Genomic DNA, 115,343 nt, shown 5'->3' with positions numbered 1-115,343 from the left:
ATAATAAGACCAATGCCCAACAAGATAATATTCCCATTTATACTGGACAGAAGAAGGGACAAACCAACTGGAATCACTATACTGACGAGACCGATAAGCATCGAAACCATGACGGACGCACTTTGTTTAACTACTGCAACCTCGTTTGTCCACTCTAAATTAGGCAGCTTCAAGTTGACGAGCACACCCGCTATGGCTAAAAAACAAGCATAAATCATCGGGATAACAAGCAGTAGCAAGCTTTCCATCCATCCCGTATGCAAGGATATCATGAGCAGTACACAACTGACTGCCACGATAGGTAAAGTTACGGTAAGGTTTACGGCAATTTTACTAAGTAATATTGTTTGTTTGGGTACAGGTGAGCTCTTTAATATCCATACATTTTTACCTTCGAGAGAAATGGAGCATGACGTTGTGCAGCTCATAGCCACGAAGACGGAAACGAATAGTGGTGCCAATGTAGTCAGTAAAGTAGAAAGCTGAGGCATATCTATCAATTGTCCGAGCTGCTCAGAGCCTATGAACAGTAAGGAAATCGACATTGCGAGTAAAAGTACCATACCAATACCCGTATTCAGCACATACATAGTAGAACCAATATATCGACGCAGCTCTTTCCTATACAGCGCAAAAAATGGTGATGATGCCTTTAACGACTTCATTTGATATCGGTTGCTTGTATGAGAAGTCGTTAAGCCTGTATGGATAACTTTAAATTTGCTGCCGAGAATAATGGTAAATAACATAAATGTAATTACCGAAATCGCAATAAATAAGAGAAATGAACCTATCTGATACGAGCAAACAGCATCAACATACATGGATGTTAGAGGATATAGCTTGAATATCATATCACCCAGCCCCGTACCCATATCAGCAAGTACCTGCTCATTCCCATTCATACGAAACGAACCGACCATAAAGACAATAATGACTGCAAAGGTTAGTACGATACTGACCATCCGACTTGCCTTAAATCTTGAGGAGATCCAGCTGATTAATGAGCCAATAATAGTTGCAGCGATGATAGGTACTAACGGAATAAATAAGAGTGTCATTAGAAAAAACAAATAATATACCGATTCTGGATTCACTTTGATGACATAAACCGCACCTGCTGGCACCATCACTATCAAAGTAAAAAATAAGTTCAGCACATAGAGTTGAAGCACTCTACTCGCTACAACATGGCTCGTTTTGATAGGCAATGACATAACCAAATCATAATCTTTAAATCCGAATAACACACCACTTGCCTTATAGACCGTTGTGAAGAGCGCAATCAGTGAGGTAACAGCCATCATAATAGCAAGTAGCAGATCCATCCGACCTAATTGTTCAAAGGTCAAGGCCATCATATAACTGTAACCAAATGAAGCCACTGCAATCATGCTCACACCAATAAGAATAGCGATGCTTAGCAGAAGTAATTTACGTCTTTCCTTCATATCACGAGCATGCAATGCTTTATTCAAACCAAAGGAAGAAAGCAACTGTAGCTTCGTTAATCTCCATATATTAATCATTAGCTATCAACTCCAGAAATACCTCTTCAAGACTGTTATCACCCTTAACATCTTCAGTCTTGCCATGGGTTATCAATTGGCCCGCTTTGATAATCGCAATCTTATTGCAGAGCTTCTCTGCCACATCTAGCACATGGGTCGAGAAGAAAATCGCACTACCATTGCTGCACAGATCCGCCATAACCGTCTTTAATACGTGAGCTGCTTTGGGATCAAGTCCAACGAAGGGCTCGTCTAGCACCAACAGCTTAGGTTTATGGATGAGAGCAGAGATGATAGCGAGCTTCTGCTTCATCCCGTGTGAATATGCGGAGATCATATCACCCAGACTGGATGTAATCTCAAAGGCATCGCCATATTTCCGAATGAGTAACTCACGATCTGATTTGGATACTTTAAAGAGATCACCAATGAAATTCAAATATTGTATGCCGGTCAGATGATCATACAGATCTGGGTTGTCCGGTATATACGCAGTAACCGCTTTGCAGGCGATTGGATCTTTCTTTATGGAGATGCCGTCAATTTCAATATCCCCTTCTTCAAAGTCCAAGACACCAACTACGGATCGGATAGTCGTTGTTTTCCCTGCACCGTTATGCCCGATAAAGCCATAAATATCGCCACGCTCGACAACTAAATTCAAGTCATCTACTGCCTTTTTACCACCCTTATAACTTTTAGAAAAATGTTTTATTGTGAGCATCCTCTTCACCTCTTCTTCATGTTCTCCGGTTTAAACTGACTATAATACGTTTAACCTATGCAAAACGTTCAATTCGATTTTCATCAAACACAAAAAATCCCCATCATGCATCCAGAGAGATGATGATGGGGAGATCCTGTTAATCCCATTCTTTATTTAACATTCCATTATATATGCCTGGTACGGAGCCTTCGATAATCGTAGCACCTAAGGCCTTTGCATAAAATTCGGTAGGTCCTGCACCGCCTATAATCGCATATCCATAACCATCGGCTCGCATTAATTGCATGGCATATAGGCATAGCATTGTCCCAATTCCTCTACCCTGCTCCTTCTCGCCAATACCTGTCGGACCAAAAAAGCCTTTCATCGTGACGTCATAACAAGCGAATCCCAGCATTTTATTGTCTTCAATAGCAATTAGACAGTTCACAGGAGAACGGGAGAATGCGACTTCACATTCACTCACCCATGGACGACCGTAATGTTCACTAACCCACCCGGTGACAACATGTTTTTCTGGGACGAGTGCACGCCTTATCGTCACCCCAGTACGCCGTTTGAAATCTTCAATAGACTCAGATTCATTCAGCTCATATAGCTTGACGAGCATATCAGACATGGTTCTGACTCGTAGCCCAGTTCGCTGCATTTTGCATTAATACAATCATTTGCGGATTGCCAAGAGCTTCCGTTGTATGGCCTGGCGTCATACCGACTACTTTGCCCTTGCCCACCGTATGTGCCCAAGCACAGGCAGCGGTTACCACTTCAGACGTGCTTAACATCAACATATCGGTACTTGTAACATCTACCTGACAATAATAATGCTCGTCCATCGCTGTAAATCCAGTAATACCTTCCAATATCGGATGCGATACGTTACGAATCGGAACGTTCACAACAGGTACGTGATCATGTGAATGTCCTAGAAATCTACCAGAATTCAACTCTTGATAGAATGGGCTGTCTTCCTCGATTAAGACTAACCCTGCATGAACGAACATGACGCCCATCCCATCTTTAACTCTGGCTATGAAACGGTTTTGCTCTTCGTGCGTGATGTCGTTCTCGCCATCTGGACGACCTACTGTAAATAACATGGTTAGATCTATCGATTGCTCAGATTCTAGTACATCTCTTAAGCGGTTGGTCAAAACGACATTCCACTCATTAGGATTAAAAACCTTAGAAATTTCCGGGTCGATCACTTCTTTCGGATGATAGAAATCATCTCTTATGACATACACCGTTTTTGGCATATAACTTCCTCCTTATTCCTTGTACTCCTATTCAATGCTTAGTTTTGCTCTATTTTCTTCATATTTCTTTTGCTGATATGCTATGACTTTGTCATACCCTAATTTATCGCGTTCTTTAAGGAATTTCTCATAAATTTCATCAAACTCAGCATCACTCTTAGATAGCAGTAGCTTCGTCAATGTCTTGCCCCACAACAGCTTTATATTCGTCCCTGCAATACCCTCATCAGAAGTACCTACTGGATCGAGCTGTGAAAATTCTGAGAAGTTATACGTTTTGCCCTTCGACCATTCCTGAGCGGTTAAGTAAGGTTCGATCGTCGGTGGTGCCCAGTTTAACCACATGTTCGTATCCATAAGCATCCAAAATGCCTGTTGTGCCCCATATTTGGTGCTGCCGCTAGTATCTTTCAAATAAGACTCTATGAATTGATCTTTACCATTAACATGCTCGTAGGTGATACCTTCTACACCTAAGGCAATATCTTTTTGTCCCTCTTCACTAATCATATAGGTCATGAATTCGATAGCTCTTTTTTTATCTTTTACATTCTTGGAGATCAGAGTGAGTGTCCATCCATTAATACTCGGACCTAAAAGCGTAGGCTGATCTAAATTAGAGTTCGCTGGTCCATCAATTGGGATATAAATCTTATTCGGATCTTTCAAATAGATCTCAGCATTTTGCGGTCCAATGTCTGAAATTTGATATAACATGGAGAAATAACGACCTTGCGTAACCTTCTCGTCCACTTGCGGGCGCTTATCGATGAAGATATCCTTAGCGAACAATCCCATTTCATTCGCTTTGCGGAATGTTTTTAACCATTTTAGATATTCAGGATCGGTAGAGCGGTCATATAACTTACCATCTTTTTCTTGAGGAATGGCTAAGAAATTCTGCAAAAAGCTCTCAAGCGAGTAGTTACCATTTTCGCTGAATTCATGAAAGCTTATCGGAATAAGTGGTTGTCCATCTACGTCTGGAAACATTTCTTTCGCTGCTACTAGAGCATTAAGGAAGCCTTCTGGTGTTCTCATGTCCGGCTTACCAAGTGCCTCATACATATCTTTACGGACAACGAACGCTTGATTAGATGTATATTGCACACCATATTTCTTGAAATCATTTGGTGATGAAGAGGCATTCGGATAACCGTAGAAGTTACCGTCTTCTTGTGTGAACCATTTTACTTTATCTGGATCTGAAGCTTTGAAAAAATAAGGATCGTATTTGTCGGCTAACTCATTCCATGACTCTACCAAGCCGCCATCGATCAATTTCTGAATTGCACCATCCCCTACATCCAAGGTGAGGAAATCAGGTAAATTACCGGAGGCAATCATAGTTTGGAGCTTCTCGTTCTCATTCCCGGCTGGAACGATCAGATTCAAGTTGACGCCGGTTTTTTCAGTGATGAACTTCGAAGTGTAATCTTCCCCCCACTTATTAGTGAACCATGAGAAGTTTATGTACCAATCAAACGTGATCGGTGACAAATCAGATTTCCACCCTGGTACATTAGGGTCCACTACTGCAGTTGCAGTTGAATCAGAAGGACCTGCGTTCTCAGACGATTTCGTTGACGAACAAGCGACTGAAACAAATACCATACAGAGAAGCATTCCAACGATCAGACCTTTGCGCATTTTGTTCAACTTCAAAACCCCTTTTCATTTGTGTATTTATATACATCTTTGTAAGAAAACAAAGTCTGTAACCGGGTGGAATTTAACCTTTCATTGAACCGATCATGAATCCCTTCACGAAATACTTCTGCAAGAATGGATACACCATAACGATAGGTACCGTCGTGATGACCATTGTAGCCAGCTTGACGGATTGGGAGGTCACTGTTCGGACAACGTTACCAGGAACGACAGACGCAATCTGATTCGATCCAGATAATGCAACGATTCGATACAAGAAAGTTTGAATCGGTTGCAGAGCCGCGTTGTTCGTGTAGATAACAGCCGTGAAGTAGTCATTCCACTGAAAGACCCCATGAAACATCGCAATGGTCGCCAAGACTGGCATAGACACCGGAAGAACAATGCGGAAAAAAATCTTCAGGTCATTGGCTCCATCGATTTTTGCTGCTTCCTCCATACCCTCAGGAATATCCCGGAAGAACGTGGTAAAGATAATAAGATCAAAGAAACTAAACATTGCCGGAATAATATAGACCATAAAGTTATCCAATAAATGAAGATCCCGCATTAGCAAGTAGGTTGGGATCAGCCCTCCACCAAAAAACATCGTGATCGTTCCGATAAGCATGTAAAGGTTTCGACCTATTAAATCTTTTCGCGAAATCCCATAGGCAACCATCGCCGTAAACAATACATGCACAACGGTACCAATTAAGGTCTTCGCGACTGTAACGCCCATCGATGTCATCAGACCCTTATTCTTAAAAACAGCCTCGTAACTTTCCAGACTGAACACTCTGGGTAACCAGTAAATGCCCCCCCTCATAGCGTCGACGCCGTCGTTAAACGAATTGATTAACACATACCAAATCGGATAGAGCGTGATAAAGCAGATGAACAACATTAATATCACATTGCCCCAATCAAAGAGTGCATCTCCTAAATTTCGTTTGACTCGCATTCTAATCATCCTTTTAAAATAATGACGTATCGTTTAACTTCTTCGTGACAAAGTTGGCGCAGAGCAAAAGAATAAAGGCAATGATCGATTTAAATAGTCCAACTGCTGTTGAATAAGAATAACGGCCTTGGGTAATCCCCGTTTGATACACATATGTGTCGATAACATTACTTGCGGTTTCATTAAGCTGGTTTCGCAAAATGAATACTTGGTCGAAATTGGAGTTCAAAATACCGCTAACTGCCAAAATGAACAATATTGAAACAGTCCCCTTAATCATTGGTAGCGTAACCCGGAACATTTGTTGGAAACGACCTGCCCCATCAATGGTGGCCGCCTCATACAACTCAGGTGAAACGCTAGAAATGGCAGCCAAATAAATAATCGCGGACCATCCAAGTTCTTTCCAAATATCTGAGGTAACGACGATGCCCCAGAAATAGGATGGTTCTGCCAAGTAACTAATCGGTTCGTCGATCCAATGTAAGGCCATGAGTATATTGTTAATGATTCCGACATCGGCGAGCCATGTTGTCAGTATCCCACCTAAAATGACCCACGAAAGAAAGTGGGGTAAATAGGATATGGTTTGTACAAATCGTTTGAAACGTACATTTCGTAGCTCGTTCAGAAAGAGTGCGAACAATATTGGTAGCGGAAAACCTATAATGAGCTTAAAAAAGCTCATACCCAGTGTATTTTTAAGGACATAAAGCAGGTTTTCGTCGGTCAGGAATGCCTTGAAGTGCTTTAATCCCACCCAAGGTGCTTCAGAGATCGATTTAATGATGTTAAAATCCTTGAACGCAATGATGATTCCGTACAGTGGGATATAGTTGAATACGATCATCCAAGCTACTCCAAGTAGCACCATCATTTGCAAATACCGCTGACTGATTAGCTTTCTTGTGAATTTCTTCATCTTTAATTTCCTGTCGGGTCGATTAGCCTCTATTCCTGGGATTGCTGTTTCTCCATCCATTTGGCATCCTCCAAGTATTTTCTTAACTTCTAGTTTTGGTGTACAAAGAGCATAAGGTGTAAAAAAGTCATTCACTCATTCGGTCCCATAAGATCCTACGGTAACTGGAAGCTTACCTCTTGCCGGAATGTCTCCCATGAGAGCTTTGGCTAAGGATTGAATCGAGAGCGGTTTATTCTCATAGCAGGCCAAATAGGTTTTCACCTTTGGAAAAGCTGTTAAATCGTATGGGATGCGAAGAGAAGCAACAATTAGAGAGGTATCTTCTCTTTCAGCCAGTTCCTGTACCAGTCGCTGCTGCCCAGCTGAGAAACTAGCGTTATAGGTAGCAATAACTATCTGCTCGTAATCCAAGCTTTCGGATATCACATTCGCTATTTCTTCTTCACTTGGGTTCACACTAATAACCTGTTCTTTGAGCTGAGCCACCCGACTTGTCAGAATTTTGCCCAGTGTTACTTCTTGACCTTCAGGCTCGGCAGTTTCAGAAACCGGACGCATATTCGGCCATACGATATACGTTTTAGCATCAGGAGTTAATGGGAACTTGCCCTCGTTTTTCACCAGTGTAATGCTGGCTTCGCTTAGCGATCTAGCGAATGCTAACGACTCTTCCATCGCAATGATGGATGTATTGCTAGACATGTCGCGCTCAAACAATCCATTTTTCTCTTTCAATTTAAGTAAGCGTTCCACCGACTCATCGATTCGGGCTTCACTAATTCTTCCGCTGCGGACAGCAGTAAGGACTGCCTCGATACCTTCTGTTTGAAGGGAGATTTGGTGGCTGATCAGTACTAGATCGGCTCCTGCCTCGATAGCCATGACAGCCCCAAGACCAACACCTACACCCTTTGAGATGGCATTCATCTCTAAACAATCCGTCGTGATGACTCCTTCGAATCCTAACTCCGACCGTAGGAGACCGGTCAGAATCTTATGTGATAATGTCGCCGGAATATCTTGATCTTCATAAGCGGGAAAGATAACGTGTGCCGTCATCAACGCATCTACTCCAGACGCAATAGCGTGTTTAAATGGTACTAATTCTATTTCGTGCAAGCGTTTACGATCATGACCTACAAGGGGTAGCTCATGATGAGAATCAGCATTCGTATCCCCATGTCCCGGAAAGTGTTTCACTGTGGCAGTAACACCAGCTTCTTGATACCCTTTGATAGCAGCGCAGCCCATGGTAGCAACTAGATTCGGACTCTCTCCGTAGGAGCGAACGCCGATGACGGGATTATCCGGGTTATTGTTAACATCAAGGCAAGGGGCAAAGTCCATATTGATGCCCATGGCCCGCAGTTCTCTTCCTGCAATGAACGCTGCTGTATGAGCCGCTTCAACATCTCTTGTCGCGCCGATCGCCATATTACCTGGCATGAGCGTTACGCCTGTTTCAATTCCCGCTACCATACCACCTTCTTGGTCGATAGAAATAAGAAGCGGAATATCAGATACCTGCTGAAGCTCTGCGGATAAAGCAGCTACTTGTTCTGGTGATTTGGCATTACGACGGAAATAATTGACGCCGCCGATATGGTATTCGTTAATCAGGTGTAGAATTGAATCATTGGGCTTCGTATCATCAAACCCACACATGAACAATTGACCGACTTTTTGCTCTATACTCATGTTCTTCAATTGATCTCTAGTCATTAGGGAACAAATCCTCCTTGATTACCGGCACATTACCGATCTTGTATAAATTCAATCATCTCTCCGCACGGAGCCTCTAGAAAACAAAAGCGCATCCGTACGATTTCCCCAGAATGAGCCGGAATATCAGCATCCAGTGGTTGCCCCTTACGAATTCCTCCTGCCGCTTCTGCCTTAACTAATGAGGACTCAATATCGTCTGTCCGAACGGCCACGTGTTGCCATTTACCCGCAGAGAAAGATTCATTAGATTGGAAAATTTCTATAAAATCTCCGTCACCCAAATCAACCAATACTGCATGGTCGTTCCCTTCATCCGTCCCCCACTCGACCACGAACCTAGCTCCCAGACCTTCAATATAAAAAGCGACAGTTCGAGCCAAGTCGCAGGTTTTCAAGCAAACGTGATGAATGCCTATGCGCTTATTTGTCGTATACATCTCGCGATTGACCCTCCAGTACCGCCTGGATACCATACAAGGAGCGTTCCGCGCCTTTGAATCCCGGAAATGCTGCCTCAGACTCATGTTCTACAATGAGCCACTCCGTTCCAGCAATCTGACATTGCTGCAAAATTTCCGGCCAATGATTATCATCATCTTCCGCGCCGATATAGCTCTCCAATCCCGAGCGGTGAGAATATGGTTTACCATGCACAAGCAGTGGCCGCCCTGGAATGGCTGCAAGCACTCGCTCAGGATCGACACCCGCTTCCAAGCAGTTACCCGTATCAAGTTCAAGGATGACATCATGGTTCAGATGTTTGCACAACAGATCCCACGGCGTGGTTCCATCCGTATATTGAATCTCGAATTCGTGTGCATGCGTGTGATACCCGAGCCTCATTCCATGTTGTTGTAATTGATCACTGATTTCGTTCATCTTTTGTGCGTGTTGTATCCAAACCTCCGGACTGTCCTCTTCACGGGTATGGGCAATTTCCCAAGGACCACCGAGTGCCGGAATGATCACATTTCGGGTACCCGCAAGCTTGTGGTATTCAACCGTAGCTGTCAGTGTATCCGGTTGCAATAACGCCCACTCGGTATGCCATCCACAATTCACAAGGCCATTTCGCTCCAAAAGCGTTCGAATCACTTCTGGAGCATGTTCAAACTTACCGTAGAACTCAACACCTTCGTATCCAAGCTCCTTTACACGAGCAAGGGTTTGCTCAATATTGGCCTGCAGTTCCCGATAGACAGAATACAATCCTAGCGCGACGGATAAGGACCTCATGAGATATCTTCCAAGTCTGGCACCATGTGCTTGACGTAAGCTGCTGCTTCGGCATCCATAAGCACTTCACAATTCGGATGAAGTTGAATGATGGAAGCTGGGATGTCCGTCGTAACAGGTCCAAGTAATGCTTGTCCGATAATCTTCGCTTTGTGTGCACCTTTGGCAACCAAGACGATTTTACGAGTATGCATTATATTTTTAATTCCGCGTGTTAGTCCGCCTAACTCCAAGCTGTCTGGTACATTCGTTTCCCGACGAACGCGGGCTTCAAAGTCAGGATCCATCGGGGATACCCAAGTCTCGCTTTCGAACGGGGTGCCAGGCTGATTAATACCGATATGCCCATTCATTCCGATTCCGAGCATCTGTAAATCTGCTCCCCCACGACTAGCTAGTTTCTCTTCAAAAATCAGTGCTTCTCTATCAAAATCATCTGATAATGTTGGTGGCATGATAAAGTTGTCTTCGGAAATACCCAGATGCTTGACTAACTGATCGTAAATCATGGTATAGCAACTTCCTGAGTACTCTCTTTCCAAATTGGTTAATTCATCAACGTTAAAGAAGGTTACCTTTGATACATCAAATGGATATTCCTTATAAATGTCTGACACGATCCGATGCATCCCGCCCGTTGTCTGGCCTGTAGATAATCCAATGACGGAGTCAGGCTTTTGCATGATTTGTGCAATGATTCTCCATGCTGCTGTAATATCAAATTTCTGTTCGTCTGGCATAATTGTAATTTTCATAGTTGCCCCCCCAGAGTCTATACTCAGATTTTCCCACTATTCTTCCATTGCACTGTGACGTTCCAGTTCAAGGATCAAGAGCATGTAACAATCCCGAATAATGGACTTTCAATCAATCTGTTGTGTAACGTTACACATAAAATATCAGGTAATTATTACCCTGTCAACGTTTTCAATACAAATTTTCACACTTTGTTCATCAAAAATAGATTGATTTTTCATCGAAAAGTTCTATCTATAACGCCCAAACTCGGCTATACAGCTGGATTTTAATTGTTTTGGATGGGATAAATGTAGTCAAATCATGCTTTTAATCTATTTTGTTTAGTTGACAGCGATTTTCTTGTTTGATAACCTTGTTTCGAAAACGTTACACATTCATAAAATGGTAAAGTTACCAAGTAGTCAGGAGATGTTTTCTAATGGACAGCGAGAAGATTCCCACATCCATTCTTGCAATTGATCTAGGCGGAACCAAAATACTGCTAGGAGAGGTTACACCAGATGGAGAGGTATTAAACTCCAAGTCCTATCCGAGCGATACAACTACACAAGCGATTGCACTAGAGCATATTATTCGAGCAATTCACGATTATAAGGAGACCGTACCCTTCATAGCCAAAGAGCAAATAGCCATAGGTATAGGTCTTGTTGGGCGAGTTGATCATGAACGTGGAGTTTGGCTTGAAATCGAGCCTGGTAAATCACATGACACGGCTGTCAAGCAAATTATTGAGCAAGCATTTAGTTTACCTTGTGGAATTGATAATGACGTAGCCTGCGCAACAAAGTCTGAACTAACCTTCGGCTGGGGGGCCTCATCCCATAATTTTTTATATTTAAATGTTGGTACAGGAATTGCAGCCGGCTTCGTCGTTAACAAGGAATACATCACAGGCTCTCATTTCAATGCTGGCGAAATTGGACATATGGTCGTGGCTATGGATAGCGATGTGTTATGTGGATGCGGTAGAAAAGGATGCGTAGAACGACTAGCATCAGGTCTAGGCCTACATGAGCGAATCATTGCCTTGCAGCACGATTACTACCCTACTTCCTTAATCATTGAAGAAGGTAAGCGTGTATCTGCCGATTCCATATTTGAAGCAGCTGAGTCCGGTGATGAGCTCTGTGTGAGGGTTAGTGAGGAAGCTGCTCAAGCACTCGCTTCAACGATTATGAATCTTGTACGGGTCAGCGATCCAGATACGATTATCCTTGGTGGCGGAGTCACGAATAATATGTATTTTTTGAATAGAATTAAACACTATTTGAACCCGCGGACAATGCGATTTGTGACCAATGGTCTTGTATTTCCAAAGCATTCACCTACCGAAAGTGGACTTATTGGTGCTGCATTGGCCGGTTTAGAAGCAAGTAAATCAAAATCACAACGATAAGGAGCTGCTAGGTTATGAACAGCAAATTCATAGAGGCGATTAAACAATCGGGATATATTCATCGGCCGTTGGAGCTGAACGAAGAACACTCGCTTGAGAGTAAGCAGAACAACCATACCGTGTTGGAAGAGAAATGTCTGTTCGACTCCGAGCATTTCAATCATTCCGATTGGACTAGGCAAGGGGTCTGTGACTTACGCATGCTACCTAGCCAGGAGCTTCAGTTGAGCTCCCCTTCTCTTATGCCAAACTGGCCTGAAGGCGCCCCGGAAGACGGAGATTACGTAAACTTTGGAACAGCAAATTTGGTGAAGCGTTTTGCCCGTGAAAATTGGGAAAATTTCAACCGTATCACACTTGAGGTATTCCCTAACTTCACTGGTGTTCCTAACGCATACATCATGCTGAGGTTCAAAAATCAAGGAGTCATTCAGGTTCCAGACATCTACCACCGTGAAGGATATCATGGTATCAATCTGAAGAACCACGAGTGGAATACCGTACACTTAGAAATTCAAGGCTTGCCTAGGGATGCGATCACTGAGCTGTCCATCGGCTACTACTTGGTTGGTAAGGAACGAACCACAGGAGATGAGCTTGAGCTACGACTACGGAAGGTGAAGCTTGAGAAGGTAGAGGAGTATGAGATCTCGAAGGGATGGCTTCCTAAGCCAAATGATATTATCTATTCCCACAGCGGGTATAGCCTATCTGGCATCAAAACAGCCTTTGCGTCTCAATTGCCTGCCGAGCGCTTTCAAGTGAAGCATGCCGAAACAAATGAGATTGCTTACACCGGTGATATAGATCAAATGGAGACTGACCTCGGTAAATTTCATATCATGGATTTCTCCAAATTTGATCAAGAAGGTCGCTATTATTTGCAGGTAGGTGCGTTAACTTCGGATCCTTTTACAATTGGGAGTTCAGAGGATATTTGGCACGCATCCATATGGAAATCATTGAACTTCATTTTCTGTGAACGATGTGGTTATCCCGTGCCGGGTATTCACGGTAGCTGTCACGCTGACATTGTCGCACAACATGAGGGTACAATCTTGTCCTTCAATGGGGGTTGGCATGATGCTGGAGATGTATCGCAACAGCTAATTCAAACAGCCGAAGTAACCCTCTCGCTCTTTGAGATGGCGGAGAAGGTTAAGCTAATAGACAAGAACCTTTATCTCCGGCTATTGGAAGAAGGAGAATGGGGATTGGATTTCATGCTGAAGACACGTTTCGGCGATGGATTCCGAGCGACAAGCGCCGGTATTACTCGCTGGACTGATGGACGAATCGGCAATATGGACGACGCAGAAGCCCGCGTTCACAATCAAGCCTACGAGAATTTCTATTGTGCGGGAATCGAGGCCTACATTAGTAGCCAGTTGGCAGACAATCCTGCCCTATCCAACCGTCTGCATCAGATCGCAAAGGAAGATTTCCAATTTGCGATAACTGAATTTGAACAGCATGGCTTTGAGCAGAAGCCTATTTTCTGGGAACATACGTATCAAACCTCAGAAAGTCTATATATGGCCACGGCTTCTTGGGCAGCATCGATGCTGTACCGTATAACAAAGGATGAATGGTACGCCCTCAAAGCCGCAGAATTCATCGCATACGTGCAAGATTGCCAAGAGTTAGAAGGAGTTGTTCTTGATAATAACTCCACATTATCTGGATTCTTCTACCGTCACCCGAATAAACAGGTCGTACAACACTTCAATCATCAAGCCCGAGAGCATTTGTACATGCTTGCCCTTATCGCCGTTCACGAAACGCAAAATGATCATCCTAGAGCAGAGAGCTGGCTTCAATCCATCCAAGCTTATGGACAATATTTGAAGGATCTGGCGACCTACACATTGCCTTATCCCATGATATCGAGCGGTATATATCATATCGAGGAGAATTTAGATGAAAAGAGCTTTAATTATCAGCATATTCTGACGGATCACCGTGCACGAGAAGATTATCAGCACCAGTTGAAACACGGCGTTAAATTGAACGATTCCTATTATTTGCGTAAGTTCCCTGTATGGTTCTCTTTTAGAGGCAACAATGCCATTATCTTATCTACCGGGAAGGCTGCTTCATTAGCCGCTACATATTTACAGGACCGTACATTAAAGGAGATTGCAGAAGGGCAGCTGCAATGGATTGTGGGTAAAAATCCATTTGGTCAATCACTGATGTATGGCGAGGGCTATCGTTATGCACAGCAATATTCGGTGATGAGCGGTGAAATGACCGGAGAAATTCCGGTAGGCATCCAGACATTTGGTAATGAGGATGAGCCCTATTGGCCTCAATTTAATAACGCTACTTACAAAGAGGTCTGGACGGGGAATGCCGGCAAGTGGCTATCGATTATAGCTGATCTATATACGATGGATATTTAGCGATACAGGGGTGCTAAGCCACTTAGCCGTTCATAAGACATATTACATCCGTCTACTACACTTTCTCTTTACAACTATTGCGAATGATTAGATCTGTCTTGAGTACAACTCTTTCTTTGGGCGCATTCACGTCTTGCAGGCTGCTGATCACTTGCTTAATCCCTGTATATCCAGCAAGTTCAAGCGGCTGCCTGACCGTGCTGATAGGCTCAAAATTAAAATCAAAGTCAGCGGGACGCTCATCGTCGAAACCAAAAATGGATACATCACCCGGTACGGAGAGCCCTCTCTCCTCAATGGCCTGCATTGCTCCAAACGCAGAGATATCCGTCGCGAAGAAGATTGCTGTCGGTCGATCCGGGTGATCCATCAGCTTATTACCGCTCTCATAACCGCATCTTATATAGGTTTTAATACTCCAAACATCATGTGTGTCTCCACCTTCAGGGACGCTAAAATCAGGGTAAATAATTAAAGATGGATCAATGGGAATCTGGGCATCCTGTAATGCTCTCATGTAACCATTAAGTCGTTCTAGTGTAATCTTAAGATTAATATTCCCGGTTACATGGGCAATTCTGCGATGTCCTAGACCTATGAGATACTGTGTGGCCCTATAAGCTCCATCTACATTGTCGATAACGACTTTATTCGCATTTACCGAATCCAAATCGTTCTCGATCAGTGTGGTTGGAAAATTAGATTGGGATAATTTCATGATAATCTCATCATCCGTAACAAGGCTTCCATAGATTAGGACCCCGTCAGCTCTACCCTTGGTTAGGAATGCAACATGCCTCTGCTTCTTCTGGAAATCTCCGCTCGCGCTGCAATAAATAATATTGTATACGCCCTCTTTATCAAACTCATCTACCCCTTTCTCTAACCCCTTAATCAGCTTGCTGGCAGAAGGAGAGCTTAGGTAGTCTAGAACGATACCGATCGTATTTGTTCTTTGGAGCACAAGAGAACGCGCCAATTCGTTAGGAACGTAATTTAAATCGCGCATAGCTTGAAGGATCTTGGCTCTGGATTCCGGTTTAACTCCTTTTTGATTGTTCAGAGTGCGAGAAACCAGGGTAACAGATACCCCTACTCTCTCTGCGACATCTTTAATTGTTACCATTCATATACCTCCATTCTCATTTCTGTAAGTCTCTCCAATCGAATAGTACACATGTCTTCTGCAAAGTACCCTTGGATATACTCTCGTATACCCCTGCACATTCAGATGGTGGTACAATATCGTAAATTCCTTCGACCTTAATGAGACCATCCCGAATCCATTCCATTGCTGTCTTAATACTATTATAATTGCTATTTGGATCAAAATCCTTGGGACGATCCGGTAGGGACCATTCCCAACCAGAATATACATGAATGTACCCGTAGAAAATATTCAATAACAACTCTTGTGCGAAAGTATCCGTTGAGCGAAACCAAGGTACCCCAATTAAATAGAGTTCGCCGCCTTTTCTCAAATTTGCGATCAAGGAATACACCGCATTTTCCCGTCCCGAGCATTCCATTGCTAGACCAGCAACTCCTTTTACTTCAGGTACATCGTCAAGAGATCCATATACATGCCGCAATCCACAGGATTGTGCAACTTCTCTACGACTCAAGTTGGGATCAAACGCATAAACTTTATAACCGCAATGCTGCATAACTTCAGCACACATCAGACCAACAACACCCAATCCCGTTACAAGAACAACTTCAGTCGGACGGATCCTTGTATGGATCATAGAAGTCATCGATACAGCTGGAAAACGGCCAATCACTGCATGCTCCGGAAGCATACCTGTTGGGATATGTATAACTTCGTCATCTTTCACCCGGTTGTATGCACGATGCGGCACCATAGCAAAGACGATATCTCCTACCTTCACATTCGTTACGGCAACGCCGATTTCCTGCACCTCCATCACCGCCGCATACCCTGTTTCCAAAGGATAAGTGGTCCCACCAAAGTAATCCATATAAGCCCCACGCTCCGAACCCGAAGAGACAAGGGATACTAATGTACGTCCGATGATCTCATGCTCAGAGGGAGGACAGTCCTGCCAATCACACTTTACTAATGCCGCTTGTTGCTTCTCTATGAATTGAACCGAATAATTATCCCTTCTCACCATATCCAACACCTTCTCCCACTTAAGTGTGTAACGTTACACACTTAAGTTAGCAGAATACTACGAGCGTTGTCAAACATAAGCTCGTTTGGACACAAGCAGGCCATGGATCGGTTCAGCCAACCAGCGTTATCATTTCCTGACTGAACTCTACATGCATTTAGCTGATGAGCTGATGAACATCCCAAACCGTCTTGAAGTGCGTATTGCACCAGACGGAAGGGTGATGATTAACGGATTAGCAGAACTCAAGGACCTGCGGGCATTAATCGATAATTAGTAATGAGTGTTTTCACTCTATGAAACATAATAAAAAGGACGTGTCTTTCACGTCCTTTTTTGTTATCTATCGTAAGGATTTAAGTAGGTATCGTGATCAGGAACGTTGTACCTTTGCCCTTTTCACTATCAACTTCAATGGACCCATTCATTTTATTGATTGTACTGTAGACCATAAGCATGCCAAGCCCGGTCCCTTCTTCTTTAGTAGAGTAATACGGCTTCCCTAGACGTGATATTTCTTCCTTGGTCATTCCAATTCCGATGTCTTGGATTCGAATGACAATATCTTGTTTTCTTTCTGATATATCAATGAATAAAGTACCGCCGCCTTTGTCTTTCATTGCCTCAATACCGTTTTTATATAAATTAATTAAGCATTGCTGAAGTTGGCTCCGTTCATAGCTTTTATTTAAAGAGTTACTAAAACTAAATTTAACCTCAACATTATGCGCGGAAGCATAAGGAATAATAATATTTTTGGTATACTCGAACTCCACACTCATATTAGAATATATCACGTTTTCTGATTGTGGCTTGGCAAAGGAAAGATAATCGCTAACTATTTTTTCAGCTCGGTTTAGTTCTTGTAATGATAAATCCACATACTCTTTTTCCTTCGGTGTAATGGTTCTCGATTTATTTAACAGTTGGAGAAAGCCACTAGTAACCGTCAGTGGATTTCTGATTTCGTGTGATACACTAGCTGCCAATTGACTAACCACATTTAATCTTTCTGATTGCATAATTCGGTCACGATTTTTAATATTTGCAATGATTTTCTCTATTAAAATCATAATGGTACTCATCACCCCAGTATAAGTCGTTAAAGCATTAAGGGTAAGAATCCAAAATTGTCTATCTAATGTTCCTTGAGTAAGACTTAAAGTAACTAGGTAAATTCCTATTACCGTAAAAGAAATTGCGGTTGCCGATAGAATACGCCCTTTATGATTTAATTTCAGAAATTTTTTGCTAAATAAAGGCACTATCATCATGATCGCTGTTGAAAAAAGGAACGATCGAATCGTCCCATCTCCACCAACATAGAGCCGGGCGATATTTAAAATGAAATATAACGGGAGGGCATGTCTATACCCGCCAAAAAGTGCAACGATAATAAATGGAATGTATCTTAAATCAAAGATAAATCCAATTTCAAGTTTAATGGGCTTTGCAATACAGAGGCTCATTGCCACTGCCGACAGTAACACAATCATTCTATAGTTATAGGAATGTGTACTATTTTCAAAGAAGATTAAAAAAATGACCACTGGAAACAGCAAAAATAAGAAATTTAATAATAGAGTTTCAAACAATAGATGACTTCCCCTCAACCTGTGTTACTTGTACAAATATATATCTGATTCTGACTATATGATAGAAGATTACGCCAATCTGATGATATAAGTAAAGCTATTTTGCGAACAGGTGACCATTCATTAAGAATAAACCTGAATATCAACTTTACCCAATATAACAGAGGATACCCTCACAATCTTTACATAATCTTAAAGAACAATTAAGGTTCCTCTCAGATTTGCTGGTTACAATAACACTAGGCCGAAACTCTTACATCTCTTAATTTTCGTTATGATCAACACCAATAACTATATGAAAAGAGGAATTTAACTATGAACATAAAACGAGTGATCATTGTCGGAACGATGATTGTAGTTATGTCCTTCGGTAACAGCGCATTAGGCGACTCCGTCGCAAACGCAAGTCCCGTAGCGAAGTGGTCCTCCACTAGTGTTTCGGAGAAAGATGACCTATTGGTAGCACTCAATCAATCGTCCGACGAGGAACTGTATGAATCCTTGTACGAAGGTAAATCCCTAAATGACATTGCGGCCGATCACGGTGGAGACATCGCGGAAGTCATCCAGTTACAAATGACACAACTTACACAGCAACTAGATAACCGCCTTCACAGCGGAAGCATTACCACTGAGCAATATGCCGCGTACAAAGAAGAACTCAAGGAAGTCGTCGAACAAAGCGTTTTTACCTCTTTCGGTTAACCCCCGAAGACTCTATGTTTCCGTGTAATAAGACCGCAAGACTATACATAGGGTCTTCATTCTTCGCTCTGGCTATCCAAATTAAAAATGCCTCAAGGCGGAGAAAACCTCCGCTTTGAGACATTCGTGATATCGTTTATAAACCTTGTGTCTCCTCTTTCACTAATCCGCGAATAAAGGCTTCAAAATTAGGTGCTAACTTGGTTATCTTGTAATTATTCTCTTTGTCCACGTGGACGACCTCTGGCTCGCCATCATTTCCGGCTGGACGATAATCCAGCATCACGATTTCAGACTCTGAAGGACATTTGCAAATGACTACGCCAATTTCAGGATAATTCCCATTTTCAATCATAAACCGGCTTCCTGCCGCTCCGCATAATGATTGGCTCTTCTCTCGACCAATTCCTAGGATTCCAGAAATCATAACACCGTCTCTTCCCCCAGAGATTGCTTGTCCTGTTGGGAAATATCGGTTTTGAGGAACTCCTCCGTTATGTACCTTCATCATAGAAACATAGAAAGCTGGCAACTTGAAGACCAGCGCCTCTTCCACTGAAGCAATCAGCTCATCTGTAGGCGGATCAGAAACATATTCTTTCGACGCATACTCATGATCATCCCAAAAGTTCGCCAAATCGAGGTCTGTATCCATTTGAACGTTGGACACTACGGTTTCAACGGTTTCAGCTGAGTCAACTGGTTCGATCAATTCTTCTTCTAAGTTCTGGGCGATTGTACTCCGGATGGATTCCAGAAACTCCAAAGTATCCTCATCACCAGGCTCTAACTGATCTGAAATTTCAAATTCTCTTAAGGCATCTTCATATTGGTCTAGATAGTAATAAGCAAGTCCTATACGATAATGCCAGAGCGGATCATTTTTACCTTCTTCTGCAATGGTTAAGAACTGTTCAACCGCCGCTTCATAATCCTCGAGATTGTTCAGTGCTCTTCCCAAATGACTGACCAGGACATAATCTCTGTCCTCTACGGGAATCTCCAAAATTGCATCCACGATTTCTTGGAATTCATCTTCTTCATGCCACGAATCCAGTTGTGCCAAAAGATCATCTCTCATCATTTATGCCTCCCAGTACAATAACTCTAATACTTATAAGAAGTATACCATTTCCAACCTATGCTCAGCGAACAGCAGAAACCACGGACGTTTGTCCTACAATCATATTTCACTACTACGCTACAATTCTGTGTGATTTCTTTCATCGAAAGAAGGAATTTACATTTCAATCAGAGTAGCATTATGAAGTGACTTTATTAATTATACTTTTCTTTTTCGCTGCGATAGAATTTCCGGAATATGCAATTCTCGTAATACAGGTACAATTTCCTGGACACTTTTTTTATTAAATTTCTTCAAGATACTATTGATCTGCGACTTTAGGGTTGAATGCTCTACATGTCGCAGCTCACATATCTCCTGACGTGTATAATCCTTCATTAATAATTCTAAGACCTCAAGCTCCGTTGGAGTAAGCTGTGTAAAAATATAAAAATTATGAAGTAGGCTGTCCTCTGTTGTTTTTATCCTTTTAAATTCGCGCGTAATTTTACCTGCAATATTTGAATGCAAGGACGAACGGCCATAATAAGCATCCTTCACCGCTTCGAGTATGGCTCCGGCTGGCATATTTTTTAACAAGTAATTTGAAGCACCCAGCTCAAATGCACGAAAAACGGTGTCATCCGTTTCACAAACCGTCAGCATCACAATTTTAATATCGGGCATATAATTCAAAATCTCTGATGTAGCTCGAAGTCCTGCCTGTTTATCTTCCAGTTCAACATCCATTAAAATAATATCCGGTTTATTGAGTGCTGCCAGCATCGTTCCCTCATATCCACTAGAAGCAATACCTACACATTCAATTTGCTCATCCTTGGATAATATCATCTGATAACGCTTACTAATTAAAGGGTCATCCTCTACAATAAGCACTTTAATCAATGGCGTACTCATGCTGCTATCATCTCCTTTAATTCTCTGCTACAGAAAGTAGAGGCATAATGATATGAAACGAGCTACCCTCGCCTAATTTACTCTCTGCATTAATTTTACCACCATGCGTTGAAATAATGTTAAGGCAGATGGATAAGCCCATTCCCCAGTTTGTTGCCGTAGGCTTTGAGGAGTAAAAGGGTTGAAAAATATGACTTAAATGTTCCTCCTCCATCCCCGCCCCGTTATCTCTAATGACCAGCTCAACCCATTTATTCTTCACAATAATCTCGATCGTAATGAGTCTGGATTTCTCAGGTACAAATTCTAACGCGTCCATGGCATTGGAGATCATATTTTCAATGGCCTGAGAAAAATAATAGGGATCAGCCATAATCACAAGCTGCCGATTTGGCGGCGTATATTGGATTTGTGTGTGTTTCAATTCTAATTGCATCTCTCTTAACAGCTTATCCAATAGCTGATTTAATACAACAGGTTCCAGCTCTATTTTTGATTTTAATGTTTTTTGATGGACTGCATCCAAACGATCATATACCTTACGACACCTTTGCTCGATAACCCGAATTTCCCGGGCCATTTCTGGCGATTGATCACACATGCTTTCTAAAAACTCAGTTTGGGCCATAATAGCTAACAGTTCGTTTTTCATATAATGACTAAAAACACGCGAGGTCAACAGAGCGGAATCTATATTTTTGGAAATCACCGATTCTTGATTTTTAATGCTATTTTGGATCCGCGTGTATTTATAAATACTGTATAGGCTAACCAATAAACAAAACCCTAAAATATAGGGAAGCAAAGTATATATAGATGGGTTGCCTACTAAGCTTATAGGCTTGAATCTTGTGAAATTAGTAGCTTTGGAGACTTTGATCAGAACATCTGGCGCCCAGTAGTTAATGTAATAATACGTTATTTGTACAGAAATATAGGAAATCAAGATCATGATAATGTTACTTCTGATTAGACGAACCTTAGGTGCATCATACAGTGCATAAATCAGTAATACGCATCCTGCTGCAATGTAAAGGGTATTCAATACAAAGGTAATCTTATGTAGTGTTTCATACGCTGAGATAAAGGTCTGTGAGCTTACATAGTCAGGATAAAGCCAATAATACATTTGGGTATAAACGGCAGGATCATACACAATAACCTGAACGATGCAGGGAACTGTTAACGCCACCAGAAGAAAGAGTCTTCGCTTAAATTGCACCTGAAACGCAAAATAGATCGCCGAGCATAGTCCTGCATACACAAATACCACGGAAAATAAGTTCATTAACCGAATCAAGTTTATGCGAGAAACAGGCAAGAACATGAGTTGATTCTGCAGGCTTTGATTTATGCCAAAGAAATCTTTCAGACTATAGTAATAGTAAGCATCCTTGGACATGTAGATAATGATGCAGGACACCACAATTAAATAGGAAAAGCCCATAAGCAGCATAAAAAGCGTGGCTTTCGTATATTTTTTCTGGATTAAAAAGAAGGTGGAAATGGCGATGAACAGAATAAAAACCAAGAATATAAACATAGAAGCCACCCCTTCCCCATAAATAAGTTAAATTTAATTAGTTTGTACTCATCTGTAAAGGTTGAAGTTTCATACAACCTAATGTAGCAAAATAACCTCAAATGCTCAGTTTCATTGGTTCCTATATCTCTGATGGGGATAAAAGTTCAACCTTACTACCGTAAATAGAAACACTTAAACTAAAAGCATAACACAGATACAGGAGGGGTTCTTCATGAATAAAAAGAAAAGCTGCGTCAGTCTAATGTTGATTGCCTCGCTCGGTTTAGTCTTAGCCGGTTGTGGTTCAGGTAAAAATGATAGCGCTAGCAATAACTCGGGGAATGAAAAAACCGTCTTGGAATATTACACATGGACCGATGAGGAAGTCTATATGCAAAAAGTCGTTGAAGCGTTTAATGCCCAAAACAGCGACATTGAGGTACGGATGACCACCATTAGCAACGATGCCGACGAGTACAATACGAAAATTATGAACAATCTATCCGGCGGCTCGAAAATGGATGTTTACAGCATGAACGGAACAAGCAGCCTCGGCTTATATTCCTCCAAAAATCAGCTAATAGATTTAACGGATCGAATTAAAGAGGCAAATTTAGATGTAGGCGCATACGGACCAAGCTTTCAGGATATTACAGAGGTGCTGACGAAGGGAAAATATTATGCCCTTCCGTACCGCACCTCACAATATGCATTGTTCTACAACAAAGCCCTTTTTAATCAAGCAGGCATTGAGGTTCCTTCGCAAATGACTTGGGAGCAATATGCAGAGCTGGCCAAAAGCCTAACGAAAGGTGAAGGGGCAGACAAACAATGGGGAGGCTATTATGCCGATTGGCTTATCGCACCACTGGGCGCACTTCAAGAAGGTACAACGATTCTTGACGATAGTCTGGAGCCTGTTGGCAACTGGCTTGATTACCTTGATCGCCTGTACTACCAGGATGGATCGCATATGAGCTATAAGAAAATGAAGGCGGAAAGCATTGACTGGATCAAGCAATTTGAAAGCGGCAATGTAGCTATGCTGATTAACGGAGAATGGACGCTCAACATGCTGAAAGCGGATATTGCTGCCGGCAAAACCGATATCGATTTTGATATGGCCCCTCTTCCATTACCGGATGGTGTGAAAGATCCGATTACAGTTGGTGGCGTAAGTACCTTTATTGGAATTAATCCAAAAAGTGCGAATGCCGATGCAGCCTTTAAATTCGTTCAGTTTGTAACAGGTGAAAAGGGTGAAGCCATTATCGCTGATTCGAGCGTGTTGCCTGCCTACTCCAGTGACAAAACGAAGGAAGCATTCCTTAACGCGACAGGCATTCAAGGCAGTGGCTACTTCTTCGAGACCAATACCGTGGTAGAAAATCAACCCGTTCCGCAAATTGATGAGATGAATCGTGTGTATAATGAGCAGCGCGACCTCTTCTTATTCCAAGAGCAGGATTCCGCCACAGCCATTCAAAACTTTTTGAAAAATCGTCAATCTGTTCTTAACCGCTAATTTATAGTCACGTACTCGGCTTTCGCTTAGCTTGTTAACGGAAGCCGAGCCCGCATTTACAGGGCATAACATCTTAAAGGAGGTTGCTATGATGACAAATCAACGTCTGCGCAACTACAAGTCATACATTCCGGGGACGTTATTCATTCTTCCGGCCTTCGTCTTGTTTGCAATTTTTATTTTTATACCGTTGGTTTACGGGCTCGTCATGAGCTTTACGGATTATGGTGGATTTAACGTGACGCCGAACTTTGTTGGTCTCGACAACTATTCTAGACTATTGCAGGACGACTATTTCCTTATTTCATTAAAGAACAATTTTATATACACGTTGTTATTCGTTCCGTTAACCATGCTATTAGCCTTGTTTGCGGCTATTGCTTTGAACAATATATTGCACCTTCGCAAATATTTGCGTATTTCCTTTTATTTTCCCTATATTACGTCCATGGTGTCGATCGCCATTGCTTGGGGACTCTTGTTTAACCCCGTTTCCGGGCCGATCAATTATATTCTAAAAGCCATTGGGATCGCGAATCCCCCGGAATGGCTCATGTCTTCACAGTGGGCTCTATTAGCTATTATTCTTGTAGCCGTTTGGAAGAGCTTCGGTTACTACATGATCATTTTGCTAGCTGGTATTCAAGGCATTCCCCAGCATTTATATGAAGCTGCCGAGCTTGATGGCGCCAGTAAGTTTCAACAATTTTTATATGTTACGTTGCCTAGCTTATCACCGACTCTGTTTATGGTTATGGTCCTTACCATTATTAACTCTTTCCAAGTATTCGATCTAGTCTCTGTCATGACAGACGGCGGGCCAGGCCGCTCGACCAACGTGTTGGTCTTTAGAATTTATCAGGAGGCCTTTGTGAATTATCGAATGGGATACGCTGCAGCCATGTCAACCGTCCTATTCCTGATCATTATGGTTATATCCTTAATTCAATTCAGGCTCGAGAAAAAATGGGTCACTTACTAGGAAAGGAGAGAGCTACCTATGCTGACCGTCATCAATACAACGAAAAGAACTAAACTGCCCTATTATCTACTGCTCTTGGTTCTAGTTATCTTTTCGCTTGCTACTCTTTTTCCATTCTTATGGATGATTTCGGCTTCCTTACGAACGGATGTTGATTTGTTTAAGAATCCCATGAATTGGATTCCGCAAACCTTATACTTGGACAATTACAAGGAAGTTTGGCAAGCCATTCCTTTTGCTCAATATTTTCTAAACACAGTGAAGCTGTCAGTTATCATTACCGTACTACAAGTCGTGATTTGCTCCATGGCCGCCTACGCGTTTGCCAAGTTAAAAATTCCGTTTAAAAACTTGATCTTTATTTTATTCATGACCAACTTAATGATGCCATGGCATTCCATCATGGTTCCTCAATTTTCAGTAGTTAGCAGTCTGGGCTTATACAACACGCACAGCGGTTACATTTTGATCCAACTATTTAGTGGCTTTGGGATTTTCCTGATGCGCCAATTTTTCATGAGTTTGCCTAATGAGCTTAATGAAGCTGCACGGGTAGATGGTTATAACGAATGGAAAATCTTTTGGAGAATTATGATGCCGTTATCTGCAGCGAGCTTGTCTACCTTAACGATCTTTACGTTCACCTTCATGTGGAATGACTATTTGGCACCGCTCATTTATCTCAATGATGACAACTTAAAAACGTTGCAGTTAGGTCTCAAAGCATTCCAAACCGAACATACGATGGACTACGGCTTGCTGATGGCCGGAACCGTGCTTGCAACCATTCCGATGGTGGCCGTGTTCCTCGCAGGTGAACGATTCTTTATTCAAAGCGTAGCTACGACAGGCATGAAAAACTAATAAACACACAGAGGTGCTAAAAAATGACCACAACTACTCCTACAAATCACTTTGTTCAGGTTACAGGCGAGAATTTTACAGTTAACGGTGAAAAAATCTTGTTCCGCGGTTTCAACCTAGGTACATGGATGAATTTGGAGCATTTTTTAATCGGTCTTCCGGGTACGGATACCATGATTAAAAAGGCATTTGATGAAGTATACGGCAAGGAACGCAGTACAGATTTCTTCGATCGCTTCTTGATGGAATATATGGATGAAAAGGATTTTGAATTTTTGAAAAAGATCGGCGTCAACCATCTGCGGCTTCCTTTTAACTATAAGTACTTTATCGATGATCAAAATCCGGGCGTATATAAAAATGATGGTTTTAAATATCTGGATCATATTATTAACTTATGTGAAAAATACGAGATCTACGCGATTTTGGAGCTTCACTCCGTTCCTGGCGGACAAAACCCGGACTGGCACTGCGATACCTACTCCGGTCTGCCGCTATTCTGGGAGTACGGTGCTCTACGTGATACCGTCATCGGCCTTTGGGGCCACATCGCGCAATATTACAAGGAGCAACCTTGGATTGCCGCTTACGATATTGTAAACGAACCTTCTTTGGTTACCAACGCGGAAGTGTTCAATGATTTCTACCGTAAAGTGGTAGCAGAAATTCGTAAATATGATCAGAAGCATATTATTTTCATTGAGGGCAATGCCTTTACGACGGACTTTTCCATGCTCGATCCGATGGACGATCCGCAAATCGCCTACGAGTTCCACTTCTATCCGTTCGTAAAAGAACCGGCCGTACTTACGCATGAAATGAGCCGCGAACGCCGTAAGGAGATCTTCGCGGAGGAATTCCACCGTCTCCTTGAGATCCGCGAGAAATATAAGCGCCCGCTCTGGTGCGGCGAGCTTGGATTGGTGTATGAGAAGGAAGACATCGACTTCCAGATGACGATTATTGAGGATATGCTCGATTTGTGTGAACAGAATGATGTATCTTGGGCACTGTGGCTTTATAAGGACGCTAACGTGATGGGAATTGTATATCCGAAAGAAGAAACCCCATGGCGCCAATTGACCGAAGAAATCAAGCTGGTTTGGAATCAACATAAAGAGCAGGAGAAGGGCGAAGCCTTGGTAGATTACATGGCGGAAACCTATTTCAAGCCCATCTCCAAGGAGGAACGTTATCCGCTCCAATTCCGTATGAGAACAATCATGCAAGTGATTTGTGTGGAACAGAACCTGAAGCCCTACCTGCAAAAACGTTCATGGGAGGAAATGTCCAAGCTGCCGGAATCGTTCCGCTGGGAGAACTGCGAGCATTGGAACGAGCTTGAAGCACTGATTGAGAAATACACCAAGGCATAACAAATAGTCGAGTATATCATACAATCTTGACCATTTTAGATTTCTCTCATATAATCGCTGGGATAGGGCCTGCAAGTTTCTACCGAATCCTATAAAGGCTTCGAATATGATGCGCGTGTTAAAAAATTTAGGTCCCAGGGATATTGTCCACTCGAAGAAGTGAACAATATCTCCTGGGTTTTCTGTTTCATCATACACATCTAATGGGAGGCATACTGCTATGAAGCAACATGATGCACAATATTATGTATCAAAGCTTGGACTGGATCCACATCCAGAGGGTGGATATTACAAAAGAACATTTGAATCCGAAGAACAAACTTCAGCTCAAGAATTATCCGTAGATTTTGAAGGGAAGAGAAAACTTTACACGAGTATCTACTTTCTATTAGGCTCTAATGATGTCTCCCATTTTCATCGTTTGAAATCAGATGAATTATGGTATTATCACGCCGGAAGTCCTTTAACAGTTCATGTTATTGATGAACATGGGGAATATAAAGAATATAAACTAGGATTAAACTTAGATAACGGGGAATCCCCACAAGTGCTAGTTCCGAAAAATTCTATCTTTGGTTCATCCGTTACGGATGAAGATACATTCTCCTTAGTAGGATGTATGGTTTCGCCTGGGTTCGAATTTCAAGATTTCGAGTTGTTTACACAGGACGAGCTGTTGGCCGAGTATCCTCAGCATAAAGATGTCATTATGAAGTTGGCCTATGAAGCTATTCCTGTTTAGTATTACTGACCAAAAAAGTGCAATTTGTAACTGTAAGTTTAAGGCCATCCTGTGTAGGATGGCCTTTTCCTTGATTACTGAACTAACGTTCTCCAAAGCTTCGTCATATTGCCGCTTACCCGCTCGAACATTTCAATTGATTCTTGACCTAGCATCTATCCAGAAGCCTCAGGTACCGCAAAAGGTCTGATAAGGACCACAAGATTTCGGAGGCAGCGCTGCGAATTCAGCTTGTACGGAGGTGTGCTCGTAGGGATTTCTAAGAACAGCGAGCAGTCGCTCCATTACACTGTAGTCTTCTTGATTCACTGCGGCTTCAAGCGCCGCCTCTACCCGGTGATTACGCGGGATTACCGCAGGGTTACTGCTACGCATTAAAGCTTGCGATGAAACTTTCGGTTCTTGTTGTCTACTTAATCTTGCCTGCCATCTTACCTGCCACTCGTTAAATTCGGTGCTATCGTTCAGCTCCGAATTCTCCAGCTGTTCAAACGTTAATGCGAGGAACGTATTCGTGTAGTCAGCACCATGTTTATACATCAAGTCAAGTAGATCTATACTCAAGGATTCGTCTTGTTCCTCTTCATTAAATATCCCTAGCTTCGCTCTCATCCCCTCAAGCCAATGACGACGATATAAGTCCGAGAAATTTGATATGGCATCCTGGGCCAGATTGATCGCCTGTTCCCGGTCATCATGCAAGAGCGGCAATAGAGCTTCAGCAAACCGTGCGAGATTCCATGCAGCCATTTTCGGTTGGTTACCATAGGCATAGCGACCATCCCGATCGATGGAACTGAATACCGTTGCCGGATCGTATACATCCATGAAAGCGCATGGGCCATAATCAATCGTCTCGCCGCTAATCGCCATATTGTCGGTATTCATTACCCCGTGAATGAAGCCCACCAGTTGCCATTTCGCAATCAGCTTAGCTTGACGTTTGATCACTTCCTGAAGCAGACGAAGATATGGATTCTCAGAGGAATTCTCCACGCCAGGAAAATGCCTATGTATGGTGTAATTCGCTAGGTCCCGGAGCTCACCGTCTTTGCCCCAATTGGCAGCGTATTGAAACGTACCTACACGCAAATGACTAGCAGCCACACGAGTCAGAATAGCACCCGGCAGTTCGGTCTCGCGGATGATGGTCTCACCTGTCGTCACAACCGCAAGACTTCGCGTAGTCGGAATCCCAAGCCCGTGCATCGCTTCGCTAATGATGTACTCACGCAGCATGGGACCCAGTGCTGCTCGCCCATCGCCTGATCGAGAATACGGTGTTTCACCCGAACCCTTGAGCTGAATATCTACCCGTTCACCTCTAGGCGTAATCTGTTCCCCGATCAATATAGCTCGGCCGTCGCCCAGCATGGTGAAATATCCGAATTGATGCCCTGCATAAGCTTGAGCTAACGGTGCAGCGCCCTCCGGAATTTGATTCCCGGCAAATACAGCTACGCCATCTTCGCTCTGAAGCGCCTCAGCGTTTAGCCCCAGGGTGGCTGCAAGTCGATCATTACAAATAATCAAATGCGGTGCGCTTACTGGAGTTGGGTCCAAGTGGGTATAGAATGTTCCAGGCAGACGAGCATAACTGTTATCGAAATTCCAACCGGCTTCTATGAGTTCTTTGATCATGGTCATTCGTACCCCCTCGAAAATGTTATATCATATTTTGGTAACAAATCTCACAATTATACTTTGTGGGTTTATCTGCGATAAATGTACGGTAGAAACATTTAGTCAAAGTTGTGTGCATAACGATATGGGTATATATGACAAACAACTTGATTTTTATGGTAAAATAATGAAGGATTAAGAAAAAGGTGGGAATGACTTGAAGAAAATACAAAACCAACTGCCACTTCTCTGGCTCTTGTCTATTCCGTTACTAGGCACAATATATTCTTTGCAGAACCACGCGAGACCGGACGTGCATTTGCTTGTAACACAGTTTGACCGTGCCACGCCGTTTGTACCGTTCTTTTCGATATTTTATTTTATTTGGTATCCATTTATCTTTATCACACTCTTTTTGATCTTCCAAAAGCGAAGGTCTGCATACTATCATACCCTCATTGCCGTCTGTATCGGAATATTAATTGCCAACGTTATTTTTTGGGTCTATCCAACCATGGTCCCTCGGCCCACATTAGGGGAGGGGTGGAACTTTTTCGTACCCATCACTTACAGACTAGATGAACCGTATAACGGTTTTCCTAGTATTCATGTGCTTACTTGCTTTTTGATGCTGAGAGGTTCACATATTTTAAACAAGCCGGCTCGCTGGGCGGTAGCTTTCTTATCTTGGACGATCATCCTATCGACGTTGTTCATTAAGCAACATGTCATCGCGGATGCAATGGCAGGTATTGCTGTTGGTGAAATTGTGTTCCGGATAACTGGCTGGCTCGTCAAAGCAAAGCAACGACCGGTCCCACAGGATTCTACCCTTGCTTCATGAATTTCATAATTAGTTAATATTTATATGTCATAATGTTAATATTATCCTATTTAGTCCTTGTTAATATTCATAGGGTATTCTAAGCGGCCTATTATTGGAGGAAAATATGGAATGAGGATTTTAATAACGACGGATACCTTTTCCCCGATGATCAATGGTGTTGTCACTTCGGTCAAAAATCTATATAAAGAATTGAAGTCCAATGGACATGACGTTAAGATTCTGACCTTATCACCTACCCGCAAAGAGACGGTCGAAGGAGATGTGTATTACGTAAAATCTATTCCCATCGGCGTCTATCCGGATGCAAAAATTAAGTTTCCCTTTTACAACAAGTTGATTAATGAAATTATACAGTGGGGACCGGATGTCATTCATTCTCAAACTGAATTTTCTATGATGCTGGTTTCTAGGCATATCGCCAAAAAACTAAATATACCCCAGATACATACGTATCACACCATGTATGAGAACTATTTGGATTATTTATGGGGTGGAAAGATCATCAGCAAGAATATGTCGATAAAAATAACGAAGAGAATGTTGAACAATCTCGATGGTGTTATTGCTGCGACGAATAAAACAAAAAATACGCTATTAAGTTACGGGGTAAATAAGCCTACTTACGTCGTGCCAACCGGGATAGAGTTGAGTAAATTTCAACGGGAGCTATCGGCTGAAGATAAACAAACTATTATGAAGGAATTACAGCTTAATCAGAGCGATAGGGTACTCGTCTATGTCGGAAGGATCGCGGAAGAAAAGAACATTAGCGAAATCCTGACCCTTCTACCGGATGTAATCAAAATTTGCGACAAGGTAAAGTTGCTAATCGTAGGCGGAGGGCCCTATTTAACTCATTTGCAAGACCAAGTTAAGAAACAAGTTTTAGAAGACCACGTTATTTTTACGGGAATGATCCATTCAGATGAAGTTTATAAGTACTATAAAATGGGCGAAATTTTCGTGAACGCATCCACTAGCGAAACCCAGGGATTAACTTATTTAGAGGCACTGAGCAGCGGATGTCCCGTGGTATGCAAATACGATCCTTGCTTGGACGGGGTAATTGAGCAGGGGGATAACGGTTATTCGTACAAGGAGAAAGATGAATTTGTCCGTTATATCCATGAAATACTCAGCAATGTCAGTTTGAGAAATAGAATGTGCAAACAGGCGGTCCTGAAGGCCAAAGATTATTCCAGCGGTATATTCGCGAGTGGAGTATTAGATAAGTATCGGAGCACGATACAAGCCAATCAGGAAGCCAAAGTATCCTTGGTGACGTTCGGAAATCCCAAGGCCCATGAGAGGGAAGTTTGACCTTATAGCGAGTGTGAGAAATACTGAGAAAAGCCATTGTCGTTAATGGCTTTTTTTGACGTTCGGTGATACCAGCAGAAACACGCTGCCGGCTGCGATAGAGAAATAATAGGTGAGCAATCTCCAAACAAAGATGGCGGTCAGAATCGTACTCGAATGAAAAAATAAACTGTAAATCAAATAAAATCCGCCCTCTGCACCTCCCGCGGCACCAGGAAGCGGGATGATCGCCATGAAGTTGACCAAGAATATTTGGGCGCAAATGAGGGTCCACATATCCACGGAATCCAAGCCGAAGCTTCTATAAATGCAGTAAGGAATGCTAAAGAAAGCTAAATATTGAATGCATGTGAATAGCGTGGCGTAAAGACACATTCGTCTATGTTTCGTGATCAGGGCAGCATTCTGATGGAACTTTTCTAATTCAATCTTGATTTGCTGGAGCCTAGAATCCACGTCCTTTAAGAGTCTTACAGTATGTAAAAATTTAAATACAGCTGTTAGGATACGCAAAGTCAGTTTACTATTAACCGAGAACATTACAGAGAATATCATGATGACAACGTGAACGGCGAGACCCAAAATGCAAAGATACGGAAAATAGTCGACCCTAGCGTTAAAATAACCAAACTTGTACACGAACGCTAAGATCAAAATGGCGATGTTCACGGCTTGATGAATCAAAAATTTGATCATTAGAATAGAGCCAGCTATCCCCACAGGGATACCGCGTTCCGTCATCGCATAGAGTTGGGCAGGATGGCTTCCAGCCGAAAAGGGCGAAACGGCGCCGAAGAATTGGCCGATCATCTCGAACTTAATCGATCGGGCAAGCAATCTTTTAATCGGGTATAGCTTTCCCGTTATGATATATAACACCAACATTTCGAAAAACCAAAACACAAGTAAACATACAACAGATAGCAGAATCCATGAGCGATCTAGCAATTTAATTTCTTGGATTAACGAAGGTAAGCCTTTGGTGAACAGGAAAAACGACAAGAAGATACAGAAAGTCACGATGACAATGATGGTACTGAATATTTTATTCTTCATTCGCTAACTCCTAGATACTCAGTTTGTTTTATTGGTTATGAGGGGTTATGTCGTTATAGAAATGATCCCATAATTCCAACACATGGCGTTCGGAATAATATTCGTGACATTGCTGCGAGCGATTGCACCAAGTGTTGTAATCTTCTCCTTTGGGCTGGAGTTGCTTTATGATTTGGACGAACCCTGGTACATGATCACCCTTCAAATAATAATCAAATAAGATATTTTCATATAAATCTAGGTTCCTTAATAGCACAGGAATTTTCAAGGCTAATGCTTCGAGAATAGACATGGGGAACAGTTCGTTATAAGAAGGTAGAAACATGATATCCGCGATGTTATATACAGCATTCATTTCTTCCCTGCTAATAATACCTATGAAATTAACATTTTCGGGCGGGTTGTCGACATGCCATTTAAGTTCTTTGTATCCCTCCGTGATGGAGCCAAATGAGAAGCCACCGGCCCATATGAACTGTATGTCAGGAAGTTGTTTCGCGGTCTCAATGAAATCCAATATTCCTTTGCGAGTTTGAACCTGACCAACGCCTAAGACAACGAACTTGTCCGAGGGGACCGCATACTTTTGCTTCGTTGCAGCAATGGATGCTTCCGGCAATCGATAGAATTGGTCCTCGGAGACGAAGTTAGGGATATAAGTTACCTTTCTCTCATCTATTTTATATTTCTTCAGAACCTCGATGAAGTAAGGATTAACTACGACGATATGGTCAACGGCTCTATAGAACCAAATCATATAGGCGTAAAATATAGCTTTAGCGAAGGCGGGTAGTTTTAAACTCTCCTCGATAGTTTCCGGTACAAAATGAACATAGGCTACGGTTGTTCCTCTTATTTTTGCAAAGGGGATACTCAAAAAAAACTTAAAGTCTATGGTATGGTAATGATTAATATGGCCCGGAATCATCCGATTTTTTGTAACAGTATACTGTTCCTTTAGTCCCGTCTCCACCAAGTTTACTTGCTCGATATAAGCGGATAAAACCCCTTGTGCCTTTACCTTGTGTGCCGATGATAGCATATTAATAGTAAGCATAGCGCATCCCCATTTAATATATTTTTTGCAGGCGTACCTATGATATTTGATCTACATCCCTATAGGTATGATACACCAATATAGATATAAATTGTACGCAATGTATATACATTCCTATTATAAAAAAGGACGCCTTGGTAGGCGTCCTTTTTTAGCACTCACAGTTATTAGGCTGGAGCATTTATATGTGGTGAAGGCAAAATCTATGCACGCCTTCATCTATTCGTTTATTCTTTGACCTGTCATTAACCCCAGCGAACGGGCGGTTGAAGTATAAATGTCCTGAACTAGCTCGGGATTACCCTGTAGTGATTCGCCATACGAAGGAATCATCTCTTTTATTTTTGGCTCCCATGCCTGGATATGCTGCGGGAAACATTTTTCCATAACCTCAAGCATGACGGAAACGGCGGTAGAAGCACCAGGAGAAGCTCCGAGCAATGCAGCTATGGAGCCATCGGCGGCACTAATAACCTCTGTACCAAATTGAAGTGTACCTTTACCAGCGGCTGTTTCTTTAATAATTTGTACACGCTGGCCTGCTACAATCAGCTCCCAATCTTCACTTTTGGCGTTCGGAGCAAACTGTCGTAATTCTTCCATACGCTGTTCCTTGGTTAACATCAATTGCTTGACCAAGTACGTAACTAATGAAACGCTTTTTACACCTGACGCGAGCATATTGACGAGATTATGTGGTTTGACGGAAGTAATCAGATCGAACATGGATCCAAATTTCAAGAACTTAGGTGAAAAACCGGCGAACGGTCCGAAGAACAACGATTCTTGGTTATCAATCACCCGGGTATCAAGATGCGGCACAGACATTGGCGGAGCACCAACCGCCGCTTTACCATATACTTTAGCTCGATGTTGTGCTACAACTTCTGGCTTGCGACACACCATGAATATTCCACTTATAGGGAATCCCCCGATCCCTTTTCCTTCAGGGATCCCGGATTTTTGCAGCAAATGTAGACTTCCGCCACCGCCACCGATAAATACGAATTTTGCCGTATGGCTCTCGGTCGTACCGTTCTCCACATTCCGCACTTTCAATTCCCACAAGCCGTCGCTCGTACGTTTAATATTGTCCACATTATGATTGAATTTTAGATCGACGTTTTGACTCTGTAAGTGATTGAACATCATACGCGTTAAAGCACCAAAGTTAACATCCGTACCCGAGCCCATTTTTGTGGCCGCTATAGGATTATTCAATGTTCGGTCTTCCATCATAAGTGGAATCCATTCTTTCAGTTGTTCCGGGTCATCGGAAAATTCCATCTCCGGGAACAGGGGATGGGCAGAAAGCGCTTCAAATCGTTTTTTCAAAAATCGGACATCTGGCGCCCCTTGTACAAAACTCATGTGAGGCACTGGCACGATAAAGTCCCGCGGATTACGAATCCGATTGTGATTCACAAGATAAGACCAGAACTGCTTTGAAACTTGAAACTCTTCATTCACTTTTACAGCTTTGCTGATATCGATAGATCCGTCCGCCTGTTCGACGGTGTAGTTAAGCTCACATAATGAAGAATGCCCAGTTCCCGCATTATTCCATTCATTGGAGCTCTCCTCTCCTGCTTTTGCACGCCTTTCAAGCACTGTGATGTCCCAGTCTGGAGCTAATTCTTTTAGCAGTGACCCCAAGGTAGCACTCATGATTCCGGCACCAATTAAGATAACGTCTGTTTTCGTTTGTCTATTCATTCATACCGTCCTTATTCCTACGATTTGCAGAAAGGATGTTGGCGCTCCTATTTAGGAGTCACAGCAAGCCAGGGCTCGAAATAGTCACACATCTTTCTGGGTCAGATACAACTAATTATAGTCTATCATTATTATAAATTTGAAGCATTAATTTACTATTATTAGGATTAAAAATGAATATCAATCACTTTATCTCAACCACGGTAAGAATAATTAGTAAACATGCAGAAAGAGAGCACCTAACACGATGCTCCCGTCTAAATAACTTCATTCAATAATTATGATTTTACGAAGATCGGTGAAATCCATGCAAATTGATGGTTAGCCTGACGGATTTCAGCATGATACACATCTGTATCCTTATCCTTCTCCGTATCATTCCATTCCAAATGAACCTGGTAAGCAGCTTCTGGAACTGCGCGATGGATCAGGATCGCCTCTGAACTGTATGGCTGCACATGCATAGAGCGTGATCCCGTCAGTAATTCTGCTAAACTGAATTCCATTTTAATCCCGTTAGCCTCAACAACCACTCGACTTGCCTCGTCTCCCTCTACTTCAAGTATCACCGCTGCTGTGGCCGGATGTAATGTACTTGGGTTTTGGAAGGTCGTACAGGTCCAGCGAAGGGATTGCCCTGTCTGTTCTACAAGGCGATTATCTAACTTGTTGATGTCTAAATTTTCACTCATGCCAGGCTCTGGCGCCAGCACGCTTTGGCCGCGGAAACAGCTATCTGCAGCGAGCAGTTTACCATTTTCCACAGAAGCTTTGGCCTCCCAGCTGTAGCCATGCTTAGACTCGCCCCAACCCATTTCCACTCTGATCTTGTACCTGCTCATAGAGCCCTTCGAAGGGATTGTCTCCATCATGATGCTGTCCCCGGTAACCACCTTCCAAGGCTTCGTGTTTTTGTACACCGTAATCTTATCAATATAGTCTGCGCATATCGCATCCAATACCAGATGGCGATCGCTCGCCGCTTCAACTTCACTGCCCATGCAAGCTCCATTTAGTGTGAATTGGCATTCGATCTTGTCCCCGGTAACCGCATAGGTGCGACCAGCTTTAATCGCTTCCCAGATCGATTCACGCGTTTTCTCCTCTGCCCATACCGCGACACGTCCATCCCCATAAGATCCTGGATAACCCGCATGATGATCTGTCGACCCGGCAAAGCTAAATTTCTTACCCTGATTGAGGCCCTCGAATACTGTATTACGCGAGTCTCTTGGTCCCATCGTATGATAATAAGGATATGCACTCCCATCGGACATCCCGCATCCATGTTTAGAGAATACTTCAACAATCGGTGAAATATCGGAACGGAAGGCTCCCCAATTCGTTCCCCGATAACCTGGCGTATAACCGATATGATGCGGAACTGCAATCACTTGATAAGGCGCTAGCTCCTCGGCAAGCTGCTGTGGAGAAGCTGCATATACGAGAGGAAGCTCATCGCTTGGCGATACCACATGATGATCCCCAAACTCGCTGGAATGAATCTCGTAACCTTGAAAAGTAACAAATTCATGTGGAATATTGGCTTCCTGAACTTTGGAACGGATCGCTTCCCAGTCCGCTTGCAGTTTCGCAAACCCCTCATTGTGGAAGTCTACCAGAAATGCCGTATCCTCCGTCCGTTCCGGCATATCCGGCCACATGGCATGACCGATTATAGCGCAAAAATCCAACTGTCCCTTTGCCGCTTCCAACGCATTCGTCAGTGCCCCAAACCCATATGTGATTCCACAATGATTGTGTAAGTCTCCCCAAAATAGTTTCATCATAACATTACTCTCCTTGATCTCTATTTAACGATCATTTCCGTCTTCGTAGGATTGCAGTTGAAGTTGATAGACGCGAATCTCGGCATAAGAATTCCATTGGTTCACACTGTTGCCGTGTCCAGTGATACGGATATACTGGGCATCATGCTGCTTCAGATACGTTTTCTCGATATCCAAGCTTTCGCCACTACTCTGGCCTGAATATGCCTTATACCAGTTCTGACCATCGAGCGACGTTTCAATATCATATTTGAAGCTGCGCTCATTTCCCCGAATAAATGCTATGCCAACACTATTCATGGTCTTCACTTCACCGAGGTCAAGCATGATCCACTGGTCGCCTTCGGCACCCCAGTAGGTATCCAGATTACCATCAATAGCCTTATCCTCTGTATTGCCTTGATCAGCTTGCGAGGCACTTGCAGAAACAGCTGCAATTGGGAGTTCGATCAACTGCTCCTCTTCCCCGTTATTAGGCATTAGTTTGTAATTGAAATAATACATGCTCTTGATTCCTGGATTCTGCAATGAGGATACGATAACCTTCGTTACACCAGGAACCTCGTCTGCAGAGATGACCTGTACATCATTCAACGTTAGATCATACGTAAATTCCAGAGCAGGTACATCCGTACGATCAAGTGGCAACTGAATATCATAACTGAATTTCTGCTCAGCGAAATCTGCTAATGGTACACCATCTATGCTCGCACTTTGAATAACAGGAATCGTGAGCTCACCATCATCAATACTCCACATATCGAGCGGAATGCTACTGACTGTTGTATCCGTATCCTCAATTGACCCAACGATCGGGACCATTGATACCGTCAATCTCATTTCCTTGACTTGATCCAGCTTAATAAATAGCTTGCGAATACCTGCATTCTGGTGTTGTTTAGCAGGATTAGGCGATTCCGGCAGCGGCTTCGCGTCCATGACGCCAAACCTCACATCAATCGGTTGGTCTGCATCATCGCGAGCATCACTATCCAATCCAACCCAGAGCTTCTCTCCACCTTTACTAAAGATCGCCGACTTTCCATCAGCACTTACTTGAATATCAGCTTCTGTATGCATAAACCAATATGCTGTTGAAGGACTTAGAAAAGTTACCTCATCTTGAATCGTAGCTCTTGTACGGTTCGTGCCTAGCATTACGCCCCGCTTAGCTTGAGAGACATGCTTGTCGTATGCTTCTGTCAGATTTGTAATCGCAAATCCGCCAGCTGGTTTGCTTTCAACTCTCTCTATTTTGGAGAATGCCTTAATATTCTGTTGTGCGCTTCCGTCAGGATTGATGACTAATGTGTTGTGCCCCTCTGGATTCAAGCGATAATACGTTAAACGTTCCTTGTCATAATTCGAGTAACCCGGCAGATTATAATCATCTTTCCCTAAGTCGATTGCCCATTGCTGTCCCAAGGACTCAAATACGAAGCTGCCCAAGTCATAATGCCCGTGGCTGACTACGTTATTACCCGCCTTTAAGCCTAAGAAGCTTGAATTAGGATCTTCCCACTTGCTTCTGAACGTAGCTACTTCTGTCCCGCTAAAATATTGATCTAAATCTAGTGATTGTCCCGGGAGATAAAGAGCTGGATCATACCACAGCATCTCAAATTCAGAGCCGGCATTCTTGAATTTAATCTTATTGTCCAGATGGACAGAAGCTAATAATGGATCGCCGTATTTCTTCGCTATCCATAGTTCTTCAGCGGACATTACCTTGTTGCTTGAGGCATCACCATAGTTAAGTGAACCTACTGCTCCACTCAAATACGTTGGAAAATAAGCTGTCTTGTTAAGACCAGGTGTTTGGTCATAACCATAGCTTGTACCTAACGCTGTTTCCAGAGAAGAAATGAAGCGTACAATATACTCTAAAGTATATTTCCAATAGCTTGGCCCTTCCGCCCATGCACCATCAGGTGTAAATTCCAATAGAATAAAATCCTCTAGTGCGTTGAAGGCAGTATCCAATATCTTACCGCCAAATTGCTGCATCGTTACATTCTCTTTCGAAGGTAGCAAGACTTCTCTATCCAGGTCACCGATCGCCATCAAGGTGAGAACTGACGCTCCATTACATACCGCATTCCAGTTATTCGTTCTTGGGTACGTATGAATCCACCATATATTTTTGTTATAGGCCTCTAGTGTCTTAACAAGACCTTTCTGAATCATTGCATCCTCAAGGATAAGTCTTTGCTCTGGAGTCCATTCGTCGTACAACCAGTCATACGCAATAGCAAGACCTTCCATGAATTCTGCCGTATTCAGAAATTCATTCTCTTCATTCCAATTAGGAAATTGGGATACTGTATAAACTTCATCCCAAATCCGCTGTTTATATTGTTCCTTCTTTACTGCATTATCGCTAAGATGATAGAGCATCCCTAGGTTTATAACGAGCGGTCCTACTTGTCTTGAACCGATCATTCTTCTGCCATCTGGAAGATCATCCGTAGGCAGTGCCATAATTAAATGCTTCTCACCTTGCTTCTGAATATCCTGATACCACTTGCTGATTGTTGCTTCACCAGACTGGACCATCGTCTTGATACGAGCAAAATCAGATGAGGTCGCGAGAACTCTTGGGTGAGACGCATTGTTGTTCAACAATTGAGCAATGGCTTCTTCTCCGGATGGTCTATCATAAACGATCTCTTTTATTGCCTCCTCAATGAAGAATTTTTCATTATCCTGAGGCTTGATCGCTTCATCCACTTTATCAAGATCATCGTCAAACGGGTTTGCCTTATCGCCTATAACAATAAGCCCTCTGCCTTTATAGTCCGTGTACACTTGTTTATGAAGTAGGGTCCCCACCTGGTCTAAAGGAACCATCACATCATCGGAAGTAAACTGAATATGTGGATTAGAGTTAGCTATTTCCTCCGTAATCTCCGCATCAACACCAAAGAATTGACTTACAAAACGAAGGGGTACAACAACCTCTCCCTCAACCTTCCGTGGTATATTCTGCTCGCTAATAGCATTTACTGTTTTGACATTATCCTTCAGCACATTGGGACTATTCACGACCATAGCCAAGGCACCCTCCAAACGATTGTTAACGGAGATGCCAAGGTCATTGTCAAAGTCCAACAATGAATCGGGTACATTCATCTCTTGCAATTCTTCCATCGTCTTTAGCACATTGCCTTCATACACCCTCATATTATCCAGCAATGTTGTAAAATTCTTATTACCTGAGACATCTGTAGCTAGATCCGCTTGCGAATTCCGTTTTGCCCGAACTCGAATGTAATTGATACCTGTTGCATTGCTACTATTCTTCAGAATAATCGAATCTATCTTTTTGACTCCGTCTACATAGACAGATACCGTCTGGACATTGGAACTATAGTTGATCGCAAAAGAAAGCCGGTACCACTGGTTCATGCTCAATGGTATTTTATTTCCTTCGACTTTTAAAATTCCATCCGTCCCTATGCTACCTAATGTAATTCCCCTATTACTACTGTCTTTCAATTCGAAAAATCGACTTCCATTCAAATCTAGCCATTTAATATCAAAATCAAGGATGAGCTCGCCAGTTAAGTCATCCGCTCCGAAACGTTTGGCAAGGCCTACATCCGGTTGATCTGCTATGGACTCAAGGATCCGAAGGGATACGCTAGATCCGTTAGGTGCTGTATCGCCGTCGTTCAGTGCACCACTTGATTTCTTTACATCGGTTATTCCTGTCATTTCAAACCCGCTCGGTGGAGCACCTGTCTGCGTATAATCTTCAAAATCTTGAACCATATGGACTTTGATATTGGATGCTGCTTGGGCTGGTAAGGTACCCAAGATTCCGCTGAAACCTATCACGATACTTAACAATAGACTTGTACGTTGAAAAATTGTTCTCCGAATACTCAATCTCGGTCACTCCTCTTATACAGGTTTATAGATTTCCATATCGTTATCTTTGACTACAATGCGATAGCATCCGCCATAGTTAAATTCATAGCAGCAATCACCCACGTCTTGAATGTTTACAGCTGGTGCTTGGCCCCCTTTGTAAGGAACGAGTACAGTCAACAAGGTAGCCGTACCGCTGTAAGTTCCTTGGAATCGGATCCTTGTAGCGGCTCTCGCAATATCATTCTCATCGGACAGCCTTCCCGGTAGAAGATCTACTTCTTCCTGTGGATACGTAAATATGGCAAGATTCGCAGTGTCGTTCGTAGCAATAACAGCCTGTGACGCTACCTCTACCTCGGTATAATCTAAATGAAAATAGCGCTGAATTCCGTTACGTTCTAGCCCTTCCACCCGATCTGCAATAACAACAAGTTCTTTATCAACCAATGCAATATGACGATGATGAACCATCGGCTCATAATTCATATGGTAAGCGCTTGCCATTTGGTAGAAGCCCCGGTCTTCCACGTTGTATATGGCCCCGATCTTCTGAGGACCATATTGAAATGAACTTATATATTCAAAATGATCTCTCTCATCAATCAGAAGAGTTGAATGATAGTTAGCGCCTTTAAATTGCTTGCGGTCTTCATCCTCTCGATAGCAGAAAATACCCGGATCACAAATCATATTTTTCCCTAGTGCTGTAAAATCGAAGCTCATGAGATCGATATGCGCATGAAAGTTTTGTATCGGACTTCTGCATGTGAACAGAAAACTCAGTGCTTCTGCGTCCCATCCACTACGAATAATCGCTTGATGAAGCTCTCGATTCCAGAACGTTGTCAATTTATCGCATTCATAATGCTTGCTATGAAGAGCATTCAAATCCTCATAGAACCGCTGTACATCCAGAGCACGCCACACATGCTTGCTTGCCTCATGCATGGTCTCCTGAATGCCGATCAGATTGGTAGTGAGGCCGAGCCAAGTCAAATCATCTAATGCCAGATATCCATAGACTCCGCCCATAATAGCCAAATGATTCGCATGTGAATCTCCCACTGGTACACACTTCCCTGTTGGTCTCAGAGAGTAAATAGAATAGTCGAGGTTCTTACGAAACATCTCCATATACTTGTCTGAGAACTGGAAGTGGAAACGCTTGGCCAGTATTACAGCAAGACCAAACCAGAACATACAACCATTATGGTAAGAAGGACAGCCCTCGATCTGGCCGCCGTCTTCGGTCAATTGCGCACGGCAACATCTTTCGATGCCATCCATCGCGTAGGTTTTCCATTCTTCAGCTTCTTGCAGCTCTGGAAAGTACAGCGCAGTTGTTAGAACACCCAGACATTCCATGAGAAAATGGTTATGGTCGGCCTTAGGCCATAATATTGGCGATACCTTCCGTAGAATCTTAACTTGCTTGTATACAGCCCCTAAATATTGTTCTAATACGGCCTCGGTAAACAGCTCTGTATGTCCCAGATGCTCCAATACCAGCGGCCAAGTCTTGTAGGTTCGGATGCCAAGCTCTAAGGCACGCAAGGGATGGCATTCCTCGAAATAGCTGATCGGATAATCGATCATGTCATCATGAATCTCTACTGTTTCGACCCAATTCAGCATCTCATCAATCACTTTGCGCCCATATTTATCATCCTGTGTTAAAGAGTAGGCTTCCAGTAAATCCTGCCAGTGCGTCATTCGATTGAGTTGCCAGAGAAATTCATTATCATCATGTCTGCGCTCCAACCAGCAGGGTGGATTCCCTACAAATTCACATTTACCGCCTGTACCTGGAAGCTCCATCATACCCTTATATGCTTGCTCTGCATTTGCAATTGTCTCTGCAACAAGCTCAGGCATATGGTTAGAGATGTACGCGCTTTTGATGGCCATAGGCTCTAATCTAGATCGCAAGTTAGTTAACAATTGTCCAGTAGATATCGGCTCTTTCAACAAAGTTTGTATATTCATCTTTGTTTCTCCTTAAATAGGCTGTAGATCTTATCCCATCTACAGCCTATCGCAGTTTTCTATTGTTTCAATTCGGCAACATATCGGTCATAAGCAGCTTGATTAATTTCTACCAGACGTCCCGCACCCAACTTTTCCAGCTCTTTAACGAATGCAGCATGATCTACTGGCTTCGCTCCCAGTACCCACTGTTGTCTCGTTTCCTCAATATACGTTTCAACTTTAGGGTTAATCTTCTCAAGTTCCTTTTGCTCTTCATTCGTAAACTTCAGAACAGGATATTTGTCCATAAATACTTGCTTTTCTTTATACAGGTCAATTCCTTCTTTTGCCAATGGGAGTGTCCATTGCTCTTCATAGAAGTAATCTTGTTGGAATCCAAAGTTGGATTGGGCTCCTGTCTCACGAATCACATCTACAGGTGCTTTATCGGACTTCAAGACTTTATCTGTAAAAATCGGCTTGCCGTCGACCATTGTATACGTATCGCCTTCGATACCAAAATTGGCCATTCTTCTGCCTTCTTCTGAAAACCAGAAATCAAAATATTTAATCGTTGCCACCGGGTCCGGATTACTGTGGGAGATTCCCCAGCCATAGTTTCTAGCACGATCCCGCTTGGAAGGCTCCTTCACTGTACCATTAACGTCTGCCGGCGGAAGCATAGGGTCAAATTGAAATCCCGTAATCTTGCTTGCCAATTGATCATTGTAATTACCTGTTGAAGCGAAGAAATCATGAGTCAAACCACCCACGTTATCTGCAAGCAGAATATCTCTGGCCTTGCCTCCACGTGTAAAGATCTCTTTATCAATGAGTCCTTCCTTATACCACTTCGCCATATTTTCCATAGCAACGCCGTACTCCTGCTCTAAAGGTCCAAATACGACTTTGTTATCAAATGCCCGATAGCTTGGATAGGCATTCCAAAGCGCCATAAGTCCTTCAATCCCGAGGGTTGTATTTCTGTGGAAAAACCCGATTTCATCTTTTTTGTTGTTGCCATTCGGATCTTGCGTCACAAAGGCTGTTAATACATCATGCAGATCGTCAACGGTTTTCGGCTCTTCTAGTCCTAATTTGTCCAACCAGTCTTTACGAATAAACCAACCTTTTTCAGCTTCTCCATCTTGGATAAATGGAATGAACCATATTTTCCCGTCGTTATCAGAGGATGCGCTTTTTACATCCGGATTATCTTCAAGGAATTTCCTCAAATTTGGAGCATGTTCGTCAATCAAATCATTGAGTTCCAGAAAAGCTCCTTCCGGACCATACTGCAAGAAGTCCTTAGACAGCGCTTGCATAATATCTGGTAGCGTGCCCGATGCCATGACGATGCTGAATGTTTCACTGAAATCAGATACTGTATTTGGCAAGGTTCCTTCGAGCGTAACATTGGTCATTTCTGCCGCTTTCTTGAAGATCGGCCAATCATTTTTAAATACGCCCGAATCCTTCGTTCCCATATGAACCGTTAACTTAAGCGATTTGTCGGAAGCTAAATACGGATTTTGAGTATCTCCTGTTGACGCTACTGCCGGAGCAGCAGTTTCTTTAGGCGATGATGAGCACCCCACTAATCCCCCTGCCAATAATGTTGTTGCCGCTAGAAGGCAAACGCTTTTTTTAAATTTCATAATCTTTCACCTCGATTTAGAATGTATGTTTTATCCTTTTACTGCGCCTACTAACATACCTTTTATAAAATATTTTTGAATATAAGGATACACAAGTACGATAGGTATAATAGAGACGACAATGGTAGCGTAGGTTACCGTTTCTACGGATACAGTGGAAGTAAAGTCCAATGCAGCCCCAAACTCCGATTGCATGTCATGCTGTATTATCATTTTTTTCAGTAAGACTTGAAGCGGAATCTTGTCCATATCCGTCAGCATGATCATTGACCAGAAATATCCATTCCATTTCTCAATGGCATAGAATAATCCAACTGCCGCTAATCCGGCCTTCACTAATGGCAAGTACACTTTAATTAATACATGTAGATCATTGCCACCGTCTACTTTCACCGATTCTTCTAACTCGTCTGGCACTCCTTCAAAGTTGGTACGAAGCAAGATCACCTTAAAGGCATTACATGCAAATGCAATAATGATACCTGAGCGTGTATTCAAAAGTCCCAAATCTCTTAATGTTAGATAAAAAGGGATCATGCCGGCATCAAACCAGAGCGTCAACGTAACTATTATCGTAAATAATTTTTTCCCTCTCAGGCGCTTCTTCGATAAAGCGTATGAACCACAGATCGTAAAGAATAAGGACACAGCGGTTCCTGCAACGGTGTAGAATATGGTATTTCCATAAGCTATCCATATGTCCGAATTGCCCAACACCGCCTTATAGGCATCGAATGTGAACCCTTTAGGGAACAGAAGCACTTTACCTGTAACTACGTTATAGGGCTTACTTATAGAAGCGGATAATACGAATATAAAAGGATATAGCGCCGCTGTCGCCATAAGAGCTAGCAGGATATTGTTGATAATCTTAAATATTTTTTCTCCTCGTGACTCAATCACTCTGCTCACCTACCATAAACTTGCATTAGTTACTTTTTCACTGATCTTATTCGCCGTAACGACTAAGACTAAGGCTACAATGGAATTGAACAATCCTACAGCTGTCGCAAAGTCATATCTACCATCAATAAGCCCTGAACGATAGACATAGGTACTGATAACATCGGCTGTCTCATAAGTTGCCGGCTGATAGAGCAGAATGATCGTCTCGTATCCGACAGTCAGTAAGCTCCCGATCTTTAGAATAAACATGACAACTATAGTGGGTAGAATGCCAGGTAGTGTTACATTCATAATCTGCTTAAACTTATTAGCCCCATCCATTTTTGCTGCTTCATACAGCTGCGTGTCTATACCGGCAATTGCTGCGATAAAGACGATGGAAGCAAATCCTGTTTCCTTCCATAGATTCATAACTGTATAGATCCCTCTGAAATAATTAGGATCGGTCAAGAAATAAATCTTCTCCATCCCGAGCTTTTCTAATATGAGATTAAACAATCCGCTGCTGGGAGCCAGGAGAGTTGTTACAATCCCTGCTATGACGACTACCGATACAAAGTGAGGCAAATACGTAAGTGTTTGCACCACCTTTTTGAATCCAGTCCGAGTCACTTCACTGATCATAATGGCTAATATAATTTGTGCCGGGAAGCAAATCAGAAGTCCATACAAGCTAATAATAACCGTGTTTTTGAATACCCTTAAGAAGTATTCGCTTGCCATAAATTCTTTAAAATACTCAAATCCAATCCATTCGCTTCCGCTTATTCCTTTAAATAAGCTGAAATCTTTAAACGCAATTTGAATCCCCCACATGGGAAGATACTTAAAGACTAGAAACCATAGCAGAAATGGAATAAGCAAATAGTATAGCATCCGATCTCTAAACACATCTTTCCTTAACTCCCTAAAGTAAGCTTTCAAATCCCCTTTAGGCTTCACCCTTTTTTTGATTTTGGTAGGTGAATTCATAGGTGCTGCAGAATTACTCATATTCAAGTATCACCTCCTGTTATTGGCTCAGATCTTTCAGCGCGCTGCCATAACTGCATCCTATAGGAGACTCCCGAAAAGAGATATCTTGAATATTTGTTGTTGTGTTTGTTTTATTGTTTTAGGACAAAAATGGATGAAAACCTATGAAATCGAAGGAGAACAAAAAATCAATATTCTTCGATATAATCCATGAATAAAGCGCCTTTATGTAAGGGTTTACATTGGGTCAAGAAATGAGTATCCTTACGATTTGTAAAATTTTGCTTAGAACTCCACTTCAACTTGATGTAGACTTGAGACGATTCAATCATAAGGAGGATACTGGGGGAGTATTACATGATGGTGAAGAAGAAATTTTTGTATAAAATGCTAACCTTATTTATCGTTATTGTCCTGCTATATTCGGCGATTACCTCATCCATCATATTTTATAAAGGTTACCAAATGGTGGATACCCAAACCAATCATAGTAACCAACTATATATCGATCAAAACAGCAATTATGCAGACTTCAAACTCCGCACTGCAATGGATTTTGTATATAAGATATCTACGCTGCAAAGCTTAACCGATTATCGCTATAGTACCGGTACGAATTATCTCAACATTGCTAATTTATACAATGCTCTAATAGATCAACTGCAAGGCTTTGGTCAGCTAGGCTTCACCTTTGGGATTACCAAGCTGACAGATGATCTGGTGATCACGGCTGGAGGAACCTATAATATTAATAATTATTTGAAGGAGCTCGGCATTGATTCAGGAGCATTGGATCAGCTCCAACAAATGGAGAAACCTTTTCTTACGTCGAATACCTATGTCGTCCCGCAATCGTTGTCCAAGAAACCGGATAATATCGTGATGATTCATCAAATTGTAAATTCAAGTATGGAACCGCTTTATTTCTTTGTTGTTATGGATAGAGTCTCTTTGTTACCGGGTGTTGCCGATAACCCCAAAGGTAACTTTTATCTACATACCGATGAAACCATCAGTTCCTATATTCATCATAAGGAGCTAGATACAGAGATCTTAGCTCATATTAATACAATAGATGACCAAGAAATTAATGGATTGAAAATGGGATCAACCATTAATTATATTCATCCTTCCAAGGTGATTCCGAATCTGAACTATGTTTACTCCAGTAAAGTAACTTCTTTTGGAGCTATTTTCGTTGAAATTTGGAAGACGGCGTTATTCCCTAGTGTGCTTCTGCTACTGCTTGGTATCATACTTGCTTATGTAGCTACACGGTCAAGTTACAAACCAATTCGCCAGCTGCTGCAATTTCTAGATGAGCAAAAGGGTCATTCTACGGCCTCTTCTCAAGAACAGGTCAACCAAATTCATGAACTCGCTTACATTCAATCTAGCATTGAACAGATCTATTCCATTAATCATGCTCTGCAGGATAAGCTGGATCATTCTGCTGTTCATCTACGGGAGGATTTCTTCCGAAAGGTCATTTATGGAATTGCAAGCGAGGAGTTTATCCAAGACAATCTGTCTCAACTTCATTTAGAGAAGTTTCAGGAAGACTTGAATATCATCCTATTGGAATGCGAAGGAATTGAAGCCTTAGATAAGACGGTACCCGCTCCGAATCTATCCTTTGTTTTCAATTCGTTAATCAGAGAGATTCCGTGTGAATACGGAGATTTCTTTACATTGCCATTAGATAAGAGTAAATACTGTATTATTTTTAATCGCATATCATCTGAGTCTTTGAAGCAAATTGCGATGACCGTTGTTCATACCATCGAACAAGATCTAGCACTCGATATTACAGCATGTATATCCAGTACGTATCAACTCCATGAGCTGACTTCCGCGCTGCAGGAGCTGCTCCGGATAGGCAAATATAAATATGCGACGGCAAACAAGGTGTTAACCTCTTCGTGTATTCAAGATCTCGAAGAAGCGGTTTGTTATTATCCGATTGAGACGGAAGCCTGTCTTATTAACTATGTCAATTCGAATGAATTGGGCAAAGCTTACGACCTGCTCCGAAATCTTCTGGATCAGAATATCAAACATACGACGCTTGGCCCTGTGGATCTGTCCAATTTGAAACATTCGATCTTAACTACCTTCAAGCGATGCTTAAATACGAATGGAACAACCTTGAATCAATTTGTAAAAGAATATCCTGATATCTTAAACGAGTTCATGGAGGTTCCTGTCTCGAAGTTCACAGAAAAAACCTTCACGATGTTCGAATTAGTCTTTAATTATTGCAACAAGGAGAAATTCAGTTTAGAGAGCTCTACCGCTTCCCAAATCTTTATTTATATCCATAAGAACTTTGATAAAGATATATCGTTAACAGATATTGCGGATGAATTTAACCTGTCTGAGAGCTATGTTAGCAAGCTATTAAAGAATTCATTGGACATTAATTTCAAACAATATGTCAATACATTAAAGGTGAAAAGAGCCAAGGAACTTCTAAATCAGAAGGATTATAAGGTTCATGAGGTGGCTGCTATTGTCGGATGCAATAATACCAACTCATTCATTCGAATTTTCAAACAATATATTGGTGTATCTCCGGGGGAATATGTCAAGAACCTGCATTAACTTCTAATCTTTATTGGAATCACGATTTCTTGCTGTTATATTGAAATTCACGACAACAACAAATAGTAAGGATATCCCTCTCATACTGCTGCCTTTAGAATACAGGTATCGTGACATCATGCGACCTTAGAATGAGAGGAGATATACCAAATGAATCAACATCCGGACTGGCTGAATCATGCTTATAAGGAATCATTGAAAAAAATCAGTACACTAAGTAAAAAAATTGGGGTAAGCTTCCCACATGTATGTCTAAGTGACGGATACAATTGTGAAGACGCCTCCTTCTGGACCTCGGGATTCTGGGGAGGCTTGCTATGGCTAGCCTATCGCGAGACGAAAGAGGAGTCCTTGAAAAAGCTTGCAATTAACATTGAACAAGAACTAAATGTTCCTTTATGCGATTTTTATGATATTCATCATGATGTTGGATTTATGTACTTGCCAACTGCCGTCGTTAACTATCAATGGACAGGGAATGAAGAAGCACGGAGATCCGGTCTGATTGCGGCCAGCCATCTGGCAGGCAGATTCAATCTAAAGGGGCAATTTATCAGAGCGTGGACGGATCGCGTCGATCCAAATAGTACAGGCTGGGCCATTATCGATTGCCTCATGAACCTGCCATTGCTATTCTGGGCTTCGAAGGAAGAACATGATCCACGCTTCAAGCATATCGCGATTGCACATGCAGATACCGTACTTAAACATTTTGTACGAGATGACTGGACGGTTCCTCATATTGTAAGCTTCGATCCAGAGACTGGGGAAAAGATTGAGAACTTGGGCGGGCAAGGCCTTGGACCGGATTCAGTATGGTCAAGAGGACAGGCTTGGGCTATTTATGGCTTTGCGATTGCAGCACGTGAGACAGGAAAAGCCGAATACCTGACAGCTTCTAAAAATATCGCGAATTACTTCTTATCTCATCTTCCTGAAGATCAAGTTCCTTATTGGGACTTCAGAACAGCCGATAAGGATAAGCATGTTCGCGACTCCTCAGCCGCCGCTTGTACGGCAAGCGGTCTGCTGGAGTTAAGTATGTTGCTTGAGGATCCAACGGAGAAATCCTTCTACTACGATAGTGCTCTCGGCATACTCCAAGGTCTGTATGAGAACTATGCCGATTTCAGCGATCAGCAGGACGCTATTCTTACCAAAGGAACTGTATCCTATCCCGTGAACAAGCATGTGAATGTGCCGATTATCTACGGGGATTATTATTTCATAGAGGCACTAGCTAAGGTGCATGGTCAGCCCGGATTGTTCTAGCCGTTGCATTTATATTAAGCAGAAATCAGCCCCCTCACCGTTTGTGGTCAGGGGGTTAATCTAGTAGCATTACGCAAAGCGATTAGGTCAATTCCGCTAGCACCTGGCCTAGCCGGTCAAGCAGCTGTTCATTAGCTTCTATGCAGATCGGCCTAGCATGTTCAAAGTCCTCTTTTAACTTGAATTGTTGACGGAAGGTAACTCTGGTCCCCCCTTCTATGTCCTCGAAGATACCCGTTACCCGAAATTCATGAATGTTCAAATGATCAATTACAACCCGCTCCAGCGGTACGAACTCAACAAAGGCGCAATGGTTAGGATAATCCACGCCATCCGGTCCATGCATGGTGAACTTCCACGTGCCGCCCGGTCTCATATCGCACTCATGAAACGTACATGTGAATCCTCGAGGTCCCCACCACTTTGCTAGCAAATCGGGGGTTGTCCACGCTCGAAACACAAGCTCCCGCGGCACATCGTACTCGCGCGTAGCAATAAGTTCATTTTCACCTATTGTCATATTCATACCTCCCCTACTACTACCTTGCCCAGTGTGTCCAACATGGCGTTTGTACCGTGTTCCCGTTCTTCCAGTGTATCGTGCCCGTCAAAGAACGCACCTTGCTCCGTGAAAATCAGTTTCGTACCGCCTTCAACCTTGATAAGCTCGATTGTTGTAATGGAGACGGAGATGCGTGTGTCGCCCGAGTCCAGGGTGTAAGTGTAGACAATACGCTGCTCCGGAACAAGCTCCTGATAATTGGCGTCGAAGGTAAAGATCGGTCCACCCGGTGGCCCACCTCTGCTATACTCGCGCCCACCAACCTTGAAATCGAAGATATCTGGCTTCGAAAACCACTTGGCTTTGGCAATCGGGTCGGCCCATGCGTGATAAACCCGCTCTGGCGAAGCGGCATAAGTTCGCTCGACGACGAAGGTTCCATGTTTAACAAATCGTTCGTTCATTGATTTTCCTCCTTATTTTCCGGAATTCCGCTTTCCTCGGCAAGAAAAGCTCCCAATAGATCCAAATGTCGCTCCCAGCCCGTTTGTCGATCAATGACTGGTTTCTCAAACCCCACCTTCATCGCTTGCAGAAGGCTCGTTAAATCTTCAACCGTTAATTCCGCCTTGCCCTGCATATGCTTGGATACGTGCCTGAGTTGCTCTAGTAGTTTCTGCTGCAATTTCATCTGTTCTTTGATCTGGTCTATTTGTAGGTTTACAATTTCAAGCGGGCTGATCTGCCCGCCACTTAAAGCCGACTTAACCTCTTCGAGAGATAAGCCCAATTCCTTAAGCGATAAAATCTGGTGCAAACGTGACAAGTTTGCTTCACTATATAGCCTGTGGCCCGATTCCGTCTGACCGGATGGAGATAACAAACCGATTTGATCATAAAAGCGTAGGGTTCGTACGGTAAGCCCCGTCAGCTTGGCGAGGTCCCCGACCTTCCAATGACTCTTCATTTACCATCTCCTCTCCACTCTTTGGTAATAGTAAAATACTGGTAACCCTATTTTAAAACATTACGTTACGTAAGGTGCAAGTGAAATTGTGATGCTGGGCTGGATTTTTTTTATGCGACCATTTTAAAGAAAAAAAACGCTCGGAATCCCCGAGCGTATATTGAAGTCATTTTGAAGTTTTTGTCTTACCTCTACTCTTCCTCATACAAAGACGTATCCACTGCCTGGATATATGGTGTCCATTCCCCTGTCGTATAGAGCAGAAGCCGATGCATCGCACGCGTACATGCTGTATAAAAGAGCTTACGCTCGCTTTCCCGGTGATATGTCTGCGAAGAAGCATCATAGATCAATACAGCATCGAATTCGACACCCTTGGCGAGATAGGCAGGCATAACCGCTATCCCTTTCTCAAAAGTGATCGTCTCCTTCGTGATGAGCCGTAGGGTCTCACAACCCTGTGCTGTCAATGTCTCGTAAGATTCGAGGCTTTCAGCTGCATTTTTCGTAATAATGGCGAAGGAGTCGAATCCTTCAGCCTTAAGATCGGCGAGGTCTGCGATAATTCGTGCTGCCCGCTTTTCACTACTGCCAGCCTTCAAGAGACAAGGCTTCCTACCAGCCCTCTGAAAGGGAACAATCTCTTCGTTTGGTAGCAGCGCCCTCGTAAATTCGACAATCTCACGTGTTGAACGATAACTTTGGACAAGGCGAATCAGGCTCGTTTCGCTTTCATCGTAGAGTCGGATCAACGGTGAGTCGACCTCCTGTAGATTCGTCGCTTGTGGGAAGATCGCTTGACCAAAATCCCCGAGCACCGTCATACGAGCACGCGGAAACAACCGTTTGAGGAACACGTATTGGAACGGTGAATAATCCTGGCCTTCGTCAACAAATACATGCCGTACCATCGTATTGGTCCGAGCCCCCTCGACGAGTTCCTTTAAATATAAATATGGCGTTGCATCCTCATAAAACAGTTCGAGCCGACTCAGCTTTTCCTTCGTTTGTTTACAGATTGCGGGCCACTCTTTTGGCACTTCCGTCTCGTTCGTCATTCTCCGAAAAGTGGCATCCTCGCTAAACAACTGATCGTACAGCCCTACCACATCTATGAACATGAACCGCTTCACGTCTCTCCTCAGCGGCTTGAAATGTTCTTTTACAACCATCCGACGCAGCAGTGATTCTTCCTGTACGGAAAAATCGAAGACGTTCTCTTCCCCCAACTCCTGCCCGCGAAAATCACCATAGACCTCTTCATACTGCTTCGTAAAGTCGAAGACCGCCTCTTCTCGCTGGTACTTCTTAAGCAACGCGCTGTAGGCTTCGGCATATTGCTCATTGTCGAGATAATTGAGTTCATCTTGAACCCAGAGCTCATCCCGTTCTTGACGCTCCAGCGTAGTCAGCTCTCGCAGTAACCATTCACGTAGCAGACCCATGCGATTAGCCAGACGAATGGAACGGTCATAGCTATAAAATTGCGACTTCATTTGTTCCGCGGTAATTAGCTCGCGGCCCCGGAATTGGATACTACGGAAGCGCATGCCCTCCTCCCCTAGCCACAACGCATAGCTTTGGATAGCATGTAGGAAATTCTCAGACGCCTTATAGTGCATCCCACTTAACCGCGCTTCATACTCCTCAGATAGATTTGCTGTTAAGGCGTATTCGATTTGCTCAAACGGGTCCTCTATACGCATCGTCGATCCAAGCCAATATTCAAGATATTCCTGAAAGGTCGTCTGCTGCATGTTCTCCTCGCCGAGTTCGGGAAGTACCGTGGATACATAACTGTTAAACATCGGATTAGGCGAGAAAAGAACGATCTGGTCCGCCTTGAGCCGATCACGGTGTTTATACAACAAATACGCTACCCGTTGCAGAGCTGCGGATGTCTTTCCGCTACCAGCTGCCCCCTGCACAATGAGCATACGACTCTTATCGTTACGGATGATGGTGTTTTGCTCTTTTTGAATCGTCGCCACGATACTCTTCATTTGCGCATTCGCGCCCTTACCCAGGACTTGCTGGAGCAACTCATCGCCGATAGTTAAGCTCGTATCGAACACATTCTGGAGCTGACCGTCAGTGATCTGGTATTGACGCTTCAGCGTCATCTCACCCGTTATTTCTCCACCCGGCGTATCATAATCTGATGGCCCTGGGGAATAGTCATAATACATGCTTGCAATGGGTGTTCGCCAGTCGTAGACTAGAAAATTCATGGCATCCTCATCAGCGAAGGATGATGCACCGATATATATTTGCTCACTGAACCCCGTGCCGTCCTCTTGAAAATCAATTCGTCCAAAGTAGGGGGACGGCAACAGCCGTTTCATACTTTTCAAACGTTGCATCCGTTGCCGATGACTGCGTTCCCGCTCGGACAACAGCGCTTCTTGCTGCTTTATACTGTAGAAGGTCTCTTCGAAATCTTCTTCCGTGCTCGTATTGACCGTAACTTCCTCCCAGAACTGCTTGCGAATATCGGTCACCTGTTCACGTAATCCGGATACTTCTGGTTCCAGTTCAGCGATTTGTGACCGCAGTCCTTCTGTTACCAGATCAAGCCGCTCCTGCTCTTGCTGCCAATCCTTTGCGCTTATCATCTTGCTCAACACGCTCCTTTTCAATCTTGTTATAAAGAAGCAAAATTAATATTTGACAAACGGTAAATCCATATGATATTATATTATTGTAAGGTAACATGATATATCTATGTTCATTTACAATTTGTCAGTGATCTTCTAATCTTATCACGATGTTTCTTTGAATGCAAATCATTTACATGTAAAAGAACCGGCATTTTTCTGCCGGTTCTTTCTTTGTTGTGCTGAGTGAAGAGGGACTTCAAGCTAACCCCGCAGTAACTCGTCCCGCGCCTCGCTCAGCGCGAATCCCAGTAGGTTTCTACCACGCCATTTCACGGGATTCTCCGCGTCCGGATTGGACTGACCCATACCGATCCCCCAAATGCGGTCCCGCGGGCTGGCTTCGACGAGGATGCGATTCTTCGTCGACATGAGATATTTACCAAGCTCCGGATTCTGCGAAAATTTAGCCAAGCTGGCCCTTTTGACAATGTCGTAACATTCTCTGTCCCAAATGTCCTTATCGAAGTTCTGGACCGCACGCCCATAAGCTTTCATTTCTTTAGGATGCTTGGCTTTTAGGATCGACTCCAGCATTTCGCCATCGCCGAACATCCTTGCCTTCTCAGCCATCATGAACTGCTCGGCACAAGAATACTTCGTCTCCTCTACCGTGAACGGGCACATCCACCATTGGCTGAAACAGCTTTTATCGACACTCCCGTCCTTAGGCGGCGTATGGCCCCAAAAGAACACGAACTTAAACGTTTTGCCCGCGTTATATGCTTTTCTTAACTCTTCAAGATTATATATCATCGTTAATCCTCCAAACTTCTCCGATATAAGCGGGATGGACGGTGCCCCGCATTTTCGGTGTAATGATCAGTTTCCACTACGAGATCATTCACTTTACGCCGGAAAGCCGCCTTCAGCAGCTCCTTGTCCAAGATTACCTCGTAAACTTGCTGCAGCTCTGTTAAGGTGAACAGCTGTGGCATCAAGTGTAGTGCAATATCGGTATAATTCACTTTTCCCCGCAACCGCTCGATGGCGCAGGCAATAATCTTCGCATGATCAAAAGCCAATCCATCATTCGATACGATCGAGTAGGTGGTTGACGTCGAGTTCACTTTTACCGCAACCGTCCGATCCACAATTGCCGTTAGCTCTTCTCCTTCGATACTGAGCTTAAGCTCATATTCCAGTGTCTTGACGTATCCATCCTTAATCAGTTCTTTCCGCTCCCATAGAAGCCTATAGGATACCTTGAACCAGGCGACGTCGGCAGCGTCATCTCCTGCCTGTAGCTGCACCTGGTCACTGTTGATCAAGGCCATGTAGCTACAACTGATCACCCAGGTGCGGGGGTCCCGCCCAACATCACTAAAGGTGTATAACTGCTCTAAATGAACGTCATCCACACCCGTTTCCTCGCTCAACTCCCTTGCCGCAGCCTGCTCCGTCGTCTCGTCCGGGCGGACGAAGCCACCTGGCAGCGCCCATTTACCAATGAAAGGGTGCCCCCCTCGGCGAATAAGCAGAATTCGCAGCTCTTTATCCGGTAACTTGCGGTAACTGTCCGGCTCCGCATCCGTTACAGTGAAAATGACCATATCCGTCGCCACCGAAGGCCGCTCGTAATCGCCAACCCGATATTGCTCCAGGAATTCACGTTCTGTAAGTCCATCGCGATCCAACAAATCCATCCACTTTGCCTCCTTAATTCCTATATTCTTAGCCATTGAGCTCCCCGAAATAGTTCCGGTAAGGCTCGAACTTGGCCAACACTTCGTCCACCTTATGCATTCTTTCCTCCAGGCTGCCACGCAACGTGATAAAGGGGATCCGCCGTGCCTGCAAGTCCGCGATGATCTGTCTATGGAAAACTTGCCGTTTCTGATCCCCGCTGCGATCCCAAGTATCATCGTAAGGAATATCGTCGTCGCACAGGAAAAACAGATCATAGAGCTGTGCGTTCTCCAGGGCGATCCGGGTTAAGAGCTCCGGGGCACGGCCGTGATAGTCTAGGGCGTACATATACGTGGTTATCGCATTGGTATCGACAAAAAGATAACGATCCGCTCCCAGCAATGCCTTCTCCTCCCGTTCGATATGTCCAACTGCGATTTCGTCGAACGCTTCCAGGCCGATTCTGCGGTCCACCTGATGCTCGGTCCAATAATCCCGCCCATATTCACTTGCAAAGGACGTGTGATACCGCCGCGCTAACGCTTCGGTGATCGTGGATTTGCCTGTCGACATCGCCCCCACAAAAACAACCTTTGTGATTAAATCCCGGTACACAATATCACTTACAAACTCCCGGTATTTATAAGGATTAGAACGGATCATCGTCGCCGAGATCGGAACCCGTACGCGAGCTTCATCAACCCGCCGATCCACAGCACCCAAGGCGACGCTCATATGCTCTCCGTAAAACTCGCTGGAGTAAAAATGAGTAACCTGCTCACCTTCCAACAACCCCAAAATATACTGCTCTTCCCGGATCTCATGCTCCCGGTCGTCTGAATATCCATCCGGACCATCCCAGGCTTCGATCACCCGAACCGTCGGATAGAGCTTCCGTATCCAGTTCGCCCGAATATGAAGCGGAATCGTGATAACCGTCGTCTCGTAGATCACCACAATTAATTCATCGACCTCTTGCAGTGCCGTTTCGATCATAGACTGATGTCCTTTATGCAGCGGAGCAAACTTTCCCAGTGTTAATCCAAGTGTCTTCATGCGGACAATACCTCCTTGGCCCCTTTATTCCAATTGTAATAACCATATATCGCGTTAACCAAATACGCGCTCCACATCACGATCATCAGCAAGCCTTCGCCACTGCCTTCGATCATACGAATTACCCATAACAGCACCGTAAACATATTCAGTACAATATAAATCAGCCATTGTTCCTTGAATCTTCGAACCATTAACAGGGTAGCCACGATGGATAACACCGTCGTTGTGGCATCGATGTAAGGCGAGTTCTGCCCCGGTATGAACGAAAGTCCAAACCCTAGCAACAAGCAGCCTAATACGCAAACTACTCCGACTTGGAGCAGACCTTTAAGTTTCATTTGGCGCATCGACAACTTGCCGCCTTGGAGGTTATTTTTCCACATATAGAAGCCAATCACATTCATAGGAACAAAGAAGAGCAAATTCAGCATTACCTCTCCAAACAAACCGTTCACGTAAGCCAAATATGCGTAGCCTACCGTATTGTACATACCGAACACATAGCTCATCAGTTTTCCTTTTGCCGTGAGTACCACACATAGTACCCCAGTGATGAAGACTGTAAATCCGAGTAAGGAATCCTTTGAAATCACCGTAAACCCAATTGCGATCGAGGTAAACAAAACCAACCAAGCTATCTCGAACATGTTCCAACCGCCTACGTACTTCTTCATCTGTATCCCCTCAGCTTTCTCCACTCATTCTTTAAGTGTATACTTAGTATATATTTGATAATAACAATTTGTTACTAACAAAATATCAAAAAATACACCGCGTGGCAAGAAGAAATTTCCTACGCGTCATGTATCGGATAATTTTAATATGAATATTTAGGCGAAATAATTCGATTAATAGGAAAATTTTGGACTAATTGCTTTGACCTTCTATGATATATTTAAGAAAATAATCCTATTATTTTGAAAAATATGAATCATAAAGGAGGATTTATGAAAAAAATAGTTTATTTAATGATTATAGGGTGCTTAGTTATCTCCGCCGGTCTTTTCTCTTTCGCTCCCTCAACTTCTGCCGCTGCTCCTGTTACTTACACTCTCTATATAGACGGTAAGATTTTATCATCAAAATACCCAACCGTCGTTGAAGGTAACACCACTCTAATTCCTATGAAGGCTGTTCTAACCGAGCTAAATTATAATACGGCAGTCGATAACAAAACGAAGGCGATTACGGCAAAAAATTCAACTGGCTCTTTTATTAGCGTGAAAGCAGGAAGCAAAAAAGCCAAGATCAACGGATCCGAAACCCTACTTCCGGCATCGGTCAAAGCAATGAACGGAACTACGTACATACCTATATCGGCAGTTAAACTTTTAACCGGAAAATCTATCGGTGTAGATAAAGCATCAGGCATCGCCTGGATCGGGGACAAACCTACGGACCCAGCCGTCCTTCCGACATGGGGAGTAACTCCGAATCAAGTTAAAGCTGTCTCCGGTCAGAAGCTGCTTATTGATGAAGGAGGTCAGGGCGATATTTATATTCTTACCTTCCATGACCAACCTGAAGACCCTGAAGAATTATATATATTTTATAAAAACAAACTGGCCAAAATAGGATTTCTCCCAGTCATTTCTGGTTATAATGAAGCCGAGTTACTCAGCATTTATGATGCCATGGTCGTCAGTTTAATTAATAGTTACGGGGAACCAGAAGTAGATACAATTACTGTCGATGAGGACTCACTAGAGCGAGTGACCCTTGACAACGGAGGTTACTTAATAAGCAAGTGGAACGTAGGAAACACTATAATCACTCTTTTATTGAAAGCAACGGACACCGATTATACTCTGAATTTGACCTATGTGAATGCTTCAGTACAGGCACAACTTGATGCAGCCGTTAATGCTATTAAATAACTAGTCAAATTAAATAAAAAGAAGGAGCCGATGAAAATACCGGCTCCTTCTTTATTTACTGCATCTGGTTCTCTATCCGCTGCATGAACTCTTCGGCTGCGCTATACCCTAGCTGCTTGAGATACCAATTGTTGGCCGCCGCTTCAATCAAACCAGCTACGTCGCGTCCAGGCTGAAGCTGGACTTCGATATGCGGGATTTTGACGCCGAGATATTCCGTGAATTGCGGGACTACCTCAAGCTCATTGTTGAGGGAGTCTTCCTGCCATGGAGCTAACTCAATGTCGAGTACAATTCGTGTCTCGTCCTGAAATGCCTTGCGTCCATATTGGCGTACAACATTGATCAGACCAATGCTGCGTAGCGCAAGGAACTCGCGCGTTGTCTCATTATGCGTGCCAAGAAGCGTCGCTGGGCCTAACTTCTTAAGCACCACAATATCGTCCGCTACGAACCGGTGACCTCTTCGGATGAGCGTGTGGGCTGTCTCGCTTTTACCAATCCCGGATTTTCCCCTGAGCAGGATGCCTATGCCCGATACATTTACACATACGCCATGGATCGACAGCTCCGGCGCAAGAGTCTTCACTAGATAACTGTCCAGCTTGGCGATAAACTCCGTTGTCGTCTCTGCCGTCCGTAGTAGTGGTATGCCTTCCTGATCGCAGAACAGGATCAGATAAGGAATCTCCTGTTGTCCTGCCGTCACAATGAAGCAAGGCGGATGATATTTGACAATGTTTCCGATATGCAGCTTGCGTTCCTCAACGCTTAGCGTCAATAAATAGTTAATTTCCTTGCGGCCCAGCACTTGCACCCGTTCCATAGGAAAAAAATCAAAATACCCGACAAACTCCAGCCCCGGTCTATGCGTTCGCGGACGGGTAATCACACGATCCATGCGGCTGGCTCCCGCAAGCACTTCCAAATGGAATTTTTCCGTAAGGCTTTGAACGGTGATCGACTTCATGTAGTTCTCCTCCTACGTCTTGGCGTATCTAGAATACGCCTGGTCATCAATACTACGATGTCTGATATATTCCACACCGATAAATGCATTCCTGCAATTGAGTGTCTTTTAGCTGAATAACCTCTTCTAATTTAACGTTCGCACGTCCGGCCTTATAGTTGTTTGAGTTCTGCTCGGCTAGACTAGCGATCTTCTCCGCCACATAAGCAGGCTCAAGCACTGTGACATCCGGTCCGTATCCGAGTAAACAAATAACATAGTACACTGGAACGAATTCGACAGAGGTACGCATTTTGCAGCAATCGATGCGTCAGACTTAATGATAAGTGATATCCGGACATTCTTCCAGAGTGTACAACAGGAGCTAGGAAATAATAAAATGAACATCAAAAAAATGCCTCAGGACCATATTGCATCGTCCTGGGCATTCCTTCTAATTTAGCGCGGGTCTTCACGGTATCTTGCCGTTATATTTCTCTCCCGACATTTGGGTTACTTCTATACATTTTTTCTGCTTCGATAGGACTTTGTTTTGCTGTCACATGTTGTGGAATTACGCGGTAAACTTGCACCGGTCCACCGAATACAGCCGACCTATACTTATCTACATGCTGCTTCGATAAGGGACGGTTATAATAGCCGGGTACATATTTATTGATCAATTCTTGGAGTACATGAGTGGCTTCGTCCAAATCCGTGATTGGCTCTGCTTGTCCAAATATCATTACGCTCATGTATGCCGTATCTGTCTTGGCAGGAACCGGATCCGTGATCGTTCCGTATTCCTCACACACCGTAAAACATACCTCTGGATTTTCACTCATGACCTGATTGCGCCTTCCATCTCCTGCCCCGTGAAAATAGAGTTTCCCCTCTGTCCATACATAATTAAGCGGTACAACATAAGGAAGATTTCCATCAACCATTCCAAGATACCCTACTCTTGCTTGAAGAAGAAAACTTTCAATTTTCTCTTGATCCTGGCATTCCCTGATCTTGTAGCGAACTGAATCCATTTGAAATCATCTCTCCTTTCATCATAACCATCATCCCACTTCAATTGTCTTAACTTCGATCGTCTTCTAGTGCGCGGCAACGACCAGATTGCAAATACCAGCGTTATTACGGTAGTATACCAATGAATGGATTGCGTTAGAACATCCAAAGATCCTGCTTTTAAGCAATCCATATTAATTATTGGTTGGAGATTGGAGCTTCTATTTGGGGGTATATGCGATGATGAAAGTAATCCGTGATGATAAGAGACCGATCTGGCAGCAATTGCTTGATCAAGCGATTCATAATATTACTAGCGGAATCTGGGCGCCAGGACAATTACTGATTCCTTCCCGCGAACTTGCCCACATGGTAGGTGTCTCTCGCTCGACTATACAAATCGTTTATGAGGAATTGCTAAGTCGCGGCTATACCGTTACATCTCGGCGAGGAGGAACGCGAGTTAGTAAATGGAAGCAATTTACGAAGTCACCGAAGGAAAAGATCACAGATGGCCCCGTCCCCCCCTCACTTCCCTTGTTGAACTCGGCTGTCGATCAATTACATGACTGGTTCAGAGGCAAAGAAGTGCGAGAAGTTGAAATTGACTTCAGTCCCCATGAACCCTACTTGGATGATCAATTTCAAAAGAACTGGCGACAGTCGCTTCTCCACGCATCCAATGAAATGGACCTATCAAGCTGGGCGTACGGCGACCCCTATGGTTTCACACCATTACGTGAGCAAATACAGCGTTATTTATCACTTGAACGAGGCATTCATATCAAAACCAATCAGATTCTATTAACCTCAGGAGCTCAGCACAGTATTGACTTAATCGCACAATCACTCTTAGCTGAGGGGGACACCGTCTCAGTAGAAGATCCCGGTTTTCCAGCTGCCTGGATGGCGATGAAATATCGACGTATGAATGTGGTGCCTGTTCCCGTTGATGAGTATGGTCTAGTTGTTGAGCATATTCACCCACAGTCCAAACTGGTCTTTACGACTCCTTCACATCAGTGTGCGGTTGGGGTAGTTATGACCGAGCCGCGCAGGCAACAATTGTTACATAGGGCGGCTCAAGAACGATTTTGGATCATTGAAGACGATTATGATAGTGAATTTCGATATCGTGGAGAGCCACTTCCAACGTTGTTTAGTCAGGCATCCAATAATACTTTGTATCTCATGAGTTTTTCTAAAATGATTGCTCCAGGCATTCGCATTTCGGCTATCGTTGGATCCGTCGAGGCCATTGCCCAAATTGCCAAAGTACAGGAGCTTACTTACCGCCATCTTCCTATTATGGATCAACTAACGCTAACCCACTTCATTAAGAATGGGCATTTTATGCGACATATGCGAAGAGTCAGAAATGTGTACCGACGAAGACACGAAGCCATGACAAAGGCTATTATGGTTAGCGGTTTAGGAGAGCGTTTCACGCTAAGCGGAGTAGAAACGGGATTGCATATGTTACTTGAAGCAGAAGATTCATACGACGAAGAAGCAGTGACAAAGTTAGCTCTACAGCAGGGAATACGTGTATACCCTCTTGGACCCTATTGTTTGGAAAGCAAAAGAAAGGGATGGGTGCTGGGATTTGCAAAAGTGGATGAAGCAACGATTGAGCAGGGAATTCATCGCCTTGCGGAGTTGATCTTATAGCATTCATCTTCATGATCTATGTACGCTCGTGCCTCCTGAAATGATAAGTTCTATTTTACAAAAGTCAGTTATCGTTGTACCTGCGATAATCCAGCACTTGCAGTGCTTCCAGATTGATTCTGCTCAGTCTACCACGGCAAAGTTATTTTGTATTATTAATATAGACGGGTATTATAGAAAGTAGCATTGTTATCTCCACTTTTACATAAAGGAAGGACTTACTCCATGATCTTGTTAATTATTCTGTTTATCGCTGCGGTCATCTATTTCTTTTTGATCTTCCCGACCCAATGGCTTAAAGTGGAACGAGTCCGCTACTCTTGTGGGATTGGAGCCCGAGTTCTGCAGATTAGTGACCTACATGTGGAGAAACTCCGAATCAGTCCCAGTAGATTAACCCGTGTGATTATAAATGAAGCCCCTGATTATGTCGTTCTCACCGGGGACTTCACGCAAAAATCCCGATATTTATCCAAGGTGCAACGTTATGCTCATGCGATTGTAAAGCCCGGCATTCCTGTTGTTGCTGTACTGGGCAATCATGATCATCGCCTAAAATCTACTGCTTTCCATCAGCTGATCCACATTCTTGAAAGCATGGGTATACAAGTCCTTATTAATCAGTCTATATCAGTTGATAACTTTCAAATTGTTGGCATCGATGACTTTGGTAGCAACAAAAGCAAGGTTGATCAAGCATTCGCAAACGTCGATCCAAGCAAACCGATCCTAGTCCTCACTCATAACCCCAATCTTGTTCTATCTATGAACCGAAAATATACGTATTTGATGGCAGGTCATATTCATGGTATGCAGTTTAACGTGCCTTTTTTGTTCCCATTCATAGATAAAGGCAGGCTCGCGGCAGACGGTATTATCAAGGGAATGCATACAGGCACCCATGGCCAGTTCTATATCTCGAAAGGGATTGGTCAGGCCGGTCCCAATGCCAGGTTCCTTATTCGCAGTGAAGTTACGCTGCATGAACTCGATTGATGGTTAAATTAACTTTTGAACGCAAAAAGACCGCAGGTTACCTGCGGTCTAATTCGCTATTCAGAGACAAGAATAATATAGACAACTACGTTCGAACGGATATTTCCCTGCAATGTTGGGTCATGCGCCACAATGACCGAATAGAGTCGAGTACTCGCGGTAAACGAACCTTCAATATTTACTGTACCGTCTTCCAAATTATTCGTTCCGAGCTTGCCCTGATTAATAATATAATCAGCAGAAGGAGCCTCTGCAAACTGATCCGTCGTTAAGTAGTAGAAGTCATACTCACTTCCGCTATAATCCGGTGAGACCGTAATTGAACCGGAGTTCTCGATAGGTGTGCCTATGCTCGTAAAATCTTCGATGATGGGATCCGTACGATAAAAGGTTAACTTGGTAACTTGACTATCCAAATTTCCCTGAGTAGCAACTATGTAGAGATAATAAGCTTTGCTGGGAACTATGTCCTTGTCGATATGGATATCTCTATCAGCTTGTTTATTTGACTTTATCTCTTCGACGCTTGGGGAATCTGAAAGTTCCTCGGTAAGCATGTAATATAACGTATCGAATCCACCTGGATTCACACTTACATGGATCGTGTCGCTATCTTCTCCATTCCATCTTTTTGTCTCCCCTGCGTTAAAAGTAATCGTAGGCGCTGTGGTTGGTGTCGGTGTCGGTGTCGGTGTCGGTGTCGGTGTCGGTGTTGGTGTTGGTGTTGGTGTTGGTGTTGGTGTTGGTGTTGGTGTTGGTGTTGGCGTTGGCGTTGGTGTCGGTGTTGGCGTCGATGGTGTTGGTGTCGATGGTGTTGATGTCGAAGGCGTAGATGTTGAAGGCGCAGATGTAACCACTGGCGGTGTCACCGGAGGTTCAGTTATCTTAACCGGTATGGATTTATTCTCCTCATTTTTAACCGCGTTACCGAATAATGACTTTAAACCATCTGCTACAATAGTCGGTGCTTTTGATGAATCGAGTTTAAAACCTTGATGTAACGTGATTATGATCGTCTTCTTGTCCTCGGACAGCATGTAACTGTCTAACTTCGGATCAAGCGGCACACCGTTAATGGTAATTTTGGATAGATCAATGGAACTCCCATCGATTCCTACCGACAGAGTTAGTTCCAACTTGTTCCCCGCTTTGAAGTCCGCTCCGGAAACTTCAAGAGGTCTGGTCGCTTCTAACGTTTTGGCGCTTTCGAAGGCTCCGGTAGCTAGTAATTGACGGGTCGCTTCTTCTTTACCGCCGAAAGTACCGTCCGAAGAATTATTTAGCAACTTTAGCTCAAGTGCCAATTGGACGTAACCCTTCGCCCAATCAGAGACAGTATTATCGCTAACACTTGGAGCCGACGGTACCCCTGCACTCTGGCCTAAAACCCGAACTAGAAATGTAGCTAATTGCTCCTTCGTTACGCTTCCAGCTGGGTTGAAACTCCCGGAGCCTACGCCGTCCGTAATTCCCGCTGTCTTAAGCGCTTCGATATAAGGCAGTGCATAACCGTTAGCGGGATCATCTGACGTTACGTCACTGAAAGACGATGTAGTTAGATTAGGGTTGACATTCAGACCAGCAATAAGCGCTGCTACCTTCGCGAATTGGGCTCGATTCATTTCATCTTTCAGCCCAAAACTAGTATCAGAGACTCCATTGAAAATACCTGCTGAAATCATGGCATCAAACTTTGCCTTTGTAGCTGCATCCAAATCCTTTAAATCGGTAAAATCGGCCGATGTCTGCGCTTCACTCACACCGCTGCCAATGGTTACTGCGGACGTCAAACCAACCGTCAGCGCCGTAAACAAAATCCAAATCTTTTTGTTCATAATTAACCACCTTTCCAAACTATAATTTTAAATTATTAATAATTTAATAGTAATATTTTAACAGAAAATTAAATATAAAACTCTATTAAATTTTAATAGATCCTGAATACAAAAAAAACCTCCTCGATCCTTTTTCGAGGAGGGTCTTGTCACGTTATCTAGAACAATAGAGCTTACCGATCTTGTTAGTTGCCTCTCTTCCTTCTATTGGAATAATGCAAAACAAATAATAGAATAAACCATAGGGGCGTTAACAATAAGGCCGGACGTGTCTCTTCAGCAAACAGCATAATAATGAGGATGATAGCAAACAAAGCTAGGACAACATAATTAATAAATGGAGTAAATGGTGCTTTAAATTTTGATTTTTCATGTAATTGCGGCTGAGTTTTCTTATATTTTATATGGCAAATGAGAACCACACCCCACACCCAAATAAAGCAAATGGCACTAATCGTTGTCACGATCCCAAAAGCTTGTTCCGGAATAAACTTACTCAAAAGAGCTCCCACAGATAGGACAAGTGTGGAGATCAACAACCCGTTTCTTGGTACATGATTTTTATTCAATTTTGCAAATTGGGACGGAGCCTGGTCATTCTTACCTAAGTTATATAGAATTCGACTTGTTGAGAACATTCCGCTGTTACAAGCAGAAGCAGCTGAAGTTAATACGACAAAGTTAATAATGCCCGCGGCGATCGGAATCCCCACTAAAGCAAAAGTTTTAACAAAAGGACTTTCTGCCGGACTTAGCTCCGTCCAAGGGTTAATGCATAATAGAGCAATAATTGCTCCAACGTAGAAGAATAGAATTCGTAAAGGAATTTTATTAATGGCCGATGGGATATTCTTCTCTGGATCCGATGTCTCTGCTGCAGACACACCTACTAATTCCACACCGACAAATGCAAACACAACCATTTGGAACGAAAGTAAGAAACCTGTTATCCCGTTTGGAAACATTCCTCCATGGCCCCAAATATTCTTGACCGTTACCGTTCCTGCATCTGTTTTGAATCCTATCACCAATAAAATAATCCCAATGGCAATTAATGCGAGAATAGTGACCACCTTAATTAAGGCAAACCAAAACTCCAATTCCCCAAAATTTTTGACAGTTAACAGATTGAGTCCTAATAAAATGACTAAGCAGAGAACTTCAGGTATCCATTGCGGAATATCGAACCAATATTGTACATATATCCCGACAGCAATAATATCAGCCATAGCCGTCATAATCCAACAGAACCAATAGGTCCAGCCAGTGACAAACGCTGCTCGTGGTCCAAGATAATCTTCAGCAATATCTGTAAAAGATTGATACCCTGCTTTAGACAACAGGAGTTCTCCTAACGCCCTCATTACAAAGAAAATGGCGATCCCGACGATTAGGTAAGCAAAAATGATAGAGGGCCCTGCTAGTTGTATTGCTTTACCGGAACCTAAAAATAGTCCAGTACCAATGGTTCCACCAATTGCAATGAGTTGAACATGCCGATTTTCTAATTCCCGCTTTAATTCTTGTTGTGCCATACCTGTTCCCCCTTAATGAATACGATAAATTGGTACAAAAAAAAGAGATCGGATGTCATCCAATCTCTTTGGTTCATAAGAATATGAAATAATATTTATCCCGCTAATAACGATTAGCATGATAAATACAAATTCAGTACTCTTCTGTCCTTTTGCCTGAGATTGTGAACCCTTCGGCGCTGCGGAATCCCGCAGTCTCTCCAGAAGCTGCTCCTGCTATAGTGTGATCCATAGCAATCATAGCTTGTGAAATATGAAATTATGAATTAAGTGTTGCTGTTCTAATATCTAAACATATTACTTGCGATGTGATGATTTAATCAGTGATAAAAGTCTCACTGTATTTTTTGTGATAATTCTATGTTAATAAAAAAACCGACAAATGAACATGGAAATATATTCATGACTAACACCTTACATGTTTCCGTTTGAAGCCGAGTTGCCCTTTATCCTCTGCCTTTTGAATATTAACTAAAGCGTTTAAGAACTTGCTTTTTGCGCTACCGTGACTGACTTCCACTGGACAAACTTCCTTTGCGATCTCCACCGCCATATCATGAAGCGGCAGATAGGATACTCCCACAGTATACAAGAAATTGTTCATCGAATATTTCGTACGTTCAGGGGCATCGTGAATTGTATTTTTTACAATCTCCAACATGTTAGCAATTTTCTCTTCGGAAAATTCACGGTCCGGGCGATTGCCGAGCAGCCAGCAGTAACAACTCCAACCTGCCGACATCCTCAGCTCTATATCGCTTGCAATCCAATTATCCGCGACTTCTTGCGCAATATCACTTTCTGCCAATGTTACTGCTACTACAAAATCCGATAGCATATAGAAATAGGCTCCATCGATCCACCGTTCAAAGTCCGCTTCCGTCATCGCTTTCGGTTCGGCAATCACCCCGGCAAAGTACATCGCGTCATAGTTCCCCGTAGCATAAAGCTGCTCAGCCAATGGTTGATTGAGTTTTATTTTTCTGAAGATGGGCTTCATCTGGCCTGTGGCCACGCCAAAAAGTGGTTCGTGTGCGCCGTTGGACAGGTATATCTTCTTGGTTCGTTCCTTGCCAAGAGCTTCAAGCTCTTGCATAACCATTTCTAGATTCATCATTTGCACTTCCCTTTAATGGTTGTCGTTTGTAATTAAGCCCGTCTTTATTTGAATCTTAGCACACTATAAAGACTCATGCACATTGAGTGCATGAGCCTTTATTATAGACAGGTTACTCTTATGACTCCTCGAACCGCTTCCCCGTTAAGCTCCTGATATGCGAGGCATCGCCATCGGTTCCTTTCCCAGCTCAGCCCATATGTATTTGAGCAGCAGTTCAGATTTCAAGCTGGCGCTAGCAGGATCATTCCATAGGTTTCGTAATTCCTTTGGATCCTCCTGCAAATCGAATAGCTCCCCGTAGGTCTGATTGTAGTACACCGTTATTTTGTATCTCGCGTCAACGTACGTCTTCTGGTGAATGGTCGTTGGCTCATGGCGAAATTCACAGATAGCATGATCACGAGCGTTAGATTTACTCCCCAGCCATACTTCCTTCTGATCGACTCCGGTCATGGCACATGGGATCGGAAGATCGGAGAATGACAAGAAGGTTGGCGCCAGGTCTACGAGTGACTGTATCGCTTCAGATGTGCGACCGGATGGAACCTGTCCCGGGTAACGCACGATAAACGGCAGCTTCATCAGATCCTCGTAATGGAACCCTCCCTTAGCCTGCAAGCCGTGCTGACCGAAGAAATGACCATGATCCGTCGTAAATACGACAATCGTGTTGTCAGCCAAACCTAGCTCGTCTAGCTTGTCAAGAATTTGTCCAATATATTTGTCCATCATGCTGATCATACCGTAATAAACAGCAACAAGCTTCTTCCGGTCGTAATCGGTCAGTCTTTTGCGCTCTCCATAATGGTAGTAATGATGCGAGCGATAACCGTGAATGCCTTCCCCCGTTTCACTCCAAGCAGAGAAATCAGGATTCTCCTCCTGCGTCATGCCAAAGTGTGGCGGGTTCTGTTCATGCTCACCCGGCACAATGGATGGAATCGTCAGCTGATCCGGATCGTACATCGTATCCCATGGCTCAGGTACTAAATATTCCGGATGAGGATCGAAAAAGCTTGCCCAATGGAAAAAGCTCTCTCCGTTCTTCGCATACTCTTCCAGCTTATCGTTGGTACGTTCGGCAATCCAGGTATTGTAGTGATATTGCTCCGGGATCGGCCACTTGTAGGTAATCGATCGGTCCATGTTACCGGTAGGAGGAAGGAAATAGTCTCGCCAATTACTGCAGCCCTTTTCTTCCATCCACAAGGCATAATGCTGGCCGACATGGGCTTCGTTCGTGTGATTTCGCGTAATCTCTATATGCTCGAATCCGTAGAACGGGCCGTTAAAGTTTCTCCAGAAATCAAGATCCTGCAGGACCGGGTACGCTTCCAATGAAGGATATCCCTCGGCCGACCGCAGCGGCTGGAGATGGGCTTTACCGACAAGTGAGGTTTTGTAGCCGTTCTGCTGAAAATCTTCACCAACCGTGTGACGATCTTCGAGTAGCTTTGTCCCTAGCGTCCAAGCACCGTGCTGGCTTGGGTATAGACCGGTTATGATCGAGGCGCGGCTCGGAGTGCAAGTCGGATTTGGGCAATAAGCTCGGCTAAAGGTCGTGCCTTCCTTAACTAGACGATCCAGATTGGGCGTATGTATCTCTTCGTTGAAGGCTCCGATTGTATCCCAATGCTGTTGATCGCTCGTAATGAGTAGGATATTCGGTTTGTTCATATTGTTCGCCTCCCTTTTCCCTAGTATAAGCTTGCAGGTAGCGAAATTGAATGGCTTCATGTATGATTTGTTTAACGATTTGTTCGTTCAGGAGAGGACGTATGAACATGGAGAACGGAAATATGAAGGAATACGAATATGAATATGCAGAGTATTTATATGCGACTTCTCCCTTATCTGAGAAGGAAGAATCCATTCGAATTGTTCGGGGTGGCCTCAGCAATGGTAAGGAAAACTATCGTACAGGTCCAAAAAGAATCGAATGCTTTAGTATTCATTTTGTTCGTCAAGGGAGTTTAATTTTAGAATTCAAAGACCAGTGTCTGAGCCTAGAAGAAGGAGATTTGTTTTGCCTATATCCTAACGTTTCCTACACATATTACCGGCCGCAAGAAGACCGTGAGTCTCTCAAATTATGTTGGTTAGCTGTCGATGGTACGGAAGCAGAATCGTTGCTGAAAATGGCCGGTTTACGTCCGGATCGTCCGGTCTTACGGGGAGGCTGGAGCGGACCAGTCGTGGAGCAATTGGGAGCGATTTACGAGATGCTGCAAATGCGGCGGTTCATGACGATCGACGGACATCTGGAGCTAAAGGCGCGCTTGTACCAGCTGTTCGCAACGTTGATCCGGCAGTTTGGCGAACCAGAAACCGTACAACCTACCGGTTCGGTCCGGGCATGGGCCGAGTATATCGAACGCCACGCCTCGGAGGGAATTACGGTTCAACAGGTGGCACGTATGGCAGGGCATAACCGGACCTATTTCTCGACCGTATTCGCCAAGACCTTTGGTATGCCTCCAGCGGAATACATGTACAAGGTTCGGATGAACCGCGCAAAGGAGCTGCTGATCGGCACCGATGCTTCGATTACGGAAGTGGCTTATTCGCTAGGCTATCCAAATCTGTATACTTTTTCTCGGGCGTTTACCAAATTTTTAGCCATATCGCCGTCCGAATACCGCCGCAGGTACCGAGAAGAGCCTCTATAGACTACAGTATTCTAAGAGCTTCAAGCCTACGTGACGTTTAAATGTTTCGGAGAAATGTTTAAGTTAGCTAACTATGCAGCCGACCTTTTCAGTGCCGCGAAAAAAAATATGCGTAAATCCAAAAATTTTTCTTGTGCATTAACCCCTACCCTGCTATTATGAAGGAGCATAAATTTTGGAAAGCTAATATTTAAAATATCTAGGATCTTTCCAAGCAGATAATCTTTGACCACTTCCATTAAGAAGTTAAGGCCATACGGACAGCCGGGTCAAATGCCGATTGGCAACTTTCGTTGCCTTATTGATTGAGTTAAAAGCTCAAATTTTATAAGTTGGTTACTTTACAACCAGTGCATATGCACACAACTTGTGAAACGGTCAATAAGAGTGGTAAAAGTGAATTATTTGCTATATAGACTCTGATCCTAACATGATATATTTGAATATTAAGGGCCTTTCCCCATGAAACTGTGAATTTTTTGACTGACGAACACGCAAGAAGTTTGTCCTGTCATGCTTATTGGGACTGTCTTATTATTTGACTATATCAAAAGCAAGTGTGATGCGCATGGTGCGTGTTTCGCTTGCTTTTTTTGTTGCCGTTTTGCATAAATAAAATTCACTTGGGATAGGAGACTGAAAATGGGAAAAGCACTTGTCATTGGCGCCGGCGGCGTAGCATCAGTAGCAATTCATAAATGCGTTCAAAACAGCGAGGTTTTCGAAGAAATTTGCATCGCCAGTCGTACGAAATCCAAATGCGATGACTTGAAAGCGAAATTGGACGGCGGTAAAACCAAAATTACGACTGCACATGTTGATGCAGACAATGTCGATGAGCTGATCGCGCTGATTAACGAAGTCAAACCAGATATCGTCATGAACTTGGCCCTGCCTTACCAGGATTTGACGATCATGGATGCATGCCTGGCTACCAAAACGCACTATATGGATACGGCAAACTATGAGCCGGAAGATACGGCGAAATTCGAATATAAATGGCAATGGGATTACCGCGAACGCTTTGAAAAAGCCGGAATTACAGCTCTATTAGGCAGCGGATTCGACCCAGGTGTAACTGGCGTATTCTCCGCTTATGCGCTGAAACACTATTTTGACGAAATCGAATATATCGACATTCTAGATTGCAACGGTGGGGATCACGGCTATCCTTTCGCAACTAACTTCAACCCGGAGATCAACATCCGTGAAGTATCCGCTAACGGACGCTACTGGGAAAACGGAGAATGGATCGAAACAAAGCCGATGGAAATCAAACGCGGTTATAACTTTGCTGAAGTTGGCGAAAAAGACATGTACCTGCTCTATCATGAAGAGCTCGAATCCCTTGCGCAGAACATGCCAGGACTAAAACGCATCCGTTTCTTCATGACCTTCGGCCCAAGTTATCTCATGCACTTAAAGGCGCTTGAAAACGTAGGCATGACTTCCATCGAACCGATTGAATACGAAGGAAAACAAATCATTCCGCTTCAATTCTTGAAGGCTGTACTTCCGGACCCTGCTTCCCTTGGACCTCGTACAGTGGGCAAGACGAACATCGGCTGTATCTTCAAAGGGAAAAAAGACGGCCAAGACAAGACTTACTATGTCTACAATGTTTGCGATCACCAAGCATGTTATAAAGAAGTGGGCTCCCAGGCCATCTCTTATACAACTGGCGTTCCTGCGATGATCGGCGCGGCAATGGTCATGACTGGCAAATGGAATAAACCGGGCGTATTCAATATCGAAGAGTTCGATCCAGATCCATTCATGGAAGAGCTGAACAAATGGGGACTTCCATGGGTAGAAGACTTTAATCCGGTGCTTGTTGACGCATTGCCTGAGGAAGCTAAAAAGCCGGAGCTCGTTCGCTAATATGCGGTTCGAGGAATTACCGACACCCTGTTTTGTAGTTGATGAAGCACTCATCGAGAAAAATCTGAACATCCTAAGTGGCGTTATGCAGCGTACAGGAGCCAAGATTGTGTTGGCGCAAAAGGCTTTTTCCATGACCGCTATGTATCCCCTCATCGGACAATATTTAAGCGGCACGACGGCGAGCGGTTTATTTGAAGCGCGACTAGGTCACGAAGAAATGGGCAAAGAAAATCACGTCTTTGCCCCTGCCTATCGTGAAGATGAAATCGACGAAATTATAGCCATTTGCGACCATATAATCTTCAATTCCTTCTCGCAGCTGGAAAAGTATAAAGCGAAAGCTCTTGCTGCGGGGAGAAAAGTAGGCCTACGCATCAATCCGGAATGCTCGACGCAAGAGGGACATGAAATCTATGATCCTTGTTCGCCGGGATCTAGATTCGGCGTAAAACTGGACGATTTCCAACCGGAGCTGCTTGAAGGCGTGTCGGGGCTGCACTTCCATACCCTGTGCCAACAGAACTCAGACGATTTGGAGACCACGCTGAATGCGGTCGAAGACAAGTTCGGGCCATGGCTGCCACAAATGGAATGGATCAATTTCGGTGGTGGTCACCATATAACTAGAGAAGACTATGATATCCCCAGACTCGAAGCTTGCATTTCGCGAATGCAGGATAAATACGGCTTGGAAGTCTACCTCGAACCCGGAGAAGCCATCGCACTAAATGCGGGTTATATGGTTACCTCCGTATTGGATATCCATAAGAATGGCATCGAAATTGCCATCGTAGATACGTCCGCTACCTGTCATATGCCGGATGTTCTGGAAATGCCGTATCGTCCACCGCTTGTTGGTTCAGGCGAGGCCGGTGAGAAGCCATACACCTATCGGCTTGGCGGTCCGACCTGCCTGACGGGCGATGTCATCGGAGACTATTCCTTCGATCGGCCCTTGCAGAACGGCGACAGATTAGTGTTTGAAGACATGGCGATCTACTCCATGGTCAAAACCAACACCTTTAACGGTATGCCACTACCGGCCATCGCCGTGCAAGAGAAAGACGGTAATTGCCGCGTCGTTCGTGAATTCGGCTATCAGGATTTTAAGATGAGATTAGCTTAACAAATAACCCAAGCCTTAACCCTACTTCACAAGAAGGGTTAAGGCTTTTTCTAATGTTTTCGATACCTCCAAGACCAGCCGGGCTGTTTAAAAATAACATTTGACGACGTTTTTTCTGTTGCGTAAGATATTGGTAAAGAGGTCAGACCTCTTAATGACTGAATGGGGTGAACTCGTGGATAAAACGGAAATGATATTACCCAATATCAAAGTAAAACCAGGGGCTATATCTGAGCATGTAATTGTAGTGGGTGATCCTGAGCGCGCTAGAGCAATTGGCGATCAATTGGATAACGCCGAAGAACTCGCTTATTCCAGAGAATACCGTACGATAAATGGCTGGTATAAAGGGAAAAAAATAACCGTTACAAGTCATGGTGTTGGTTCTCCGGGTGCAGCTGTTTGTTTTGAAGAACTTATCAAGGCAGGCGCCAAAAAAATCATTCGCGTAGGTACAGCAGGATCATATACGGATGAACTGCCTCCAGGAAGCTTGATTATCGCGGATTCTGCAGTACGAGCAGAAGGTCTAACGAAGCAAATGGTGCCTGATGGCGTACCCGCTGTTGCGGACTTCAATATGCTGCTCAAACTCGAAGAACAAGCAAAGAAAACGAATATTAAGTATGGACTAGGTACGATCGTTACCTTGGATGCATTCTATGCGGGACCTGTCCAATTCCCTCATATGCTGTACAAAGAGTCAGGAGCTCTTGGTGCAGAGATGGAACTCGCAGCACTTTATGTGATCGCTAGATTAAGAGGTGTATCCGCTGTCGGGATCTTTGCACTCGATGGATATGCTTTTAGTGATATGAATGATTACAACCCACACAAAGATTCCGTTAAAAAAGCCATTCAAGCCGAAATTGATATTGCTTTGGAAACAATGCTGATCCTATAGAAATTCTGCCTCTTAGAATGCGCATTGTCTTTCATTAATTAACAATAGTAAGATCAAATAAGTCGCTCTAGGAGGTAAATGAATGAAGAACATTGGAATTGAAAAGGAAACATTATCATCGATTGCGGTACGAACCATTATAGATCTCATTGAAACGGATGTATTCAAAATTGGAGACAAATTGGATGCGGAGCAGAAACTCGCAGATAAGCTACGTATTAGCCGCCCTATACTAAGGGAGGCTCTTCAGAGATTAGAGTTAGAAGGATACATCGTTCGCAAACATGGCGTAGGTACATTTGTCATCTCCAAGACACCTATGTTAACGACTGGCATCGAGAAATTGGACAGTATGACAGATCTGGTAAAGGCGCAGAGTTATACTGTCGGCACGATTGGAATCACAGAGCCTATCATTTCGAGTGATGAATCCATCCGAGAGCTACTGTACTTAAAAGATGATGAGACCTTATTATCCTTTGAGCGAATTCGTACTGCAGACAAAAAGCCATTTGCATTAGACCGAGTCTATATCCCTGAAAAATATGTAAGTGATGATTTCTTCACGAATTATGCAGATGCATCCATTCTAAGTTATCTAAGTTCTGCGCAAAACATTCAAATTGTAAGCTCTCATTGCAATTTATTTGCTGAGAATGCTTCTGCGGAAGATGCCGATAAGCTGGGCATTAGACAGCACGAGGCGCTGCAAATTTTGGAGCAAACTTTCTACTCCAATGCGAATGACCCGATATTTCATGGGAAAAGTTTGATCGTGAACAATATTATGAAATTTCATATCGTTCGGCGAAGATAAAGATCTGTAAAAGGATGAGCTGTAATATTTGTTAATACAAAGGAATGGTGGGCATGATACACATAGAGTCTGTGAAATACGATGGCAAAAAAATCATCCTTCTTGATCAAACTAAATTACCCCTAGAAGAAGTATATCTAGAAATTGAAACGCTGAAGGATCTATGGGATGCCATCTTCGAACTAAAGGTTCGTGGTGCTCCAGCGATAGGGATCGCAGCTGCATATGGTGTTGCACTTGGTGCGAGTCAATTGACTGAAACAGAATATGTATCTTTCTTCGAGAAATATGAAGAGATTTCTGATTATCTAGCATCATCTCGCCCAACTGCTGTTAACTTGTTCTGGGCGCTCAACCGTATGAAGAAAACATTGATGGACAACAAAAACATGGCTATCCCTGACATCAAACAAATTCTTCATAACGAAGCTGATGCCATCAAGAAAGATGATGCAGAGATTTGCACAGCCATTGGAGAATATGGCCTCACGCTACTCCAAGATGGGATGACACTGCTTACTCACTGCAATACAGGTGGGATTGCAACAGCGAAGTACGGAACAGCACTTGCCCCGATCTATCTTGCCAAAGAGCGTGGCATGGATATTAAGGTATTTGCTGACGAGACGAGACCTTTACTGCAGGGTGCTCGCTTGACTGCATGGGAGCTCATGAAAGCAGATGTGGATGTTACCTTGATTACGGATAGCATGGCTGCAATGGTGATGCAGCAAGGTAAAGTAGATGCCGTTATAGTAGGTTGCGACCGGATTGCGGCTAATGGGGACACTGCGAACAAGATCGGCACCTATGGTCTTGCAGTGCTCGCACAAAAACACAATATTCCATTCTACGTAGCAAGTCCTCTCTCTACGATTGATATGGAAACATCCACTGGAGCAGAGATTCCAATTGAAGAGCGTTCTGCTACTGAGATTACTCATGGTTTGGGTAAACAAACCGCACCAGACGGCGTAAAAGTGTTCAACCCTGCTTTTGATGTAACACCAAACGAGTTAATTACAGCTATTATTACGGAAAAGGGTATTATTCAAGCCCCTTATTCCGAACATTTAAAAGTCCTATTTGTATAGTACATGTAGCCCTACCTCTGTTTGGGCAACTAGAGGCAACATTACATCAGAAGATATAACTACAACGGAGGGTCATATGAACTTCTTTCTACTCATCAACATTCTCGGTATTTTGGTCTTTATCGGATTCGCGTTTCTTTTCTCCAAAGATAAGAAAAATGTAAATTGGAAAGCCATTAGTATACTGGTTCTCTTTAATTTGTTTATGGCCTGGCTGTTAACTGCCTTCTCAGGTGGACGCTGGTTCGTTGGACAAGTTGCTAATGGATTTAGATGGTTGATTGATACCGCTTTTTCCGGTATAGGATTTGCATTTGCAAGTATGGTGAATGTTGAGAACATGGATGTTGTGTTTAGTGCATTAATGCCGATCTTACTTGTCGTCCCTTTGTTTGATATCTTAACTTATTTCGGGATCCTCCCAAAAATCATTAAATTCTTGGGCTGGGCACTGTCTAAAGTTACGGGACAACCCAAGTTTGAATCCTTCTATGCCATTGAAATGATGTTCCTGGGTAACACTGAGGCATTAGCCGTATCTGGTGGACAATTAAAGTCGATGAGCCAACAACGCCTATTCACGGTTTCGCTCATGTCCATGAGTTGTGTATCCGCAGCGATGATCGGTGCATATACACAAATGATTCCAGCAGAATATGTTCTAACGGCTGTACCACTTAATATTATCAATGCGATTATTGTGACAAGTATCCTGAATCCAGTCGTCATAACCAAAGAAGAAGATGTTATCTTTGAAATGAAAAAAGAAGAAAAACCTCCTTTCTTCTCTTTCTTGGGTGATTCTATCCTTGGTGCAGGTAAGTTGATTCTAATCATCACAGCGATGATTATTGCATTCGTATCCTTAGCGACACTTATTGATAAGGTTCTAATGCTCATTGCACCTTGGCTTACACTCAGCAGCATTCTAGGTGCGATCATGACACCTTTTTCTTTACTTCTCGGTCTGTCGTTTGATGAAGCATTCCAAACTGCACAGTACATGGGCACTAAATTGGTAACCAATGAGTTCGTTGTGATGATCGATATTATGTCGATTATGGATACATTTAGTCCACATATGAGGGCGGTTCTAAGTACCTTCCTTGTATCCTTTGCGAACTTCTCTACCGTGGGAATGATTCTAGGTTGTTTTAACGGTATTGTGAGTAAGGAAAAGGCTGATAATTTGTCCAGAGGGGTATGGATGATGATTCTGTCAGGAACATTAGTCTCCCTGCTAAGTGCTGCGTTTGTCGGGCTATTCGTCTGGTAAGTTATATGTGAACAATCTTGTGAATAACATAAAACGCTGCCCTGCAAATTTGCTTGCAGGGCAGCTTTAGCATGGGCATGCAGGAGGGAATTATATGCTAGATAACAAGACTTATTTAAGTGATGATGAAGCTAAAAGAATGATCTGTGAGATCGGAAGACGCGTATATAATAAAAACTTTGTTGCCGCGAATGATGGGAATATCTCCATTAAAGTTGGACCTAATGAAGTATGGGCAACACCAACTGGTGTAAGTAAAGGCTTTATGACACCTGAGATGCTAGTTAAGGTGGATCTTACCGGCAAAGTATTGGAAGGATCGCGAAAGCCTTCCTCTGAGCTGAAGATGCATTTACGAGTATATCTGGAGAATGAGGAGACAACAGCAGTTGTTCATGCACATCCTCAAGCGGCTACAGCTTATGCGATGGCTGGGATCCCACTGGATCGTGCTTACTCTCCAGAAGGTGTTATTTTGCTGGGTAAAGTCCCTGTTTCTCCATATGCAGCGCCAGGCACACAAGAGGTGCCAGATTCCATCGCTCCATATTGTACAGAGTACAACGCTGTATTGCTTGCTAATCATGGCGCACTAACCTGGGGAAGAGATATGATCGAAGCTTACTATCGTATGGAATCACTTGAGCACTACTCTCTTACACTGCTTCATACGAAGAAGCTCACAGATCAATTGGAAGAGCTTAGTGCAGAACGCTTAGCAGAGCTAATTCAGATTCGAGAGAACATGGGGATTAAGACCGGCGGTCATCTGATCTCCCATGAGGAGGCTTTGAAGCTCGGGGCGAACAATGATTCTCATGAGTCATCTTCAGTACAGGTGGATCCAAAGCTAATTCAATCCATTGTTGCTCAAGTAACAGAAGCGGTACTCAAACAATTGCGGTAAGACCGAGATAGTGAAAACTGAATACTCGCTTGAAGTAGTACAGCATGAAGGGGCTATTCCTAAGATACTTAGGAATAGCCCCTTCATGGTTCAATCATAATGTGAAATGTCTCTGCGTAATTTTCCTAACAAATAGAAGGATGAGATGACAGCGCCCAATGTTCCGCAGATTACATCCATCATACCGTTTATTTTTGAGCATCAAGAATAAACATCGATGCATCTTGTCCCATGAATATTTTACTTCCATGATAAAAAGTTTTGGATTGAACATTCCTGTACCCTATTTTAGTCATCATGTCCGTTAGCTTCACTTGATTAAATCCGTTATGAACTATATCTGAAACCACTTTTTCATTTTCATTAAAATCTACGATTAGTAAATGTCCTCCCTCATTTAGAACATCAAATAATCTTGATAACACGAGTTCAACATCTTGAATATGGAGTAGAACCTGGACCATAAAAATATAGTCAGCATGTACATCCGATAGGCCTTCCTTTTCAAGATCAAAACATAATGTATCTACATTCTGAATATTCAAATCAGAAATTTTTTGCTTGATTTGATGAATCATGTTTGGTGAAGTATCCAGAAAAAGCATAGACTTAAAATCGTTGATCAAGTTCATTCCGACAAGACCTGTTCCACACCCAAAATCAATGGCACTCTTACTCTTAGCGTCAACTAAATATTCACGAATGGCATCAGAGGACATCTTGGCAACTTGAATTCTTTCTGAAGTGTCATATATATTAGCTATCATTTCAAACTTATCCGTATTTCCCATGATTACCTCTCCTTTAGTCCACATTCTTATTAGTGGAAAAAACAAAACGGAATGCCGCAAAAAACTTGCCCATATTTGTGATACGGCTCACCAAAATATCTTTTGAGCGAAATCGAAGGCACCCTCTCGGATGCCTTCTCTACATAGTTTGAATATGATGTGACTGCATGTTATGAAGTAATATCGTCAAAATTCTGCAAAAGACGGTGCTCCAGCCCTTTTTCGTTTGCTTTTAATTCCTGCATGATCGGAATACTCATATCTGTATTTGGGTTGTATTTAAGGCCCCAGTGCATAATGGAAAATATGACCGGAAACAGATCAAGTGCCTTTTGAGTTGGCCGATACATCGTTTGCGCCCGGTTTGAATCCCCTGTTATCTTAACGAGCAGGTCTGCTTCGACAAGTGATTGGAGTCGTGCGCTCAAAATATTAGTTGAAATGTGCTCGCGTGAAGCAAGAAACTCGCGGTAATGCCGCTTGTTATGGATCAAGACGTCACGAAGGATGATTAAGCTCCATGGATCACCCCATATGTCGAGCGAATATACGATTGGACAAACGGTGGATTCTCGCTTTTTCATAAGCATGATTATACGCTCGGTGCTTGCAATTCGCAAGCATTCAGGGCATGGTTATTTCATTTATACTTGCATTTTGCAAGTATGGGTTTTATACTCAGTGTGCCAGGAAAAAATAGGAAAAGGAGATGACCTTCATGAATCAAAATTACAGTACTTCTTTTACGGTAGAACAAACCCCTGAAGAAGTCTTTGCCGCCATCAATAATGTCCGCGGGTGGTGGTCAGAAGAAATTGAGGGCAAGACCGACGAACTCGGTGAATTTAGGTACCACTGCCAAGACATTCACCGCTGTACGATCAGAATCACCGAACTTGTTCCAGGTAAGAAGGTTAGCTGGCACATTGTAGACAACTACTTTAACTTCGAAAGAGGCAAGAGCGAGTGGACGGGTACAGACATTGTCTTTGAAATCGCTATAAAGGGGGACAAAACAGAAACTCGCTTTACACATGTAGGCCTCAACCCTGCATTCGAATGCTATCAGATCTGCTCGGATTCCTGGAGAACCTACATAAACGGCAGTCTGCCCAAGTTGATTGCCGAGGGAAAGGGACAGCCTAACCCAAGAGAGTAAATGGCAATAAACCTGTATAGGATCAACCCGAAAGAAGAACTTGAGGGCACCTGCATGGGGTGCTCTCTAGTTCCTCTGCAAGAAAAAACACCTCCACGTGATTTGAAGGTGAGTTAGGACGAGCTTATCTTTTTATGCACTTTATAATAAATGCAGGCGGAATTAGTGATGCCTTTTTATGTGTATACCACACAGCAGGATCTCCCGATTTAATTTCCTCTTGGATAACAACATCTTCAACTATCTTCTCAATTTGAAAGCCCGTTTGAATTAGCTCGTTAATATACGTGCTGATTCTCAGTTGATTCATTATAGCCGGACGATCCCATGGTTCACACTGCTGAAGACCTTCATCATGGTATGACTTATTAATTATTAGTTGTTCCCCATTCTGACTAATTCGACTATGAATCGGATGCTCCCAACTAAAAATAAATTTCCCACCAGGTTTCAAATAGCTATATAGATTCTGGAGAGTCCTCCCCAAATCAACAGTCCAACCAATCGCATAGATCGAATAAACGATATCAAAATACTCAATTGGTATACCGGGGTTCTTTTCCATTGCCCCTTGAAAAAGATTTACTTTTGTATTGTTGACGACTGAAAGCAGAGTCCGCGCGGCCTCAATTTGAGTATCAGATAAATCGATTCCCCAAAGCTCTGAGGCTCCGTTCGAAGCCATATATTTTAGAGAGTGCCCACTGCCACAACCAATTTCCAGAACCTTCTTACCTGATAGGTCATCAAATAAGTTTAGTTCGTTTTCTGTGGGTAGAATTGGACCGTATATAGGTAGTGCAGTTCTTCCAAAAAAACGTGGAGCTGCATCATCCCAACTTTTTTTATTTGATAATATAATATCTTCTTTTATTGATTCCAACATGTATTGCCTCCTCCCATCCCAAAAATCATCACCAACATATTCCATATGGGAAGAGTACTATCCTGCCGTTACCTTAAAAGAATCAATTAAATTTCTTACATATATCACTTTGAGTTATAAATTATGGAACAATTTCAAAAATGGTACCTTGGTTAAAATCAGCTACTTTCATAGAGCCATAAGCCCCTAAATATAGTTTGGTTTGACCCAGATTCGTTCCCAAACTAACATAATAAGCTGACCCGGATCCAAAATCATAATCCGTTTCAATAACACTAAAATCATTTAGTTTGCAATCTGTTTGTAGCCCGGTATAAGCTAAAACCCCTCTAACCAGAGGGTGAGATCCTTGCCGAGCAAGATCGGTAAACACAACGCTTCCCGTTAAACCGGGGATTCCATTTCCCATATACGGCTGAACTCCTGTAAGTGCAGTTCCCCCAAATTTATCAATCCTTAAATCTTTATGAAAATAACTCGTTAAAGGTAGAAGGCGCCTTACTGAGGTTTGTACTGCTTCGTTGTAATACGCAATTGTCTCCTCGTCCAAAGTTGAATTTGCAGAGCAGCCCCTAATCATCGAAGTAGGAAAAGCACCCTCCCACCCTCGCCAGCCAAAGTTAATAAATCCTTCATGGTCAGGCTCAGAATTCATTAAAGAAGTTTGAACAAGCTGGGTTACCGGTATTGGTTTATAATGAACGAAAGAAAAAATCGACTCTACCAAATCCTGTCCGACAATCCCCACATATTTAATATAGTAATTATAGAACCTTTGAAATGAAATGCCTGGAATATTTCGAACCCCTTTGGCAATTACCGTAAGCGTTTCCTGAATCGGTTCGGGAAGTTCATCAAAACGTGTAACCACGGGTGGATTATAAATAAATGTATTCTTAACAACATCAATTTCAATAATTTTTCCGGCGATTTCCATGTCATTCTGGCTTAAATTAAATGGATCATAGCCTGATCCACCATCTCCGGTTGTTAGAACAAGTTTTCCTGTTTCAGGTGAAAAGTTTAAACTATTGACACCATTATGATTTAAAAATGGTCTTCTTAAGTTAAGTAATGTCCGTCGTTTTTGAGCTTGATCATTCGGTTGTAAAATCCATTCTTCAACTGTATCGATATGATCATACTGCGTTTCTCTATTTATCCACCTTAGGTTTAAAGTACTGGGATCACACGGATTAGGCTTAAAAGATTCAAAAGCACCTGGAAGGGCACCTGAACCTTGGGTTCCAGCTACTGAATAGTGGAGATAAAACAGACCGTTATAATAAAATTCAGGATGAAACGCTAGCCCTAGCAATCCTCGTTCGTCATATCCTCCGCTAGAAACACCTAGTTTTATGATTCGCGGGCGAATATCTAAAAAAGTCCTTATAACTCCGTCTCGTATGTAAAAAATCTCTCCTACCTGGGTTACAATAAATAAACTTTCAATTGAATCACCCGGAAGTATAGCTGTTTTCAAAACAGTGGGCATATTTATATTACTTACAATGGGGTGTAAACGAACCTTAATTTTTCTCAACTAACGTTAGCACTCCCTCCTCTGGTTTCCTTTTTTAAAAATATGATTAGAACGGTTCCTTTAGTACCGGCACATTCTTACACCGAGCTACTCGATTGCTTTTTTCAACAAAGCCCAGTTGGGCTGAATGCTGAATTTCATAGGATCGCATAGCGCAAGCAACATACTAGTTTGCTCTGTCTTTCGGACGTTCAAGTTCTTTAGATTTCTTTCACTAAACAAGTATAAGCGATGGAAACAAAGGCCAATATAAAACTATCTGTTATACAAGGAGCTCGGCACATGACGTATGGAGAAATTCTATTTCGTACGGCAACGTCTTTCATTGCTCTACTCGTTTTGACGCGTCTACTCGGTAAAAAACAAGTCGGACATCTAACGTTTTTCAATTATGTTACAGGGATTACCTTCGGCTCCACCACTGCCGAGATTATCGTCAACAAACAAATCACGCTGCTACAAGGAATATCTAGCTTAATCTTATGGTCGCTCTTGGCGTTCATCGTTGCATTGACCGGATTGCGCTCCGTCAAAGCGCGTGAGATTCTCGATGGCCAGCCTACGATTCTCGTCAAACAAGGAAAGATTCTAGAAAAGGCATTGGCTAAGCAGCACCTCAACATCGACGATTTAAGCATGTTGCTTCGGAACAAGGATGTCTTCTCACCCGAAGAAGTTGAATTTGCAATTCTAGAACCTGACGGTCAACTCAGCGTGTTGAAAAAAGAAGAACTGCTGCCTGCAACAAAAAAAGATATAAAAGCAACCCTTACACCTATTCATAGAATCCCGACAGAACTTATTGTTGATGGTAAAATCGTAGAAAAAAATCTTGTGAAAATGGATGTCTCTGTTGTCTGGCTCAACCAACAATTAAAGAAAGCCAACATTCATTCTTTAGATCAAGTATTTTACGCAGAGCTCCAATTGGACGGGACACTGTATATCGACAAGTACCAGGATTCGATCCCATAAATAGACCCGGTAGCGACTATTTGAGTTCAACCTAACCTTCAACAATCATAGAATTAGCCCCATCCGCCCCAAAAAACGGAGGGGCTTTTACTTCTGTTACTGTGATTCGCTTGTTGCGCCCACTGCTCCGGATGGCGTCATCAAGCCTTGAACGGCTCCGAGAAACGGACGAATAGACTTGATCATGCCGTACCCCATCTTCATGACCGGGACAACTCGTTGGATCATGCCGAACAGCCGCATACCACCGCCTAACGCACCTCCGAGCGATCCCGTTGCAGCACCGCCAAGCCCTCCGATGCCGCCTAATCCCCCGAACAGCGAACCTATAATCGGTAGAAAGGCCGATATCTGGGCGTCCGGCTTACGGGAGCGGGGACGGGCCGAAGACCTGCGTGATCGGGAGCGGACGGATGGCTTACGCGAGCCGCCTCGCCGGCTGCCCGAGGCGCGGGAGCCGGTGCTGCCCTGCATAGACCTCCGGGAGCCTTGCTTCCCGGATGAGGTGCTCGGCTGGGCGCTGGCGCTGGCCAGCGTCAAGACGCTACTGTTGACATCGGTAATGTAGCCGACGTAGGTCTTTCCGTTGTGCAGCGTAATGCATACCGGTTGACCCTGCAGCTGCTTGGCCCGTGCGAACACCTCTTTGGATTGTGCCATGGAAGTTCACCTCGCCTCACTAGTTATAGTTCATCCTACGCCAGGGGCGGGCTGCCTGCTTGTGCGAATGCAGGATGGGCACGAGCCCCTCTTCGCTGCACCAACACCGATTCTCGGTACCCTGTACATAGAAAGGTCCAAGATCTACCGAGCTATTTTCCGATTGGCTATGCGGTATTCCACTAGGTATAACGCTGTTGGATGTGAGTTTGCATAGTACTTCTCCTTTTTCTAAATAATAAAAATACGTTCATTTTAAGTTCACTATGTAATCTACTCATTGCGTTGCCAACCTGACAGAGGAAGGATGTATAACTATGTGCACAGCATTAACTTTAACCAGCAAAGACGGTTTTCATTTTTTTGGCAGAAATATGGATATCGATTATAACTTTAATCAATCCGTCATATTTGTTCCAAGAAATTTAGATTGGGAAAATGTAGTGAATGGGGAGTCTAACAAAACCAAATATGCACTATTAGGCATGGGGACCCTCATGAACAATCATCCGCTCCTTGCAGACGGAATGAATGAAAAGGGATTGGGTTGTGCAGGACTTAACTTCCTTGGTTTCGCTCATTTTGAGGAAAATAGGTTAGCTGGAAAGGTGAACTTAGGGCCATATGATTTGATGCTATGGATTTTATCCAACTTTGGATCGGTTTCTGAGGTTAAATCCGCTTTAGAAGAAGTAAACCTGATCAATAAACCATTTGCCCCCAAGCTTCCTGTTCCTACGCTTCACTGGATGGTTCATGATAAGAATGAGGAATCGATTGTCATAGAGACCACCCCTGACCGAATTGCTGTATATGATAATAAAATTGGAGTGTTAACTAACCAGCCTGCATTCGATTGGCATATCATGAATTTAAATCAATATATGGCCTTATCGCCAATGCAACCCGAAACGACCACGTGGCACAAACAACAATTGGAGCCGATTGGTAATGGATTGGGATTGAAGGGATTGCCCGGTGACTTTTACCCCTCTTCCCGGTTTGTAAGATCTGCTTTTCTAAAAAATCATGCTGCTTTCTTGGATACAAAAGAATCAACCATTTCAGAATTTTTTCACATTCTGGGTAATGTCGCTCCCATTGGCGGTTCAGTAATAACGCAGGAAGGTAAACAGTTCATCACTTTATATTCATCTTGCATGTGTCTAGAAAATGGAGTGTATTACTACAACACTTACAATAATAGTCAGATTAACGCTATTGACATGTTTAAGGAAGATTTAGATGGCCATGAGATAAAAGTATTCAAATATCCAGATACACAAGCGATCAACTTTCAAAATTAGAAGATACAATAAGAAATACCCCCTCAATATACGAGGAGGTATTTTACCGAATGAGCGGCTTCTACAGTCTACTTTTCCTGCTCCTTTATCACCTGCTCAATCCCCAATAAAATTACCTTCAAACCGAACTCAAACGCCTTGTCGGTCCCCATCAGTTCGAATAACCCGTTCGTAAACATCCTCCGAAATAGTCCAGCATCTGTTTCGCTCATAGAATCCAGAAGTTGAATCATCTCCTCACCCGGAGGCGCTCCCTTGTCCTTAACAATCGCGGAGACATTGCGCTGGTGCTCATAATTGTCCAGAACGAAGTTGAAGACATAATTCATTAACGTAGTAACCACTTGCATTTTCTGCTCTTGCTCAAGCGGCGTCGATTCTACGCAGAGCAGCATACGATTGGTGAACCGAATGAGGTCCGGTTCATGGGGGAGCGTCATCATCATGAGCTGCGTGGAGCAGGGGTATCGGTTGAGCACGCTCCGTACCGTTACCGCAAACACCGCCAGCTGCTCCTTCCAGTCGCCCTCGGAATGAAACTCCTCCAAAATCACTTTCGCTACCTGGCTTGCCAGACGCTGATAGAGATTCTGCTTGCTCTTGAAGTACCAGTACAAAGAGGGAGCCTGAATCCCCAGCCTGACGGCCAATCGTCTCATGCTGAATTTCTCGATTCCCTCCTCCTCAAGAAGCTCCCACGAGATCTCTAAAATCTTATCCTCCGAAATTTGAGGCTGTTGTTTTTTCATCGGTATCCACCTTTTTATCTAACAGTGTAAGTTTATACTTTACAGGTTTATAAGTTCATGATATCATCTAACACTGTAAGGTTCAACCTAACACTGTTAGATAATCATAAAAAGAAAGAAGTGATCCACATGGATGCAGAAAACCTCCATTACTTTGAAAAAGCACCGATCGCAAAAGCCGTCGCTCATTTCGCTGTTCCGATGATGCTTGGTACGTCAATGAGTGTCATATATTCCATTTTAAATGCTTACTTCCTTGGTACGCTCCACAATACTGCCATGTTAACCGCGCTCGCATTGACCTTGCCGTTATTCGCGATCATTATGGCGCTAGGCAACTTGATTGGCATGGGTAGCGGTACATTCATCTCCCGTTTGCTAGGAGAAAAGAAATATGATGATGTAAAACATGTGTCTTCATTCGCCGTTTACAGCAGTTTAGTTATTGGTCTTATCGTGATGGCCGTCGGCCTCCCGTTGATCGATTCCATCGTTCATGGCTTAGGGGCAACGCCGGACTCCTTCGGATTCACGAAAGACTATGTCACGATTATGCTATTGGGTTCACCATTCGTCGTATTATTCTTCACACTGGAGAATATCGTACGCTCAGAGGGTGCAGCAATCACGTCGATGATTGGTATGATTCTCAGCGTTGTCGTGAATATTATTCTCGATGCGCTAGTCATCTTCGTCTTCCATTGGGGCGTGACTGGGGTTGCGTCCGCTACAGTCATTTCCAATTTGGTTGCGAGTGTATTCTACGCTTTTTATATGGGATATAAGAGCCAATTCTTAACCATCTCCGCAAAATGGTTCAAAGCTACCAAGGACATTCTGGGCAATGTATTCAAAATTGGAGTTCCCGTCTTTATTATGAGTATCTTCTTAGGGGCAATGTCACTCATCCTTAACCATTTTCTTGTCGAGTATGGAGATCAAGCCGTAGCGGCTTACGGAATATCATCACGTTTATTACAATTTCCTGAGTTTATTCTGATGGGCTTATGTGAAGGAGTCGTGCCGCTCATTGCCTTCTCTTTTACAGCGAATAAATTACGAATGAAGCATACCATTGGATTTACAATCAAAGCGATTGTAGCGTTAGCTGTCGTATTCGGTATCATTGTCTATCTGATTTCCGACAACTTAATTGGTTTATTTACGCATGACCCGCAATTAATTGAAATGGGTAGCTACATTCTGCATGTAACGTTCTTATCCTTGTTCATTACAGGAATGACCACGTTGTTTACAGGGATCTTCCAAGCAACAGCGCAAGGAACGGCTGCGTTTATTATGTCAGTTATTCAAGGAATTACTCTGATTCCTGTGCTCTATATCGCCAATCAAATGAACGGTTTCCACGGGGTGGTCTGGTCGCTTGTCATTGCAGATGCTGTCGCATTCCTTGTTGGTGCCATCATGGTGTATGTATTACGGAACAAATTGCAGCCGGATTTGGATAGTTTAGTACAATAGACAATCTATCGCCAAGGTCATCCTTCGTGGATTACCCTTTCCTTATCACCAAGGAAGGAGTAGCAGCATGGCTGACTTAGACAAGGGATTTATGAAAGGGATACAATAAAAGAACCATTAGACCATAACGCAAAGCGGCGATTCCCCAATAACGGAGAATCGCCGCTTTGTGCTTGATCAACAAATTCATAAAGTGGGACAAGAAACCTGTCCCCTTGTCCCAAATTGGCTACTTAGTAAGTTATTTCTTCTTTACTGGTATCCAAATCTCCGCCATATCATGTCCTGCCATACCATAATACATTTCGAAAGAGGGACCCTCCACCTCTTCGTATTCCGATGTCGGAAACCACTCGGTATAGATTCGTTCCCGTAGTCTTTGCAAATCACACCTAGGCTCCGGGAATATAGCCCAAGTTAATGCTGGGACAGAAAGTTTGGTAAATCTCTCGGGAATCTCCATTCCTTGTGGCAAGTTATAACATATCATGTACTTAAAATTTTCTGCTGAGTGATCGTATAAGGCCGCATGCAGATTGGTGTCACCAAAACGTCCCAGTAATTCGTTCATAAGTGCAACACTGCCGTCATCATCACATGTTTTACGGAACTTAGGAACTTCAACAAATGCTGTATTCATGTCCGAATTTATGAGGCCATAAACTCCAAACATCTCAAAAGACCCTCTTTGTTCAATTCGGTAATTCATCTCGATATCTCCTTTAATAGAAATTTGAAAGGTCAATCGAGGATAGGCTTTTAGAGGCACACCTTTATCGCGCGCAGATATCGGCATGATCCCATGAAGATTCTTAAATGCCCTTGCGAACGCCTCCGGCGATTGATATCCATATTTCAAAGCTACATCAATAACCTTTGCCCCTGTTGTCTGAAGTTCAAATGCCGCCAAGGTCAACCGTCGACGTCGAATGTACTCGGATAACTGTATTCCAGTAATAAACGGAAACATTCGTTGAAAATGATACGTAGAGCAACAGGCGATCTGAGCTAATTTATCATATGAGATATGGTCCGCTAGATTTGTCTCGATATATTCCATGGCGCAATTCATTCTCTCCAACCAATCCATCGCTTTCCCTCCCTTCAAGATAAATTTTATGGTAGATAAACAATGAATGCCGTGCATTCTCTGCACGAAAAAGTCAGAGTATTGAGGTATACCACCACTGTTCTCATGTAGAAAAAGCATATATAATGATCGGAATCGTGAAGGAATAGGCCGTTCTCCAATAATTTAGTGATCCGACAACATACGCTTGTCGAGTTGTTCAAGTACAAATGGCCAAGCTTGTTCGTGTGCATTCTTCGATTCCTCATCTGGAAACCCCGCATGGGTCAGATGCAATCGTGAACCTTTGCCGTAGGGTTCAAGTTCAACTGTAACAACTGTTTCTGCCCCCTTTGTTCCACCCGCTCCAGTAACCCAAGTGATTTCAACAAGATTGTTGTGCACAAGCTGTAAGAACCTTCCGTAATGAGGAGAACGTTTACCTTCATATTCAGTTTCAAAAAAGAATGTTGTGTTAACCTCCCCTTGAATTATTACGCTATCAGGTGCTGCGAACCAACGGTCAAACTGACTTGTCCACGCATTGAAAAGTACACTAGGGGACGAATCCATTATCCGTACTACTTTTAGATTCAAGGGTCTTGTTGAAAGATCAGGTTTTCTAATAGGTTGCATACAAATTCCACCTTATCATTTTGATTGTTGGGATTATACCGAAGAAATATACCGTAACTTCTGATCGCACAATAAGTTTAGCATGGACTGATGTTAAAACTCATATTATCAAATCCACTTTATGGAATCCATGTCCTTATTAGAAAGGACGATTCATAACACAATGATTTCTATTGGATCATCACAAAGCAGGAGAATATTCCTTGATTGTGGTATAAGGTTAATGAAAAGAGAGGATGAAATAAAACAAAGTATATACCCTTCGAGGGGAATTCTTATGTCTAAATGCAGTTCGTCATGAACTTAATAAAAGAAAAGCCCGGTATGTATTTAGGGCAATATTTGACGGCGTAAGATCTTTCAGTAAATGAAAAATGCACCAAGTAGAATAAGAAGCAAGAAGCAGGCCCTAAGGCCTGCTTCTTTTTTATCTTTGAAACGTAACGGTCTCGCGCATACTGCCCAGCTGCACGCTCGTCTCGCTCGGTTTTGTCTCGGCAATGATCTTACCGTTACGGAAAGAGTACCGTACCGCAGCCTGTTTGCGAATTGCCTCATACTCATTCTCCGCATTCAATACAATAAAATTAGCCGGCTTGCCTACCTCAATCCCGTATTTATCCTCAATTTGCAGCGTAGTTGCGCTGTTCTTCGTAATCATATCGATGCTATTCACGATCTGCTCATAGCCCATAAGTTGCGAAGTATGAATACCCATATGCAGAACTTGAAGCATATTGCCTGTCCCAAGCGGATACCATGGGTCAAAAATATCATCATGACCAAAGCACACATTAAGTCCTGCTTCTTGAAGCTCTTTTACCCGTGTTAAGCCTCTGCGCTTTGGATACGTATCAAAACGTCCTTGTAAATGAATGTTCACAAGTGGATTGGATACAAAATTGATCTCTGACATCTTCAGTAGACGGAACAGCTTGTACGCATAGGCATCATTATAGGAACCCATCGCCGTTGTATGACTGGCCGTTGTACGTGTACCGATGCCACGTTCGTAGGCTTCTTTTGCTACAACCTCAACGAATCTAGACTGCTCATCATCAATTTCATCGCAATGGATATCGACGAGACGATCATATTTTTCCGCCAGATCAAACGCGATTCTCATCGAATCTACGCCATACTCGCGTGTAAACTCAAAATGCGGAATGCCACCAACCACATCGGCCCCCATTTTCATCGCCTCTTCAAGCAGTTCTACTCCATTTGGATAGGATAGTATTCCTTCCTGTGGGAAAGCAACAAGTTGAAGATCCACATAAGGAGACATCTCCTCCTTCACTTCCAGCATCGCCTTAAGCGCTACTAGCGTTGGGTCTGTCACATCCACATGGGTTCTCACATGCTGGATACCCTGAGCGATTTGCCATTTAAGCGCCGTCTTCGCTCTGGTTTTGACGTCTTCTACGGAGAGAGTTTCTTTACGCTGCGACCAACGCTGAATACCTTCAAACAGCGTGCCGCTCTGATTCCACTCGGGTTCCCCTGCTGTTAAGGTCGTGTCTAGATGAATATGCGGCTCAATAAAAGGAGGAAGCACCATGCTCCCTTTAACATTCATGACCTCATGTCCTTCAGTAGGAAGCAGACTTTGTGTAATCGTCTTGAATGCTCCATCCACAATCTCGATATTCCATAAACCCTCGCAACCTCTAAGCTTCGCTTGTTGAATAATCACTGTTCATTCCCCTTTTCTCGTTGTTGTTAAACTGTTTTACCGGGAAACACTTTCATACCTATAACATACAGCACAGCTGTACCAATCAAGCCATTAATAGGCGGAATACCTGGTACGAACTGAGCAATCAGAACGCCGCCAACCCATGCCAATATCGCAATCCAGTTCACAGCTTTGAAGGTCATCTCTTCGAATTTCTTATAGGATCCGCGATGCAGGATAAAGTAATCCGCTAGCAGAATCGCGCCAATCGACGGCAAAATTGAGCCTAGTACCGTCAAGAAACTTACGAAATTGTTGTACAGCCACATCGCCATGATCGTACCTACTACTCCATTAAAGATAACAATGATATTCTTGGGCAGCTTTGTAATATTGGCAAAACCCAGACTGGATGCATAGAGCGCATTTTCATTCGTTGTCCAAATATTTAACCCTAGCACAATGATAGCCGGTATAATCAAGCCTTGTAAAAACATGACGTCCGAAATATCGGCTTGTCCATACACCATCGCACCTACTGCTCCAAATAGAAACATCAACGAATTTCCAAGGAAAAAGGCAATGACCGTTGAGACAACCGCTGAACGAGTCGTTTTTGCAAATCGTGCAAAATCCGGTGTTAGCGTACCTCCACTGATGAAGGACCCGATACAGACGGACAATGCTGTAGCAAGCCCCATCACTTCCGTCGGCTGATAATTCATTAATCCTTGCAATCCGCCTGCTGTTGAAGTTGCTTCAAAGACCGAATAACTTCCTAATATCGCAATTGACGGTACAGCTACGATACCGAGTATCGCCAATGCCTTAATTCCATAGATCGCGGTGATCGTCATTAGAATTCCTGCAATCGCAATCAAGACATACACGTTCATTCCCGTTACTTTCTGAACCGGAACGGCGAACATCGCCACCCCAACACCAAACCAGCCTACCTGCGTAAAGCCTAACAATCCTGAAGATAAATAGGAACCTTTCACGCCAAAAGCATACTTCGTCAGCAAGTGAGTCGATAACCCCGTCTTTGCCGCAATATACGCAAGCGCCCCCGTATAAATGCCCAAGATCAGATTCCCTGCCAGTACAATTCCGATAAAAGCACTAAACGTTAAGCCATTTCCTAACGCTCCGCCTGACCACATGCTTGCCGAGAAGAACGTAAATCCGAGCATCACGGCGAGTATTTTCCAAAATCCATTCCGATGTGTTTGCGGTACAGGTTGCAACGAGAACTCCAAGTCTACTTTTTCCATTATCCATCCTCCAGTTCGTCTTGATACCAATGATGCTCAAGCAGATGGAACATGCGGGAATAATCAGGGACTTTTTAGGAGCAACAAAAAACGGCTTATTGCCCAGTTGCCCTGACAATAAGCCGTTTACGATCACATTACAACATATAGATACACATGCATATACACACGTATCACTATAAAGATCATACATTCCGCTGTCCTTGTCAGCCTCACGGGACTGAATTAAAGGTATCCTATTAAATTGGTACCAGTATAAATGAATAGGTTGCTATCGACAAATGTAAATGCTGGAATCCACCGAACAAACGAAAGGCACCCGGCCGGGGTGCCTCAGCAAAATTGCATCAAAGGTTCCGCGATAAACTCGGTCATCGTTTCGGAAGCGTCTGCATTGAACTTGGAAATGTGGGATCTCGTTGCCTCCTCGACGTCTCCAAAGGATAAAGGACCATTTGTCATAATAGTCACTATCGCGATACTAGCACGTCCTCTTCATAATCATTGGAAGTCGCTTGGATAGCTCATACTTAGTTCAACCTCTTCATGATTCAGATAGAGTCGTCACATCTATGGCTCAAAGTAAATAGGAGGTGTCGTTACCGAATAGTTTGCGATCGCTCTAATTTTTTCATCACGAACTGCGATTACACGCAGATGATAATCCGTCTCCGGATTAAGACCCCTAAGTGAAACATGGGTGGTTGAGGTGGTTTCGATCAGCTCATCATTCATATAAACTTGATAGTCGATCCCCTCTTCCCCATACTCATCCCAATAGAGCTCAATGAAATCAGGCTGGACTTCAGCCCTCATATTCTGTATTTCCCCATAGTACGCGAAACGGAAGGAGGTTGCAGTTAGTCCGCCTTTTCCATCATCGGCCGTTATACGAATTTCTGTTGAACCGATACCAGTTGGGCTAATGCGCATACTAGCTCCTTCTACATTTACCTCTGCAACTGCTGAATCACTCGAGCGGGCTGTGAATGTTAACGAATCGCCATCCACATCATGGAAAACCTCGCTTATATTGATTTCAAAAGGCGCCTCCGAGTTTACCATTCTATCGGATATTGGTTTGACCACCTTAGGAGCGGTATTGGTTGGTATTGGTGTCGGTGTCGGTGTTGGCGTCGGTGTTGGCGTCGGTGTTGGTCCCGATGGTCCTGATGGTGTCGATGGTGTTGATGGTGTCGATGGTGTCGTCGACGTCGGTGCTTGCGGCCGCTGAGCTTGTTCTTGCAGCTGCTTCATCTGCTCCAAAGCTTTTTGTTGCTCCTCAAACTTTTTCTTCTCAGCATCCGAAAGTTGTTGCTTCAACTTTTCCTCCGCTTGTTTACGGGCTTCTTCAAGTTTCTTCTTGTTCTCCAGCTCTTGCCGTTCTTTTTCAGCTTTCAGCTTATCTATTAGGGCTTGATTTTGTGCAGCTAGTTCACGCTGCTTATTTAGCTCCTCCTGCCGCTTTCTTAGTTCTTCCTCCAATTGCTTCTGTCTCTCCTGCTGCTGCTTTTCCTCATCCGATAATTGAAGCGGCAGGACATTATTTAAATCGATCTTATTATCGGATTGTTTATTGTACTCATCGATAAGAGCATGCAATTGGTCTGATCCTATTAAATTCTGATCACGAGCCTGCTTTAAAATATTAGCAAGTAGATTATTTAGATTATTCTGGTATCGATCCAGATCGTCTGGAGACAATCCACCCGGATTTTCGCTAGGGATAGGCCCTGGGGCTTGATTCCTCAACCACTCCAGCATCTCCGCATTTTCCTGATCTATTTTCTGCTTAGCCTTTAATAAGGCTTCGATGACAGCGGGTGAAGCTTGATTAACGAGATCGGACAGATCAACTATATAAGGCTCATTTGGTGCTTCGGAATTTGGTGATAAGTTCAGTTGCTGCGCAGGATATACGAAGGCTGGATTCGGTGCATTTCCGTTGTCGCTTCCCTGAACCAGTCCACTGTTTACAAAGAGGGTCGATATCCCCGTAGCCGGATTGATGGCCACAAGAAAATTTGTACCGCGAACATCGGTCATAGCCGTCGGCGTCAGGATTTTGAAGCTATCCTTAGCATTTACCAGCGAGGACACATTGGCCGAAACCAGCCCACTCCATAACATAAAGCTCGTTCGCTTTATCTGGGATACATCACTTAAATTTGAAATGTACAGCTCCGAATTTTCGCTAATTGTAATTTCATCCTTGCGGTCGACCGTCTTTAATATCGCGCTCGTATTCTTTTCCGTAAGAATATGATCACCTTGATGAAGAATCATGCCATTATAGGCCTGGTAAGTCAAAGAACCGCCCGCCTGAGTAATCCAGACCTTTCCTTTAATCTGTTCAAGAACCGCCTTACGAGATTTACCATCTGCTACAGGCAGCTTATCGATGGCTTCCGTAATTTCCCGTAAAATAACCGTTTTCGTGTTCGGATCCCATTGTACATCTACTCGGAACGCCTCACTGAAAAATCTAACCGGAACATAGGAACGGCCATCTTTCGTATAGGGTACCGCCTCAAGCAAACGCTGCTCTTCCGTATCGGTCGCGGCATCCTTAACCGAAATCATTTGACTCCCCATTTGCAGCCTGATGCTTACCTCGCCCTTCGTCAATTCAATGGTACGTTGATTATCCATAAATTCAACCTTATAGCCCATCTTCTCGCTTAAGGCTCTGACAGGAATCATCGTTCGTCCCTTCACAATTTCGGGCTGCGCATCAAAGCTGATTACCGAATCACCGACCACTACCTTCACCTGATCATTGCGGGGCAGATTGGTTGGAAGCCGATAATATTCAAGCTCGCGGATTTTATTGTTATAACTGTCCGCAATGAGCAAGTTACCATTTGGCAGAACTGCCACATCGGTCGGATTATGGAGCAGGTTGTGACCGTTAATGCCATCTACATGACCAAACTGCGCAGGTACACCGGCAATTGTACTCACCTGTCCATCAGCAAAGTAACGAATCGTGTGGTTCATGCTATCGGCAATAACCAGTCCATTCTCTTCCGTTATAGCGATCCCTCTTGGAGACTGAAAACGTGCTTCTGTAGCGGCCCCATCCGCATAACCGCCTTCGGCATATAGAGTTCCACTCGCATACACTGGCTTCTCTCCCGAAGATAAACCTGCCGCAGTTGTAACCGTACCTTTTGCCAGATCAATATATCGGATCACATGATTGCCTGTATCACTTACATATAAATTGCCCTTATGATCGATTGCAATGCTAGTAGGCTCATTAAACTTGGATGCCGACAATGCACCGTCCGCATAATCACCTGCAGGAACTACGTAACCGGCTTCAACCTCAACGACCCGATCCGATAGAGCGTTAAGCGTAGTGACTTGTCCATCCGGTGTTATCTGCCGAATCAAGTGATTCAACGTATCCGCAATGTATAGGGTACCGTCCGTAGCAACAGCCACATCCTGAGGATGCTGGAATCTCGCACCCGTGCCTTTTCCGTCTTCATCGCCGATAATGCCATCTCCAGCAACCGTTGTTACCATTCCATCTTTAGATATTTTTCGTATCCGATGATTTTCGGTATCTGCTATGTAAACATTACCTTCCAAATCCGTGTCCATACCCGAAGGACCGTTGAATACTGCAGCTTCCTTAGCACTGTCGTACCAAGCCCCCTCAGGAGTTACGTTGTCTTTCGCGTCAAGCATGAAGCCCGCATAAGTAGAAACCTCTCCATTCTTCACTTGACGGATGAGATGATTTCGGGTGTCCGCCACAAGTACAGAACCATCTTTCAAGACAGTAATTCCCTGAGGCATACGAAAAGACGCCTTTGACGCCGCTCCATCCCAATCGTCGAAATTACCGCTTCCTGCAAATACCGTTACTCTTGACAGAGCTTCATGGCTATCGCTCAGGGAAGGCCCGACTTGAATTCCAGCTGCCCCTGTAGCCGTGCCTCCAATTAGTGTGAAAATCATTACAGCGACTAACAAACGACTATACACTTTCCTCATCTTGATCCCCTCTCACCTTATAAGTTCAAAACTTTGAATTGTTCTTCTTGCTATCTGCATCTAAGTAGCGATGTCCGTCGCGGTCCGCCAGAGGTCCGTTAGATAGTCTTCGCGCATCAAAATCCACTATCCTTCGACTCTATCTAAACATCATAGTCGAATAATAAGAGATTTCAGTCCTACTAAAGTAGTAGACAGCAAAAAAATAAGGGGAAGGAACGATATGAACCGCCCCCTTATAAACCTGAAGGGTGAAGGGCGGAACATTTGATACGGAACTTATCCTCTGTCTTCATCCCCTGCACATTTTCGGTAGATGAAATCCTTAGCGCTGTTGAGGGACATGACTAGACGGGAAAATTAATGGCTATCCGTGATTTCGCCCTACTTAAGGTAAGGTGCACCGTATCATATATAGAGCGAAATGAAGGAGAGGAATTGCTACCAACGGTCCAATGCTTCTGTTACCGCTTTTATTTCGGAACAGCGATGTAGAATATAGGCTAACTAGTGTGGGGAGACATATCTCATCATTTTTCGCCATTTTCTTATTCTCTACAAATGATTTGAATGGTAAAATATTCTTATATAAGATAACTTCAGAGGGGATGTTGTAAGTGAATAGATTCCGATGTAATTCCATGATTCTTTTTATACTAATATTAATCCTTCTCCCATTCGGGAGCATTTCGAGTGCCAGCGAAACAGCTACCACAGAGAAAAGCAACTATTACTTCGTCTACAATAGCTCAAAGGTCGACACTAAGGATCTCGCGGCCATCAAGCAATACGTAGCTAAGTTCAAGAATACCAATAACGTTTTGTTCGACGCAAAAAACTACAAGGAAGCCCCCAAACTGCTAGATGCCCTGAAAGCACAGCAAAAGAAGCTTGGTGGCAAAGTCGCCGGAATCCAGATCTTTGGTCTGGCGAGCGATGTCCCTTCCTTCTCCTACGTCCATAAAATGAAGCCTACGGAAGGTAATTTTGAATGGAACGGCATCGAGTACGACAAGAGCGGAAAGCCCGAAAAGTTCGTGTCCGACCTCTTCTACTCCAACTTCAAGAGCGACAGCAAATACCTGACGGACGTCACCGTCTACGGAATCATTCAGGAGAATCAACCGGTCAGCATTGTTCCTGAATGGCCTGTCTCGCGCCTTTCGCTGACGAAAGGAGAAATCTACAAGTATGTCAGCAACTATGAGGCGTATCGTAAGCAGATCGAAGGAAAATCCATTCCAACCGTTGCCCTTTCAGCCCCTGTCGAGTTTCAAAAAGGACTGGACGTAGCACAGGATGACATCGCATTCTTTATGAATCGAATGAAAGAAGAAAAAGAAGAATTCGGCTACTTCAGCAATACTGATCTTCGTACTTATTATAAGGATCTTGCTGCGAATCTGGTGAAAGAGAACAAGTCAGGGGTAATGGATCTTGTAGTAGGTAGCGAAGGAAACCCCGAGGGAGCCGCTCTGAAAAAGGATGGGAAGAATTACTTCTTCGATCGCAAAAGTGCATCTAGCCTGAACTCCAACTACTATACAGCCTTTTTCTGGGGGTCGGGTGCCGCCAAGGGACTAAATGCAAACAGTATTATCCACGATGGAATGGCGAAGGGTAAAATGATCAATCCTATCGCTTTCACTATTCCGACTTACAGCAGAGACGTTGCCAACTACTTGTGGCTTCCGATTCCTACACCTGAGGGAGAGACAGGTGATGACTGGAATGATTACCTTGCAGTGGATAAAGAACTTTTGGAGAGAAATAATCCATTCTTCTTCGTTTACAAGTACTATGAGGCGATTGATAATGGTAAGACACGTCTACAAAGCTTCTACGATGCACAAGTAGCGTATGCCACTCTGTCCGTAAGCAATAAGCAGAATCTGCGGGCAGCGCTAGGCTACGAAAACGTTATCTCGCTGCACTATCTCGGACTGGCAGATTACTAATGATCGGTGGGCCTATCGGATTCTTTCGATAGGCCCTTCTTTTTTTCTAAGGTCACTTGGGACTAATACATTTGATTAGCTCGCGGACAAATAAGTAAATAAATGTATATTATAACCATGAATGACGACGAGCAAGCTTAGACGAATAAGCGGATTTTTGCAGTGTGCATGATCCAACTCTGCCAGATGAGCAACAAGACCAAAATCAGTTTGTAACGACCTTGTTAGGGGGAGTTAGAGTATACGGTTCGGCAAAATTATTAATTTACGAGATAGATTTACAGTAATTTACTACGAGAAGTATAATAGGAATAATGACTCATTAATAGGAGGATATTCCTTGGATAACAATTACAAAGATCCACAATATGGGTTTTCTCCACTAACCCAATCTTACGTTCCGCCACAGGCGAAGACGAGTGGCAAAGCAATTACCTCTTTAGTACTAGGTATAATATCCTTAATTACTTTGCCATTAGGAGGAATCATAGTCCTTGGAATCATTGGCTTCTTCAGCGGTATCGTTGCGATTGTGTTCTCGTCTTTATCGTTTAAAGAAATCAAGCGAGTACAGGTGCGAGGACGCGGTATGGCAATTGCAGGATTGGTATGCGGAATCGTCGCGACGACTGTCAATGTGCTTGTCTTTGTTATCTTCTTTGTGATTGGCTTCATGAATGCTATGAATAATGTGTAGACACAAAAAACCGCTTTGGGTTTCCAAATTAATGAATATACTTTAAGTGAAAGAGGTACATATTGGAATCTACTTTCCACCTTTGTAGTAAGGTCATTTTCGACAACGTTACCTCCATCACTAATCTTCCTATCGTTTACGATCCTGTATATGATAAGCTGACTGGAAAAAGCGGATATACCGAAGTATATCCGAAGCTAGCAGCTGGAGCATTGAGACTGTGGAATAGAATGACTGGGAATATAAGTGAATGCTGGCTCTAATAGGCGAGCGTAATGCAACTGTTTTTGCCCCTAACTTTATCAAGTTGGGGGTTTTCATTGACTTCTTTAAAGAAAGAGCTCAATACGTTGTTTCAGTTCTTCTTTAGACTTTACTCTATGGTGGCGGAGCACTTGCTTAGTCATTTTTGTAAAAAATGATTCGATGATATTAAGCCAAGATCCATGTTTAAGAGTAACTGCTCTTCCACAGAGCCAATCACTTCGCCTGTTACGAGGTCAATACTCGCAAGTAGACTAAGTGTACCCTGACGTTACTTATTTTCGAATCCACTCCACCAGATGAAGATCCTCTTACATTCTGGGCTTTTTTCAATATTACAGCACAAAAAAATGATTTAGAAACAACAATACACCTAGGCAAGCCAAAACATATAGCTGAGATTATTTCATATCTAACGAAACAAAGAAAGAATTATTTACAAAAGGACAGCCTCATATTCTAAATAATGCATGGGATTTATTAATGGAAATGAGATATTCAAATTTTAATCCGTTGCCATGAGAAGAGTGGTTTCTTTGTATTGTATTTCAAAAATATGCTTTTATTGAATCATTGAGCCGTCTCTTCATTTCATTGCGCACATGCTCAGGTTCAATGCATTGGCATTTATCTCCGAAGCTCATTAGGATTCCGTAACCATAATCATCTTCAATAAAATCAAAATATGCATAGAATTTTCCATTACCGAGGGGAGTAATGTTCTCTTCTCCGCAATAATCCAATATCCGGTCGAGGATGGAATGGTCAAGCTGCAATTTTATTTTTTGCATTTTCCTGGACATGGTATCTGTAAACTCTGAAAAAGCCGGGGGAACCTCACGCATGGTAAAACAGTCTTCTGTTCTCTCCATTTCAGATATGCGGGATAGCTTGAATACCCGAAATTGCTGCCGATTCAAACAATACCCCTGCACGTACCAATGATTTTCTTTCAATAAAAGACGATGAGGTTCCAGGGTCCGCATGACCTTGTCTCCTTTAGCGCTTAGATACATAAAAGACAGTATGCTGCAATGTTCCAAGGCTGTTCGAATCACTTCAACTTTGGTCTGCAGATCATTGCTGCCCAGCCAAGCGGATAAGTCAAAAGAGATTTGGTTGGCTTTCAGCGTAATTTCATGCTGTTTATCCTCCGGGATAAAGCTCTTTACTTTGGCCAGGGTAGCAGTGGTTTCCTCATTGGATAATGTATTGGATATAAAGCCAACCCCCATCAGCATAGCGGTAATGTCCTTGACGGTAAAAAAACCTTTTTCTATCTTATACTGATTCATGATCCCAATTCCCCCGCCTACACCGGAGCTGGTCACAATCGGGATACCCGCTTGATTAATTGTTTCAATGTCACGATAAATGGTTCTAAGTGAAACTTCAAACAGCTCGGCCAGCTCTTTCCCGCCCATCTTCTCTCTTTGCAAGAGCAGCATAATGATAGCAATCATTCGTTCCAGCTTCATAATCATCCCCCTGAAATTTATGTACTATGACTGACATAAAAGCTGTCAGCGATACATTGCTATACTAAGTTTATCAAATGCTAAGGAGGAAATATAAGTGGATTATAAGAACGAATTTTACCACACATTAGACAAGACTAACGAAATTGCTCTGGCAACAGCGGTAGCAGGTCTACCCAATGTAAGGATTGTCAACTTCTGCTATGATGCCAACAAGTCGGGAATCCTGTATTTTGCGACAGACAGGGAGAATCAGAAGGTGGCTGAGTTTTCTCAAAATAACAATGTTGCCTTCACAACCGTCCCCTCTGATGGGTCTTCCGTGCCGCATGCCCGCTCCAATCATGCAGTTGTACATAAGAGCAGGTACACCATAGAAGAGATCAAGGACCTGTTTATCCAAAAAATTCCCGGATATGATGAGACGCTCGCAGCCATTGGCGACACATTGGATGTTTTTGAAATTCACATCAAGGATGTTTTTGTCATCGTGGATTATGAGACTGCCGGATTGGTTTCTTTTGAGGTATAGCACTGCCAGAAATTCAGCATTCGACGTTTGTTATCGCAGTATATACGGACTCAAGATAAAACTCTATTGCTTCGGAAACATCGGGACCACCAGCCTTTGATTGGATGATCTGATCATACCGAAATAAAGAAAAGCCTCCTCTAAAAAATAAGAAGCTGTCTCTTTTTGGATTGAGGGGCTTTTTCAGTGGCCTCCAGGTATCGCATCGTTCTTTGACTCCTAAAAGGACGCTGATGCCCGTTTTCGCTGACTTTTCCGGCGAGCATGACCCATCCCAAACCCATGTCGGTCAACGCGATTTTGAAGGTATCTGCGAGTTTCCTCCAAAAAAACTTACCGCTACTTATGGTAAGGTTCACCCCGATTGATCTTCACCGCGCGGTAGATCTGCTCGGTGAGGACCAGCCGCATGAGCTGATGGGGCAGCGTCATGCGCCCAAAACTCATGCGCTGCTGCGCGCGGCGCATGACCTCATCGGCGAGCCCGTGGCTCCCGCCGATGATGAACACGACATGGCTCGTCCCGTAGGTACCGAGCCTGTCCAGCTCAGCGGCAAGCTCTTCCGAGCTCCAGAGCTTGCCGTCAATCGCGAGCGCAATAACATGCGCCTCGCTCTTCACATGCGCGAGGATGCGTTCGCCCTCGCGTGCCTTAACTGCTTGCACCTCCGCCTCACTCATCGTCTCCGGTGCTTTCTCGTCGGGTACCTCCACGACTTGAAACTTAATATAAGGCGTCAGCCGCTTCGCATACTCCGCTATACCCTGAACCAAATACTTCTCCTTCAACTTCCCCACCGCAATAATTTGAATAAACATAACAGCCTCCTGAATATATAAATACGTCCATATATGACGTCTTCACTTCAAAGTTATTTTTCGGCTTATTATATCACGAATGCAAATAAATCATCTTCCCGGCGCGGATTGTAAGCACGGATTATAGGCTTACTGTCTGTATTCGTCTTTAATATGAGGTTCAATAGAGTATCCATACTAATTATTGTGTTGCAAAAGAGTCTCCCTATCCAACAGCTCATCCACTCGCAGACATTGCAAACCCTTCTTATGAATTTCTTTCAGAACCTCCTTCAATCCGCATATCATATGCCCTGGCGCTTCTTCATCTGCCCCAAATGTATCACCACTGTCATGTAGAACGACGATAGAGCCCGATTTCATCTTATTTAATAAGGTACGTTTCAATTGTTCTGCGCTAACTGTTGATTTCCAATCTCCCACCATGACAGACCATAATACGATCTGATATGACTTTCTCATGAAGAAAAGATCACCTAAATTAAGAAGTCCCCAAGGAGGTCGATAAAAAATAGGCCTCTCTCCTGTAATTTGCTCGACAATGTTAGCTGTGCGATCTACCTGATCCCGTCTAATCGTCCATGGGGGTGATACCCAATTGAGTGTATGAGTATAGTTATGAATGCCGATTTGGTGCCCTTCCCGGTGCATTCTTCGAATCAGTTCCGGGTATTTCTCAGCCTTCTCACCCAATACGAAGAAAGTAGCTTGTACACCATACTCTTGTAACAAGTCCAGTAATACAGGTGTATACATGGGGTCAGGTCCGTCATCGAAAGTAAGAGCCATTCCCATCTTTACCTTCCCTTTAGAATGGACGCCCCACCTAAATATGCGAGTAAAAAAAAAGGGTACAATCATATAGAGGATCATCACATCTATGGATAGAATAATTAGCATCCGGATCATGAAATCGCCGCTTCCTTCCCTCGCTTCTGTAGATGCTGAAAACCAACTTTCCGTACCGTAAACCGCTCTTTCAAAGACTGCTGACTAATCACTAACCGCATGGGAGATAATTTCTCCGTTCTGTGTTCGACTCGTTGTTTGCCTTCGGGATGCATCACACGAAGTAGTAAGCGAAGATACATCCCGAACCATAGGTGCTGCCATTTGGACTCGATGGGATGTTGCTCAAACCCTATTCCGTGGATGATACCTCGGTGAAGTAGCGTAATCCCCGTTAAAGCCTGGACTTTTGTCAGTTCCGGATTACTAGTAAGCTCCCGACTAATTTCTCTCATTGCATCGCGCAGCAAACGTGCTGTCTTGATCCCAGCCCGATCTGCACCAAATTCACGTGTAAGCTGTAGTACCTCCCGATTATCCAGATGAAGTTCACCCACCCAATCTCCGGCAACGATCCGCTGCCCATCAAGACAGGTAATACTCCTTCCGTGATGCTGTCTGACCACCAATTTACATATGCCATAACTCCTTACAGACTGACTTCGAAATCTGGTTATAAAGTCAAATACACTCTCCCACATCATCCAAAGGGACTGTATACATTTTTTCATAAATGACGATGCCATAATTTCTCCCCACTTTCATTTGATATAAAGTCCACTTATCCGTTTTTGTTTTCTCATCACTTTATTTTCTAACTAAACTTTTAACCATCCGACGCGTGTTCCCGCCAATCATCTTCACCAGGACATTCCCAAGGTATAAACCGATCCACGTAAATACTGCACCTGCAATCATGGAAAGAATTGAGTCTCCGAAAGTTCTAATTTGAATACCAAAAAATGATATTGCAAAATGATCCAATCGGTATAATACGGGGGCTAACATGAAGATAATCGGTGTCACATAGAAAAGAGCGGCACAAACGAGACTAATAATCCCGACAACGAATCTCAGCATAAGCCAGCAAATCATTTTCCAATTATGTGTATCCAATAGATCAGCTCTAACCTGTTCCCATATACCTCCCTCTACCCTCGTCCGGGTTGGAAGCGTGCGAATGGAGATATCTGTGTAGACTTTGGTCAGGACCCGTTCGTACTGTACGAACCTATCCGCGGATCGCAAAACATAATAGAGGATTGGAATCCCTATTATAGTGAAGGCCATTGTGACCCCAAATGTGATACCCAGCAAATAAAAGCAAAAGTAGAACAACCCCGTAGCAAAGGTGCGTAGCAAAAAGCAAAAATTCCTTATGTGTTTCCAAATGGTTTGATTCACGTCTAGCCTCCCTCTCAACTTTAAAAATCCATCATCTGTACAGCTCTTATGCTAGTGCTTGTGATGTAAAATCGACCAGTGCCATAATGTCATATGACAAAAATTCCACACCAAAAAGCACCCTATCATCTACTTCCGGGGAGGATTTAGACGGTAGGGTGCTCGGTTGTTCGACTTTGGCAACTCAGCTATTCATTTATCGGGTTATTCCTGAGTTCCAAATGCTTTCTGTATCGCCTCTTCTCGGTTACGTACGCCCAGCTTGGCATAGATCGTAGAAGCATAATTCCTTACGGTTCCGTCGGATAAATACAATTTAGCTGCTATCGATTTATAACGTAGCCCCTTTGAGAGGCATTCTAAAATTTCGAGTTCGCGCGGTGTTAGACCATATTCGTTGTCCTTCTCAGTTGGCGCCTCGGATATCGCATGCACCTCATAGTTATCAATTAATACATTCGTAATATCTGGTGCAATCATTTTGACACCACGATGTACGAGACGTATCGTTTCAAATAGTTCTTGCGGTTCGGTAGACTTTAACAAGTATCCATCTGCCCCATACCTCAGAGCTTCGACCGCCCTCTCCGTTTCTTGAAAAGTAGTCAGGATCAACACCCGTACATCCGGCCACTGTTGCTTGATACGTTTGGTTGCTTCTGCTCCATCCATACCGGACATATTTAAGTCCATCAACACCACATGAGGTCGATTCTGCCCGCAAAGTTCGAGTGCCCGAGCACCATCCTCTGCCATACCCACTATTTCAAAGTCCTGTTCTCTCTCTAAAATAATTCGCAGACTATCTCGGATGTAAGGCTGGTCATCCACCAGCAATAATCGTATCTGTCCCTCTTGGAGTTCCACAAGCCTTGGTAAATTACATGTCACAACCGTTCCTTCTCCAGGCTTAGAGTATATATATACTTGCCCTTGCAAGTTGGATGCGCGCTCTTTCATAGCTGTTACGCCAAAGCCTGCTTGTAAATCTTCAGTACCTAACCCATTATCCTGTACTTCCAACCTGATCTGTTTCTCCTCATAATGCAGGTTTATGACAATTTCACTAGCTTGTCCATGACGTACGGCATTGGTTAAAGACTCCTGCAGACACCTGTATAAGGTCATCTTAGCTTGATTTGGCACCAAATATTCCTCTCCGAACGTTCTGAAGCGAATCTCCACCTTAGAGAACGTTCGGAATTCATCAACTAATTTCTGTAACGACTGAATTACAGTTAATGTATCTCCATTAGAGCCAACATGATGTAAATATCGACGAATTTCATCCAAGTTACTGCGAGTTAACTTTAACAAGGAACTCACTTTTTGCTCACCTTCAGAGGTGTTTACATCGGAACGTAGTGTTTCGAGCCCCATTATAATGGAAGTAAACGAATGGCCCAGCGTATCGTGTAGATCCTTGGATATCCGATTTCGTTCTTCTAAAAGCGTCATGCGCTCCACTTGAGAGATATACTGCTCCAGAACGGTATTTTGGTCCCTAATAATTCCACTCTGTCGATGATTGACCACAAGCAATTGAAACGCAAACCCAATCGTGTACACCAATCCAAAGTCTAGGATCATAGTCGATGCACTCTCTTGCTGAGATAGCTCCGCTAACAAGAATGGTATCAAGATGATCGTAATGGGTCCCGACCAACGATATGACTTTTGAGCACTATTGCTAGCAATCATAAAAGCAGGCGCGAGAAAGGTCACATAAGATTCAGGAAACAGGGATGCCAAATATAAGCAGAGTCCTCCCGTAAGAACCATCTCTGCGATCAGATAATACGTGAAATGCAGTTGCAAACAGAACCAAGGAACCGAGAAAGCCATAATGCCCCATAAAATAATAAGCCACAAAGCTATCGGTATATCCTCAGATACATATGTCATGGTAACAAGTAAAGAACCAAACAAAATAATCCGAATCAATAGAACCAACCAATCATACCAAAACCACTGCTTGACAAGGTTAAACAATGAATCTCACCCCTATACACTCTGCTGACTTATTCTTCATTATAATGTAACCCTTTCAAAGCTTACTAGTTACAAAAGGTCATGAGTCTATATGACATTTGTTAAAGGATCAGCAATGTGTAATAGAACCAGCATCTCAAACCTTTTCAAACGTAAAAAAAGGCCCGCTTCATCATGACTCTTGAGAAGCTGCCTTTTCTAATAATTATATTAAATTATTACCTTGTCACTCTGCATAACCTACAGTTATAGCAGTTATATCTCACACAACCAAAAACTCAGCCTTCTCCTTACACTCTTGGCAAGTCACAGGCGGTTCCCAGTTGGCAAACTTCGTATCTTCCAATTTTACAATATCCGGTGCATCCTCAAACTCGTCAACAAACATATCAATGGCTAATTCCACATGGTCTTTACATACGATGAACATAAGCTAGTAGCATCCTCTCTATACTGTCTCTCTAAAGTGTGGCTTCCTACCTCTAGTTATTACCCTTTATCTGTTCTACCACACTCCCGGCCAAAAAGGAACCGCTTTGCTCACGTTAACTCTATCAGAAATGATTCCCAGACAATCCCGCACTCCTAACACCTGTCTTATACCCAAGGTAATCTCTGTCCTTCATATAGCTTTCCCCGTTTTTAATCAACCTATGATGCTGATCCATCCAACCCATCCTTAGCCGTAATAGGAACAGTCGCCTCCTGCAGCGCCAATTCCAGCTCAGTGGTATACTTAGACCTCGTTTCTGCTGTCCAATTTAAATAATTCGCCATGTATTCAATAACAGGCTCCTTCCACTTTTCAACCCACGCTATATTAAATAACAGAGCCCCCGTCCGCCGTACAAAAAAATCCACAGGTGTCACAGCCATTTCCTCATTGATCGCATACAGCAACGGAGCGCCTACTTCAAATGGTAGCTCACCACCGGAGAAATCCTCCGCTAGAGCGGTAAATACAGCAGACCATGTATATAAACGGTCTACATTAGAGCCATACTTACGAGCCCAACCCTGCGCCACATCATGAGGAATGCCTCGGTCAACTCCTTCTTCTGTTTTCTTCGCCACATAGTATCCAAAAGAGCCCGAGCCTCCCACCGCTCCGCCCGAAATTGGAATGTTCTTGGTCGAACACACCAAAAAGGACAGGGCACTAGTTGCTCCTGCTACACTTTCTGCTTCCAACTGCGTTGCGACTCGGTCCACAACCGTTTCTGCCATTTTGCGATAGCCCGTTAGCTTGCCTCCGGCCATTGAAATGAGGCCCGATTCCGACTGCCAAATTTCATCTTTTCGCGATATCTCTGAAGGACCTTTCCCCTCCTCATAGATCAGTGGACGGACACCGGCCCAACTCGACTCCACATCTTCTTCCGTTAAATCGATCTCTGGGAACATATGATGAAGAGCCTCCAGTACATACTGGCGGTCAGCTACTGTCACCTGCGGATGGGCAATATCTCCCCTATATTCCGTATCGGTTGTCCCGATATAAGCCTTGCCATCTCGAGGAATAGCGAACATCATACGGCCATCTACCGTATCGAAATAAATTGCCTGCCGTAGCGGAAAACGACGCTGATCGATTACCAAATGAATCCCCTTCGTTAATTGAAGCCGCTTACCCTTTTTCGAATGATCCAGCTCACGCAGTGTATCGACCCAAGGGCCTGCTGCATTAACTATTTTTCGTGCACGAACTTCATATGTATTACCACTAATCACATCTACTATAGATGCTCCTATTATTTTACCGTTCTCATATAGAAATTGATTCAGCTTCGAATAATTTACCGCTTGCGCTCCCCGGTGCACGGCCTCCTTCAACACTTCAATCGTAAGCCGCGCATCATCCGTGCGATACTCGACATAATATCCCCCGCCAAGTAAATCACTAGCATTCAGTAACGGCTCTTTGCCCAGAGTTTCAGTTGCCGTCAGCATACTCCGCCGTTCCTCTCGGTTTACACCTGCTAAGAAATCGTACACTCGTAGACCGAGAGAGGTACTAAATTTGCCAAATGTCCCCCCTTTATAGATAGGTAACAGCATCCATTCCGGCGTCGTCACATGGGGACCGTTCTCATATACAATGGCACGCTCTTTGCCGACCTCGGCGACCAATCCTACTTCGAGTTGTTTCAAATAACGGAGTCCACCATGCACTAGTTTGGTCGAACGACTGGAAGTACCTGCAGCAAAATCCTGCATATCGATCAATCCAACCTTCATTCCCCGCGTCGCAGCATCTAGTGCAATACCCGCTCCAGTGATCCCGCCACCAATTATAAGTACGTCCAAAGGCAATGAAGACATTTGCTGAAGCCTTTGATCTCTTTCAGTACTAGAAAATAAAGAATCTACCATAACCTGTGTCTCCTCCTTTTGCGTAAAAAAGGAGACCCCGGTTACACTTCAGACGTCCATTAAAACGGCCTTAATGTATGGTGATCTCCTTGTGACTTATCATCTGTATACTGCCAACGAACTGAGTGATTGCCTATTTATCCGTATCCGCGTCTAACCCATCATCAATTTCTGCCTCCGATGGCTTATCCGCCAGCTTCAGCGTTACACTCTGAAGTTTGCCATCACGGTAAAAGCCAACCTCCATCGTATCCCCAATCTTCTTGTGATCATATAAGTATTTGCGCAGCTCGCGCGTGGAGTCAATCGGCTGTTTATCGAGCTTAGTAATAATATCGTTGAGCTTAAATCCTGCTTCCTTTGCCGGACCATGTGCCTCAAGAACGATAACACCCTTCTTCAAATCATCCGGTAGCTTAAGCTCCTTGCGCTGCTCTTCGCTTATTTCGGAATAGGGATTATCCAGATCCAGTGTATATACTCCCAGGTAAGGACGTACCACTTTGCCATGTATCATTAAATCATCTACCGTCTTCATAACCTCATTCACAGGAATAGCAAATCCGAGACCTTCTACCCCCGTATCGGAAATCTTCATAGTGTTAATTCCGATCAATCGTCCGTTCAGATCAACTAATGCACCGCCACTATTGCCTTCGTTAATCGCTGCATCCGTCTGGATCACTTCTTGCTCCCAATCGTATATACCATCCTGGTTCAGTGACACTGGAATCATTCGATTCGTGAAGCTAACAATACCTGAAGTGAGCGTCCCGCCAAGACCGAGCGGATTTCCAATAGCAATCACCGTCTCACCCTGCTTGAGCTTCTGAGAGTCTCCAATTGGAATGACTGTATCGACGCCTTGATCATCGATCTCCAGCACTGCAAGATCATTCATCTGGTCTTGGCCAGTAACGGTAGCCTTCTTAGACTTGCCTTCACTAGTCACGACCTCCAGATCACCTGCTCCAGAGATCACATGTGCATTTGTAATAATATACGCCTTGCCATTTTCCTTCTTAAAAATAACTCCCGAACCAAGCGCCGCCAAATCAGGGTCGTCATTAGAGAATTCATTATGACTCAGAATACTTACCACCGTTGGCCCAACCTTCGAAGCCGCCTGGCTGATCCGTTCATAAGGATCCCCGGTACCCGAACCTAAGAACGATCCGCCGTTGCCACCACGGGTAGAGAATGGGAATCCAGACATCAAACCAATCAATAATACAGTTACAAAAACACTTAATACGGAGGAGATCAGCGAAATTTGCAGCGTAGATAACCCCGTACCTTGCCTACTTTTTCGCCATCCTCGGGTACCGCTTACTGTGCGGATGCTGCGTCTCTTTACCTTTGTTGAATAAAAATCATCATCAAACAATCCCATCCGAACTCTCCCCCTCCATCACACTGCCCCGGGTACATGATCCCTATATCTATATTTTATTTATATCAACCCAAACTGAGGGTTACATTCAACTTTATGCGGGGAGAGCAAAGCCATATTCCCACACATCCTTTACTTCTTTAACGTCATGAACTTTAGTTAAGTTGCCACTTTCGATGCTCTTTTTAATTTTTTTTAATTCATAGGAATGTTTCTCTCAGTTACGGACTACACTAATATTAAGCTTCACTAGATTGATAGATTTATTTTACCATAATTAAGGGACTCTGAAGCATTTTCCATTCAGGGAAATTCCGGGAGAAAACGCCAAACAGCCCGGTGCAAGGAAAATACTCCATTTTGCGCCAGGCATGTATTTAAAATCTAGGTTATGAATAACAGGAATTTCTCCAGCTAATGTATTTTACATACCGTTGCTGATCAATTTAACTGGAATTTCTCCAGTTAAATTCACGTTCCAAGGCAATCATGTTGGAGATCGACTAGTTTAACCGGAGTTATTCCAGTTAATTAGAGGAAACAAGGAGTACTCAGCAAAATAGCTGGAGTATTTCCCTGTAAATGAATCGGAAGTTTGTTCGATGATATTCCAAGAGCCTACGCTCACAAAACTAAGCCTACGCTTTCGATGTAAGTTTTGCTCGATGACCATTCCAGGAGCCTACGCTCACAAAACTTTTAGGAGGTACCCCATGGATTCTTTTTTCTCAACGTCAATGAATGAGGTCAATGTCCTCGCTAAGCTCGCAGATTTGAAGGAAGATCACTATCATCATCTGCTGACGCTTAGTGCATTAATGGAGCTACTTATAGATAAGGGAATCCTCACCCGCGAGGAGATTGATAAGAAAGCGCATGAACTGGATCAGTTCATGGCTCACCCACCTTATCCCACGGTGTAGGTCGGTCGAAATACGTATCTCGCAATACGAACTCGCTATCTCGATAGAAACAGCCGCGGTCTTCCATAGCTCCGCGCACCGACATCTTCGCGAGATCAGGCAGATTATGCTCGCGGCTTAGATGCGCAAGATATACGCGTTTCATGCGGCCATTAAGCAGCTCACTCATCAGCTCACCCGTCGCTTCATTGGACAAGTGACCCATATCGCCTAAGATACGACGCTTAATGTTCCATGGATAGCGGCCCATCCGCAGCATCTCAATATCGTGATTAGCCTCCAGTACAAGCACATCGGAGTCAGCAATCGCGTGCTTCACCTTATCACTGGCATAACCCAGGTCGGTGCAGACGCTTAGCTTGTCCTTTCCATCATAGAAGCAGTACCCTACTGGCTCAGCAGCATCATGCGAGATTTCAAATGATTCCACTCGTAGAGAGCCAAAATCACGGGCTTCCCCAGATGCAAACACACGTCGATTCTCATCCGCAATCTGACCTATTGATTTCTCTATGGCACCCCATGTCTTCTCATTAGCATAGATCGGTAGATTATATTTTCTCGCTACGGGTCCTAACCCCTTGATATGATCGGAGTGCTCATGAGTTACTAGAATCCCATCTAGTTCCTGTCCGGTCATTTCCCGCTCCAATAGAAGCTCATCAATTCGGCGAGCACTGAAGCCCGCATCGATCATCAGCGTCACTTCCCCATTGGTGACTACCGTCGCATTCCCCGTTGACCCACTCGACAATACCGTAAAACGTAATCCCATACTCTCCATTACTCCTTTGATTTCTCTGTGTTTGGACTGATAACGTCCCCACTGATGCCCTGCACATAATATTCCTTACCACTCTCAAGCATGAAACGCCATGCCGGTGTAACCGGTAAGTGTGCATCCGAATCAAACACTTGACCATAGTACCCTAGCTCAATCTCTTTCACTACAGAGCCGTCGGGCAAGAAATTTTCAATCAAGTTCCCGAGTGCCTTGGAGGCAGATAAGACCCGCTGCTCCTTCTCATCACTCACACTATTTATTTCAATATCTTCACGCATGAACGATATAATTTTCTGATTACTATAGTATAACACTAGATCAATGTTAAAGAGTGGCCACTTGTCTTCCACCAGAGGATGCAGAATGAACATCCCTTCTCTATCCATGGCTTCATCATAACGATAATTTGCAATGTCCGGCAGACTATCCTTGAGCGCATTCGTCAGCTCCCTAGGAGTATAGATCAGCTTGCTATCCACGGGCTTGGGCAAATCCATGACGATTCCGCCACGTCTACCTTCTACAAATCGATAAGCGATCTTAGGTAGCTCCGGCGTCTCACTTGGAATCTGGGCTAATACTTTAATTCCTTTTTCATCCATCATCATCTGGGTACTATCCTCAAGGGAGGTGAAATCCAGATTGGAGTCCGCCTGTTCCCGTATATCATTCCATAGTTGATAGCCGAGCACCAGATTCAGCAGCAAAAAAGCATAGATTAGTACATTCTTCGCTCTACCCCAATCCATTTTCGGACCTCCCTTCGTTCATTTCAGTACACGTGTTGCCCCATTACTCAATTCAACTACCCAAGTTGGCGTCAATAGAAGGCCTTCTTCGCTCAGCGAAGGTAAGTATGCTGGGTAAAGGTTTGTAATGAAGGCCTCATTAGACACCCTTTTTATTTTCTCCCGCAGTTCTTTTCCACCGGGTAAGGTGACGACTTTCTTAAACCAAGTTCCCTCTTTGATATAGAGCAGAGAACGTTCATACCCTGTAATCGTCCCCTGACGCATTTCTAACGTAATGGTTCCATAATGGAATGTCGACGTATCCAAAATAGGGAATGCTCCATATTGTGCCGTCCCATAATACTGCTGGAACTTCACAATATGCTTGTCATCATCCCGCCCTTCGCTTTGCTCCAGACGGTACTTACCACTCCAGCCATCATGCTGATTCACAAAATCAATGGCCGACAATATATTCTTGCTAGGACTATTATCACCTGTAGAAGGCGCAGCAGGATCGGTGAAATTAACCCAGTTCCGATCTTGTCTGACCTGTAAACTACGCTTACTGTCTGTATAAATTTCGGATCCATTCTTCTCTCGAATATAACGGGTGATACTGGAGTCAAAATTTAAGCTGCGCTGCAACTGCTCTGCGGTATATAGACCCGTTGGCAGTCCGGTCTCCACTAGATCAATCGACTTTTCCGGGATATAATACCCATCTACCAATGTATAAGGAACCCATTCCTCGCCAAAATTAATCTGCTGCTTCACGTCCTGTACCGTTAAATCGACCTTCGTTGCCTCGTACACCACATTACCATCAGAGCTGAAGAAGAACACCCGAACTTGGTCCTCATTTTCCGTATTATAAATTAGAATCCGATCGATGCTCTCCGCATCAAATAAAGGATCTGGGGAAATCTGCATGGCCTTTTGCAGCAGGGTCACCGGGACGCTATTCTCAAACTTTAACTCGATCCCCTCATGGCGTCTGCGAATGTCAGTCCAATTGATATTCTCTAAAGAATACCGCTGAAATCCACCGAACTGACGACCTCCAAGACGTGAATAGATCAAATTATAGAATGTTGATTCCGGGTAAAACACACTGTGCCGATCATCGCCCATATGAATCAATATCTGAGCTGGGAAGATCATGCTTTCTACTTCCAGTTGCGTTCCCATACTTTCCGCTACGATATATTCATTTTCTGATTTAACAATAGGATCACTTCCCGGCAGGCGATAGATCAGATAATAACTTTGTACCATACTAACTACCACCAGCAGCGTTAGAAACAGCGATTTAATTGTTTCTTTCACAGTTCCTCGCCCCCTTGCTTCTGCCGCGGCAGCGTAAAGATCACCTTGGTGCCTTTGCCATGATCTGACTGTAACGCAATGGTTCCACCATGGGCTTTCACAATTTCCCGGGCAATGGATAAGCCAAGCCCTGTCCCCCCCATATCTCTAGAGCGAGCCTTGTCCACACGGTAGAAACGTTCAAATATACGATCCAAATCGCGCTTCGGAATACCGATCCCATCATCCTGCACTGAGATGGCAATGCCATCATCATCTATTTTTCTAGCTTCGATTGCGATACTCCCACCTTCGGAAGTATACTTCATCGCATTGGAGATCAAATTATCTAGTACCTGATCAATTTGATCACGATCCATCCAGACAGTGCCTACACCCTTACCGATAAATATCGTAGGCTTAATTCCCTTCTCTTGCATTTGAAAAGAAAACCGATCTGCCACTTCCTCCAGCATCTCCATTACACGGGTTGGCTGCTTACGTAGCAGCGCCTCCTTGGAATCTAGCCGTG

At 43.5% G+C, this 115,343-nt stretch carries 100 protein-coding genes and 2 riboswitches (2 of these 102 cut by a window edge); of the genes, 34 read left to right on the top strand and 66 right to left on the bottom strand.

The window, feature by feature from the left end:
• From IEW05_RS17015 to IEW05_RS16965, 11 genes are all read right to left on the bottom strand, one after another.
• Positions 1-1,529, bottom strand: the 5' portion of a protein-coding gene (locus IEW05_RS17015) for a permease-like membrane multi-spanning protein (protein ID WP_188541051.1). 70 nt of this gene lie to the left of the window's left edge; 1,529 of the gene's 1,599 nt are visible here — the first part of the coding sequence; the start codon lies at positions 1,527-1,529; its stop codon lies beyond the left edge, outside the window.
• Complete coding sequence (locus IEW05_RS17010; protein ID WP_188541050.1) at positions 1,522-2,235, bottom strand: ABC transporter ATP-binding protein; 714 nt, start codon at positions 2,233-2,235, stop codon at positions 1,522-1,524. Before IEW05_RS17010 ends, IEW05_RS17015 begins: the two co-directional genes overlap by 8 nt.
• Before the next feature lie 139 nt (positions 2,236-2,374).
• Positions 2,375-2,857: a GNAT family N-acetyltransferase gene (locus IEW05_RS17005; protein ID WP_188541049.1), complete on the bottom strand. Its 483-nt coding sequence runs from the start codon at positions 2,855-2,857 to the stop codon at positions 2,375-2,377.
• On the bottom strand, positions 2,850-3,497 hold the full coding sequence (locus IEW05_RS17000; protein ID WP_188541048.1) for a ThuA domain-containing protein: 648 nt from the start codon (positions 3,495-3,497) through the stop codon (positions 2,850-2,852). Before IEW05_RS17000 ends, IEW05_RS17005 begins: the two co-directional genes overlap by 8 nt.
• Positions 3,498-3,524: 27 nt before the next feature.
• Positions 3,525-5,147: an extracellular solute-binding protein gene (locus IEW05_RS16995; protein WP_188541468.1), complete on the bottom strand. Its 1,623-nt coding sequence runs from the start codon at positions 5,145-5,147 to the stop codon at positions 3,525-3,527.
• An 82-nt stretch (positions 5,148-5,229) separates the two neighbouring features.
• Positions 5,230-6,120, bottom strand: a complete 891-nt coding sequence (locus tag IEW05_RS16990; RefSeq protein ID WP_373285841.1) for a carbohydrate ABC transporter permease — start codon at positions 6,118-6,120, stop codon at positions 5,230-5,232.
• Between the two features lie 4 nt (positions 6,121-6,124).
• On the bottom strand, positions 6,125-7,033 hold the full coding sequence (locus IEW05_RS16985) for an ABC transporter permease (RefSeq protein ID WP_229753533.1): 909 nt from the start codon (positions 7,031-7,033) through the stop codon (positions 6,125-6,127).
• A gap of 135 nt (positions 7,034-7,168) precedes the next feature.
• Entirely contained in the window at positions 7,169-8,758 is a 1,590-nt protein-coding gene (gene nagZ / locus IEW05_RS16980) for a beta-N-acetylhexosaminidase (protein WP_188541045.1), read from the bottom strand.
• 32 nt (positions 8,759-8,790) lie between these two features.
• Complete coding sequence (locus IEW05_RS16975; RefSeq protein WP_188541044.1) at positions 8,791-9,198, bottom strand: VOC family protein; 408 nt, start codon at positions 9,196-9,198, stop codon at positions 8,791-8,793.
• Positions 9,182-9,997, bottom strand: coding sequence for a sugar phosphate isomerase/epimerase family protein (locus tag IEW05_RS16970; RefSeq protein ID WP_188541043.1), 816 nt, complete (start codon positions 9,995-9,997; stop codon positions 9,182-9,184). The genes IEW05_RS16975 and IEW05_RS16970 overlap by 17 nt, the downstream gene beginning before the upstream one ends.
• The gene (locus IEW05_RS16965) at positions 9,994-10,752 is read right to left on the bottom strand and encodes a 6-phosphogluconolactonase (RefSeq protein ID WP_188541042.1); all 759 of its coding nucleotides are present in this window, start codon (positions 10,750-10,752) and stop codon (positions 9,994-9,996) included. The genes IEW05_RS16970 and IEW05_RS16965 overlap by 4 nt, the downstream gene beginning before the upstream one ends.
• 422 nt (positions 10,753-11,174) lie before the next feature.
• Between IEW05_RS16965 and IEW05_RS16960 the strand changes: the two genes are divergently transcribed.
• Positions 11,175-12,152: an ROK family protein gene (locus IEW05_RS16960; protein ID WP_188541041.1), complete on the top strand. Its 978-nt coding sequence runs from the start codon at positions 11,175-11,177 to the stop codon at positions 12,150-12,152.
• A gap of 14 nt (positions 12,153-12,166) precedes the next feature.
• Positions 12,167-14,557, top strand: coding sequence for a glycoside hydrolase family 9 protein (locus tag IEW05_RS16955; RefSeq protein WP_188541040.1), 2,391 nt, complete (start codon positions 12,167-12,169; stop codon positions 14,555-14,557).
• Positions 14,558-14,612: 55 nt separating this feature from the next.
• On the opposite strand, the gene IEW05_RS16950 is transcribed toward IEW05_RS16955, so the two are convergent.
• Both IEW05_RS16950 and IEW05_RS16945 read right to left on the bottom strand, forming a co-directional pair.
• Positions 14,613-15,683: a LacI family DNA-binding transcriptional regulator gene (locus IEW05_RS16950; protein ID WP_188541039.1), complete on the bottom strand. Its 1,071-nt coding sequence runs from the start codon at positions 15,681-15,683 to the stop codon at positions 14,613-14,615.
• Positions 15,684-15,699: 16 nt separating this feature from the next.
• The gene (locus IEW05_RS16945) at positions 15,700-16,695 is read right to left on the bottom strand and encodes a zinc-binding dehydrogenase (protein ID WP_188541038.1); all 996 of its coding nucleotides are present in this window, start codon (positions 16,693-16,695) and stop codon (positions 15,700-15,702) included.
• A gap of 85 nt (positions 16,696-16,780) precedes the next feature.
• Between IEW05_RS16945 and IEW05_RS16940 the strand changes: the two genes are divergently transcribed.
• Positions 16,781-16,972, top strand: a complete 192-nt coding sequence (locus IEW05_RS16940; RefSeq protein ID WP_188541037.1) for a hypothetical protein — start codon at positions 16,781-16,783, stop codon at positions 16,970-16,972.
• 79 nt (positions 16,973-17,051) lie between these two features.
• Here IEW05_RS16940 and IEW05_RS16935 read toward each other — a convergent pair whose 3' ends face one another.
• On the bottom strand, positions 17,052-18,290 hold the full coding sequence (locus IEW05_RS16935) for an ATP-binding protein (RefSeq protein ID WP_188541036.1): 1,239 nt from the start codon (positions 18,288-18,290) through the stop codon (positions 17,052-17,054).
• Between the two features lie 315 nt (positions 18,291-18,605).
• Here IEW05_RS16935 and IEW05_RS16930 point away from each other — a divergent pair, with 315 nt between their 5' ends.
• Entirely contained in the window at positions 18,606-18,995 is a 390-nt protein-coding gene (locus IEW05_RS16930; RefSeq protein ID WP_188541035.1) for a hypothetical protein, read from the top strand.
• 136 nt (positions 18,996-19,131) lie between these two features.
• Here the strand turns inward: IEW05_RS16930 and IEW05_RS16925 are convergent, their stop codons facing one another.
• The 3 genes from IEW05_RS16925 to IEW05_RS16915 all read right to left on the bottom strand — a co-directional run bounded on the left by IEW05_RS16925 (position 19,132) and on the right by IEW05_RS16915 (position 22,519).
• On the bottom strand, positions 19,132-20,076 hold the full coding sequence (locus IEW05_RS16925; RefSeq protein ID WP_188541467.1) for an SMI1/KNR4 family protein: 945 nt from the start codon (positions 20,074-20,076) through the stop codon (positions 19,132-19,134).
• Between the two features lie 201 nt (positions 20,077-20,277).
• Positions 20,278-20,976, bottom strand: a complete 699-nt coding sequence (locus IEW05_RS16920; RefSeq protein WP_188541034.1) for a response regulator transcription factor — start codon at positions 20,974-20,976, stop codon at positions 20,278-20,280.
• Between the two features lie 16 nt (positions 20,977-20,992).
• The gene (locus tag IEW05_RS16915) at positions 20,993-22,519 is read right to left on the bottom strand and encodes a sensor histidine kinase (RefSeq protein WP_188541033.1); all 1,527 of its coding nucleotides are present in this window, start codon (positions 22,517-22,519) and stop codon (positions 20,993-20,995) included.
• A gap of 214 nt (positions 22,520-22,733) precedes the next feature.
• Here IEW05_RS16915 and IEW05_RS16910 point away from each other — a divergent pair, with 214 nt between their 5' ends.
• The 5 genes from IEW05_RS16910 to IEW05_RS16890 all read left to right on the top strand — a co-directional run bounded on the left by IEW05_RS16910 (position 22,734) and on the right by IEW05_RS16890 (position 27,990).
• Positions 22,734-24,026, top strand: coding sequence for an ABC transporter substrate-binding protein (locus IEW05_RS16910; RefSeq protein WP_188541032.1), 1,293 nt, complete (start codon positions 22,734-22,736; stop codon positions 24,024-24,026).
• 88 nt (positions 24,027-24,114) lie between these two features.
• The gene (locus tag IEW05_RS16905; protein WP_229753459.1) at positions 24,115-25,008 is read left to right on the top strand and encodes a carbohydrate ABC transporter permease; all 894 of its coding nucleotides are present in this window, start codon (positions 24,115-24,117) and stop codon (positions 25,006-25,008) included.
• An 18-nt stretch (positions 25,009-25,026) separates the two neighbouring features.
• On the top strand, positions 25,027-25,872 hold the full coding sequence (locus IEW05_RS16900) for a carbohydrate ABC transporter permease (protein ID WP_188541031.1): 846 nt from the start codon (positions 25,027-25,029) through the stop codon (positions 25,870-25,872).
• 23 nt (positions 25,873-25,895) lie between these two features.
• Positions 25,896-27,248, top strand: a complete 1,353-nt coding sequence (locus IEW05_RS16895) for a glycoside hydrolase family 5 protein (protein ID WP_188541030.1) — start codon at positions 25,896-25,898, stop codon at positions 27,246-27,248.
• Between the two features lie 26 nt (positions 27,249-27,274).
• Positions 27,275-27,375: riboswitch (purine riboswitch) on the top strand.
• A 93-nt stretch (positions 27,376-27,468) separates the two neighbouring features.
• On the top strand, positions 27,469-27,990 hold the full coding sequence (locus tag IEW05_RS16890) for a cupin domain-containing protein (RefSeq protein WP_188541029.1): 522 nt from the start codon (positions 27,469-27,471) through the stop codon (positions 27,988-27,990).
• A 168-nt stretch (positions 27,991-28,158) separates the two neighbouring features.
• Here IEW05_RS16890 and IEW05_RS16885 read toward each other — a convergent pair whose 3' ends face one another.
• Positions 28,159-29,637, bottom strand: a complete 1,479-nt coding sequence (locus tag IEW05_RS16885) for a protein adenylyltransferase SelO (protein WP_188541028.1) — start codon at positions 29,635-29,637, stop codon at positions 28,159-28,161.
• Positions 29,638-29,830: 193 nt separating this feature from the next.
• On the opposite strand from IEW05_RS16885, the gene IEW05_RS16880 reads away from it, so the two are divergent.
• Both IEW05_RS16880 and IEW05_RS16875 read left to right on the top strand, forming a co-directional pair.
• Positions 29,831-30,457 carry a phosphatase PAP2 family protein gene (locus IEW05_RS16880; protein ID WP_188541027.1) on the top strand — a complete coding sequence of 209 codons (627 nt, stop codon included), beginning with the start codon at positions 29,831-29,833 and terminating at the stop codon, positions 30,455-30,457.
• A 111-nt stretch (positions 30,458-30,568) separates the two neighbouring features.
• Positions 30,569-31,780, top strand: a complete 1,212-nt coding sequence (locus IEW05_RS16875) for a glycosyltransferase family 4 protein (RefSeq protein ID WP_188541026.1) — start codon at positions 30,569-30,571, stop codon at positions 31,778-31,780.
• A 42-nt stretch (positions 31,781-31,822) separates the two neighbouring features.
• Here IEW05_RS16875 and IEW05_RS16870 read toward each other — a convergent pair whose 3' ends face one another.
• From IEW05_RS16870 to IEW05_RS16830, 9 genes are all read right to left on the bottom strand, one after another.
• On the bottom strand, positions 31,823-32,836 hold the full coding sequence (locus IEW05_RS16870) for a lysylphosphatidylglycerol synthase transmembrane domain-containing protein (RefSeq protein WP_188541025.1): 1,014 nt from the start codon (positions 32,834-32,836) through the stop codon (positions 31,823-31,825).
• A 28-nt stretch (positions 32,837-32,864) separates the two neighbouring features.
• Positions 32,865-33,893 carry a glycosyltransferase family 4 protein gene (locus IEW05_RS16865; RefSeq protein ID WP_188541024.1) on the bottom strand — a complete coding sequence of 343 codons (1,029 nt, stop codon included), beginning with the start codon at positions 33,891-33,893 and terminating at the stop codon, positions 32,865-32,867.
• 219 nt (positions 33,894-34,112) lie between these two features.
• Positions 34,113-35,609, bottom strand: coding sequence for a malate dehydrogenase (quinone) (gene mqo / locus IEW05_RS16860; RefSeq protein WP_188541023.1), 1,497 nt, complete (start codon positions 35,607-35,609; stop codon positions 34,113-34,115).
• Positions 35,610-35,887: 278 nt separating this feature from the next.
• Positions 35,888-37,399, bottom strand: coding sequence for a DUF3604 domain-containing protein (locus IEW05_RS16855; protein ID WP_229753458.1), 1,512 nt, complete (start codon positions 37,397-37,399; stop codon positions 35,888-35,890).
• A 24-nt stretch (positions 37,400-37,423) separates the two neighbouring features.
• The gene (locus tag IEW05_RS16850) at positions 37,424-41,290 is read right to left on the bottom strand and encodes a discoidin domain-containing protein (protein ID WP_188541022.1); all 3,867 of its coding nucleotides are present in this window, start codon (positions 41,288-41,290) and stop codon (positions 37,424-37,426) included.
• A 15-nt stretch (positions 41,291-41,305) separates the two neighbouring features.
• Positions 41,306-43,261: a heparinase II/III family protein gene (locus IEW05_RS16845; RefSeq protein WP_188541021.1), complete on the bottom strand. Its 1,956-nt coding sequence runs from the start codon at positions 43,259-43,261 to the stop codon at positions 41,306-41,308.
• A gap of 59 nt (positions 43,262-43,320) precedes the next feature.
• Positions 43,321-44,901 (bottom strand): extracellular solute-binding protein, encoded by a 1,581-nt coding sequence (locus tag IEW05_RS16840; protein WP_188541020.1) that lies wholly within the window; start codon positions 44,899-44,901, stop codon positions 43,321-43,323.
• Between the two features lie 30 nt (positions 44,902-44,931).
• On the bottom strand, positions 44,932-45,804 hold the full coding sequence (locus IEW05_RS16835; RefSeq protein WP_229753457.1) for a carbohydrate ABC transporter permease: 873 nt from the start codon (positions 45,802-45,804) through the stop codon (positions 44,932-44,934).
• A 9-nt stretch (positions 45,805-45,813) separates the two neighbouring features.
• Positions 45,814-46,800, bottom strand: a complete 987-nt coding sequence (locus IEW05_RS16830; RefSeq protein ID WP_229753456.1) for an ABC transporter permease — start codon at positions 46,798-46,800, stop codon at positions 45,814-45,816.
• A gap of 339 nt (positions 46,801-47,139) precedes the next feature.
• Here IEW05_RS16830 and IEW05_RS16825 point away from each other — a divergent pair, with 339 nt between their 5' ends.
• Together IEW05_RS16825 and IEW05_RS16820 are read left to right on the top strand one after the other, a co-directional pair.
• Positions 47,140-49,386, top strand: coding sequence for a helix-turn-helix transcriptional regulator (locus IEW05_RS16825; RefSeq protein ID WP_188541019.1), 2,247 nt, complete (start codon positions 47,140-47,142; stop codon positions 49,384-49,386).
• A gap of 150 nt (positions 49,387-49,536) precedes the next feature.
• Positions 49,537-50,658: a glycoside hydrolase family 88 protein gene (locus IEW05_RS16820; protein WP_188541018.1), complete on the top strand. Its 1,122-nt coding sequence runs from the start codon at positions 49,537-49,539 to the stop codon at positions 50,656-50,658.
• An 82-nt stretch (positions 50,659-50,740) separates the two neighbouring features.
• Here IEW05_RS16820 and IEW05_RS16815 read toward each other — a convergent pair whose 3' ends face one another.
• The 8 genes from IEW05_RS16815 to pnuC form a co-directional block, all read right to left on the bottom strand.
• Positions 50,741-51,178 carry an SRPBCC family protein gene (locus IEW05_RS16815; protein ID WP_188541017.1) on the bottom strand — a complete coding sequence of 146 codons (438 nt, stop codon included), beginning with the start codon at positions 51,176-51,178 and terminating at the stop codon, positions 50,741-50,743.
• Positions 51,179-51,180: 2 nt separating this feature from the next.
• The gene (locus tag IEW05_RS16810; RefSeq protein ID WP_188541016.1) at positions 51,181-51,624 is read right to left on the bottom strand and encodes an SRPBCC family protein; all 444 of its coding nucleotides are present in this window, start codon (positions 51,622-51,624) and stop codon (positions 51,181-51,183) included.
• On the bottom strand, positions 51,621-52,127 hold the full coding sequence (locus IEW05_RS16805) for a MerR family transcriptional regulator (RefSeq protein WP_188541015.1): 507 nt from the start codon (positions 52,125-52,127) through the stop codon (positions 51,621-51,623). Before IEW05_RS16805 ends, IEW05_RS16810 begins: the two co-directional genes overlap by 4 nt.
• Before the next feature lie 191 nt (positions 52,128-52,318).
• Positions 52,319-54,742, bottom strand: coding sequence for an RNA polymerase recycling motor HelD (helD, locus tag IEW05_RS16800; protein WP_188541014.1), 2,424 nt, complete (start codon positions 54,740-54,742; stop codon positions 52,319-52,321).
• A gap of 246 nt (positions 54,743-54,988) precedes the next feature.
• Positions 54,989-55,540 carry a riboflavin biosynthesis intermediates N-glycosidase gene (gene ybiA, locus IEW05_RS16795; RefSeq protein ID WP_188541013.1) on the bottom strand — a complete coding sequence of 184 codons (552 nt, stop codon included), beginning with the start codon at positions 55,538-55,540 and terminating at the stop codon, positions 54,989-54,991.
• A gap of 2 nt (positions 55,541-55,542) precedes the next feature.
• Complete coding sequence (locus IEW05_RS16790) at positions 55,543-56,430, bottom strand: NUDIX hydrolase (RefSeq protein ID WP_188541012.1); 888 nt, start codon at positions 56,428-56,430, stop codon at positions 55,543-55,545.
• 28 nt (positions 56,431-56,458) lie between these two features.
• The gene (locus IEW05_RS16785; RefSeq protein ID WP_188541011.1) at positions 56,459-57,469 is read right to left on the bottom strand and encodes an AAA family ATPase; all 1,011 of its coding nucleotides are present in this window, start codon (positions 57,467-57,469) and stop codon (positions 56,459-56,461) included.
• Positions 57,466-58,146, bottom strand: a complete 681-nt coding sequence (gene pnuC / locus IEW05_RS16780; RefSeq protein WP_188541010.1) for a nicotinamide riboside transporter PnuC — start codon at positions 58,144-58,146, stop codon at positions 57,466-57,468. The genes IEW05_RS16785 and pnuC overlap by 4 nt, the downstream gene beginning before the upstream one ends.
• Positions 58,147-58,419: 273 nt before the next feature.
• On the opposite strand from pnuC, the gene IEW05_RS16775 reads away from it, so the two are divergent.
• Positions 58,420-59,349, top strand: a complete 930-nt coding sequence (locus IEW05_RS16775) for a stalk domain-containing protein (protein WP_188541009.1) — start codon at positions 58,420-58,422, stop codon at positions 59,347-59,349.
• A gap of 55 nt (positions 59,350-59,404) precedes the next feature.
• Here the strand turns inward: IEW05_RS16775 and hprK are convergent, their stop codons facing one another.
• The 3 genes from hprK to IEW05_RS16760 form a co-directional block, all read right to left on the bottom strand.
• Complete coding sequence (hprK, locus tag IEW05_RS16770) at positions 59,405-60,319, bottom strand: HPr(Ser) kinase/phosphatase (RefSeq protein ID WP_188541008.1); 915 nt, start codon at positions 60,317-60,319, stop codon at positions 59,405-59,407.
• A gap of 52 nt (positions 60,320-60,371) precedes the next feature.
• Positions 60,372-60,611, bottom strand: coding sequence for a WCX domain-containing protein (locus IEW05_RS16765; protein WP_188541007.1), 240 nt, complete (start codon positions 60,609-60,611; stop codon positions 60,372-60,374).
• 175 nt (positions 60,612-60,786) lie between these two features.
• The gene (locus IEW05_RS16760; RefSeq protein ID WP_188541006.1) at positions 60,787-61,335 is read right to left on the bottom strand and encodes a pyridoxamine 5'-phosphate oxidase family protein; all 549 of its coding nucleotides are present in this window, start codon (positions 61,333-61,335) and stop codon (positions 60,787-60,789) included.
• A 220-nt stretch (positions 61,336-61,555) separates the two neighbouring features.
• Between IEW05_RS16760 and pdxR the strand changes: the two genes are divergently transcribed.
• Positions 61,556-62,986, top strand: coding sequence for a MocR-like pyridoxine biosynthesis transcription factor PdxR (pdxR, locus tag IEW05_RS16755; RefSeq protein WP_188541005.1), 1,431 nt, complete (start codon positions 61,556-61,558; stop codon positions 62,984-62,986).
• 225 nt (positions 62,987-63,211) lie between these two features.
• Positions 63,212-63,982 (top strand): metallophosphoesterase, encoded by a 771-nt coding sequence (locus tag IEW05_RS16750; RefSeq protein WP_188541004.1) that lies wholly within the window; start codon positions 63,212-63,214, stop codon positions 63,980-63,982.
• A 56-nt stretch (positions 63,983-64,038) separates the two neighbouring features.
• Here the strand turns inward: IEW05_RS16750 and IEW05_RS16745 are convergent, their stop codons facing one another.
• The 4 genes from IEW05_RS16745 to IEW05_RS16730 form a co-directional block, all read right to left on the bottom strand.
• The gene (locus IEW05_RS16745; RefSeq protein ID WP_188541003.1) at positions 64,039-65,817 is read right to left on the bottom strand and encodes an S-layer homology domain-containing protein; all 1,779 of its coding nucleotides are present in this window, start codon (positions 65,815-65,817) and stop codon (positions 64,039-64,041) included.
• Positions 65,818-66,002: 185 nt separating this feature from the next.
• Complete coding sequence (locus IEW05_RS16740) at positions 66,003-67,352, bottom strand: amino acid permease (RefSeq protein ID WP_188541002.1); 1,350 nt, start codon at positions 67,350-67,352, stop codon at positions 66,003-66,005.
• A 134-nt stretch (positions 67,353-67,486) separates the two neighbouring features.
• Positions 67,487-67,566: riboswitch (glycine riboswitch) on the bottom strand.
• A 192-nt stretch (positions 67,567-67,758) separates the two neighbouring features.
• Positions 67,759-68,466, bottom strand: a complete 708-nt coding sequence (locus tag IEW05_RS16735; protein WP_188541462.1) for a DNA alkylation repair protein — start codon at positions 68,464-68,466, stop codon at positions 67,759-67,761.
• Positions 68,467-68,613: 147 nt separating this feature from the next.
• Entirely contained in the window at positions 68,614-70,149 is a 1,536-nt protein-coding gene (locus tag IEW05_RS16730) for a sulfatase family protein (RefSeq protein ID WP_188541001.1), read from the bottom strand.
• A gap of 101 nt (positions 70,150-70,250) precedes the next feature.
• On the opposite strand from IEW05_RS16730, the gene IEW05_RS16725 reads away from it, so the two are divergent.
• The 8 genes from IEW05_RS16725 (at position 70,251) to IEW05_RS16690 (ending at position 79,149) form a co-directional block, all read left to right on the top strand.
• Positions 70,251-71,141, top strand: coding sequence for an AraC family transcriptional regulator (locus IEW05_RS16725; protein ID WP_188541000.1), 891 nt, complete (start codon positions 70,251-70,253; stop codon positions 71,139-71,141).
• A 642-nt stretch (positions 71,142-71,783) separates the two neighbouring features.
• On the top strand, positions 71,784-73,022 hold the full coding sequence (locus IEW05_RS16720; protein ID WP_188540999.1) for a saccharopine dehydrogenase family protein: 1,239 nt from the start codon (positions 71,784-71,786) through the stop codon (positions 73,020-73,022).
• A 1-nt stretch (position 73,023) separates the two neighbouring features.
• Positions 73,024-74,151: a carboxynorspermidine decarboxylase gene (gene nspC, locus IEW05_RS16715; RefSeq protein WP_188540998.1), complete on the top strand. Its 1,128-nt coding sequence runs from the start codon at positions 73,024-73,026 to the stop codon at positions 74,149-74,151.
• A 154-nt stretch (positions 74,152-74,305) separates the two neighbouring features.
• Positions 74,306-75,055 carry a nucleoside phosphorylase gene (locus tag IEW05_RS16710; protein ID WP_308420434.1) on the top strand — a complete coding sequence of 250 codons (750 nt, stop codon included), beginning with the start codon at positions 74,306-74,308 and terminating at the stop codon, positions 75,053-75,055.
• An 82-nt stretch (positions 75,056-75,137) separates the two neighbouring features.
• Entirely contained in the window at positions 75,138-75,872 is a 735-nt protein-coding gene (locus tag IEW05_RS16705; RefSeq protein ID WP_188540997.1) for a GntR family transcriptional regulator, read from the top strand.
• A 44-nt stretch (positions 75,873-75,916) separates the two neighbouring features.
• Positions 75,917-76,966 (top strand): S-methyl-5-thioribose-1-phosphate isomerase, encoded by a 1,050-nt coding sequence (gene mtnA / locus IEW05_RS16700; RefSeq protein ID WP_373285840.1) that lies wholly within the window; start codon positions 75,917-75,919, stop codon positions 76,964-76,966.
• A 76-nt stretch (positions 76,967-77,042) separates the two neighbouring features.
• Positions 77,043-78,242, top strand: coding sequence for a NupC/NupG family nucleoside CNT transporter (locus tag IEW05_RS16695; RefSeq protein WP_188540995.1), 1,200 nt, complete (start codon positions 77,043-77,045; stop codon positions 78,240-78,242).
• 94 nt (positions 78,243-78,336) lie between these two features.
• On the top strand, positions 78,337-79,149 hold the full coding sequence (locus IEW05_RS16690; protein ID WP_188540994.1) for a class II aldolase/adducin family protein: 813 nt from the start codon (positions 78,337-78,339) through the stop codon (positions 79,147-79,149).
• Between the two features lie 188 nt (positions 79,150-79,337).
• Here the strand turns inward: IEW05_RS16690 and IEW05_RS16685 are convergent, their stop codons facing one another.
• Positions 79,338-79,940 carry a class I SAM-dependent methyltransferase gene (locus IEW05_RS16685; protein WP_188540993.1) on the bottom strand — a complete coding sequence of 201 codons (603 nt, stop codon included), beginning with the start codon at positions 79,938-79,940 and terminating at the stop codon, positions 79,338-79,340.
• A gap of 170 nt (positions 79,941-80,110) precedes the next feature.
• The gene (locus IEW05_RS16680; RefSeq protein WP_194434134.1) at positions 80,111-80,524 is read right to left on the bottom strand and encodes a winged helix-turn-helix transcriptional regulator; all 414 of its coding nucleotides are present in this window, start codon (positions 80,522-80,524) and stop codon (positions 80,111-80,113) included.
• 134 nt (positions 80,525-80,658) lie between these two features.
• Between IEW05_RS16680 and IEW05_RS16675 the strand changes: the two genes are divergently transcribed.
• The gene (locus IEW05_RS16675) at positions 80,659-81,099 is read left to right on the top strand and encodes an SRPBCC family protein (protein WP_188540991.1); all 441 of its coding nucleotides are present in this window, start codon (positions 80,659-80,661) and stop codon (positions 81,097-81,099) included.
• Positions 81,100-81,223: 124 nt separating this feature from the next.
• On the opposite strand, the gene IEW05_RS16670 is transcribed toward IEW05_RS16675, so the two are convergent.
• Entirely contained in the window at positions 81,224-81,985 is a 762-nt protein-coding gene (locus IEW05_RS16670) for a class I SAM-dependent methyltransferase (protein WP_188540990.1), read from the bottom strand.
• 121 nt (positions 81,986-82,106) lie between these two features.
• Complete coding sequence (locus tag IEW05_RS16665) at positions 82,107-83,528, bottom strand: PQQ-dependent sugar dehydrogenase (protein ID WP_188540989.1); 1,422 nt, start codon at positions 83,526-83,528, stop codon at positions 82,107-82,109.
• Positions 83,529-83,810: 282 nt separating this feature from the next.
• On the opposite strand from IEW05_RS16665, the gene IEW05_RS16660 reads away from it, so the two are divergent.
• Entirely contained in the window at positions 83,811-84,503 is a 693-nt protein-coding gene (locus tag IEW05_RS16660) for a YetF domain-containing protein (RefSeq protein ID WP_188540988.1), read from the top strand.
• A gap of 96 nt (positions 84,504-84,599) precedes the next feature.
• Here IEW05_RS16660 and IEW05_RS16655 read toward each other — a convergent pair whose 3' ends face one another.
• Positions 84,600-85,163 (bottom strand): hypothetical protein, encoded by a 564-nt coding sequence (locus IEW05_RS16655; RefSeq protein ID WP_188540987.1) that lies wholly within the window; start codon positions 85,161-85,163, stop codon positions 84,600-84,602.
• Between IEW05_RS16655 and IEW05_RS25640 the strand changes: the two genes are divergently transcribed.
• Both IEW05_RS25640 and bsh read left to right on the top strand, forming a co-directional pair.
• On the top strand, positions 85,162-85,380 hold the full coding sequence (locus tag IEW05_RS25640; RefSeq protein WP_194434133.1) for a hypothetical protein: 219 nt from the start codon (positions 85,162-85,164) through the stop codon (positions 85,378-85,380). The genes IEW05_RS16655 and IEW05_RS25640 overlap by 2 nt on opposite strands.
• 100 nt (positions 85,381-85,480) lie before the next feature.
• Positions 85,481-86,470, top strand: a complete 990-nt coding sequence (bsh, locus tag IEW05_RS16650; RefSeq protein WP_188540986.1) for a choloylglycine hydrolase — start codon at positions 85,481-85,483, stop codon at positions 86,468-86,470.
• 68 nt (positions 86,471-86,538) lie between these two features.
• Here bsh and IEW05_RS16645 read toward each other — a convergent pair whose 3' ends face one another.
• A complete protein-coding gene (locus IEW05_RS16645; protein ID WP_188540985.1) occupies positions 86,539-87,219 on the bottom strand; it encodes a TetR/AcrR family transcriptional regulator in 681 nt (226 codons plus the stop codon).
• Between the two features lie 129 nt (positions 87,220-87,348).
• Here IEW05_RS16645 and IEW05_RS16640 point away from each other — a divergent pair, with 129 nt between their 5' ends.
• On the top strand, positions 87,349-88,701 hold the full coding sequence (locus IEW05_RS16640; RefSeq protein ID WP_188540984.1) for an MATE family efflux transporter: 1,353 nt from the start codon (positions 87,349-87,351) through the stop codon (positions 88,699-88,701).
• A gap of 241 nt (positions 88,702-88,942) precedes the next feature.
• On the opposite strand, the gene IEW05_RS16635 is transcribed toward IEW05_RS16640, so the two are convergent.
• The 5 genes from IEW05_RS16635 to IEW05_RS16615 form a co-directional block, all read right to left on the bottom strand.
• Positions 88,943-89,791, bottom strand: a complete 849-nt coding sequence (locus tag IEW05_RS16635; protein WP_188540983.1) for an AraC family transcriptional regulator — start codon at positions 89,789-89,791, stop codon at positions 88,943-88,945.
• A gap of 165 nt (positions 89,792-89,956) precedes the next feature.
• A complete protein-coding gene (locus IEW05_RS16630; RefSeq protein WP_188540982.1) occupies positions 89,957-90,406 on the bottom strand; it encodes an SRPBCC family protein in 450 nt (149 codons plus the stop codon).
• Between the two features lie 427 nt (positions 90,407-90,833).
• Entirely contained in the window at positions 90,834-92,102 is a 1,269-nt protein-coding gene (locus tag IEW05_RS16625) for a cytosine deaminase (protein WP_188540981.1), read from the bottom strand.
• 26 nt (positions 92,103-92,128) lie between these two features.
• On the bottom strand, positions 92,129-93,358 hold the full coding sequence (gene codB / locus IEW05_RS16620; RefSeq protein WP_188540980.1) for a cytosine permease: 1,230 nt from the start codon (positions 93,356-93,358) through the stop codon (positions 92,129-92,131).
• A gap of 570 nt (positions 93,359-93,928) precedes the next feature.
• Complete coding sequence (locus tag IEW05_RS16615) at positions 93,929-97,366, bottom strand: stalk domain-containing protein (RefSeq protein WP_188540979.1); 3,438 nt, start codon at positions 97,364-97,366, stop codon at positions 93,929-93,931.
• A gap of 617 nt (positions 97,367-97,983) precedes the next feature.
• Between IEW05_RS16615 and IEW05_RS16610 the strand changes: the two genes are divergently transcribed.
• The 3 genes from IEW05_RS16610 (at position 97,984) to IEW05_RS16600 (ending at position 100,284) form a co-directional block, all read left to right on the top strand.
• The gene (locus IEW05_RS16610; protein ID WP_188540978.1) at positions 97,984-99,324 is read left to right on the top strand and encodes a hypothetical protein; all 1,341 of its coding nucleotides are present in this window, start codon (positions 97,984-97,986) and stop codon (positions 99,322-99,324) included.
• A gap of 340 nt (positions 99,325-99,664) precedes the next feature.
• Entirely contained in the window at positions 99,665-100,021 is a 357-nt protein-coding gene (locus IEW05_RS16605; protein ID WP_188540977.1) for a DUF4190 domain-containing protein, read from the top strand.
• A gap of 62 nt (positions 100,022-100,083) precedes the next feature.
• On the top strand, positions 100,084-100,284 hold the full coding sequence (locus tag IEW05_RS16600) for a hypothetical protein (protein WP_188540976.1): 201 nt from the start codon (positions 100,084-100,086) through the stop codon (positions 100,282-100,284).
• 549 nt (positions 100,285-100,833) lie between these two features.
• Here IEW05_RS16600 and IEW05_RS16595 read toward each other — a convergent pair.
• Positions 100,834-101,763, bottom strand: a complete 930-nt coding sequence (locus IEW05_RS16595) for a helix-turn-helix transcriptional regulator (RefSeq protein WP_188540975.1) — start codon at positions 101,761-101,763, stop codon at positions 100,834-100,836.
• 97 nt (positions 101,764-101,860) lie between these two features.
• On the opposite strand from IEW05_RS16595, the gene IEW05_RS16590 reads away from it, so the two are divergent.
• Positions 101,861-102,295: a pyridoxamine 5'-phosphate oxidase family protein gene (locus IEW05_RS16590; RefSeq protein WP_188540974.1), complete on the top strand. Its 435-nt coding sequence runs from the start codon at positions 101,861-101,863 to the stop codon at positions 102,293-102,295.
• A 339-nt stretch (positions 102,296-102,634) separates the two neighbouring features.
• Here IEW05_RS16590 and rlmH read toward each other — a convergent pair whose 3' ends face one another.
• From rlmH to IEW05_RS16550, 8 genes are all read right to left on the bottom strand, one after another.
• A complete protein-coding gene (rlmH, locus tag IEW05_RS16585; protein ID WP_188540973.1) occupies positions 102,635-103,114 on the bottom strand; it encodes a 23S rRNA (pseudouridine(1915)-N(3))-methyltransferase RlmH in 480 nt (159 codons plus the stop codon).
• Positions 103,115-103,291: 177 nt separating this feature from the next.
• Positions 103,292-104,023, bottom strand: coding sequence for a polysaccharide deacetylase family protein (locus IEW05_RS16580; RefSeq protein ID WP_188540972.1), 732 nt, complete (start codon positions 104,021-104,023; stop codon positions 103,292-103,294).
• Complete coding sequence (locus tag IEW05_RS16575) at positions 104,020-104,634, bottom strand: YkoP family protein (RefSeq protein WP_229753455.1); 615 nt, start codon at positions 104,632-104,634, stop codon at positions 104,020-104,022. The genes IEW05_RS16580 and IEW05_RS16575 overlap by 4 nt, the downstream gene beginning before the upstream one ends.
• 76 nt (positions 104,635-104,710) lie before the next feature.
• Entirely contained in the window at positions 104,711-105,307 is a 597-nt protein-coding gene (locus IEW05_RS16570) for a sensor domain-containing protein (RefSeq protein WP_188540970.1), read from the bottom strand.
• Between the two features lie 204 nt (positions 105,308-105,511).
• Entirely contained in the window at positions 105,512-107,299 is a 1,788-nt protein-coding gene (locus tag IEW05_RS16565; protein ID WP_188540969.1) for a helix-turn-helix transcriptional regulator, read from the bottom strand.
• 262 nt (positions 107,300-107,561) lie between these two features.
• Complete coding sequence (locus IEW05_RS16560; RefSeq protein ID WP_188540968.1) at positions 107,562-107,729, bottom strand: CxxH/CxxC protein; 168 nt, start codon at positions 107,727-107,729, stop codon at positions 107,562-107,564.
• Positions 107,730-107,950: 221 nt separating this feature from the next.
• Positions 107,951-109,672 (bottom strand): glycerol-3-phosphate dehydrogenase/oxidase, encoded by a 1,722-nt coding sequence (locus tag IEW05_RS16555; RefSeq protein WP_188540967.1) that lies wholly within the window; start codon positions 109,670-109,672, stop codon positions 107,951-107,953.
• Positions 109,673-109,805: 133 nt separating this feature from the next.
• Positions 109,806-111,065, bottom strand: coding sequence for a S1C family serine protease (locus tag IEW05_RS16550; RefSeq protein ID WP_188540966.1), 1,260 nt, complete (start codon positions 111,063-111,065; stop codon positions 109,806-109,808).
• 713 nt (positions 111,066-111,778) lie between these two features.
• Here IEW05_RS16550 and IEW05_RS16545 point away from each other — a divergent pair.
• Complete coding sequence (locus IEW05_RS16545; protein WP_188540965.1) at positions 111,779-111,988, top strand: hypothetical protein; 210 nt, start codon at positions 111,779-111,781, stop codon at positions 111,986-111,988.
• On the opposite strand, the gene IEW05_RS16540 is transcribed toward IEW05_RS16545, so the two are convergent.
• The 4 genes in view from IEW05_RS16540 to walK are tightly spaced (at most 18 nt apart) and all read right to left on the bottom strand, a layout consistent with a single transcriptional unit that may run on beyond the window.
• A complete protein-coding gene (locus IEW05_RS16540) occupies positions 111,957-112,763 on the bottom strand; it encodes an MBL fold metallo-hydrolase (RefSeq protein WP_188540964.1) in 807 nt (268 codons plus the stop codon). The two genes, IEW05_RS16545 and IEW05_RS16540, sit on opposite strands and share 32 nt — an antisense overlap.
• Positions 112,764-112,771: 8 nt before the next feature.
• Positions 112,772-113,521: a two-component system regulatory protein YycI gene (gene yycI / locus IEW05_RS16535; protein ID WP_188540963.1), complete on the bottom strand. Its 750-nt coding sequence runs from the start codon at positions 113,519-113,521 to the stop codon at positions 112,772-112,774.
• 18 nt (positions 113,522-113,539) lie between these two features.
• Entirely contained in the window at positions 113,540-114,832 is a 1,293-nt protein-coding gene (locus tag IEW05_RS16530) for a YycH family regulatory protein (protein WP_188540962.1), read from the bottom strand.
• Positions 114,829-115,343 carry the 3' portion of a cell wall metabolism sensor histidine kinase WalK gene (gene walK, locus IEW05_RS16525; protein ID WP_188540961.1) on the bottom strand. The gene runs 1,312 nt beyond the window's last position, so 515 of the gene's 1,827 nt are visible here — the last part of the coding sequence; its start codon lies beyond the right edge, outside the window; the stop codon is at positions 114,829-114,831. Before walK ends, IEW05_RS16530 begins: the two co-directional genes overlap by 4 nt.

Origin of the sequence: Paenibacillus segetis (assembly GCF_014639155.1) — a bacterium.
Taxonomy (GTDB): Bacteria; Bacillota; Bacilli; order Paenibacillales; family Paenibacillaceae; genus Fontibacillus; species Fontibacillus segetis.
The sequence above is the reverse complement of the archived record's forward strand: the minus strand, read 5'-3'. Positions and strand labels throughout refer to the sequence as shown.

Bases quoted from the DNA above. Each gene is read 5' to 3' on its own strand.
- IEW05_RS17010 (WP_188541050.1), bottom strand. From the start codon at position 2,235: ATGCTCACAATAAAACATTTTTCTAAAAGTTATAAGGGTGGTAAAAAG.
- IEW05_RS17005 (WP_188541049.1), bottom strand. From the start codon at position 2,857: ATGTCTGATATGCTCGTCAAGCTATATGAGCTGAATGAATCTGAGTCT.
- IEW05_RS17000 (WP_188541048.1), bottom strand. From the start codon at position 3,497: ATGCCAAAAACGGTGTATGTCATAAGAGATGATTTCTATCATCCGAAA.
- IEW05_RS16995 (WP_188541468.1), bottom strand. From the start codon at position 5,147: ATGCGCAAAGGTCTGATCGTTGGAATGCTTCTCTGTATGGTATTTGTT.
- IEW05_RS16990 (WP_373285841.1), bottom strand. From the start codon at position 6,120: ATGATTAGAATGCGAGTCAAACGAAATTTAGGAGATGCACTCTTTGAT.
- IEW05_RS16985 (WP_229753533.1), bottom strand. From the start codon at position 7,033: ATGAAGAAATTCACAAGAAAGCTAATCAGTCAGCGGTATTTGCAAATG.
- nagZ (WP_188541045.1), bottom strand. From the start codon at position 8,758: ATGACTAGAGATCAATTGAAGAACATGAGTATAGAGCAAAAAGTCGGT.
- IEW05_RS16975 (WP_188541044.1), bottom strand. From the start codon at position 9,198: ATGTATACGACAAATAAGCGCATAGGCATTCATCACGTTTGCTTGAAA.
- IEW05_RS16970 (WP_188541043.1), bottom strand. From the start codon at position 9,997: ATGAGGTCCTTATCCGTCGCGCTAGGATTGTATTCTGTCTATCGGGAA.
- IEW05_RS16965 (WP_188541042.1), bottom strand. From the start codon at position 10,752: ATGAAAATTACAATTATGCCAGACGAACAGAAATTTGATATTACAGCA.
- IEW05_RS16960 (WP_188541041.1), top strand. From the start codon at position 11,175: ATGGACAGCGAGAAGATTCCCACATCCATTCTTGCAATTGATCTAGGC.
- IEW05_RS16955 (WP_188541040.1), top strand. From the start codon at position 12,167: ATGAACAGCAAATTCATAGAGGCGATTAAACAATCGGGATATATTCAT.
- IEW05_RS16950 (WP_188541039.1), bottom strand. From the start codon at position 15,683: ATGGTAACAATTAAAGATGTCGCAGAGAGAGTAGGGGTATCTGTTACC.
- IEW05_RS16945 (WP_188541038.1), bottom strand. From the start codon at position 16,695: ATGGTGAGAAGGGATAATTATTCGGTTCAATTCATAGAGAAGCAACAA.
- IEW05_RS16930 (WP_188541035.1), top strand. From the start codon at position 18,606: ATGAACATAAAACGAGTGATCATTGTCGGAACGATGATTGTAGTTATG.
- IEW05_RS16925 (WP_188541467.1), bottom strand. From the start codon at position 20,076: ATGAGAGATGATCTTTTGGCACAACTGGATTCGTGGCATGAAGAAGAT.
- IEW05_RS16920 (WP_188541034.1), bottom strand. From the start codon at position 20,976: ATGAGTACGCCATTGATTAAAGTGCTTATTGTAGAGGATGACCCTTTA.
- IEW05_RS16915 (WP_188541033.1), bottom strand. From the start codon at position 22,519: ATGTTTATATTCTTGGTTTTTATTCTGTTCATCGCCATTTCCACCTTC.
- IEW05_RS16910 (WP_188541032.1), top strand. From the start codon at position 22,734: ATGAATAAAAAGAAAAGCTGCGTCAGTCTAATGTTGATTGCCTCGCTC.
- IEW05_RS16905 (WP_229753459.1), top strand. From the start codon at position 24,115: ATGATGACAAATCAACGTCTGCGCAACTACAAGTCATACATTCCGGGG.
- IEW05_RS16900 (WP_188541031.1), top strand. From the start codon at position 25,027: ATGCTGACCGTCATCAATACAACGAAAAGAACTAAACTGCCCTATTAT.
- IEW05_RS16895 (WP_188541030.1), top strand. From the start codon at position 25,896: ATGACCACAACTACTCCTACAAATCACTTTGTTCAGGTTACAGGCGAG.
- IEW05_RS16890 (WP_188541029.1), top strand. From the start codon at position 27,469: ATGAAGCAACATGATGCACAATATTATGTATCAAAGCTTGGACTGGAT.
- IEW05_RS16885 (WP_188541028.1), bottom strand. From the start codon at position 29,637: ATGACCATGATCAAAGAACTCATAGAAGCCGGTTGGAATTTCGATAAC.
- IEW05_RS16875 (WP_188541026.1), top strand. From the start codon at position 30,569: ATGAGGATTTTAATAACGACGGATACCTTTTCCCCGATGATCAATGGT.
- IEW05_RS16870 (WP_188541025.1), bottom strand. From the start codon at position 32,836: ATGAAGAATAAAATATTCAGTACCATCATTGTCATCGTGACTTTCTGT.
- IEW05_RS16865 (WP_188541024.1), bottom strand. From the start codon at position 33,893: ATGCTTACTATTAATATGCTATCATCGGCACACAAGGTAAAGGCACAA.
- mqo (WP_188541023.1), bottom strand. From the start codon at position 35,609: ATGAATAGACAAACGAAAACAGACGTTATCTTAATTGGTGCCGGAATC.
- IEW05_RS16855 (WP_229753458.1), bottom strand. From the start codon at position 37,399: ATGATGAAACTATTTTGGGGAGACTTACACAATCATTGTGGAATCACA.
- IEW05_RS16845 (WP_188541021.1), bottom strand. From the start codon at position 43,261: ATGAATATACAAACTTTGTTGAAAGAGCCGATATCTACTGGACAATTG.
- IEW05_RS16840 (WP_188541020.1), bottom strand. From the start codon at position 44,901: ATGAAATTTAAAAAAAGCGTTTGCCTTCTAGCGGCAACAACATTATTG.
- IEW05_RS16830 (WP_229753456.1), bottom strand. From the start codon at position 46,800: ATGAGTAATTCTGCAGCACCTATGAATTCACCTACCAAAATCAAAAAA.
- IEW05_RS16825 (WP_188541019.1), top strand. From the start codon at position 47,140: ATGATGGTGAAGAAGAAATTTTTGTATAAAATGCTAACCTTATTTATC.
- IEW05_RS16820 (WP_188541018.1), top strand. From the start codon at position 49,537: ATGAATCAACATCCGGACTGGCTGAATCATGCTTATAAGGAATCATTG.
- IEW05_RS16815 (WP_188541017.1), bottom strand. From the start codon at position 51,178: ATGACAATAGGTGAAAATGAACTTATTGCTACGCGCGAGTACGATGTG.
- IEW05_RS16810 (WP_188541016.1), bottom strand. From the start codon at position 51,624: ATGAACGAACGATTTGTTAAACATGGAACCTTCGTCGTCGAGCGAACT.
- IEW05_RS16805 (WP_188541015.1), bottom strand. From the start codon at position 52,127: ATGAAGAGTCATTGGAAGGTCGGGGACCTCGCCAAGCTGACGGGGCTT.
- helD (WP_188541014.1), bottom strand. From the start codon at position 54,742: ATGATAAGCGCAAAGGATTGGCAGCAAGAGCAGGAGCGGCTTGATCTG.
- ybiA (WP_188541013.1), bottom strand. From the start codon at position 55,540: ATGATATATAATCTTGAAGAGTTAAGAAAAGCATATAACGCGGGCAAA.
- IEW05_RS16790 (WP_188541012.1), bottom strand. From the start codon at position 56,430: ATGGATTTGTTGGATCGCGATGGACTTACAGAACGTGAATTCCTGGAG.
- IEW05_RS16785 (WP_188541011.1), bottom strand. From the start codon at position 57,469: ATGAAGACACTTGGATTAACACTGGGAAAGTTTGCTCCGCTGCATAAA.
- pnuC (WP_188541010.1), bottom strand. From the start codon at position 58,146: ATGAAGAAGTACGTAGGCGGTTGGAACATGTTCGAGATAGCTTGGTTG.
- IEW05_RS16775 (WP_188541009.1), top strand. From the start codon at position 58,420: ATGAAAAAAATAGTTTATTTAATGATTATAGGGTGCTTAGTTATCTCC.
- hprK (WP_188541008.1), bottom strand. From the start codon at position 60,319: ATGAAGTCGATCACCGTTCAAAGCCTTACGGAAAAATTCCATTTGGAA.
- IEW05_RS16765 (WP_188541007.1), bottom strand. From the start codon at position 60,611: ATGCGTACCTCTGTCGAATTCGTTCCAGTGTACTATGTTATTTGTTTA.
- IEW05_RS16760 (WP_188541006.1), bottom strand. From the start codon at position 61,335: ATGGATTCAGTTCGCTACAAGATCAGGGAATGCCAGGATCAAGAGAAA.
- pdxR (WP_188541005.1), top strand. From the start codon at position 61,556: ATGATGAAAGTAATCCGTGATGATAAGAGACCGATCTGGCAGCAATTG.
- IEW05_RS16750 (WP_188541004.1), top strand. From the start codon at position 63,212: ATGATCTTGTTAATTATTCTGTTTATCGCTGCGGTCATCTATTTCTTT.
- IEW05_RS16745 (WP_188541003.1), bottom strand. From the start codon at position 65,817: ATGAACAAAAAGATTTGGATTTTGTTTACGGCGCTGACGGTTGGTTTG.
- IEW05_RS16740 (WP_188541002.1), bottom strand. From the start codon at position 67,352: ATGGCACAACAAGAATTAAAGCGGGAATTAGAAAATCGGCATGTTCAA.
- IEW05_RS16735 (WP_188541462.1), bottom strand. From the start codon at position 68,466: ATGAATCTAGAAATGGTTATGCAAGAGCTTGAAGCTCTTGGCAAGGAA.
- IEW05_RS16730 (WP_188541001.1), bottom strand. From the start codon at position 70,149: ATGAACAAACCGAATATCCTACTCATTACGAGCGATCAACAGCATTGG.
- IEW05_RS16725 (WP_188541000.1), top strand. From the start codon at position 70,251: ATGAACATGGAGAACGGAAATATGAAGGAATACGAATATGAATATGCA.
- IEW05_RS16720 (WP_188540999.1), top strand. From the start codon at position 71,784: ATGGGAAAAGCACTTGTCATTGGCGCCGGCGGCGTAGCATCAGTAGCA.
- nspC (WP_188540998.1), top strand. From the start codon at position 73,024: ATGCGGTTCGAGGAATTACCGACACCCTGTTTTGTAGTTGATGAAGCA.
- IEW05_RS16710 (WP_308420434.1), top strand. From the start codon at position 74,306: ATGACTGAATGGGGTGAACTCGTGGATAAAACGGAAATGATATTACCC.
- IEW05_RS16705 (WP_188540997.1), top strand. From the start codon at position 75,138: ATGAAGAACATTGGAATTGAAAAGGAAACATTATCATCGATTGCGGTA.
- mtnA (WP_373285840.1), top strand. From the start codon at position 75,917: ATGGTGGGCATGATACACATAGAGTCTGTGAAATACGATGGCAAAAAA.
- IEW05_RS16695 (WP_188540995.1), top strand. From the start codon at position 77,043: ATGAACTTCTTTCTACTCATCAACATTCTCGGTATTTTGGTCTTTATC.
- IEW05_RS16690 (WP_188540994.1), top strand. From the start codon at position 78,337: ATGCTAGATAACAAGACTTATTTAAGTGATGATGAAGCTAAAAGAATG.
- IEW05_RS16685 (WP_188540993.1), bottom strand. From the start codon at position 79,940: ATGGGAAATACGGATAAGTTTGAAATGATAGCTAATATATATGACACT.
- IEW05_RS16680 (WP_194434134.1), bottom strand. From the start codon at position 80,524: ATGAAAAAGCGAGAATCCACCGTTTGTCCAATCGTATATTCGCTCGAC.
- IEW05_RS16675 (WP_188540991.1), top strand. From the start codon at position 80,659: ATGAATCAAAATTACAGTACTTCTTTTACGGTAGAACAAACCCCTGAA.
- IEW05_RS16670 (WP_188540990.1), bottom strand. From the start codon at position 81,985: ATGTTGGAATCAATAAAAGAAGATATTATATTATCAAATAAAAAAAGT.
- IEW05_RS16660 (WP_188540988.1), top strand. From the start codon at position 83,811: ATGACGTATGGAGAAATTCTATTTCGTACGGCAACGTCTTTCATTGCT.
- IEW05_RS25640 (WP_194434133.1), top strand. From the start codon at position 85,162: ATGGAAGTTCACCTCGCCTCACTAGTTATAGTTCATCCTACGCCAGGG.
- IEW05_RS16655 (WP_188540987.1), bottom strand. From the start codon at position 85,163: ATGGCACAATCCAAAGAGGTGTTCGCACGGGCCAAGCAGCTGCAGGGT.
- bsh (WP_188540986.1), top strand. From the start codon at position 85,481: ATGTGCACAGCATTAACTTTAACCAGCAAAGACGGTTTTCATTTTTTT.
- IEW05_RS16645 (WP_188540985.1), bottom strand. From the start codon at position 87,219: ATGAAAAAACAACAGCCTCAAATTTCGGAGGATAAGATTTTAGAGATC.
- IEW05_RS16640 (WP_188540984.1), top strand. From the start codon at position 87,349: ATGGATGCAGAAAACCTCCATTACTTTGAAAAAGCACCGATCGCAAAA.
- IEW05_RS16635 (WP_188540983.1), bottom strand. From the start codon at position 89,791: ATGGATTGGTTGGAGAGAATGAATTGCGCCATGGAATATATCGAGACA.
- IEW05_RS16630 (WP_188540982.1), bottom strand. From the start codon at position 90,406: ATGCAACCTATTAGAAAACCTGATCTTTCAACAAGACCCTTGAATCTA.
- codB (WP_188540980.1), bottom strand. From the start codon at position 93,358: ATGGAAAAAGTAGACTTGGAGTTCTCGTTGCAACCTGTACCGCAAACA.
- IEW05_RS16615 (WP_188540979.1), bottom strand. From the start codon at position 97,366: ATGAGGAAAGTGTATAGTCGTTTGTTAGTCGCTGTAATGATTTTCACA.
- IEW05_RS16595 (WP_188540975.1), bottom strand. From the start codon at position 101,763: ATGAAGCTGGAACGAATGATTGCTATCATTATGCTGCTCTTGCAAAGA.
- rlmH (WP_188540973.1), bottom strand. From the start codon at position 103,114: ATGTTTATTCAAATTATTGCGGTGGGGAAGTTGAAGGAGAAGTATTTG.
- IEW05_RS16580 (WP_188540972.1), bottom strand. From the start codon at position 104,023: ATGATCCGGATGCTAATTATTCTATCCATAGATGTGATGATCCTCTAT.
- IEW05_RS16575 (WP_229753455.1), bottom strand. From the start codon at position 104,634: ATGAAAAAATGTATACAGTCCCTTTGGATGATGTGGGAGAGTGTATTT.
- IEW05_RS16560 (WP_188540968.1), bottom strand. From the start codon at position 107,729: ATGTTCATCGTATGTAAAGACCATGTGGAATTAGCCATTGATATGTTT.
- IEW05_RS16555 (WP_188540967.1), bottom strand. From the start codon at position 109,672: ATGGTAGATTCTTTATTTTCTAGTACTGAAAGAGATCAAAGGCTTCAG.
- IEW05_RS16550 (WP_188540966.1), bottom strand. From the start codon at position 111,065: ATGGGATTGTTTGATGATGATTTTTATTCAACAAAGGTAAAGAGACGC.
- IEW05_RS16545 (WP_188540965.1), top strand. From the start codon at position 111,779: ATGGATTCTTTTTTCTCAACGTCAATGAATGAGGTCAATGTCCTCGCT.
- IEW05_RS16540 (WP_188540964.1), bottom strand. From the start codon at position 112,763: ATGGGATTACGTTTTACGGTATTGTCGAGTGGGTCAACGGGGAATGCG.
- yycI (WP_188540963.1), bottom strand. From the start codon at position 113,521: ATGGATTGGGGTAGAGCGAAGAATGTACTAATCTATGCTTTTTTGCTG.